Consider the following 93,289-nt stretch of genomic DNA (forward strand, 5'->3'; position numbering starts at 1 on the left):
GGGGGGGGGGGGGGGGGGGGGGGGGGGGGGGTGGGGGGGTGGCCCCCCCCCCCTTTCTTTTGGCTCCGGGTGGGGCCCCCCCCCACCCCCCCCCCCCCCGGCCCCACCCCCAGCTCAAGCTTAAAAGCCACCCGCGAGGGGGGTCTCACCCGTTCGACCCTCACTCACTCCGTAGGTGCAGCCACCGGCAAAGGCGCCTGCATCGGCGCGGCCGCCGTCAGCTTCAACAGCGCCGCCCAATCCTGCCGGTTGAAACTGCATTCCTCTTCGCGCCCCGGCGTGCACGTCGCGGCGATCCCATCCGGCTCGGCGTCGCGCTTGGTCGGCAGTTCGATCCGGCCAGTGCGGTCGAGCATCAGCATGCGCATCGCCACCGTATTGAGGACGTTGCCGCCGACCAGGTACAGGGTGCGGTCGCCGCCCATGTTGGCCGACACCACGACCTCGCAATGCGACTTCCAATGACCCACCGAGCCGTTGCCCAGCGCCTGCACCAGGCCGGTGTAGGTCAGGGTCTCCCGGCGGTCGCGCAGGAAGCACAGGAGGTCGCCGACGGCGGGTTTTTCCGCTGCCGGATCGGCAAGACGATAGGGCGATGCGCCGTTGTAGGCGGCACGGATGTAATCGATGTGGCGCGGGGAGGCGTTGAAGCCGGGAACCCCGGCGCGCACCATTACCCAGGAAATGAAGGCGGCCGACCACGGGTTGTCGATCAGGAAGGCACGGCAGTCGCTGTCGGTGTAGCGCGATCCCAACGGGGCGATGCAGCTGCTGGCGCCGGGGATGGCGCCCATCGCATTCAAGGTGCCGCTGTCGCGCCAGTAACCAGAGACCCGTTGCCAGGCAATCAGGCCGTTGTCGGCAAGGTGCTCATTCTCGGCTTCGGTCACCGCCAGGCTGGCGGCGCGCCCTTCGCGGTCGATGAACGGACGAAACCACAGGCGGTGTTCATTGCAGGCGGTCTGCCGGATCGACAGCGCCAACGGGCTCAGGCCGTAGGGCGGCGGCACATCGCAGGCTTCGGCCGCCGCGGCATCGGTGCTGACGCTGGACAGGCCGAGCGCGCAGAAGGGCAACAGGCAGGCAAGCAGCAACCGGCGCATGCGGTGCTCCGCAGAAGGGGGAGGGGCGCAGCGTCTCAGTGTGCACGTGAATAGCGGGTGCACCTGTCGGGTGACGTAGTGCCGACCATGGTCGGCACGCTCCCCTCAGCCCGGTGGCGGGCCGAGCTTCAGCGACAGGTCGATGGCCTGCACGTGCTTGGTCAGGCCGCCGATGGAAATGCAGTCCACGCCGTCTTCGGCAATCGCGCGCAGGCCATCCAGACCGACGCTGCCGGAGACTTCCAGCGGAATGCGTCCGGCGGTGATGCGTACCGCTTCGCGGCGCAGCGCGGCCGGGAAGTCATCCAGCAGGATGCGATCACAGCCGGACAGCAGTGCCTGCTGCAGCTGGTCAAGGTCTTCCACTTCCACCACCAGCGGCAGCTGCGGCCACATCGTGCGCGCCGCATCCACCGCGGCCGGCAATGAGCCAGCGGCGCGGATGTGGTTTTCCTTCAGCATCACCGTGTCGTACAGGCCGATGCGGTGGTTGTCGCCGCCGCCACAGCGCACCGCGTACTTCTGCGCCAGGCGCAGGCCGGGCAGGGTCTTGCGGGTGTCCAGGATGCGGGTGCCGGTGCCGGCCACCGCGGCGACATGGCGCGCGGTGATCGTCGCGGTGCCGGACAGGGTCTGCAGGAAGTTCAGCGAGGTGCGCTCGGCGCTGACCAGCGAGCGGTTGCGCCCGTGCAGCAGCGCCAGCACGGTGCCGGCGGCCACGGCCTGGCCTTCGCTGACCTGCCAGTCGATGCGCACCTGCGGATCCAGGGCCCGATGGGTAGCGTCGAACCAGGGGCGTCCAGCGATCACCGCGTCCTGCTTGCACAGCAGGTAGGCGCTGTCAGCGTGGTCGGGCAGCAGCGCGGCGGTGACATCGCCGCCGCCGATATCTTCAGCCAGCGCACGCGCCACGTCGGCGACGACCTGCGCCGGATCCGGCGCGATCAACGCGCCCGCGGCGGCCGTGCTCATGCGGAAGGGAAGTCCGCGATCTGCGCGGTGGCGATGGCTTCTTCGGCCAGCAGCACCGGGATGCCGTCGTCCAGGCGGAACACCTGCTTGCGGTCGCGGGTCACCAGTGCCTGGCGCAACGGCTGGGCGAGCGGATTGCCGTCGGCCTTGTTGACGGTACCGGCACCGATGGCGCGGTTGAGGGCTTCCAGGCCCTTGGCATCCAGCAGGGACAGGGGCTGGCGGGTGTCAGGCGATACCAGCAGGTCAAGCAGCTTGCGATCCATGGTTCTTCGTCTTGCGTGGAAGACGGCTAGAATACGTCTTTAAGGCAGGTGACGGCCAATGACCCCCAACCAATCCGCGCCGCTCGTCGGCATCGTCATGGGTTCCCGCTCCGACTGGGAGACCATGCAGCACGCCGCCCAGAAGCTTGAAGCGCTGGGTATTCCGTTCGAAGTGAAGGTGGTCTCGGCCCACCGCACCCCGGACGTGTTGTTCGACTACGCCGAGCAGGCCGGTCCGCGCGGCCTGCGCGCGATCATTGCCGGTGCCGGTGGCGCCGCGCACCTGCCGGGCATGATCGCGGCCAAGACCGCCGTGCCGGTGCTGGGCGTGCCGGTGCAGTCCAAGGCGCTGAACGGCATGGATTCGCTGTTGTCGATCGTGCAGATGCCGGCCGGCATCCCGGTCGCCACCTTCGCCATCGGCAATGCCGGTGCCTCCAACGCGGCGCTGTTCGCCGCGGCGATGCTGGCCAGTGACCAGCCGGCCATCGGCACGGCGCTGGAAGCCTTCCGCGCACGCCAGACCGAAGAGGTCATGGCCCACGACGATCCGCGTCAATGAGCACGAAGACCGTTGGCATCCTGGGCGGCGGCCAGCTGGCCCGCATGATGGTCCTGGCCGGTGCGCCGATGGGGCTGCGCTTCGAGCTGTTCGATCCGGCCGCCGATGCCTGCGGCGGACCGCTGGCGCCGCTGACCGTGGCCGCGTTCGACGACCGCCAGGCCTTGGCCGCGTTTGCCGCCAAGGTGGACGTGGTCACCTTCGATTTCGAGAACGTGCCGGCCGACAGCGCGCAGTGGCTGGCCGACCTGGTGCCGGTGTATCCGCCGCCGTCGGCACTGGCCGTGGCACAGGATCGGCTCAGCGAGAAGACGCTGTTCCAGCAGCTGGGCATTCCGCTGCCGCCGTTCGCCGACATCGCCAGCCGCGACCAGCTGGCCGAAAAGGTCGCCGCGTTCGGCTTGCCGTGCATTCTTAAAACCCGCCGACTGGGCTATGACGGCAAGGGCCAGTTCCGGCTGCGCACCGAAGCCGACATCGATGCAGCGTGGGACGCATTGGGCGCGCAGGTCGACAGGACCGGCCTGATCCTGGAGGGTTTCGTGGCCTTCCAGCGCGAAGTCAGCGTAGTGGCCGTGCGCGGCCGCGATGGCAGCTTCCAGGCGTATCCGGTGACCGGCAACTGGCACGTCGACGGCGTGCTGTCGGCGAGTGTCGCGCCGGCAACATTGTCCGAAGCCGGGCAACAGGCGGCGATCGGCTATGCCCGGACCCTGGCCGAGCACCTGCAGTACGTGGGCGTGTTCGCGCTGGAGCTGTTCTGCCGCGATGGCGAACTGCTGGCCAACGAGATGGCGCCGCGCGTGCACAATTCGGGTCACTGGACCATCGAAGGCAGCGAGACCTCGCAGTTCGAGAACCACCTGCGTGCGGTGCTGGGCCTGCCGCTGGGCGATACGCGCATGCTGGGGCATGCCTGCATGCTCAACTGGATCGGCGTGATGCCTGATCCGGCGCCGGTGCTGGCGCAGGCCAGTGGCCATTGGCATGACTACGGCAAGCAGCCGCGCGACGGTCGCAAGGTCGGCCATGCCACCCTGCGCGACGATGACGCATCCGCGCTCGCGTCGGCATTGGAGCAGGTAGGCGAAGCGTTGGGTCGACAGGCCCAGGTATCCCCGGCCGTCCAAGCCCTGCGCGCCTGACCGGTAGTGACGGCCGCTGGCCGTCATTGGATGGGTAGTGACGACCGTTGGCCGTCACGTCGTGCCGCTGCGCTCGCCGAGCATGGCTCGGCGCTACCAGGTCTGCTCGATGACGGGTAGTGACGGCCGCTGGCCGTCATTCAATGGTGGGTGACGGCCGCTGGCCGTCACGTCGTGCCGCTGCCTTCGGCGCGCCGCTCAACCCGGCAGCTGCTCCGCAGCGAATTCCCAGTTGACCGCCTTCCACCATGCTTCCAGATAGCGCGCGCGGTCGTTCTGGTAATCCAGGTAATACGCGTGTTCCCACAGATTGCAGGCCAGCAGCGGCACGCTGTGGCTGGTCAACGGCGTGGCGGCATTGCGGGTCACCACCACGGCCAGGCTGCCGTCCGGATGCAGCACCAGCCACGCCCAGCCGGCACCGAACAGCCCCAGCGCGGCGTCATTGAACGCCTTGCGCAGGCTGGCGGTGTCACCGAAGCAACGCTTCACCCGATCAGCCAAGCGCCCCACGGGATCGCCGCCACCGCGCGGCCGCAGGCTCTGCCATTGGAACTGCAGGTTCCAGGCCTGGGCGGCCGCTTCGAACAGCGTCCCCTGGCTTTCGCGCACGATCCGCTCCAGCGGCGCATCCTCCCATTCGGTGCCCACGATCCGCGCATTCACCTGATCCACGCAGCCGCGCTGGTGTTGCCCATGCTGCAGCGCCACGGACCTTTCGGACAGGTGGGGCTGCAGGGCGCCAGGCGAGTAGGGAAGGTCGGTAAGTTCCATGGGCATGCGATGAAGGAAGGGAAGGAGGGCGCCGGTGGCCGGTTCCATCGGCTTACAATGACGGCTACTGTGGGAAGTCTAGCCGACCGTCGCGGTCGGATTCGCCCATCCGGGAGGCAGTGTGGTTGTGGCAGTGATGCAGCAGATCCAGGCCGAAGTCGATCGTTACCCCCTCGTGCTGTTCATGAAGGGTACGCCGCAATACCCGATGTGTGGTTTTTCCAGCCGCGCCGTACAGGCCCTGATGGCCGCCGGGGCGGTGTCCCTGCGCACCATCAACGTACTGGAAGAACCGGAAATCCGCGCCAACCTGCCGCGCTTTTCCAACCTGCCGACGTTCCCGCAGCTGTTCATGCACGGTGAGCTGATCGGGGGCTGCGACATCGTGATGGAACTGTTCGAAGCCGGCGAGCTCAAGCGCATCGTCGAAGAAGCCTCGGTTGCATGAGCCTGGCCGCGTCGCCTGACGCCGAAGCCGGCGCGCTCGAAGGCCGGGTGATCCTGGTAGTCGGCGCCGGTGGCGGGCTCGGCAGCGCCGCCGCGGTGGCCTGCGCGGCGGCCGGGGCCACGGTGATCCTGCTCGGGCGCAAGCCGCGCCGGCTTGATCGGGTCTACGCCCAGGTGCAACAAGCCGGACCGGAGCCGCTGCTGTATCCGCTGGACCTGGAAGGCGCCACCCCGGACGATTTCGCCGAACTGGCCGGCCGCGTGCAGGCCGAACTGGGCCGCCTGGACGGCATCCTGGTCTGCGCTGCGGATTTCCCGGGTTTGACCCCGTTCGAGCTGGCTGAACCAGCTGCGTTCGCCCGCGCCCTGCATGTCACCCTGACCGCGCCCGCCCTGCTGGTGCAGGCCTGCCTGCCGTTGTTGAAGCAGCGCGAGGATGCGGCGGTGGTGTTCTGCCTGGACGACCCGGCACGGGTGGGGGCCGCCTATTGGGGCGGCTACGGCGTGGCCCAGCATGGGCTGCGGGGACTGCTGGCCAGCCTGCACGACGAGTTGAAGCAGGGACCGGTACGCATTGCCGGGCTGCAGCCGGCCCCGATGCGGACGGCGCTGCGCGCGCGGGCGTGGTCGTTGGATCAGGATGATGTGGCCAGGGGGCCGGAAAAGGCCGCCGCCGATGCGGTGCACCTGCTGTCGCAGGAAGGCTTGACGTGGCGCGGAAGCGTGAAGGCCGTCAGGCCTGAATAGCCAGTTTTGTGAGGCAAAGCTTCGCGGGGAGTGAAGGAACCGTCACGATTGGGTTGCGATCAGGCCGCTTCTGTCGCACTACCGTCACATTCGGATCGTACCGTGTTAATCTATTGTTAACCGTTGCGGCAGCTGCCGTTCACGGTTGGGAACCCCAGATAACTGTCCGAGCAGCCGCCCGCAAGGCTGCCTGGATGCGCTTTTTTATCCGCCATCGCCAACTCCCATCGAGGCTACCCTAGATGAACCACACTCTCCGGATGTCCAAGCTCACCCTTGGCCTCTTGACCGTGCTTGCCGCCGCTCCTGCCTTTGCCCAGAACACTTCTGCCGGCGTCGCTGGTCAGGTTACGTCCTCGGTGGGCGCGCCTGTTGCCGGCGCTGAAGTCACCATCACGCACGTTGAGTCCGGTACGGTTTCCCGTGCAACCACCGATGCATCTGGTCGTTACAACGCGCGAGGCCTGCGCGTGGGTGGTCCGTACACCATCACCATCACCAAGTCCGGTGAAGGCACCAAGACCGAGCAGAACGTGTTCCTCAGCCTGAGCCAGACCAATACGGTCAACGGCTCGCTGGGTGGCGACCTGACTGCAACCACGCTGGAAGCTGTGCAGGTCATGGCCGTCGCGGGTGGTTCGGATCTTTTCAGCGCCAACAAGATGGGTACGGGTAGCTCGGTTTCGCAGGAGCAGATCGAAGCGCTGCCGTCGATCAATCGCAACATCCAGGACTACGTTCGCCTGGATCCGCGCATCAGCCAGAGCGACAAGTCGCGTGGCGAGTTGACCGTTGGCGGCCAGAATCCGCGCTACAACGCGATCCGTATCGACGGCGTCAACACCAGCGATACCTTCGGCTTGGAATCAAACGGTTTCCCGACCCTGCGCCAGCCGGTGTCGATGGACGCTATTGAAGCCATCAACATCGACGTCGCCAACTATGACACCACCATCACTGGCGCGACCGGCGCCGTGATTGATGCGGTGACCAAGTCGGGCACCAACGAGTTCCATGGTTCGGTTTACGGTACTTACCGTGACAAGGACATGGTCGGTGACCATCCCGACACCGACGCCAAGTTCACCGGCTTCGAAGATGAGAAGACCTTCGGCGCGACCTTCGGTGGCCCGATCATCAAGGACAAACTGTTCTTCTTCGCCAACTACGAAAAGTTCGAGCGCAGCCGCGCTGCATCGTCGTACGGTCCGCGTGGTTCCAACGCGACCAACGTCGTGGACATCGATCCGGCCTTCATCAGCGAAGCGCAGCAGATCGCACGTGATGTGTACGGAGTGGACCTGGGCAGCGCCGACGCGCCGACCGAGACCAAGCAGGAAGTCGAAGAATACGCTGCAAAGATCGACTGGAACATCAATGACGACCACCGTCTGTCGGCTCGCTTCTCCAAGCTGGAGCAGACCGATCCGAACCTGGGTGGTAGCAGCCTTTCCACGGGCTACTCCGGCCATGGCATGACCACGACCGGTCCGGCCTTGGCGCTGAGCAGCCGCTGGTTCGACGTGACCAAAGAAGTCGAGACCAGCGTGGTCCAGCTCTTCAGCGACTGGAGCGACAATTTCTCGACCGAGTTCAAGGTCGGCCGTCGTACCTATGACTCGCTGAGCAGTGTGTACTCGCGTCTGCCGCAGATCGTGATCGGCAGTGGTGCTGGCAACTCCAACGTGGCTCCGCCGTATCTGGCAGCGGGTGCTGACGAGTTCCGGCACGGCAACCAGATCAACACCGAGACCACCACCGCCTACGGCGCGGCGAACTGGTATGTGGGCGACCACACCATCAAGTTCGGTTTCGACTGGGAATCGAACGACATCTACAACCTCTACGCGCAGAACATCTGGGGCACCTACGGCTTCGCCAACCTGGATGACTTCCGTAACGGCCGTTACTGGGTCTACGACCTGAATGCACCGGTTCCGGGCCAGGGTCTTGACTCTGTGGCGATGCAGTACAAGCACAAGAACACAGGTCTGTTCGTACAGGACACCTGGGCCGTCAACTACAACCTGAATCTGATGTTCGGCCTGCGCGTCGACATTCCGGACGTCGATGACGTTCCGGTGCACAATCTGCTGGTGCAGGAAATCTACGGCCGCGACAACCGCGAGACGCTGGACAAGGCGCTGGTGCAGCCGCGCTTCGGCTTCAACTACACCTTCGACAGTGAGCGTCCGACGCAGCTGCGCGGCGGCGTGGGCCTGTTCCAGGGCGCTGCGGCCAACGTGTGGGTGGGTAACTCCTACCAGAACAGCGGCTTCGGCCTTATTGGCTACAACGCACGTGCTGCCGGTCTTAGCCAGGCTCAGCGCGAGGCAATGTGGGCCAGCCTGCCGGCTACGCTGGATCCGGACAACCCCACTGTGCCGTCTCCGGCATCGGGCTACACCACCTTGGTGAACCTGATGGACAAGGGCATTCGCCAGCCTTCAGTGTGGAAGTCCAACATCGCCTTCGACCATGAACTGCCGTGGTACGGCATCACCGGCTCGTTGGAGCTGCTGTATACCAAGGTGAAGGACGGCATTGCGTTCGAGCGCCTGGATATCGGCAACGTCAATGCGGTGCGCGGTCAGGATGGTCGTGACATGTATTGGTCCAACCCCTATGCAGGCACCGGCGTCCGTGCGGGCAGCAACAACGGTGTCGCTGCAGCAGCCGATGCCATCCCGGGTTACGAGAACATCACCGGTTGGCACAACGATGGCGTGATCCTGCTGAAGAACACCGACAAGGGTCGCAGCACGCAGTTCACCGCAAGCCTGAGCAAGCCGCTGACCGAAAACTGGGGCTGGTCGCTGGGTTACACCTACACCGACGCCACCGAAGTCAGCCCGCTGACCTCGTCGCGTGCGATCTCTAACTGGAACGGCGTGATCGGCGTCAATCCGAATGACGCAGTTGCTTCGACCTCCAACTACGAGATCAAGGACCGCATCACCGGCAGCCTGCAGTTCCGCAAGGCATTCTTCGGTGATAACGACACGACCTTCTCGCTGTTTTATGAAGGACGTTCGGGCCTGCCGTACAGCTGGCGCTTCCTGAACGATGCCAACGGCGATGGCTACAGCAACGATCTGCTGTATGTGCCGGCCGGCCGTGGCGACGTGCTGTTCACCGGCGGCGCCGCGATGGAAGATGCGTTCTTCGAGTTCCTGAACGGCGAAGGCGATCTGTCTCGCTTTGCAGGTGGCATCGCTCCGCGTAACAGTGCCCGCAACAAGTGGGTGAACACCTTCGACATCCGTATCAGCCAGGAGCTCCCGGCCTTCTTCGAGGGTCACAAGGCAGAGATCTGGGTTGACGTGATGAACGTGGGCAACCTGCTGAACAAGGATTGGGGCAAGGTCAGCTATGCCTCGCCGTTCAGTGGTCGCGGTGCGACGAACTTTGCCGGTATTGATCCGGCTACCGGCAAGTACATCTACAACTTCAACGCAAACAACGTCACCAAGGTCAATCTGACCGATTGGGAATCGCGTTGGTCGCTGCAGGTTGGCTTCCGCTACAAGTTCTAATGGGTAGCGGTACCTGATGTGAATGGAAACGGCCGGGGAAACCCGGCCGTTTTCTTTTTCATGGGGGCAGCGCTACAGTCGGACACCTTGAGGAAGCGAAACGTTGGACATGACCACGACGATTGAAAAGCCGGCACGTACGCTGCCGGTGCAGGACGCGCGGATCTACCCGCGCGGTGGGCTGGATGTGCTGTCCCGGGCGGAAGTCGCGCGCCTGCGCGATGCCTCCGGTGGCGGCATGCACGAACTGCTGCGCCGTTGCGCGCTGGCGGTGCTGACCAGTGGCAGCGCCTCGGACGACCCGCGCGCGGCGCGTGACCTGTACCCGGATTTCGACATCCAGGTTGCCCAGCAGGACCGCGGCGTGCGCATCGACCTGGCCAACGCGCCGGCGATGGCCTTCGTGGACGGCGAGATCATCCGCGGCGTGGCCGAACTGCTGTTCGCGGTGGTCCGCGACCTGGCCTACATGGCCATCGAAATGGGCCCGGCCTACGCGGCCGAACTGGAGTCTTCGGACGGCATCACCAATGCGGTGTTCGGGCTGCTGCGCAATGCGCGCATCCTCAACCCGGGCGACCCGAACCTGGTGGTCTGCTGGGGCGGCCATTCGATCGGTCGCGACGAATACCTGTACACCAAGCAGGTCGGCTACGAGCTGGGCCTGCGCGGGCTGGACATCTGCACCGGCTGTGGCCCGGGCGCGATGAAGGGCCCGATGAAGGGCGCCACCATCGCCCATGCCAAGCAGCGCAAGAGCGTGTCGCGCTACATCGGCCTGACCGAGCCGGGCATCATCGCGGCCGAGTCGCCGAACCCGATCGTGAACCACCTGGTGATCATGCCGGACATCGAGAAGCGGCTTGAAGCGTTCGTGCGCATCGGCCACGGCATCATCGTGTTCGCCGGTGGCGTGGGCACGGCGGAAGAGATCCTGTACCTGCTCGGCATCCTGCTGCGCGAAGAAAACAAGGACCTGCCGTTCCCGCTGATCCTGACCGGCCCGACCGTGGCCGCGCCGTATTTCGAGCAGATCGACCGCTTCATCCGCCTGACCCTGGGCGATGCGGCCGCCGAGCGCTACCAGATCATCATCGGCGACCCGTCGGCGGTCGCGCGCAAGATGACCGCAGGCATCAAGCAGGTGCGCGAACACCGCCTGGCGCAAAAGGATTCGTTCTTCTTCAACTGGTCCATCGACATCCCGTGGGAGTACCAGCAGCCGTTCGAACCCACGCATGAAGCGATGGCCGGACTGGACCTGCACCACGGCCGTGCCCCGCACGCCCTGGCGGCCGACCTGCGCCGCGCGTTCTCCGGCATCGTCGCCGGTAACGTGAAGGAAGACGGCATGCGCCGGATCGAGGAGTCCGGTCCGTTCCAGATTCACGGTGACGCCGACATGATGCAGGCGCTGGACGCGCTGCTGCGCGCCTTTGTCGACCAGCGCCGGATGAAGATCTCCGGCGAGTACAAGCCGTGCTACCAGGTGGTCACCTGACGGTCGGGTAGTGACGGCCGCTGGCCGTCAACCGTTGGTTGGTGGGTGACGACCGTTGGTCGTCACGCCTTCGCCGCTGCGCTCGCCGAGCATGGCTCGGCGCTACCGTGGATCCCGGTCGTGACGGCCGCTGGCCGTCAGCCCTCGCCCCGGGTAGGTGACGACCGTTGGTCGTCACGCCTGTCGCCCTTGCGGCGCCGATCTTTTGACGCTTGTCGCCCCCGAATGACCGTTCGTCCTGCACGCCCTTGCGGCGCGCGCAGGCGTGCCTCATCGTGCCGACATCACGCTGGGGAGCGGTCCATGTCTTTGCGCCTGTCCAAGGGCTTCACGCTGCTGGAACTGATGGTCACGGTTGCCGTCTTGGCGATCCTGTCGACCATCGCGTTCCCGAGTTTCCAGAGCACCATCCGTTCCAACCGCGTCGCGGCCACCGGCAACGAAATGACCGCCCTGTTGTCGCTGGCGCGCAGTGAAGCGGTGCGCAACAAGCGCGGCGGTGGGGTCTGCGGCAGCGCCACGGGCACCTCGTGCGACAACAACTGGTCGCGCGGCATGCTGGCCTGGGCCGATGTGAACGGCGACGGCACCTACCAGGCTGGCGAAACCGTCCTGCGCTACATCCCGGTCAAGACCGATTCCCTGACGGCGGGCGGGCCCAGCACGGCGGTCATCGCCTTCGACAACCGCGGCCGACGCCGTGCCGCCGCCGCCCAGTCGCTGACCCTGCAGCCGACGGAGTGTGGCGGTGAGGCGCTTCGTCGCCGGCTGGACATCAACGCCGCCGGCCAGATCAATTCCATCAAGGGCGCCTGCCAATGAGTCGTCGTCTTCCTTCCTTCGCACGCACCCAACGCGGCTTCAGCATGATCGAGGTGCTGGTGGCGGTGCTGATCCTGGCCTTCGGCCTGCTCGGTTTCGCCATGCTGCAGACCATGAGCGTGCGTTTCGTGCAGAGTTCCAACTACCGCACCCAGGCCACCAACCTGGCCTATGACCTGCTCGACCAGATGCGCAGCAACCGCTACCAGGCCGGCTGGTATACCAATGCAGCCTTCGCCGCTGGGACGGTCCGGGCATCCAGTTGCTCGCGTACGCTGGGCACTGCGGTAACGCTCAACAACAACATCACCCGCTGGCAGTGCCAGGTGGTCCAGGCCCTCGGCGAGGGCGCCAGTGCGACGGTAGTCAACGCCAACGGCCAGGTCACCGTGGGCATCGCCTGGGGCGACCAGCGCTGGGATCCTGCAAATCCTGACGGGCGGACCACGTTCACCCTGGTGTCGCAGCTGTGACGCGCGCAGTCTCTGCCGCGCGTCGCCAGGCCGGCCTGTCGCTGATCGAGCTGATGATCGCCATGGTCATCGGCCTGGTGCTGATGCTGGGCGTGATCCAGATCTTCGCCGCGTCGCGCGCTGCTTCGCGGTTGGCCGAAGGCAATGCCCGTGCGCAGGAAAACGGTCGTTTCGCGATCGAATTCCTGCAGCGTGACATCCGCATGGCCGGTCACTTCGGCTGCGTGAACGACCAGGCCCATTTCGTGAGAGGCGAGGGCGACCCGGTGGTCAACACCGGGGCCGCTACCGGCTCTGGCCATCCGTTGGATTTCACTGTCAGCATCCAGGGCTATGAGGCGCCAAGCACCGCGCCGGGCGGCCAGTTGACCCTGGGCGCTACCTGGGCCGGTCCGGCCGGGCTGCCGGCCGCGATCGCCGCGTTGAATCCGCGTGGTGGCAGCGACATTCTGGTGCTGCGCTATCTCGCCGCCGAGGGGGTGCCGGTCACTGCGTTGACCGCCAACACCGACAGCGTGGTGGGCTTCGATGCCACTGCCGGCGCGCGGTTCAACGAGGGCGGCGTAGGCACGCCCAATCTGTTCGGCGTTGCGGACTGCAGCCATGCCAATGTGTTCAGGGGCACCTACACGGCGGGCAGCGTCACGGCCCTGGGATCCAACCTCAACCGCTTCACCGTGCAGCCCACCGGCCAGACGATGATCTACCGCGCCGAATCGGTGGTGTATTACGTTGGCACCTCGGGGTCTGGCGAGCCTGCATTGATGCGTGCGCGGGCCGACGGAAACAACGGCTATGGCTTGAGGGAAGAACTGGTGGAAGGCATCGAAAGCCTGCAGCTGCTGTTCGGCCTCGACAGCACCACCGAGATGAGCTCCACCACGCCGCCGGCCGGCAACATCACCACCCAGGCCGTGGCCAGTGGCGTCACCAGCGATGCAAATGCCACCGGTGCCGCGCAGTGGCGCCGCGTCGGACAGGTCCAGGTGGGCGTGCTGGCCCGCAGCCCGGCGCGTTCGCAGGCCGAAGCGCCCACGGACGCGGTCAACTATCCGCGCGCGCTCGGGGTCGGCTTCGCGCCGGCCACGGCCAGCGACGGCCGCTACCGCACCACCTATGAATCCACGATTGCCCTGCGCAACCGACTGTTCGGGAACTGATGCGATGAATGCTCCTGCCCGCCTGCGACCCATGCCCCGCAACCAGCGCGGCGCCGTGTTGTACGTCGCGCTGATCATGCTGATCCTGCTGGCGCTGATCGGCATCGCCGGCATGCAGGTTGCCGGCATGCAGGAAAAAATGGCGGCCAATTACCGCGCCACCAACGTCGCCTTCCAGAATGCCGAAGGCGTCACCCGGCGTAGCGAAAACGCGTTGGAAGCGATCGCCAACCGCACCGCCGCGCCGGCCAATGCGCCGCTGGTGGATACCGATATCCAGCAGAACTGTGACGTCGCTTTCGATCCGGTCAGCTGGGGGCGTGGGCGCCCGTTGACCACCGCCCAGGCGGTCAACGTACGACGCATCGACGCCTGCATCATCGGTGGCGGCTCGCTGGCGATGGGCGATGCACTCGACCCGGTCACGCCGGTCTACCAGATCACCACCTTTGCCACCGATACCGCGACGGATTCCTCGTCCACGGCCTCGGTCGACACCGTCTTCAAGCTCTGAGGCCACCGGCATGACACGTCGTACTTTCCGGATCGCTGCTGCGTCCGCTGCTGTCGTGCTGGGCGCGGGCGCCTATTTCGCCTACAGCCTGTTCGCCGCGCAGGGGCAGGGTGCCCTGGCGCAGGCTCCATTGAACAACACCACCTCGATCCAGCCGGCTTTCATCATGGCGGTCGATGACTCGAACTCGATGACCTTCGAGCGCATCTTCCAGGGCGGCGATGGACGCATGCAGTGGAACGGCAGCAGCTTCTTCCGTTCGGCCGGCGTGTTCTACGACGTGGGCGAGGGCTGCGCGAACAACTCGGTCGACTGCTATCTGTACCTGTTCCCGCACGCGTCGTTCAATACCTCTTACACCCCGGGTCGCGCCATTCCGCCGATCGATGAGTTCGGTTTTGCGCGATCTCCCGCGTACAACGCGAGTTACTACAACCCGAACGTGAAGTACGACCCGTGGAGCCTTCCGGAGCCGCCGGCTGCGGGTATTCCAGCGCTCTGGCCTGACGCCGCGTTCGACAGGGCCCGCGCCGACCCGCGTAATCCCTCGGTTTACGGTACTGATTTCAGCAACGACTACAACACGATCTACAACCTTGCATATCGCGAGGTCAACGGCGAGTCGTTCCAGTTCATGACCGGGATGACGATCCCTTCCGGGACGCGCTACCGTTCCAATGCGCGTAGCTGCAACTCCGGCACGAACGGTCTTCCCAGCACCGGCAACGCTTGGACGACGCTGTCCTCGGACGTGCTGGTGCGGGCCAACTGCACGGTGCAGATGGCCTACGTGCCGGCGACTTTCTACCTGCCCGCAGCTGCGCCGGCCCCGGCCGGCTACAAGACCGCCGATGCCAACCGCCCGGTGATCGCCAATGCCTGCGGTCCTGGCTGCAACATGCGGCGCTACCAGATCCTGCCGGACAACTATTCCGACGCCACCGCGCGGGTGGCGGCGCAGGTCAATTTCGCGAACTGGTTCCAGTATCACCGCAACCGCATCCTGTCGATGGTGGGCTCGTCCTCGCACGCGATGGCTGGCGTGGAGAACATGCGGGTCGGCTATTTCACGATCAATAATCGCGTCAACGTGACCATGCATGACGTGTCCACCCAGCGTGCGAACCTGTTCAACCAGATCTACGGCCTGAACCCCAGCGGCGGTACGCCGAACCGCCAGGCGGCGGCCTTCCTGGGTGAACAGTTCCGCCGCACCGACGCCGGTGCGCCGGTCGTGCGCGCGTGCCAGCGCAATGGCGGCATGCTGTTCACCGATGGCTATACCAACAGCGGCAACTCCGCCGGTGGCTATGGCAATGCCGATAGCGCCGGCGGCACCCATTTCCCCGGCGCGCCGTTTGCCGACAATTACAGCAATACCATCGCCGACATCGCGGCTTCGTACTATGGCGGCGCGTCGACGCCCCTGCGTACCGGCGCCAGCTTCCAGACCGGACTGGTGCCGGTGCCGGAAGAATGCTCGACGCTGAGCCCCTCGTCTGCCCAATGGAAGCGGCTGGACTGCCAAGCCAACCTGCACATGAACTTCTACGGCGTGACGCTGGGTGCGCAGGGGCTCATCTATGAAGTGAATCAGGCAGCAACCGATGATCCCTATGCCAACCCGCCGAACTGGAACGCCGGTGGCGATCCGCTCTCGGGCGACGATGGCCGGGTGATCGACGAGTTGTGGCATGCCGCGATCAATTCGCGCGGTGAGTTCATCAATGCCAAGACGCCGGGCGACGTCACCGACGCGATGCGTCGCGTGCTCGAGGCCGTCGGCGCTGCGGCGTCGCCGTCGGGCACGCTGGCCACCAGCGGTGCGCGCATCGGCGCCGGTTCGCTGACGGTGTCGCCCGAATACAGCGTGCAGAAGAACGGTACCGACTGGTTCAGCCGCCTGACGGCGTCCCGCGTGACCGTCAATGCGGCGCGCGAAGCGCAGTTCACGCCGATCTGGGAGGCCAGCGCGCAGCTGCCTGCCGCCGCAGCGCGCAACGTGTACTTCAATGACGGCAGCAGCGTGCGCAAGTTCGGCCCGACCACGGTCACGTTGGCCGGGCTCTGCGGCCTGTCCAGCTCGTTGTATCCGGGTCAGGCGATCTGCACGCCCGGCGGGCTGACCGGACTCGGCGCGACGCCCACCATCGCCGCCAACTACCTGCTGGGTGATACCGCCAACGAAGTCCGTCGCAGTGGCAAGCTTCGCGATCGCACCAACGCGCTGGGCGACATCATCAATTCCACGCCGGTCATCAGCGCCCCGACCGACGATTTCGGGTACCGCGCGCTGGGCGGCACCCTGGCCAGCACCTACGCCGCGTACTTGAACAGCAAGCGCACCAGCAAGCGTTTCATGGTGTATGCCGGCGCCAACGACGGCATGTTGCACGCCTTCGATGGCGGCATGGACGGTACCGGGGCGGTCAGCGGTAACGGCGGACGTGAAACGTTCGGCTACATCCCGGCCACTTCGTACGGTCACATGGGCAACCTGCTGATTCCCTACGATCCGGCCAAGGTGAATGCCCAGCAGTTCTCTCATCGCTACTTCGTGGATGGTCCGCTCGCCGTTGCAGATACCTACTACAACGACACCTGGAATACGACGCTGGTCGGCAGCACCGGCGCGGGTGGCCGGGGCGTGTTCGCGCTGGATGTAACCACGCCGGGCAGCTTCACTGCCACCAACCGGCTTTGGGAAATCAATGACCTGAGCGGTGCCGATGCAGTCAAGGCCAACATCGGCCACGTCCTCGGCAAGCCGGTGATCGTGCCGGTGCGCACCCTGAATGGTGGCGTCAGTTGGAAGGCCATCTTCGGTAACGGCTATTCCAGCAGCAGCGGCAAAGCCGTGCTGTTCGTGGTGGATATCGGTAACGCGGCTACGCCGACGATCCGCATGATCGAAGCCACCGAGAGCAACTCGGGCATCGCCGGCAGCAATGGCCTGGGCAACATCATCGTGCTCGATCGGCTGGATACGGCCAACATCAATGCGTCCACCGGCTTGCCGGCCAGGGTACGGGACGGCTATGCCGACACCGTCTATGCGGCCGACCTGAAGGGCGCGGTGTGGAAGTTCGACCTGCTGTCCACGGCCAATTCGGTCACCGTGCCGGTGTTCACGACCAACACCTTCGTGCAGAGTGGGGCGACGTATCGCCAGCCTATCACCGGTGGCCTGCAGGCATCGGCCGGTGAAAGTGGCGGCGTGCTGGTGATGTTCGGTACCGGCAGCTTCTCCTTCAATGACGACACGCTGCCGATTTCCTCGACGCAGATCCAGAGTCTGTATGGTTTCAACGACACCTCCAATGCGGCCGTCACCAGCACCCTGACGCGAACCAGCCTGACCCCGTATACGGTGGCTGCCGGGACCGGTGGGCGGACATTGAGCCGCGGTACCGCGCCCACCAGCGCGCGCGGCTGGTACATCGACCTGCCTGCCGGCGAGCGCGCGGTGGGTTATCCCGAGCTGGCGTCCGGCATCCTGTTCATCCCGACCTACACCCCGGACTCGATCACCTCTGGTTGTACCGCAGGCGGTGGCAACAACCTGTTCGGGCTCAATCCGCGCACCGGGGGTGGTGCCTTGTCCGGTGTGCGCATGGGCTCGATCAGCGGTGCCACCGCAGTCGCGGGAACCGCCAGCATGGCGTTGGCCACGGGAGGTACCGCGCCGGTCAAGGACGTCGGTGTCTCCGTGGTGCCGCGCCTGCAGCCGCCGGCCAACCCCGGTGGTGGCGCGCCCGCGCCGACCCCGCCGGGGGGCTCGGGCTGCTGGATGGTGGTCAACGTAGCGGGCGCTCCGCCGATGTATGTTCCGTATCCCTGCGGTCGCCAGTCCTGGCGCCAGATCCAGTAATGGAGAATCCCTCGATGTCCTCTCTGGTTTCCCTGCGTGCCGTCCACCGGCATGGCCTGCGGTCGCGCGCGCGCGGCTTCACCCTGATCGAACTGATGGTGGTGGTGGCCGTGGTCGCCATCCTGGCCGCCATCGCCTATCCGTCCTACGTGGAGCAGGTGCGCAAGTCGCGGCGGGCGCAGGCCAAGGCCGATCTGGTCGAGTACGCGCAGTTGGCCGAGCGCTCGCATACCACCAACAATACCTACGCGAACTTCCGCTTCAGCAACGGGGCGACAACGTTCCAGTCACCGCGTGAAGGCGGCACCGCGCGCTATACGATCACCTTCCAGGGCGGGCAGGGCACGTTCACGCTGACCGCCACGCCGCAGGGACCCCAGGCGCAGGACAAGTGCGGCACCATGTCGGTCAACCAGGCCAACGTGAAAACGCCCTCCGCGGCGACCTTGCCGGAGTGCTGGTGATCGTTCGCTACGGGCTTGCGCGGCGCGTAATCTCACCGTAGAATGCGCCTCCCCGCCCGAATAGCTCAGCCGGTTAGAGCACTTGACTGTTAATCAGGGGGTCGTTGGTTCGAGTCCAACTTCGGGCGCCAGATTCAGTAGAAAGCCGCGAGCGATCGCGGCTTTCGTCATTTCAGCAACCTTCTTTTTCGCTGAGGCAGGGTAGGGGGCCTCGGACGCGACACGAGCGTACCCGGCCTGGCACGTTGACAACGACCCGGCTGTGGCGCTGCCCGCCGATGCAGATCGGGATGCTGAAATTGCTGCCCCCGCTGCGCCCGTCGGGCCGGAAGCGTACCCTCAGGCGGCCACCGCTGGCTTCGGCCCGGATGCCCGGAGATGGCCGCAGGGCATGGTGGGCCAGCACCTGTCCCCTGGTGCCTTCTTTGCGAAGGATCCATCCTGCACTCCAGTCGCTGCTGCATTGCAGACCATCCGCACTCGGACACACCACGACCACATGCCTTCGGGTGATGGCCTCCGTGCGTGCCTGCGCCACCGCAGCGTGCAGCTGCATGCGCAGACTGTCTGCACGCACCCGCGCCAGGGTCCGTTGGAACGAGGGCAGGGCCGCCGCCGCCAGGGTCGCGACCAGGGCCAGCGCCATGCACAGTTCAACCAGGCCGTAGCCTTGGGCACTCGCAGCAGGCCGGGCTGGATGTGGCATGCAAAGGTCCTCCGTGCCTGCATGGTCCGCCTTGTCCCGGCACGGGTCCGTCGCCAGAGCCGTCAACCGCAGCTAGCCGATTCCCTCAACCTGCCGTCACCGGCCGCCCCGCTATAATTGGTGTCCCCGGGACCTGGCAGCACCATGAGCGACCGTTTCCAACTCGTATCGCCGTATTCGCCCGCAGGCGACCAGCCCACCGCGATCGAGAAGCTGAGCAGCAACTTCGAAGCCGGCGTGGCCAAGCAGACCCTGCTCGGCGTGACCGGCTCGGGCAAGACCTACACCATCGCCAACGTCATCGACCGCATCCAGAAGCCGACGCTGATCATGGCACCGAACAAGACCCTGGCCGCGCAGCTGTACGGTGAGTTCAAGGCGTTCTTCCCGCACAACGCGGTCGAGTATTTCGTCAGCTATTACGATTACTACCAGCCGGAAGCCTACGTGCCGTCCTCGGACACCTTCATCGAGAAGGACAGTTCGATCAACGAACACATCGAGCAGATGCGCCTGGCCGCGACCAAGACCCTGCTGTCGCGACCGGATGCGCTGGTGGTGGCCACCGTATCGGCCATCTATGGCCTGGGTGCGCCGGAAGACTACCTGTCGCTGCGGCTGATCCTGTCCAAGGGCGAGCGCATCGACCAGCGCGACCTGATCAACCACCTGACCCAGCTGCAGTACACCCGTAACGAGTACGAGCTGCATCGCGGTACGTTCCGCGTGCGTGGCGAAGTGATCGACGTGTTCCCCGCCGAATCGGACAGCGAAGCGCTGCGCATCGAACTGTTCGACGGCGAAGTGGAAAAGATCACCCTGTTCGATCCGCTCACCGGCGAAACGCTGCGCAACATGATGCGCTTCACTGTCTACCCGAAGACCCATTACGCCACCACCCGCGAGCGCGTGCTGGCCGCGGTGGAAACCATCAAGGTGGAGCTGAAGGAGCGCCTGGACCAGCTGTATGCGGAAAACAAGCTGGTGGAGGCGCAGCGCCTGGCCCAGCGCACCCAGTTCGACATCGAGATGATGGCCGAGGTGGGCTTCTGCAACGGCATCGAAAACTACTCGCGCCACCTGACCGGCAAGCCGGCCGGTTCGCCGCCGCCGACCCTGTTTGATTACCTGCCGCCGGATGCGCTGCTGGTGATCGATGAGTCGCACGTGACCATTCCGCAGATCGGCGCGATGTACAAGGGCGACCGTTCGCGCAAGGAAACACTGGTGGAGTTCGGCTTCCGGCTGCCGTCGGCGCTGGACAACCGGCCGCTGCGTTTCGAGGAATGGGAACAGCGCTGCCCGCGCGCCATCTACGTGTCGGCGACGCCGGGTCCGTATGAGTATCGCGAGGCCGGCGAAGACATGGCCGAGCTGGTGGTGCGCCCGACCGGGCTGATCGATCCGATCGTGGAAATCCGCCCGGTCGGCACCCAGGTCGACGACCTGATGAGCGAGGCCAACGAACGCATCAAGATGGGCGACCGCGTGCTGGTCACCACCTTGACCAAGCGCATGGCCGAGAACCTCACCGAGTACCTGAGCGAGCACGGCATCCGCGTGCGCTACCTGCACTCGGACATCGACACGGTGGAGCGCGTGGAGATCATCCGCGACCTGCGCCTGGGCAAGTTCGACGTGCTGGTGGGCATCAACCTGCTGCGCGAAGGCCTGGACATGCCCGAGGTCTCGCTGGTGGCGATCCTGGACGCGGACAAGGAAGGTTTCCTGCGCTCCACCGGCTCACTGATCCAGACCATCGGCCGTGCGGCGCGCAACGTGCGCGGCAAGGCGATCCTGTATGCCGACCGGATGACGAAGTCGATGCAGGCGGCCATCGATGAGACCGACCGTCGCCGCGCCAAGCAGGTGGAGTACAACGAAGAGCACGGCATCGTGCCCAAGTCGGTCGCCCGACCGATCGTGGACGTGCTGGAAGGCGCGCGTTCGGAGGCCTATGACCGGGCCTCGCGCAAGGGCAAGGGCAAAGGGAAGATCGGTGCGGTCGAGATCGCCGAGGAGGGCGCCGATTACGCGACGCTGTCGCCGTCCCAGGTCGCCACCCGGCTCAAGTCGCTGGAACAGCGGATGTACCAGCATGCCAAGGACCTGGAGTTCGAAGAGGCCGGGCGCGTGCGCGACCTGATCAAGCGGCTGAAAGAGGCCAGCCTGGGCTGATTGGGGCATCGGTAGCGCCGCGCCATGCTCGGCGTAAATCCCCGAAACCACGCGCTACCCACGCTTTCGAAGATTTCTTCACAAAAGAGTTGCACAACCCCGGTCTCCTCCGTAATATACGCGGCCTGCCCCGACGCAATCGCAACGCGGCAGGAAACAAAAACGGGCGGTTAGCTCAGCGGTAGAGCACTACCTTGACATGGTAGGGGTCACAGGTTCGAACCCTGTACCGCCCACCACTTCCAACGAAGTGGGAACGAAAAAAGCCAGCCATCGCGCTGGTTTTTTTTGTGCCTGCAATCCGGGATTCCTGTTCGCTGGGAAGGTCCTGATCCGCACAGGGGTAGCCGCGCCTGGCCCGGTGATGACGTCGGCCCTTGGCGCTGCACGCAGCACTGCAGCTGTTCCGTTGCCTGGCAACGCCCGCTGTAGTGAGATCAGGTAGCCGGGACTGTCGGCGTGGGAGAAACCCTATGACCTGTTTCAACAAGACGATGATGCCGATCCTGCTGGCCGTTGCGCTCTTGGCCGTGACCCACAACGTCAGGGCGGGTAATGAATCGATCACCAGCACGCGGACGATCGTGGTGGACGCGCGATCCGCGGACGGCGCTGCCGCGCGAGCCTGGATTGAAAGGAATTCGCCCGACTTCCGTCCACGCCTTGACGCGGAGCAGATGGAAATAAGCAGGACGGTGGTGGTCAGTTCGGATAACGTGCAGCGCACGCCGGGAGACAATCCGCCGATTCCGCTTCCTGCAAGCGGAAAGCCAGGCGAAGTGATCAGCTTCAGCAGCCAGCGCAATGGCGGCCTGGAGTCCTGGACCTACAAATGGCGGGCTGGTTCGAAGGGCGGCGGCAGCTGGAGCCTGATCGGCTACACGTTCAAGTACTTCGACGAGCAGGAGCGCTGACGGCAGCGCTTCATGCGCTACGCCTGCGTCAGCCTGCGGCGAACGCCTGCCGCAGGCTGCGCAGTGAGTCTTGGCGGCAGCGGGTCGCACAGTCTTCGCCCATCTTGAATTCCTGCAGGCGCATGCCGACCAGTGTCAGCGACAACGCATAGCCACTGCCGGAAGCATGCCGCGCATGGCTGATCGCATGGCGTGCCAGTGCGTCCACATGGTCACGGTCAGGCAGCAGGCCGAGGAACGCGCGTTCAGCGCTGTCCAGGTCCGGCGCGGTCAGTACCACGCGCGGATCGGCGGCAGGCCTGAGCAGGGCGGGCGCGGGGCTGGCCGGGGGGAGGAAAGCGTCCATGGCGTCGTGCGGCTCGATACAGAAGCGGTACGTGCACGATGCGTCATCAACATTGTCAGAACATTGCGCGCCTCCTGCGCGGCTTATCATCACCGCTGGTTTCTGCTGCCCACCGGTTTCCCATGCGCATCCTGCTGGTCGAAGACGATCCTGACCTGTCCCGTGCCCTGCAGTCCGGGCTGGAACGCCAGGGCGTGGTCGCTGACGTGGTGGATACGCTGGCCGCCGCCGCCGCCGCGCTGCGCGATCCGGTGCACCAGTTGCTGCTGCTGGATCGCCAGCTTCCGGACGGCGATGGACTGGCCTTCGTGGCCATCGCCCGCGCGCTGCGGCCCAACCTGCCGGTGATCATGCTGACTGCCAAGGGCAGCCTGGGCGACAAAGTGGAAGGGCTGGATGTCGGCGCGGACGATTACCTGGTCAAGCCGGTGGCGATCGAGGAATTGATGGCGCGCATCCGCGCCGTGTCGCGTCGCCCGACCGAAATGGTCACCCCGGTGCTGCAGTTGGGGCGATTGCGGTTTGATTTCGAGTCGCTGCAGGCGCAGGTGGACGGCCATGCGCTGCCGCTGCCGCGGCGCCAGCTGCTGGTACTGCAGGCGCTGGCATTGCGCCAGGGGCGTACGGTGACCCGCAGTGGATTGGAGGAAGCGGTGTACGGATTCGACGATGACATCCAGTCCAACGCCCTGGATGCCCATATTTCAAAGCTGCGCAAGGCGCTGCAGCAGGCCGGCGCAGGCGTGGAAATCCACGTCATCCGCGGGGTCGGCTACCTGTTGGCGGAGGCATGAAAATGAACACGGACATTCGATCCATCTCACTCGGCCTGGCCTGGCGCGTCTGCCTGGCCCAGGTGTTCACCGTGTTGATCGCGGTGATGGCGCTGATCCTGACCTGGGGCGACCAGGAGTCGGTGCAGATGGACATGTTCACGGCGGATGACGTGGTCGCCGCGCTGCACAGCGATGGAACCACCCTTCGGCTGGATCGCGCGCGCTGGGACGTACTCAACGCACAGGCGGGCGGCAATCTGTGGTTCGTCGCCACCGATGAACGCGGCAACCAGCTTTCCGAAGGCGCCGTGCCGGATGTTCATCGCGAACTGCTGTCGCGACTGGAGCGCGTCGGCTACAGCGAACTGGGTTCGCTGACGCCGCCTTATCTGGATGCAGCGCGCATCGTGATCAGCAAGCAGGACGGCAGGCGCTTGACCGCGATGGTCGGCGGCCAGCCCAAGCACGGGTTGTGGGAAGGCGCGCTGATGGTGCTGCGGCTGATCGGCCCGTGGTTCTTCCTGCCGCTGATCGTGGTGACCCTGCTGGTGATGCCGCTGGTGATCCATCGCGCGATGCGTGGCGTACGCCAGTTGGCACGCGAGGCGCGGCTGCTCGACATCGGCAAGCCGGGAGCGCGGCTGGACACGCAGTTGGTCAGTAGTGAAATCGCGCCGCTGGTCAGCGCCTTCAACGATGCCATCGGCAAGGTCCAGCAGGGTTACGCCGCACGCGACAAATTCCTGGCCGACGCCGCGCACGAATTACGCGTGCCGATCGCGGTGGTGCAGGCACGTCTTTCGCAATTGCCGCAGGGCGCGCTGAAGGCGCAGCTGCTCAACGACATCGCGCGGCTCGGCAACGTCGCCGAACACCTGCTGGACCTGCAGCGGCTGGACCGCAGCGTCGAAAAGCTGCAGCCGCTGGACCTGGCTGCGCTGGCCCGTACGGCAGCCGCGGAACTGGCGCCGTTGGTGATCGGCGCGGGCTACGACTTCGAAGTGGACGCCCCGGAGGGGCCGGTCTGGATCGTCGGTGATGGCATCGCGCTGGGACGCGTGATGGCCAACCTGGTGCACAACGCGATCGTGCACGGTGGCGGTCGCGGCACGATCAGCGTGCGGCTGGACCGCAACGGCACGCTCGAGGTAGCCGACCAGGGTGCCGGCGTGCCGGAAAACGACCGCGACGTGATCTTCGAACCCTTCCATCGGCTGCGTGCGGCCGGCAGCGGCAGCGGCCTGGGCCTGCACCTGGTGAAGGAGATCATCCAGCACCACGAAGGCACGGTGACGGTGGGCGAAGCGCCGGGAGGCGGTGCCAGTTTCCGTATCGCATTCAACCGCTCGGTGCGTCGTCCCGGCTGAAGCCCGAGTCTGCACGGTGCAGAACGCTGATGGCAGCGGTCTAGGCATCCGTCCACGCTGGAAGGCATGGGGGGACAGGCCTGCGATCATCTCGTCGTGTCGCCGGGCCTGTGGGGCAAGGCCAGTGCCGCCGCACTGGTGGCCGGTGCCACGGCATGCTGTCAGATGCCGGTACTGCCGCCGGCCGTGGCGGCCTGGCCAGGCCTGTTGCTGGGCATCGTGCTGTGGCTCGGCCGCTGGCGCGGGCGTTGGCTGGGCATGCTGCTCGTGGGTTTCAGCTGGGCGGCGCTGAACGGGCTCTGGGCCTTGCAGGTGCAGCTTCCGCCGCAACATCCACCGATCGACCAGGTGCTGCGCAGCAGGGTGATCGATCTGCCCGAGCATCGACCGTCCTACAGCCGTTTCCTGCTCCGTCTCGACGACGCCCCATCGCTGCCGCGCGAGTTCCGCGGCCGCCGCGTGCAGGTCTACTGGAGCGCACCCTTCACACGCAGCGGGCCCGCCGACGCCGCCCCGGGGGCGGTCACGCCGGGCATGCGGCAGACCGTCGCGGCCGGTTCACGCTGGCAGCTTCCGCTGCGCCTGCGTGCGCCGCGCAGCCGGATCAACCCGGGGGGATTCGATGGCGAGCGCCACGCGCTGATGCTCGGCATCGCTGCCAGCGGACAGGTCCGCTCCGGCTCGCCCCCGCTCCTGCTGGAGGGGCCTGCCGGGCTGGCGGCGTGGCGCGAACGCATGTCGCGGCGGATCCAGCAGGCAGTGCCCGGCGACACTTCGCGGTTCCTGCGCGCCCTGGCGCTGGGCGACACCCGCGAGCTCAGCGATGCGGACTGGGAGCAGCTGCGCGCGCTGGGCCTGACCCACCTCATCGCGATCTCCGGATTCCATGTCGGGTTGGTCGCGGGCGGCTTCGCGCTGCTGGTCGGGCTGCTGTGGCGCTGTGTCGCGGCGCTGCCCCGGCGCCTTCCACGCCCGACCGCAGCCGCCCTCGCGGCGGCGGCAGGCGCGGTGGGCTACGCGCTGGTGGCCGGGCTGGCGCTGCCGACCGTGCGTACCGCGCTGATGATCGTGGTGGTAGCGCTGGCCCGCGCCAGCCGCCGACGCCTGCCGTGGGCGCAGTCGCTGGCGTTGGCGGCCTTTGCCACCCTGCTGGCCGCGCCGCTGTCGGTGCTGGCTGCGGGGTTCTGGCTCAGCTTCGGCGGCGTGCTCTGGCTGATGTGGTGCCTTCCCGGCGGGCAGCGTGCCGAAACCGGGCTGGGTGGGCTGCTGAAGCCATTCCTGGCCGCGCAGGGGATTGCCAGCCTGGCGTTGTTGCCGCTCGGCATCAGCCTGTTCGGGCAGGCGTCGCGGATCGGCCCGCTGGTGAACCTGCTGGCGGTGCCGTGGTGGAGCCTGGTGGTGGTGCCGCTGGCGCTGCTCGGCACGGCGCTGGAGGCGCTGCATGCCGGGTTGGGGGCCTGGTGCTGGCGGCTCGCTGGCGTGGCTTTCGACATCAGCTGGAGATGGCTGCAGCCGCTGGCGGCGTGGAGCGGGGCAGTGTGGTGGTTGCCGGAAGCGCCGCGCTGGACCCTGCCGCTGGCTTTGCTGGGGGTGTTCTGGTGCTTGCTGCCGCGCGGTCGCGGCGGGGTGCTGGCGACCCCGCTGCTGTGCCTGCCGCTGCTGTGGCCGGATCGGCAGCTGCCGCTGCCGGGCGAGGTCGAAGCCTTGGTGCTGGACGTCGGACAGGGCACGGCGGTGATCGTGCGGACCGCGTCGCGGCTGCTGCTGTATGACCTTGGGCCGCCTGGCGCCGGGGCCGATTCCGGCGAGCGCGTGGTGCTGCCCGCGCTCCGCGCACTGGGTGCCGGCGTGCCTGACCGGGTGCTGCTCAGCCATGGCGACGCCGACCATGCGGGCGGGCTGCCGGGGCTGCGCCGTGCTTTTCCACAGGTGCCGGTGTGGGCGCCGGCAGGGTCCGGAGTCGACGGCGCACTGCCCTGCCATCGCGGCCAGCATTGGCGCTGGGATGGGGTGGACTTCGACATCCTGCACCCGGGGGCGGGGCATCGGGAACGCGGCAACGCCTCCAGCTGCGTGCTGCGCATCGCCACCGCGCACGGGGTGATCCTGCTCACTGGCGACATCGGCATCGCCGAAGAAGCCCAGCTGCTGCGTTCCAGCCGCAACGCGCTGAAGGCGGACGCGGCGCTGGTCGCCCACCACGGCAGCGCCGGCTCCTCCAGCGCACCGTGGGTCGCGGCGGTGGGTGCGCGGCTGGCGCTGGTGTCGGCCGGGCACCGCAACCGCTTCGGCCATCCGCGCGCCGACGTGGTGCAACGGTGGACCGCGAGCGGTGCCGAAGTGCTGGGCACCGCCAGCTCCGGCGCACTGCACGTGTGGCTGGGCGCGCAGGGGCTGCAGGTGCGCGAACAACGGGTGCATGCCGGTCGCTGGTGGAATGCTGCGGGCCGGGAGCGGGCGGCTGCTATCCTATCGGTGGACAAACAGGCGGCCGCTGGGCCGGAGGGTTGGAAACGTGTGGGAACTGGTCAAGGCCGGCGGTTGGCCGATGGTGCCGCTGCTGCTGCTGGGTGTACTGGCTTTGGCGATCGTCCTAGAGCGTTTCTGGTCCCTGCGCCGCAACGAGGTGCTGCCACCGGGCCTGGGCCAGGATGTGCGCAACTGGGCGGCACGCGGCAAGCTGGATCCGGCCCACCTGGCGACCCTGCGGGCCAACTCCCCGCTGGGCGCGCTGCTGGCGGCGGCGCTGGACGCTCGCAATCGTCCGCGCGACCAGATCCGTGAGCGCATCGAAGACACCGGGCGCTTCATCGTGCATCGCATGGAACGCTTCCTCAATGCGCTGGGCACCATCGCTTCGGCCGGTCCGCTGCTGGGCCTGCTGGGCACCGTGGTAGGCATGATCCAGATGTTCCTGGGCATCCTGGACCACGGCGTGGGCGATGTGAACCAGCTCGCCGGCGGCATCGGCAAGGCACTGGTATGCACGGCCACCGGCATGATCGTGGCGATCCCCGCGCTGATGTTCCATCGCTACTTCAAGGGCCGCATCAACGGCTACGTGATCGAAATGGAACAGGAGGCCTCCGCGCTGCTGGATGCGCTGGATGGCCGTCCGGGCGTGATGGCCACGCCGCCGCGTCCGGCCAGCCAAGCCGCCGCCAACCCCGCCAGCGCCGCCCCGGCCAAGGCCTGACGGATGCGCATCCGCAACGACCGCGCCGGTGACGAGCCGCATATCGACCTGGTGCCGCTGATCGACGTGATCCTGGTGCTGATCATCTTCTTCGTGGTCACCACCACCTTCGATGCGCGTTCCACCCTGCAGGTGCAGCTGCCGCATGCCAGCCAGCAGGCCAACAGCGAACCGCCGCGTGCGCTGAGCATCCTGGTCAACGCCGATGGCCGCTACTTCGTCAACGACCAGGAAGTGCTGCGCACCGACGTGGAGTCGGTCAAGCAGACCATTGCCGCGGTTGCCGGTGAAGACCGCACCCAGTCCGTGCTGCTGCGCGCCGATGCGCGCACTCCCTACCAGGCCGTGGTCACCGCCCAGGATGCCCTCGGCCAGCTTGGCTTCCGCCGGATTTCCATCGCAACCGCTCCCGAGGTGCGTCAATGAGTTCCAAACACGCGCCCGTCTGGCCGATCTACAAGCGCCTGCTGGGCTACACCCGCGCCTACTGGGTATTCATGGTGGCCGCCGTGGTGGCGATGGCCATCGAAGCCCTGGCCGGCTATTCCTTTACCCGCTTGATGGAACCGCTGGTCAACCGCGGTTTCGTCAACCCGGAGCCGCGCATGGCGGTGATCCTGCCGCTGACCATCCTGGGCCTGTTCCTGATGCGCAGCCTGGCCACGCTGGTCAGTGACTACACCCTGGCCCGTACCGGCCGCAGCGTGGTGCGCGACCTGCGCGAACAGGTGCTGGAAAAGTACCTGCACCTGCCGTCGTCGCACTTCGATACCGAAGCGACGCCGGTGATGGTCAGCCGGCTGAACTTCGATACCGAACAGGTCACCCAGGCCAGCGCCGATGCGTTGAAGACGCTGGTGGCCGACACCCTGACCATCATCGCGATGCTGGTGGTGATGCTGCAGATGAGCGTCAAGGTCACCATGGCTATGCTGGTGGTGGTGCCGATGATCGGCTTGATCGTGTCCTACGTGGGCAAGCGTTACCGGCGCATCAGCCGCGGCATCCAGGACGGCATGGGCACCATGGCCGCCACGGCGGAGCAATCGTTGTCCGCCCAGCAGGAAGTCAAGGTGCACGGCACCCAGCGGCATGAGATCGACCGCTATTCGCGGCTGGCCAACCGCATGCTGGGCCTGAACATGAAGGTCGAGACCACGCGCGCCTTCGCCTCCAGCACGGTGCAGTTCCTGGCCGCGCTGGCGCTGGCGGTGATCGTCTGGGTAGCCACCCGCGAAGCGCTGGTCGGCAAGCTCAACGCCGGCCAGTTCATGGGCCTGATGACCTCGATGATGGCGATCATTCCGTCGCTGCGCCGGCTGACCAGCGTGCAGACCTCGATCTCGCGCGGCGTGGCCGCCGCCGAGCGGCTGTTCTCGATCCTGGACATGCCGGTGGAGCGCGACCAGGGCAGCAAGCGCATCGAACGCGCACGCGGCGAGCTGGCCTTCGAGCACGTCATGCTGCGTTACCGCGAAGATGCCGGCACCGCGCTGGACGACATCAGCTTCGTTGCACGCCCGGGCACCGTGACCGCCGTGGTGGGGCGTTCGGGCAGCGGCAAGACCAGCCTGATCCGGCTGGTGCCGCGCTTCTACGAGCCCAGCGGCGGACGCATCACGCTGGATGGCGTGCCGCTGGACGATTACCCGCTGGCCGACCTGCGCCGACAGGTGGCGATGGTGGGGCAGAAGGTGATGCTGTTCGACGACACCATCGGCTCGAACATCGCCTACGGCATGGATGCCAGCCAGGAACAGATCCGCGCGGCGGCCGAGGCGGCCAACGCCTGGGAGTTCATCGCGCGCCTGCCGCAGCAGCTGGACACCCCCGTCGGCGAGAACGGGGCGCTGCTGTCCGGCGGCCAGCGCCAGCGCCTGGCGATCGCCCGGGCGATCCTGCGCGACGCGCCGATCCTGATCCTGGACGAGGCGACCGCCGCGCTGGACAACGAATCCGAACGGCTGGTGCAGGACGCGCTGCAGCGGCTGATGCCCGAGCGCACCACGCTGGTCATCGCGCACCGGCTGTCCACCATCGAACACGCCGACCAGGTGCTGGTGATGGACCAGGGGCGCATCGTCGAGCGCGGCACGCACGATGAACTGCTGGCCATGGGCGGGCTCTACGAGCACCTGTACAACATGCAGTTCCGCGAAAGGCAGGCCTGATGTCCGGCAAGGGTACGCAGACACCGGCCTACTGGTACGACGGCTCCCCGGTGCCGCTTGGCATGCGCCTGCTCAGTCCGCTGTATGCGGCCGTGGCCGGCCTGCGGCGGCGCGCGTATCGGCGCGGCTGGCTGAAGCGGTACACGCTGCCGGTACCGGTGATCGTGGTCGGCAACATCACTGCCGGAGGTACCGGCAAGACCCCGTTGACCATCGCGCTGGTGCAGCAGCTGCGCGCAGCGGGCTGGAAGCCGGGAGTGGCCAGCCGCGGCTACGGACGCGAGCAGGCCGACAGCGGCCGCTGGGTGGACGCCGATACGCCGACCGCGCTGGGCGGCGACGAGCCGGTGCTGATTGCCTGGAAAACCGGTGCGCCGGTGCGGGTGGATGCTGATCGCGTGGCGGCCGGCAAGGCGCTGGTCGAGGCAGGTTGCGATGTGATCGTCTGCGATGACGGCCTGCAGCACTACCGCTTGGCGCGCGATATCGAAATTGAAGTCATCGACGCGCAGCGTCGTTACGGCAACGGCCGGCTGCTGCCGGCCGGACCGCTGCGCGAGCCGGTGGCCCGCGCCGGCGACTGCGATTTCCGCGTGGTCAACCAGGGCGCGGCCAGCGCGGAAAACGCGGCGGTGGCGTGCGGGTTCGGGCAATGGCCGATGCGCCTGCGCATCGACAGTGCGCAGCCGCTGGTGGGCGGACGCCTGCGCGGGCTTTCGCACTTTGCCGGGCAGCGCGTGCACGCCGTGGCCGGCATCGCGCACCCGCAGCGCTTCTTCGACATGCTGCGTGCCGAACGCATCGGCGTGGTCCCGCATGCCTTCGCCGACCACCACGCCTACCAGCCGCAGGACCTGCGTTTCGGTAGCGAGCTGCCGATCCTGATGACCGAAAAGGACGCGGTGAAGTGCCGCGCCTTCGCCAACGACTGGCACTTCGCCATTCCCCTGCAGGCCGATCTGCCCGCTGCCTTCTGGGTGGCATTGACCGACCGCCTTGAGAAGCTGCGCGCGCGCTGAACCGCCTGCGCGCGTGGCCTGTAACCGGAGAACCCCATGACCGAGTTCGTCGTCGCCATTCCTGCCCGCTATGCCGCTTCGCGCCTGCCCGGCAAGCCGTTGCGCCTGCTCGGTGGGGAACCGCTGGTGCTGCACGTGGCGCGGCGCGCGCTGCAGGCCGGCGCGCGTGAAGTGTGGGTGGCCACCGACGACGCGCGCATCACCGAGGCGCTGGCGGGGTTGCAGGACGTGCAGGTGGCCATGACCGATCCGGCCCATCCGTCCGGCACCGATCGGCTGGCCGAATGCGCCCGCCATGCCGGCTGGGCCGATGACGCCGTGGTGGTCAACCTGCAGGGCGATGAGCCCTTCGCACCGGCCGCCGGCATCCGTGCGGTGGCCGACGCGCTGGCCAGCGGCCGCGCCCCGATGTCCACGCTGTGCACGCCGGTCGAAGATGCGGCCACGCTGTTCGATCCCAACGTGGTCAAGCTGGTGCGCAACGCGCGCGGTGAGGCCATGTATTTCAGCCGGGCGCCGATCGCCTGGCACCGCGATGGTTTCGCGCGCAGCCGCGATGTATTGCCGGACGGGGTCCAGTGGCTGCGCCACATCGGCATCTACGGCTACCGCGCCGGCTTCCTGCAGCAGTTCGCCGCGATGCCGCCCGGCAGCCTGGAACAGGTGGAAAACCTGGAACAGCTGCGGGTGCTGGAGGCCGGTTACCCGATCAGCGCGGCGCTGTCGCCGGCACCGTTCCCGGCCGGCATCGACACCCCCGAAGACCTGGAGCGGGCGGAGCGCCTGCTGGCTGCTGGCCAAGCCTGAGCGGGCCCGGAAAAAATCCGCGTGGCACAACGATTGCATGACGCGCGGTCCGGCATAATCAGGGTATGAACGCCCAACCCGTCCAGGACCTCCCCGAGTTCGCCACGTGGCTGAACGCCGCGCCCGCCACCCTGAGCGAGCTGCGCGGGCAACCGCTGGCCCTGCTGTTCGTCAATGCGGCGTCGGCCTGGTGCGCGCAACGCCTGGCCGACGTGGCGAACTGGCAGTCGCGCCATCCCGGGCGGCTGCAGGTGCTGGTGCTGCAGGTGCCGCGTTTCGATTTCGAACGCGATGAAGCGGCCAGCCTGAAGCTGCTGCGCCGCCAGGGCCTGCACTCCATCGCGCTGCTGGACAGCGACTGGGACGGCTGGCGGCGCTTCGGGGTGACGGCCTGGCCGACGATGGTGCTGATGGATGTCTACGGCCGCGAAAGCAGCCGCCTGGTCGGCCTCGGCCAGCCGGGCGAGCTGGACCGCGCGCTCAACGAACTGTGCGGCAACCTGCAGCCGACACCGTTCGAAGCACTGCGCGAGCTGCGCCCGGAGCCGCGCCTGCCGCTTTGTTTCCCCACCGGGCTGGCGGTCACCACCGAGCGGCTGTATATCGCCGACAGCGGCCACCACCGCGTGCTGGAATGCACCCATGGCGGGCGCGTGCTGCGCCAGTTCGGGCAGGGCACGCCGGACTTCATGGATGGCGGGGCGCAGGACGCAGCCTTCAACCGGCCGCAGGCGCTGGTGGTGGAACGCGAGTCGCTGTATGTGGCCGACACCGGCAACCATGCCCTGCGCCGCATCAACATCATCACCGGCCAGGTCGACACGCTGTGTGGCAATGGCCGGCCGGGCGAACCGCACGACGGGCAGGTCGACGACCCACGCAGCGTGGCGCTGAACCATCCAGCCGGGCTGGCACTGGCCGACAACGAACTGCACGTGGCGATGGCCGGCGACAACCGAATCTGGAGCTACCACCTGGGCCAGCGACGGCTTACCCGGCGCGCCGGCAGCGGCGCCATCGACCAGCGCGACGGCAGTGGCAACGTGGCGGCCTTCGCCCAGCCGACCGGACTGGCGGTGGTGCAGCAGGCGCTGTACGTGGCCGATGCGCTGGCCTCTTCGATCCGCTGCGTGCAGCTGCGCGGCGACCTGGTGCAGACGCTGATCGGGCAGGGCGTGTGGAACCACGGCAGCGAAGACGGTCCGCGTGACCGGGCCAGCCTGCAGTTCCCGCAGGCCATCGCGCTGAGCCCGGATGCACCGCTGCTGTGGATTGCCGATGCCGGCAACGGTCGCCTGCGCACGCTGCGGCTGGGCGGCGGCGAACTGGTCACCCAGGCGTTGCCCCGCCGGCTGCACGGGCCGGCCGGCCTGGCAGTAGGATCCGGTGCGGTCTGGATCGCCGAAACCGATGCCCACGCCGTGCTGCGCTTCGACCCGGCCAGTGGCGTGCTGAGCGACGTCCCGATCACCGAATGAACGCTGTACCCGCTTTCGATGGCAAGGCCTTCGCGGCCGCGTTGAGCACCGCCCCCGGTGTCTACCGCATGTACGCCGCCGACGACGTGCTGCTGTATGTCGGCAAGGCGCGCGCACTGCGCAACCGTGTCGGCAGCTACTTCAACGGCAGCCCGAAGAACGCGCGGATCATGTCCATGCTGTCGCAGATCGTGCGCATGGACGTCACCGTGACGCGCTCGGAAAGCGAAGCGCTGCTGCTGGAAAACCAGCTGATCAAATCGCTGTCGCCGCGCTACAACGTGTCCCTGCGCGACGACAAGACCTATCCGCACGTGCTGCTGACCCGCGAGGCGTGGCCGCGCATCGCGCTGCACCGCGGGCCGCGCGCCGTGCCGGGCCGCTACTTCGGGCCGTATCCGGGGGTCACCGCGGTGCGCGAAACGCTGAACCTGATGCACAAGCTGTTCAAGCTGCGCAGCTGCGAGGACAGCGTGTTCAAGAACCGCTCGCGGCCGTGCCTGCAGTACCAGATCGGCCGGTGCAGCGCGCCCTGCGTGGATCTGGTGGCGGCCGAGGACTACGCCGAAGCGGTGCGTCGCGCCTCGATGTTCCTGGAAGGCAAGAGCGATGAGCTGACCCGCGAGCTGGGCGAGCAGATGCAGGCGGCCAGCGAGTCGCTGGAGTTCGAACAGGCTGCGCGCCTGCGCGACCTGGTCAAATCGCTGCGCAGCATGCAGACCCGGCAATACGTGGACGGCCGCGCCGCCGACCTGGACGTGCTGGCGGTGGCCACGCGTGGCGCGCAGGCCTGCGTGATGCTGCTGGCCTTCCGTGACGGCCGCAACATGGGCACGCGCCCGTTCTTCCCGCGCACCAATGGCGAGGATAGTCCGGAAGAAGTGCTGGGCGCGTTCGTGTCGCAGTACTACGTGGAATTCGAGCCGCCGCGCGAGATCCTGCTGGATCGCGAAATCCCGGATGCGACGCTGCTGGAAGCCGCGTTTTCCGCGTCTTCCGAACGCCGCGTGCAATTGAAGTGGAACGTGCGCGGCGAACGCGCGGGTTACCTGGAACTGGCCAGCCGCAACGCGCAGCTGACCCTGGCCACCGAACTCAACAGCCGCGACTCGCAGCATGCACGCAGCGAGGCGGTGCGCGAGATGCTGGGCCTGGCCGAGCCGGTCAAGCGGGTGGAATGCTTCGACATCAGCCACACCATGGGCGAGGCCACGGTGGCCTCGTGCGTGGTGTTCGACGCAGCCGGGCCGGTGAAGGCGCAATATCGCCGCTTCAACATCAGCGGCATCGAACCCGGCGATGACTACGCCGCCATGCGCCAGGCGATCGACCGCCGTTTCCGCCGGGCGGTGGAAGAGCAGGGCGTGCTGCCGGATGTGCTGCTGATCGACGGTGGCGCCGGCCAGCTGGCGCAGGCCCAGGCCGCACTGGCCGATCTGGGCGTGGAAGGGGTGCTGCTGGTGGGCGTGGCAAAGGGCGCCGAACGCCGCGCCGGGCACGAAGCGCTGGTGCTGCCGGACGGCCGCGAGCTGCGCCCCGGCGCGGCCTCGCCGGCGCTGCAGTTCATCCAGCAGGTGCGCGACGAAGCGCACCGGTTCGCCATTACCGGGCACCGTGGGCGCCGCCAGAAGGCCCGCATGACCAGCAAGCTGGAAGATATCGCCGGAATCGGGCCGCGTCGGCGGGCCAGCCTGCTCAAGCATTTCGGCGGTCTGGTCGGCCTGAAGGCGGCGGGCGAGGCGGAAATCGCCAAGGTGGAAGGCATCAATGCTGCCCTGGCCGCGCGTATCTACGCTAACCTTCATGGACTGCCCGAGCCGAATGCGGCGGGCGAGTAGAGATTACCGATGACGTTGACCCTCCCCACCTGGCTGACCCTGCTGCGGATCCTGATGATCCCGGTGCTGGTGCTGGTGTTCTATCTTCCCTACACGTGGACCAACTTCGCCTCGGCGGCGCTGTTCGGCCTGGCGGCGATCACCGATTGGCTGGATGGCTGGATCGCGCGGCGCTACCAGCTGGAATCGGCGTTCGGTGCGTTCCTGGATCCGGTGGCCGACAAACTGATGGTGGCCGTGGCGCTGTTCCTGATCGTGCAGGGCCATCCCACGCCGTGGATGGCGTTCTGGGCGGCGGTGATCGTGGGCCGCGAAATCGCCGTTTCGGCGCTGCGCGAATGGATGGCCGAACTGGGCCAGCGGGCAAAAGTGCGGGTGGCGGTGATCGGCAAGGTGAAGACCACCGCGCAGATGGTCGCGCTGTTGTGCCTGCTGTATTCGGTGGCGCCGAACACCCCGGTGGAGGACATCTGGATGGGTCCGCCGGTGTTCCACATGGGCGACTGGACGCTGGCGATCGCCGCGATCCTGACCCTGTGGTCGGGCCTGCAGTACCTGCATGCGGCGTGGCCGAGCCTGCGCGCCGACGAACGCGCGGCGCGTGAGCGCGCACGGGTGAAGAAGGGCGGCTGAAAGCGGTTGACACCGATGTGAAGACAGGTAAAATGCCGCCTCCCAAGCGGGAATAGCTCAGTTGGTAGAGCGCAACCTTGCCAAGGTTGAGGTCGCGAGTTCGAGTCTCGTTTCCCGCTCCAGGTTTTGAAGAAGAGGCCCACGCGGTCTCTTTTTTTTGCCTGTATTCGAAGGTGCGCTGCGTGCGTGATTGCTGCGATCGGAGAGCTGAACAGGCTTGACGAGATGAAGGAATTTCGACACAATATCGCTTCTTCGGCGCAGGTCGAAGAGATTGCGGGAATAGCTCAGTTGGTAGAGCGCAACCTTGCCAAGGTTGAGGTCGCGAGTTCGAGTCTCGTTTCCCGCTCCAGTTTTACCGGGCCCCGGAAGGGGCTTTGTTTTTCTCCCGCACCGGCCGTGCGGGGCGGTCCTTCCGGAAGGGAGTGGCGCAGCGGAAAAGCGGTGTTTTGAAGCGTGAAAACGCTGGTGTGGTCCCGGGTCTTCCGGTAGCATGTCGGCCTCACGCGGGAATAGCTCAGTTGGTAGAGCGCAACCTTGCCAAGGTTGAGGTCGCGAGTTCGAGTCTCGTTTCCCGCTCCAAATCCCGACAGGCCCCGACAGGGGTTTCGTCTTACCAGGATCGCATTCCTGGTAGCTGTACACCGGCCTGGTGGCAGAGTGGTTATGCAGCGGCCTGCAAAGCCGCGTACGCCGGTTCAATTCCGACCCAGGCCTCCAGACAAAGCCCTGATTTATCAGGGCTTTTTTTATGGCTGGCGTTTGGCAGGAAGGTCCGGAATCCCCTGATTTGGGTCGAAATCATCGGGTTGCCACGCGTTTTCGAGTGGCAAACTCGCGTTAGCATGTGCCGAGTGCGTGTACGCGAGTTGAGATGAGAGATGGCAACGAAGAGGTAGCGGGGCAATACGTGGCACTACACGGTGCGCAGGACAAAGCTCCTGCCGCAGCCGGTCTATCTCAGCTTCGAATCCGAAGCCGAGGGCGATGAGTAGGTGCGTCGCCTGGAGGCGCTGCTCGATCGCGGCATCGTGCCGGAAGAGTTGGCCAACACCAAGGCAGCGGCGAAGGATCTTCGCGCCCAGGTCAGCGAGTACCGCAGCGTCCAACATGTGTCCGTCGACGACAACAAGCTGCTGCCGGTGGTGCTGGCAAGGCTGCCGATCGGCATCACTTTGCCCGAGCTGACATTCACCTGGGCGACGGCATGGGTTTCCTCCATGAAGCGTGATCAGAATCTCGCGCCATCAACCATCCGGCATCACGTCGGCGCGCTCTCGCGTGCGCTGGACTGGCTCGCTGCGCACGGCGCGGTGCCGTTGAATCCGCTGCGGTTACTCCCGCGCGGCTATTCGACCTATACGCCCGACGACGTGATCGCGGTTTCCAAGATTGAGGGCGCGATCAAGGCGGATGTGGAGCGTGATCGGCGGCTGGAGCCCGGGGAGGAGGAGCGAATCCGCGCCATTCTCGCCGGCGCCAAGCCGGAAGGCCGGCAGCGCCCGCTGGAGCTCCGCCATTCGGAGGCGCTGACGCTGCTCTTCGATATGGCGCTGGAGTCGGCCATGCGCATGCGGGAGATGTACACGCTGGAGCGCAGCCAGATCGACCTGGAGCGGCGGACGATTTTCCTGAGCAAGACGAAAAACGGCAGCAAGCGCCAGGTGCCCATGTCGTCGGTGCTGGTGGCGAAGCTCAGCGCCTACGGCGGCGGATCCGAGGTGCGCCTGTTTCCCTGGTGGGATGGGAACCTGGACAAAAAGGCCTTGGCGAAGATCACATCACAGCTGTCGCGCCAGTTTGACCGCATCTTCCAAGCCGCTGGTTGCAACGACCTCAACTTCCACGACATGCGTCACGAAGCCACAAGCCGGTTGTACGAAAGGACGACGCTGAGCGACCTCAAGATTGCCAGCATCACCGGGCATCGGGACCCGAGGCAGCTGAAGCGCTATGCCAACCTGCGCGCATCCACACTGGCTGACCACCTTTGGTGATCAGCCTTTGACCTCGTACGCGGCGAGGTCGGGCGGGGAGATCCGCCGCGCCTTCGCCGGCTTGGCGCGCTGGGGCGACAGCTGCGCACTGTTGGCGGCCGGCCGCTTACCGATCGCCGCCTTTCGTTCCGCTGCCTGGCGCCGGCCCTCTGCGCGCAAAAACTCGATCAGGTCCTCGCGCAGCATGACCGTGTGCTTCTGGTTCAGGCGCACAGCGGGAACTGTGCCTTCTTCCACAAGGGCCTTCATGGCTTCAAGGCCGAGGCGTAGGACCTTGGCGGCGTCCTCAAGGCCCAGTGTGTCTTCCTGGCCTTGAGCAAGCTCTCGACGTTGGCTCATCAGGCTGCTTCCTTCAGTGCCAGAATCACATCCCTTTCCACGAATGGGCAGACGGCGTTCCCCAGCATGTGCATCGCATCGCGCTTTCTCAGCGGCAACTTGTAGTCCGCCCGGAAGCTCATTGCGGCACGTGCTTCGTCGACCATGACCATCCGCATCCTGTTTCCATCGATCACCGCCCAGCGGTCGCGCGTGGTGATGGTGCCAATGGGCCGGGAAAGGCATCGGCCAGTCAGGCCTGACCCGTTCCCGAAGTACGGCGCGATAAATCGGTCGCCGAAAGCGGCACGTCCAGCTTTGATCCGTGCGAGGGTGGCGGCCGACCGGCCTGCCTTCTCGATGGGCGTCCAGACGCCGGCGTCGAAGTCGATAAAAGAGCTTGCCGGTACGTGGTCGCGGCGCCGGAATTTCAGCTCCAGAGGGTGCTTGCTCTTCGTCAAAATAATGAAAACGCGCTTACGGTGCTGCGGGACGCCAAAGTCCGCCGCGTCGAGCAAGTGCGGGCTGATGGCATAGCCAAGAGCCGTAAGCGCGGCGCACCAGGCGGGGAACAGCTTCCACTTCAAGAACTCGGGTACGTTCTCGATGACCGCGGCCTCGGGCAGCTATAGCTCCATGGCGGCAATCACTGCCCACGCGGTGGCTCGGGTGGAGTCGTGGTGCGGCCGCTCTTTGCCGCGCGCATGGGTGTGACCCTGGCACGCGGGCGACGCCAGAAGCAGGTCGAAGTGGGGCAGAAGCGAGAAGTCCATCTGCTGGAGGTCCTGGCAGAAGTGCTTGGTCTTCGGGTGATTGGCGGCATGGATATCGATGGCAATAGGTGAGTGATTCGCCGCTGCCACCACCTCACATCCGGCTTGCTCGGCACCTTCGGTCGCGCCTCCGCCGCCGCAGAAGAAGTCTGCGGCCTTCACAAGCGATGTTTTCTGCGGCGCAGGAAAGTTGAAGGAGCGCGAGCCGTCAGCCATTGGAGCGATCTCCGCGGTGATAAGCTCGGGCCCACCCTAACGAGCGAAAGCCATGTCGCATATCCAACTCGATCATTCCGAAGTCTTTCTCGTTCATCAGGACGGCCTCTTTGCAAAGGTCAGCGTGACCAAGACAAACAACGGTTGGTCTGTGCATGTCGTGGAGGTCCAACAACCGAACGGAAACACGATCAGCTTTGGGCGTGGGCTTGGTGTTCCAGGCTCGCTGGAAGATGCGCGCGAAGCTGGGATTCGCACCGCGAGGTTGCAGATTGCTCAGACACTGCGTCGCGAGATAAACGAGACTGGGCACGTGCTCCAGGCGCGTTGCCAGCAGCGGTCGGATGGCACTGGGTACTTTGACGCTTACGTAGAAGTGAGCCAAGGCGACTCTGTTGTGCACCGGCACTTGATGGAGCCTGTGCCCAGTCGTCAGATGGCTGATCGCGAGGCGATAGACTTTGCTGCACAACTGCTGCGACATGTGACGAGCATTCGTGGAGACGGCACGCTGGTCATTTAAGTGGAGCAGGTTTATGGGTCGTGGCTCAGGCATTGCCCACCACCTGGCCTTCGTTCAGGGCCGCAATCTGCGCTGCGAGTCGTTCGGGTTCGCCTTGTCCGTCATCGTGGCGATGGTCTTCCGGGTCAGCCACTTCTGAGGCTTCGCTGTAGGCTGCGGGCAGTCCCGCTTGCTGCCGCGCGAGGGAGCTCCGTACAACGTCATTGAGGCGAATGCTGCGTTCGCATGCCAGAATCGGCTGCATCAGGAACAGGGGGGCGTCATGGGATTGCTCAGCGAGCTGGGTTCGATGAGTCAGGGGATCAGTCAGTGCTGGTGGCTGAGTAAACATTGTGTGGTGGACTGGGAGGCGTGGGCCGCCTGGGGAACCATCGCAGCAGTTTTCGTAGCTCTCTTCGGGCCGTCCGTCCAGCGCTGGCTTGTTAAGCGCAAAACCAATGCAATGTTCTCGATCGCTTACCAGAATGATCTTCTCGAAGCTGTCGTTAGACTGGAAGGATTGAAGAATACTTACCCCTTGAATCCTGATGCAGATGATGGATGGGCCGTGCACGAATCCATCACGAAAGGAGAAACTCGAGAGCTGTTCCTCACTATATGCTCTGGGTTGGATGCATTTTGTGGGCGTGAAGTAGGTCTCTCGAAATGGCCGGCCATTGATATAGAAATTGCTGTGGCTGTGGCAAGAGCCATACAGCGTGTTCGAGATTTTCAAAAGGGTGCCGAGCTTCTGGCTAATTCTCATGAGGCGCGTGATTGGCACGACTTCATGGGGAGCGTCAACAAGGCCTTCAATCGCGCGATGGACGCGATTAAGAAGGCCGAGCGCGTAACTAGCCGCGCGTGCAAGGGCTTCTGAGGGATCGTGGGCAGCTTGCGAATTGGTAGCTTGTAGTGTCAGTGAGGGAGGGTTATGTCGTTTGAGATATGTCCGCTCGAGGCGGCTTGGGGGAACTGGGCGGAATGGGTCGCCGTGCTCGTGGGCCTCATAGCAGCGGCCGGCACAATTTGGGTGGCGTGGCTTGCGCGCAATACTTCCGAACGCGCTGCTGCTATCGCAGAGGAGGCAAGAAAGATCGCGCAACAGCAACATGCAGAGGCGGTTGATATGCGCAAGGCCAACGCACGAATCGTCAGGAGGCTCATCGTTCACGAGATTTCCGAACTCCCCGTCAACCTCCATATCCTGATTAAGCGTTGCGACCGGGTATTGGAGGTTGGCGTGAACAGCGAAAGAGACAATGTATTCCTGGAGGACACGCTTCGCAGCGGCACGCTTTCGTTGTTGCCCGGAACAGAGAAGTCTGAGGATCGGCTTCATAACCTTCCGGAGGAAATGGGTAATGATCTCGCTGTTCTCGTTGGTTACAGCCGGACACTGAATGCAATGAGCAGTGAGCTGCTTCAATATGTCAAGGTTATAAAGCGACCAAGCGAAGGATTCTCGGGACTGACGGTTTATACTGGAGACTTGAGGCTGATCGAGACGTACAAAACGTACGTCGAGAAGTTCTCTCGATATGCCATCCCGACGGCGGTGGCGCTTAGAGATTTCACGCAAGTTGAGCCCCGCGACTTTTCGCAATTCAATGTCGATGGAAGCGCGAGCCCCGCTTGAATCGCGCGCCTGATCACCGTACTCCAATACGCTGCAGTGCCGCTTTTGGGCGCGGACTAGATAATTTTTGATGTTGATGCAGTGAGAGGCAAGTTCAGCCATTAGATTTCGCTCCTAGCCGTATCGATAAAAAAATCCTGCATCATGGAAGTCCGGCAGGCGCGGAGCCCGGCATGGCCGAGCGGGCGAACTCAGTGGTGGCGATGGCGTTTCTGCTGCGCTGCTCGCCGTCGGTCATCAGTGCGCCTGCGCATCTCGGCCTTGAACGCCGGCCAATTCTTGCGGGTCTCCGCGTAGGTGCGCCAGGCGAAGAACAGCAGGGCGGCGAGAAACACTGCGGTGAACGTGTGTGCACTGGTCCAGATGGCGCGCAGCAGCAGCGCGACCAGGAATGCCGTGGTGCCGGCGCAGTAGAGGGGAACGGTGAGATGGCTCATGCCTTGGCGCTCCTCGCCACGCGGCGGTCATTGCCTTGGCGACGGTTTATTACGGACTTAAAGGGCGTGTTGCCGAGGACTTCCACCTTGCCGCCAGCTCGGCGGAACGCGTCGAGCTGGTCGGCGATCGCGGCACGTGCATCATCTTTGTGCCGGATCGTCGTGCTGCTGTCGGACGGGCGGGCAGACGCCGCAGGGAGCGCACGCCGCGGACGGTTGAACACCGCTGCTGTAGCAGCCATTCGCGCCATCTCTGCCCGCGTCTTTGGCGTCAGGTGCCAGATGATGCAGTTCGGCCCCATCGTCATGTTCACCTGGTCGCTCTTGCGCATGGCAATGAGCGAGGTCCCGATCGCGCTGAGCCTGTCGGACAGGTCGGCCACAGCCTTGATCTCTAAGGTGGTGGCGCCGGTGGGGATCGCGAACAGCACGTCGCGGATCTTGGCTGCGCGGCCGTAGCGCTGGATCTTTGCGGTCATCGCGTGGCCTCACTGCTCAGGGCGCGCATGGCAGCGCCGAAGTGCATCGATTGGTCGGAGCCTTGCACCTGTGCTTCAGGGTTGCTCGTAAGCACCAAGGCGCCTTCGCGCGGGTAGGCGCTTACGCCGTCCCAGTCGTCGACCGTGGTTTCCAGTTCGAAATGGACGCGGAGCTGTTCCGCGTGCGTTGTCTTGCCGCACGCTCGCGGCCCGTAAATGACGATGGATCGGTTGCTCATACTGCCTCTGCTGGATTGGCTGCCCGGCTGCGGGCGGTGGTGGACACGGCGCGGACCGTCACTCCCTGGCGGTCGAGCCAGCGGTGTGCTGCCTGAAGCGACTTGCCGGTAAGCGGGAACGCGCCTGCTCCGACCAGCAGCTGGCTTGGAGTGATGCGGACCCTATGGCCGACGGTGGCCGCGACCTGGTACGGAGTGATGCTGTACGGCGTGGCGTAGAGGCCAGCCCACAGCCAGCCGGCACATACCATCAGCACCAACGTGGCGCCTTGCTGACCGGTGGCGAAGGACTTCTCAACGGGAAAGCTCACGCCGCTCATGCGAAACCTGCCACCGCACCGTGAGCTGCACGTGCCTGGTCGATGAGCGTCTGTGCTTGCCGCACGCCGGCGGCGTTCAGTCGCACCAGACGCGGCAGCTGCGGATCGTCGAAGGTGACCAGCGCTCGGTTATCCAGCCAGTTGATGCACCGCCTGGTGAACCTGCGCGTCGGCGCGGTAGGGGAGCGGCTCGCTTCTATTACCTGCAGAAGCTGGCGTTTGGCGGCAAGGTGCAGGGGCAGTCCTTCGGCCTGGTAGCGAGCGGCGGTCCGCGCTTGAACCTGCTCCGAATCGAAGAGGAGCTCAGCGCCGTCCACATCCGCCTGGCGAGCGTGGTGATCGAGCATCTGCCGTGGCAGGAATGCATCCGCCGCTACGATCGGCCCGGCGCGTTGTTCTACTTGGATCCGCCGTACTGGCAGACCGGGGGGTATGGCGTCCCCTTCGGGATGGAGCAGTACGAAGAGATGGCGGCGCTGATGCGCGGGATGAAGGGCAGGGCGGTGCTTTCGATCAATGACCACCCGGACATTCGGCACGCCTTCGAAGGCCTGGCGCTGGTGCCGCTGCAGCTCGAATACACAATGGCGCGGCAATCGACCGGAAAGAAGTCCGGGGAGCTGATCATCAAGTCGTGGGAGGACGATCAGCTGCCGATGTGGGGCTGAGCGCTCAGGCCATCCTTTCCAGCAGCTGCTCGACATTGTTCCGCGCGGCTGACCCGACGGGCCTCCATGGGCGACGGTTCGCTAGCGGTTTGGCGCACCGAGCAACGGCTTGAAGCGCTCGACGCTAAGTCGGCAGCGCGGCTCACAAGAACTAGTGCTTAGCCGCTTCAGGAACGAGCCAGCCAAACTTGTGCTGGGCGACTCGGATCGAATCGTTGATCAATCCCTGCACAAGCCGATATGCTCCCTGCACACATATCGATGGCATTAAAAGGAATTTGCTAGATGAGAACTAATCCATTTAAGCCCGGTAGCCCTGTTCCGATAGGCATGTTCGCGGGAAGAATAGAGGAATTGAAGGAGCTCGAGGCAGGCCTCTCTCAGGCTCGAGCGGGTGAGGTTGTAAATTATCTTCTTACGGGTGATCGCGGTATCGGAAAGTCTTCACTCCTGCTTTTTCTTGCTGCAGTTGCGCGCGGCACGATAAGAGGCCTGGGCAATGAGAATTTCAAGTTTTGCGTTGTCAATGTTCAAGTGTCTGATAGGATTGGTCTTTCGGCATTCATTAAGACTTTAAGTGCGGCCATTCGTCGAGAAGCGGGGAAGACGGAGGTGGTTCGTAATTTTTTGACTCAGGCTTGGGATTTTGCCCAGCGCGTAAAAATAATGGACAGCGGAGTTGATAGGGCGGAGAGGGAGTATGAGGAAGAGTTGGTAGTAAATGAGTTTGCTTTATCTCTTTCCTCAACTGTGCAGCGGCTTACAAGGCCGGGCCAGGGCGAAGAAAGATTTGATGGTCTCGTTATAGTTATCGATGAGGCTGATAACGCATGCCCGGATTTGCGTCTCGGATATTTTCTCAAAACGCTTACAGAGGAGCTGCAGAAGCTCGGGTGCGATCACGTAGCCTTCGTCGTCGCGGGTTTGACGGATGTTGTAGAGAAATTGCGACAGAGCCACGAGTCGTCCGTGAGGATATTCCATCCTCTCCCACTGCATGAGCTGGGTGACGAAGACCGGAAGTACGTAATTGACAGAGGTTTGGCGCACGCAAATGAAATTAATGTTGAAAAAATTGGTATTTCGGAAGCTGCGCGAAACGAGATAGCGCTTCTGTCTGAGGGCTATCCGCATTTCATTCAACAATTCGCCTTCTCGGCCTTCAGGGAGGCGAGGGGCGCGCAGATTGAGTTCGATGATGTCATTAATTCGACGTATGCCCCAAACGGTGCTATCGAAACTATCGGGTTGAAATACTATCAATCAGATTTCTACAACAAGATTAAATCTGATGAGTATCGCCAGGTTCTTAAGATTATGGCGGCTAGGGGAAATGACTGGATTAGAAAATCAGAAATTAGAGCGGAGTTTCATGGCGGGGATACAAAGCTGACAAATGCGCTCCAGGCGTTAACATCTAGGCGGATCATCTTGAAAGATCCAACTAAAGACGGGATTTACAGACTTCAGCAGCGTGGATTCGCGCTTTGGATACAACACTTTGGCGATGGGCGTCGCTAGCGCGACAGCATGGCCGGGTAAAATGAAAGGTCGGGGCCCCACCCGGGGGCCACCTGCGAATTCACGCCGTCGTTTACGCAAGTCACGTCCGCTGAATTGCCAGCGGACCGCTTGGAGGTCTCGTCTTGGACGCGGCGAGGTTCAATGCGCTCGCAGGCGTGACATAACTGCCCCCTGTTCAACGGGGAACGGTTTCTGCCGTACCTAGAAGGGCTCGAGGACAGGCTACATGCGGCGTATGGCCGCGTGCTCACCGCAACCAGTCACTTCGACGTTGTGCAGCTGGCTCGCGGCTTGGTCGGCAGCCGCCCTGTCCCGTACTGGTCGATGACCATGGTGGGAGCGCCGCGAAGAGACCTCGGCACAATTGCGGCCGCAGACTGGAGCAGCTTCGTTCGCCGCGGGAGCCCCATGCGGCCAAGGCGATGGACTACCTGGTCAAGATCTTAGGTCGGCACCGGCAGGACGAGTGCCGCGCAGGCTGAACCCTTCAACGATGTATCGGGCTATGAGACTGGCCGGGCATATCCTCCCGCCCATGGACGCCGACACCCAGACCCTGACCCCCATGCCCGATGGCTTCTGCTGGAAGCCCCGCTGCCACTTGGACACGCTCCCGACGGGGTTATTCCTCCACGGCGAGCAGGTGGCCTCCATGCAGCAGAGGGTCGACGGCTCATGGCTGGCTAGGCTGAGCCCTGAGGACGGGCTTCATGCGCCACTGCTGCTCAGACAGTGCAGCTCGTTCGATGCCGGTCGGCGCGGGTGCGAGATGTGGGCCCTACGCCATGAGCAGGTGCTTCGCCGGAAGGTGGGCGCGAAGCTGCAGTGGATACAGGATAACGTCGTCCTGAGAGGCCGTGGCCGGGACTTAGGGACCGAGCCTGCTGGCGTGGCTGTTCGATCAGATCGCGGCTATCTCGCAGATGCCGACCCGGCTGGATAAGCCATGCCAGCGCCATGATGTGCGACGATCGCCCAAGTCCTCTCGAGCAGCCGGCCATGACCGATACGCCTCCCCGTCTCTTTATCTCCTACAGCTGGACATCTCCAGAGCACCAAGAGTGGGTGATTGACCTAGCGACTCGCCTCAGGAGTAACGGTGTCGACGTAATTCTCGATGTATGGGACCTCCGTGAAGGACACGATAGTCATCATTTCATGGAGAAAATGGTCAACGATCCGACCGTAACCCACGTCATGATGGTTTCTGACGCTCAGTATGCGGCTAAGGCTGATGGTAGGGAGGGGGGGGTCGGTACTGAGACAACTATCATCTCTCGAGAGGTCTACGCCGCGCAGAATCAAAGCAAGTTCGTAGTCGTGCTGCCGCCGCGTGATGACGTTCGTCAGAAATATATACCAACTTATTATGGATCGAAAATTTTTATCGACTTAGGTGATGAGGAAACTAAGGCTCAGAACTATGAGGCAGTGCTTCGCTGGTTATACGGTAGGCCGCTTCATGTAAAGCCGGCGCTCGGTGAGCGGCCTAGTTTTCTGGGCGAGGGCGCGCAGGCGTCGCTAGGTACTGAGGTGTATAAACAGCGGGCGACCGAGGCTCTGCGAAGCGGCAAGGTATTTGCAGTGCCTGCGGTGGAGGAATACCTCGATCATTTTGCATCTGCCATCGACCTGTTGGAGGCTGCTCCGGAAGATGCTGCGGATCCGGACGATTTGTTGTCGGCAATTGAGCGAACGATCTCGGCCCGCAACGAGTTTATCTCAATGATTGGGGTTGTCGCCCAATATGCTACAGATGATGAGATGGCGCGGGTTCTACATCGATTCTTTGAGCGGTGCGTGGACTTGATTAATAAGCAAGTCGTCATCAATGGAAGGACGAGCGTTGTTCGAGATCCTGTAAAGTTATTGATCTCAGAAATATTTATGTACACGATCGTGGCGTTGCTGAAAAGGGAGCGTTATTCGACGGTCCAACACTTGTTGTCCGCCGTCTACTACCCCTCGGCTGGAGCCTCCGGCGGTAGGGAAGTTCGTGGCTACTGGGCGCTGTACGGTATGCTAGATTCTGAGCGGTGGATTGCCCAGCACCTCCGGAAAACATCTGCTCGTGGATACCTGCTGCATGCGAGGAATGCCAGTTCCGGCGTTCCGTTCGAGTCGCTTATGCAGGCTGATATATTTCTCTGGCTTCGCACCGCCGCTGCAGATTTCGGACGGCCATGGTGGTTCCCCGTGACTCCGATCTACTCAGAACGAAGCGCTCCCTTGGAGCTTTTTGCGCGGGGCGTGTCCAGGCGGCACTTTGAAAACGCGCTTGGACTCCTTGGGGCGCCTTCGGTGGAGGCTTTCAAGGATCCGAACGGGGCGTGGATGAACTTGGTGCAGGCGTGGAATGTAGGATGGTCTACCCCTGAATTTGAGTACCTTCTAGCGCTCGATACGCTCGGCAGTCGCCCGTGATTTTCGGTGCAGATCGCCATGCTGTGCTCGGCGACATTGCACTTGGCACGTGCAACTACTTGGGGCTGTTACAACCAACACTCCAACCTCTATGTGCGTGACAAATCGTGTGGCAACAATCCATAAGGTATTGAAAATATAGAGATGTTCGCGGCCTGCAAAGCCGCGTACGCCGGTTCAATTCCGACCCAGGCCTCCAGTTGAAAAGCCCTGATTTATCAGGGCTTTTCTATGTCTGGCGTTTGGTGGGCGGCTACGTAATCCCCTGATTTGGGGTCGAATCGACGCGCCGCCAAGCAGTACGCATTCACGCGCGCTATCCCGCGATCCCCTGGCACTGGAAGGAGGTCGCCCCGGACCACGTGGTGCAGGAGGACTACCAGGATCGCCACCGTCACCGCGCGTGACGGCGACGGTACCAGCAGCTTGACGACAGACGGCGATTGAAAATGCGTGCTGTCGGACAGCTGGTCTTGCCGATTCCTTACAAGGATGTGCGGGTGCGAAGCGGGCGTGTCCTTGAGGCTGCGCAAACCTGAGGTAGTTCGAATGGCAGGGTTTGAACAACGACCAAAAATTCGTCCGGTCGTCGTGTACGGCCGTTGCCGAGGGCGCGCCTTCTAGGAAACCTGGGAGACTATCCAGAGGGGATATTTGGCTGGATGATGTTTCCTGCCACGGCGCTGCCGACGGGTTTTTGCAGTTACGCGCGGAATGACATGGATCACTATGTGCCCGATCTAGGCCATGACGAGTCCGACTGGCCGCTCACCGGGGAGGTGATGCTCATGGGCGCAATCATGTGTGAAAGGCCGGGCGAGCCTGCGCAGCGCTTCCATCCGATGGCTCGCCACGTTTTCGCTCTAGACGAAGCGATATGAGCCCGTCCAGTGACGAAGGGCGCGCCGCTGTAGTCGCTCTCGTGAAGTCGAGCAAAAGTTGGCCGGAAGCATGCAGCAGCCATACAGGCATGGATTGTGGCGCTCCTTTCGGTATTTGGTTTCCACTCGAGTGCACTTGACCTCGACAGGTTGCCGATCGTCCTTGGCTTGTTGAAGCCCGATCATTCCGTCGCGATGCGGGGTACTACAGGCTCAATCAAGTCAGACATGCTTGCTCGACATGGCGAGTTTGGTGCAGAGTCGTCGATGAATATTTATATGTCAGTGGACTGCTCTCACCAGCTGATGCTGCAAGTGTCAAAAAATCGAAGGGTGAACAACCCTTCATCTGCCGACGCTGCCGCGTGGCTGCACGAAAGTGTTGATCGCTACTTCAATAGAACTACACAAAGCCTTCGTCGTTTACGTCACGAAACTACAAATTGGAGCGAATTAAGATGGCGGCATTGCTTGCGATCATTCAACTATTGCTTGTGCCTGTACTCCTCATTCCCGCAATGGCTGTTCGCTTTGCAGGAAAATCGCGGCCGCTCAATATCGTCAACTACGCGCGAGTAAAGGACCCTTCCGCCCTTCACCGCTGGGCTGGGAATCGACTTGCTGTTCTTCCTCTGCTCTTCCTGATTTCTGGGCTGGTTTCGCTGCAGAAACCAAATCTATCAGCGGCGCTTCTTATGCTGATGATAATTATAATGTTGGTTGTTGCCGTATCAATTGCCATAGGCGCTGAGAAGTTTCAAATTACGCCCTGACGTGGGGCGGTTTCGCCACCGCCCGTCCACTGTTTCGGAACGACATCACCAGTGGCTGCGCCACGCTATGGCCCTTAGGAAAGAGCCATTAACGTCTGCCTAAGGCCCCAAGTAATAAACGGTGCACCCGGGCTGTAGTAGTTGCATGTAGCACAACTGGGCTATTGAGGTGTGCGCTAGCCAATTTCTCAAGAAGCGCATTTTGCACCGCTCTCATGCTGAGCTTGGACAGATCGACATCAACCACATCCAAAAGCCTCCGGTGTACTCCTCGCTCTGGCTGTACCGATCAAAGGGCGATGCCGGCGTGGGACCGTTCGATTCGCTATCGTACATTGCCTCTACCGCCTCCTGCGCCATGCGCGGTATATCCGCTGCTTGGTCGGCCGCAGAGAAGACGCCAGGAAGATCAGGAATGGTGACGCCGTAGGCGGCGCCTGGTTCGTGGTGGACGTATACGGGATAGAAAGTCAGGTCCTCCATCTGGCTTGCCGGTAGATGCTGCTGCCCGCGCCAATAGGCAGGTTCTTCTGCGGGCGGGGAAGGATGACTATCCCGTTTCCTTGGCGAAGCTTGTTATGGCTAACGTGGGTGGAAACCAGCTCGAATCCGTCGGCTGACTGTTGTTTGAACAGGGGGCGGCTGTCCATGGGCTATTTGCCCATTGCGCGCCAGCTACACAACTTCACACAGCAAGTTTGAAGAGATTCTCAACGACGGTTGCGGACCGTTCTGGCGCCCAATGGGCAGTTCATTTCCGGAGACCGGTACGAATATCCGGTGCTGAATGGAAGGATGCTAATCAATGCAAAAAGCCCGCCACTGGCGGGCTTCCTGCTACCTGCCCGAACCCACGCCCATCGCCAGCAGCGCGCGGCTGGTCCGCATCGTGCGGTCGGCCATGCCCTCCGGCGTGGCCTTGCTGGTGCTTGATCCCAGGTTGATCCGTCGGCTCACGCCCAGCAGGTCATCGCGGTCGGCCAGTGCATTGAGGCCGGCGTCCTGCCACCACGCGGCAGCAGCCAACGCACCCACCTCCGGCGATTCAAGCAACTCGGGCTGTTCCTCCAGCGGCAGGCCGAGCAGTTCGCCGATGCGCCGATAGTTGTCGCGTCCGGTCAAGGCGATCGGTCCGCGGCCGCGGTAGCGATACCCATCGCCGCTGGCCTCGTCGCGGTTGCCATTGCGGTTGGCGTACACGCGGTTGGCCAGCCGCTCCGGCTTGCGCACGTACTGCGGCTGCTCGGCCTCGGACAGGCGCCGGCCGAATACTTCACCGATGCGTTTGCGGCTGTACGACAGGTTTTCCTGCAGGTGCTGCAGGCTCAGGCTTTCATGGCCGATCTGTGCCAGGAAAATCGCAATCCGCCGCGGGGTGGTGATGTCGAAGCGCTGCATCGCCTCGTTCAGTGGCGTGGTCCACCGCTGCGCCAGCGCCAGCGGACACATCAGGATCTGCGAGAGCAGGGCGGCGTTGATCATCAGTCACTCCACGGGCCGGGGCGTTGCAAGGCGTGCACGAGATGTACGCACCATCGCGCTGCAGTGGCCTGCAATCCAGTGGAAGGCGGCCGCGCGCCGCGCCGCAGGGATCGTGCAATGGGCGGTCCGCAAACCGCGCCGCGCATCGCGCCATCCTGCGCAGGCCTATGCGGCTGCTGCCGTCACAGCTGCGAAGAATTCACGTAGTGGCGTCCTTGCTGGGTCAGGTCGATGTCGCCGTCTTCCCCCTGCGCGGCAAGCCCCGCTTCAACCGCCCAGTTCGCGTCTTCCTGCGCAACCGGGCGGGTGGCCTGTATGTCTTCCAGAATACGTTGCTGCTGCGCGGTCAATTGCATATGCGTAGTCTCCTTTCTGCCATCGAAGATTCCAGCCTACGCAGGCGGAGTGAGGGGCGCGTCGGCATACGTCGCAGGACGCCCTGCGCACCGGGCCGATGAAGTGAATGATTCAGCGAGGTGCGGCGGAGGTGCTCGCGGTGTCATTGACGCGTAGATAAAAACATGTCTAATTCATAGGCATCGTGTTGCCTCGCTGGATGCCCCCGCATCCCCGCTGCCACCGATTTCGTGGAGGTCGTACATGGATTACGGCAGACAGGACCTGGCCGACCAGGTTCGCGATGAGCTGCAGGACAGCTACCAGCGGCATGGATGCGGCCCGGAGTTCTGGAATACCTACCAGCAGGTGCTGGCGCGGCTGGTACCGGAGGGGCGTGAGCGCACCCAGGTGACCAACGACATGGCGTTGCTGATCGAACAGCTCGGCATCGTCCGCCGCGCCCAGCTGGTGCCGCCGGCGGACCCGCCATCGCGTTGATTCACCCTGCCAGCGCGGCACCCAGCACGACCAGTCCCAGCAGCAGGCTCAGCAGTCCCAGCAGCGCAAGCGTCCGCTGTCGTATCCACTGCGGCCGATGTCCGGCCAGTCGCTGCGGGCTGGTGTGCTGGATGAGCCCGGGGCCCAGACCTGCCGCCCGTTGCGATTGCTCACAGGCCACCGCGCAGGCACCGCAGTCCAGGCAATCGGCCTGCGGGCCATCGCGCACGTCCAGCGCCATCGGGCAGGCCTGCACGCAGCGTCGGCAGTCGGTGCAGTCGCCCAGTCGATCATCCGCAAAACGGGGCATCGGTCCGGCCAGCTGCGGATGGGCCCAGCGGAATACGTAGTCCTGTGCGGTGCCGGCATCGAGCAGGCCGCGTCCGCGCTGGGCAATGCTGCCGCCGCCTGGCCGCCTTGGCCCGCGCGGCTCGCCACGAGGCGCCAGGTACAGCATGCGCGGGGTATGTCCATCGCGCAGCAGCGGCTGCAGACGCGCGAAGGGGCACAGCAGGCGACAGACATGACGGCGCAGGAAACCGGCGTTTCCCCAGGTTGCCGCGGCGTAGAAGACGATCCAGAACGACTCGAAGCCGTCCAGCCGCAGGGTGACGGCGCGGGCCAGCAGCGACTGGATGGGAGTGAACAGGCCGACGAAGCTCAACGCAGTCCACAGCGCGATGCCGATCCAAAGCGCATGGCGCGCGACCGGCTCTGCACGGGACTGTCCAAACAGGCGCCGGGTGCCGCGTTCCACCCAGGCGAACAGCGTGCTCCACACGGTCTGCGGACAGGCATGCCCACACCACAGGCGGCCGGCCAGGTGCGTGCACAAGGCCAGTGTCACCGCCAGCACCGCCAGCGCCCCCAGCAACAGGCCGGCCTGGCTGGGCCACAGGGTCAGGCCGAACACATCGAAGCGGCGCTCCACCACGTCCAGCAGCACCGCCTGGCGGCCGTCCCAACGCAGCCACGGAAGGGCGTGGAAGCCGATCAGCAGCACGACCGGCAAGGCCGTTCGGGTCCATGACGGCAGCGTAGGCGGGTTCATCCCAGCGGCACCTCGTCGTCGTCCCCACCGTGCTTCGATGCCGGCCGCAGCAGGTACCAGGTGGTGGCGCTGGACAGGCTGGTGATCCCCCAGAACATGAAGAACCCGAGCGTGTAGCCCAGCCCGCGGCTGATGCCGTGGCCGGGGAAGCTGATATCGCGCAGGCGCAGCGGGTCGACGAAGGCGAAGAACACCACGCACGCCAACGCCGCGGTGATGAAGCCCGGCCACAGGATCGCGCCCAGCGCGGGCAGGCGTCGCGCTGGGGGCGAACGGGCGTCGGTAGGGCACTGTCGGGGCATGGGTCACGTTCCGGCAGGAGGGCAGCAGGCGCCGACGGGAGCAGGAAGCCTCCACCGGCAGCAGCCACTGTAGGAACCGGTCCGGCCGGCGTCCTTGATCCTGATCAAGCGGGCGTTGTGGAGCCCGGTGCGATCATGGGCCATCAGACCCGCGCGCATTCCATGGACACCCTGCCACTCCCGCTCCCCGTAGCGTCCCCCGACCTGTGCACCGAAGCGGAAGTGACCCGTCTTGTGCACGACTTCTATGCGCGCGTACGCGACGAACCCCGGCTGGGTCCGGTGTTCACCGCGCACGTGCAGGACTGGCCGACCCACCTGGCCCAGCTGGTCGATTTCTGGTCTGCCCTGCTGCGCGGCACCCGGCGTTTCCAGGGCTCGCCGATGTCCAAGCACATGGCCATCGATGACATGGACCGCGACCTGTTCGACCGCTGGCTGGTGTTGTTCCGGATGACCTCGGCGGAAAGTGGCAATCCGGAGATGCAGCGGCTGGCCGACGACATCGCCGCGCGCATCGCCGATACGTTCTGGAAGCGCTACCGGATGCTGCGCCTGCCATCGATCGGCCTGCCGATCGTCGGCTGATCGGCCTGGATTGATCTGGGTCAAAGCGCGCCGGCCCGCGTGCAGGCACGCTGCAGGCATGGACACGTACTCACCTGTTGAAGGCGGCCTGGCCTGGTGTTTCGACGCAGCGACCCTGCGCCGGCACGACAAGCCGGGTCCGCGCTACACCTCGTATCCGACCGCGCCGCATTTCCATGAGGCATTCGGTGAGACTGACTTCACCGCCGCCTTGGCCCGCAGCAACGGGCAGGCGCGCGCATTGTCGCTGTACGTGCATGTCCCCTTCTGCAGCAGCCCGTGCTTCTATTGTGGCTGCAACCGGATCATCAGCCGCGACCGCAGCCGTGGCCACGCTTACGTGGCGCGGGTGCTGGCCGAGGCGGACCGGGTGGCTTCGCATATCGACCCGTCCCGCGAGGTGATCCAGCTGCACCTGGGCGGCGGGACGCCCAATTTCCTCACCCGCGAGGCGATGACCGAACTGCTGCAGGGCCTGCGCAGGCGCTTCCGGTTCAGTAACTCCGCGGCGCGCGATTTCTCCATCGAACTCGATCCGCGCTTCATCGACCGCGACGACGTGGCGCAGCTGGCCGAACTGGGATTCAACCGGGCCAGCCTGGGTGTGCAGGATTTCGATCCGGCGGTACAGGCTTCGATCAACCGCCTGCAGGGCGTGGAGCAGACGCTGGACATCCTGCAGGCCTGCCGCGACCACGGCATGCGCTCGGTCAACGTGGACCTGATCTACGGCCTGCCAGGACAGAACGAACAGGGCTTCGGGCGCACGCTGGAGCAGGTGCTGGCACTGCGCCCGGATCGCTTGGCGGTATACGGCTATGCGCACCTGCCGCAGCTGTTCCGCGCGCAGCGGCAGATCGACGAATCCCGCCTGCCGGCGCCGGAGCAGAAGCTGGCGCTGCTGGGGCTGGCGGTGGAGCGGCTGCTGCAGGCCGGCTACCAGTACATCGGCATGGACCATTTCGCGCTGCCGGAAGAAGACCTGTCGCGTGCCCAGCGTGCCGGCCAGCTGCACCGCAACTTCATGGGGTACACCACCCATGCCGATACCGATCTGCTGGGCCTGGGGGTGAGCGCCATCAGCACGGTGGCCAGCACCTACAGCCAGAACCCGCGTGACCTGCCGGCGTGGGAGGCGGCGGTCGATGCCGGGCATCTGCCGGTGTGGCGGGGCCTGCAGCTCGACCAGGACGACCTGCTGCGCGCGGAGATCATCCAGCAGCTGATGTGCCATGGCGAAGTGGATCTGGCCGCGTTGTGCGCGGCGCAGGCGATCACGGCCGGGGTCTACTTCGCCGATGCGCTGGCACAGCTGCAAGGCCTGCAGGCCGATGGCCTGGCAGAGGTGCAGGGCGGGGTGGTGCGCGCGACGGGCAAGGGCCGCCCGCTGCTGCGCCTGCTGGCGATGTGCTTCGACCGCTACCTGTCGCGGCCGGGACAACCGGCGCGGTACTCGCGTGCGATCTGATGCGGCGCGTGGCGGCGGCAGCGTCTGGTGGTGCCCGGAGCCGGGATCGAACCGGCAAGACCTTGCGGTCGGCGGATTTTAAGTCCGCTGCGTCTACCAGTTTCGCCATCCGGGCCGCGCGGCATAGGGTGCACCACGGGGCGCGAATTTGGAATGGCGGGGCGCGTGCGTGGAACCGTGACCAGATGCGCGGTATGGGCCGCCCAGCTGTCAACAATGCGTTGTTCATGCCATATTCGGCTTTGTCAGGGGCCAGGGAGTGACCATGTCGTTGCACGCGATTGCCTACGTCAGCCAGGCCCGTCCGGAGCTGGCACCGCAGGAGCTGGATGCGTTGCTGGCCGATGCGACCGCGTTCAACCGGATGGCGGGTGTGACCGGCGTGCTGATGTTCGATGGCGAACGCTTCCTGCAATACCTGGAAGGCCCGCGTGATGGACTCGATTCCGTCTACGGCAGGGTCCTCAATGCCAGCCGCCACCATGGTGTACGGCAACTGGCCGCGGCAGTGGTAGGCACGCGCTGGTTCCCCCACTGGACCATGGCCAACCGGCGGATCGATCCGCTGACGATGAGCCATATCATCGACGCACCCTGGACGGGCATCGGCGCCGCCCGGCCCGCGGCTGGGCAGGGACTGGCGCTGCTGCTGCGCAGCTGGACCGGCGGCGATGGCGAACTGGAGCCGGCCGCGGTCAGCCTGGGTTCCTGAGGTCGCAGGCGTGGTCAGCGTCGGGCATGGCGGTTACCCTTGTGCCTCTTTGAATCGGAGGCGGGTGCGCAATGGAGAGTTCAACCGCGCATCGCGCAGCAGCGGCGCAGCGCATCAGCAGCCCGGTGTCGGCTGCCGCGTCGCCGCGCCCCGCGATCATCGGCCTGGGATATGTCGGCCTGCCCTTGGCGGTCGCCTTCGGGCGGTTGTTCCCCACGCTGGGCTTCGACATCGATGCCGCGCGCGTTGCCGAACTGCAGCAGGGCCATGACCACACCCTGGAACTGGAAGACGGCGAGCTGGCCGGCGCACCGCTGCTGCGCTGCAGTGCCGATGCCAGCGAGCTGGCCGCGTGCAATCTGTACATCATCACCGTGCCCACGCCGATCGACGCGCACGAACAGCCTGACCTGGGACCGCTGCGTTCGGCCAGTGAACAGGTGGCCAGCGTACTGAAGGCCGGCGACCTGGTGGTGTACGAATCCACCGTTTATCCCGGTACCACCGAGGAAGTCTGCATTCCGCTGCTGGAGGCCGGGTCCGGGCTGCGCTTCAACCAGGATTTCTACTGCGGCTACAGTCCGGAGCGGGTCAGCCCCGGCGACCGCACGCGCCGGCTGGCCGACATCCGCAAGATCACTTCCGGGTCCACCCCGGAGGTCGCCGCAGTGGTGGATGCGCTGTATCGCCGGATCATCACCGCCGGCACGTTCCCGGCACCGTCGATGCGCGTGGCCGAGGCCGCCAAGGTGGTGGAGAACATCCAGCGCGACGTCAACATCGCGCTGGTCAACGAACTGGCGCTGATCTTCGACAAGCTCGGAATCGATACCCAGGACGTGCTCGACGCAGCCGGCAGCAAGTGGAATTTCCTGCCGTTCCGGCCCGGCCTGGTCGGCGGGCATTGCATCGGCGTGGATCCGTATTACCTGCTGCACAAGTCCGAAAGCGTGGGCTACCACCCCGATCTCATCCATACCGCGCGCCAGGTCAACAACCGGGTCGGGGCGCACGTGGCCGAGCGGGTGCTGTCGCTGCTGGCCGACCGCGGCCGCACCCCGGCGCAGGTGCGCATCCTGGTGCTCGGCGTCACGTTCAAGGAAGACTGTCCGGACCTGCGCAACAGCCGTGCGCTGGAACTGGCCGAACAGCTGCAGGCCAGTGGCGCGCGGGTGGACGTGCATGATCCGTGGGTGGGTCCGGCGGCATTGGCGGACACCGCGGTGCAGTGGGTCGCCCGTCCGGAACCCGGCGCCTACGATGCGGTGGTGCTGGCGGTGGCGCACGCCGCGTTCCGGGGCATGGAGGCCGACCAGATCGCGGCCCTGCAGGCGCCGGGCGGCATCGTGTACGACGTCAAGTCGGCGTGGCCGCGTGCTTCGGTGGATGGCCGCCTGTAAGCGGCTGACCCGTCGTCGGCCGCAGCGCGGGTAGACTGGCCGCAGCCATCCTGAAAGGAACGCCATGCATCGCTACCTGGCCTACGTGCTCGCCATCGTTCTGCTTCCGGTCAGTCTGTGGCTCGCCACGTACTGGACCGCCTGGTACTGGGGGGTCGGGCTGACGGCCGCGCTGGTGGTGCTGGGCACCTGGGACCTGCTGCAGGCACGCAGCACGCTGCGCCGCAATTATCCGGTGCTTGCGCATTTCCGTTACGGGCTCGAATCGATCGGCCCGGAAATCCGCCAGTACTTCGTCCAGAGCGACCTGGAAGACGTCCCGTTCTCGCGCCAGCAGCGCGCCCTGATCTACCAGCGCGCCAAGAACGAGATGGACGTCGTGCCGTTCGGCACGCTGCGCAGTACCTATGCGGTGGACTACGAGTGGATCAACCACTCGCTCGCGCCGACCCTCATCGGCCACAGCGATTTCCGCGTACTGATCGGTCCGAACTGCGCCAAGCCCTATTCGGCCAGCGTGTTCAACATCTCGGCAATGAGCTTCGGTTCGTTGTCGGCCAACGCCATCCGCGCGCTCAACGAAGGCGCGCGGCGCGGTGGTTTCCACCACGATACCGGCGAGGGGTCCATCTCGCCGTACCACCGTGAAATGGGGGGAGACCTGGTATGGGAGATCGGATCGGGTTACTTCGGCTGCCGCAACGATGACGGCACCTTCAGCGAAGAACGATTCGTCGCCAACGCGGCCACCGATCAGGTCAAGATGATCGAGATCAAACTCTCCCAGGGTGCCAAGCCCGGCCACGGCGGCGTGCTGCCCGCAGCCAAGGTGAGCGCGGAGATCTCGGTCACCCGCGGGGTGCCGATGGGCGTGGACTGCGTGTCGCCCTCGCGGCATTCGGCGTTCTCCACACCGATCGAACTGCTGCAGTTCGTCGCCCGCCTGCGTGAGCTGTCCGGTGGCAAGCCGGTCGGCTTCAAGCTGGCGATCGGCCATCCGTGGGAGTGGTTCGGCATCGCCAAGGCGATGGGCGAGACCGGCCTGCTGCCGGATTTCATCGTCGTGGACGGTGCCGAAGGGGGGACCGGCGCGGCGCCGGCCGAGTTCATCGATCACGTCGGCGTGCCGATGCACGAAGCCTTGCTGCTGGTGCACAACACGCTGGTCGGCCTGGACCTGCGCGACCGCATCCGGCTGGGCGCGGCCGGCAAGATCACCAGTGCCTTCGACATCGCCCGGACCATCGCGCTGGGGGCGGACTGGTGCAACGCCGGGCGCGGTTTCATGTTCGCGCTGGGCTGCATCCAGTCGCTCAGCTGCCACAGCGACAAGTGCCCCACCGGCATCGCCACCCAGGATCCATCGCGCTGGCGCAGCCTGGACCCCACCGACAAGGCCGAACGGGTGCACAACTACCACCGGCATACCCTGCATGCGTTGAAAGAGCTGCTGTGCGCGGCCGGCCTGAATGATCCAGCCGAGCTGGGCCCGGAACATATCCTGCGCCGGGTATCCCCGGTGGAGATACGTTCGCTGGCCTCGTTGTACCGCTACCTGGCCCCTGGCGAGCTGCTGCGGCAGGTGCCGGACCATGCGGTATTCCACGACTACTGGGCCGATGCGCGCAGTGATTCGTTCCAGCCGCCGGCCCGTATCCAGGCGCTGCGCGCGAGCAAATCGCGGTGAGCGTGGAGGCATTGCCGCGCTTCCGTGGCGGTCGCGCCGACGACGCGCCTGCGTTGTGGGCGCTGCGCACCCGCTGCGTGCGCGAACTGTGCCGCAGCCATTACCCGGACGCGATGATCGCGCGCTGGTCGGCTTCGCCGCCGCCACCGCGTTATGCAGGGCTGATCGCGGAAGGAGGCTGCGTGGTGGCCGACGACGCGCAGGGACGGTTGCTCGGCTACGGGATCCTGGTGTTGCAGGACAATGAGGTCGATGCACTGTTCGTCGCCCCGGAGCAGGCCGGGAAGGGGTTGGGCCAGGCCGTGCTGCAACAGCTGCTGACCTTGACTGATCCGCAGCGCGACGTGCTGCTGTCGGCCTCGCTCAACGCGGTCGCGTTCTATCGCCGTGCCGGCTTCCTGGATGAAGGGGAACAGGCCTACCTGCACCCCAGCGGCATCACGCTGGCGGCCAGACGGATGCGCCGGCCCGCCGCGTCAGCGCTTCGATAGCCAGTTGATCACACCGTCGGCCGCGCGCTTGGCGCTGGCATAGCAGGCGGTCAGCAGGTAGCCGCCGGTGGGAGCTTCCCAGTCCAGCATCTCGCCCGCGCAGAATACGCCCGGCAGGTCCTTCAGCATGAGCGCGGGATCCAGCGCCGGCAACGTCACCCCGCCGGCGGTGCTGATCGCCTCGGCCATCGGTCGCGGGCGCTGCAGATGCACGGGAAGACGCTTGAGGGTGGCAGCAACCGCGTCGATGTCCTGCCCGGCGTCCTTGCCCAGCACTTCGAACAGCAGTGACGCCTTCACGGCATCGACCCCGGTCTGACGACGCAGGTGCTCGCCGAAGCTGCGGCCCTTGCGCGGGCGCGCCAGGTCGTCGGCCAGCCGTTGCGGTTCGCGCCCGGGTACCAGGTCGAGCCACAGGGTCGCGCTGCCGTCACGGTTGATCGTTTCGCGCAGGTCGGCCGACAGGGCGTAGACCAGGCTGCCTTCGATGCCGTACTCGCTCACCACGCATTCGCCCTGGTGATGACGCTGGGCGCCCTGCAGGTCGATCCAATGGGCAACCACCGATTTCAGTGGTGCACCGGCATGGCGCTGCACGAACCACGGCGTCCAGGGCACATCGAAGCCACAATTCGCTGCCTGCAGCGGCACCACGGTGACGCCGCGCGACTGCAACAGTGGCACCCATGCCCCATCGGAGCCCAGTTGCGGCCAGCTGCCACCGCCCAGCGCGAGCAGCGTGGCATCGGCGTGCACGCTGCGTTCGCCGTCTGCGGTGGAAAAGCACAACGCGCCCTCGGCGTTCCAGCCCTGCCAGCGATGTTGCACGTGGAAACGGACGCCTTGTTCCTTCAGCCGGCGCACCCAGCCGCGCAGCAGCGGAGCGGCCTTGCGGTCCACCGGAAACACGCGCCCGGAACTACCGACATAGGTCTCTACGCCAAGGCCGGCGGCCCAGTGGCGCAGCGCGTCGGCATCGAACGCGTCCAGCCATCCGGCGACCGCAGCGGTCTGCTCGCGGTAGCGGCTGTCGAACAGCGGGCGGGCGTCGGAATGGGTCAGGTTCAAGCCGCCCTTGCCGGCGATCAGGAACTTCCGCCCGGGCGAGCCCTTGGCCTCGTACAGATCCACCGACAGCCCGGCCGCGCACAGCAGTTCGGCGGCAAACAGTCCGGCCGGACCGCCGCCAATCACCGCGACACGGGTTGCACGGGCAGGATCAGCGGGGCTGGACATCAAGCAGCTCGACATCGAACACCAGCGACGACCCGGCCGGGATCGGCCCTACGCTACGCTGTCCGTAGCCCATGTCCGGGGTGATCATCAGGGTGCGCTTGCCGCCGACCTTCATGCCGGCCACGCCTTCATCCCAACCGCGGATGACCTGGCCACCGCCGAGATCGAACGAGAACGGCTCGCCACGGGTCACCGAGCTGTCGAAGGTCTTGCCATGCTTGTCTGCTGCGCGCTCGTCGTAGATCCAGCCGGTGTAGTGCACGGTGACCTTGCTGCCCGGCGTGGCAACCGCGCCGGTACCGGGCCGGGTATCGATGGTTTCAAAGGCGGCGATGGTGCCGCCCGGCGGCGGGCCGGCAGGCGCGCATGCGGCGAGGGCCAGGGACAGCAGCAGGGGAGCGAGCAGGCGGCGCATGGGCGGCATCCAAATCGAAGGGATGCAAGGGTAGCGCATCGCGCGGAAACGGAGGCCGCACCCCGGTAGCGACGGCCGCTGGCCGTCGCATTGACGGCCAGCGGCCGTCACTACCGCTCGCCGGAGCCGCCCGGTGCACCACCGCGCCGACCCGGCACCACGACGTGGCCCAGGGTGACCAGATGGAAACGCTCGAAGCGCGGCACCACCGCATTGACCAGCGTGATGCCGTTGTCGAAGCTGTGGACCACGTTGTAGCCGGCCACCAGCCCGTCTGCCTTCAGGGCCTGCGCGAGTTGCTGGATCTGTGCCTCCACCGGCCCTGCCGGTCGGTCTTCCAACGGGACGGCAACGATCGGCTGGCTCGCCAGGCGGTCTTCGATATCCATGCGCGCGCTGGGCTGCAGCCGTGGCCACTGCTGCAGCGACTGCACCGGATGGACGGACGCCGCACGACCGGCGCATGCCGGAGCGGCGTCGCTGGCAAGCGCGAGATGCGACTGCAGCAGCTCGTGCAGGGCCCTGCGCGCGGCGTGGGCGGGGTTGAGTGAAGCGCCAGCGCCATACGGACGCGCGTGGTCATAGAAGCGGTGGGCGACGGCAAGGCAGCTGGTGATGCCGGGTGTGCTGGAAATGTCGAGCAGGCAGATATCGGCCTCCACGCACTGGCTGACCTGGCGATGCAGATCGGCGACATCAGCAGGCAGGCCCGCAGGGCTGGCCACGCGCAGTGCATCGTTGCCGGCATGGAAGAAGTGGGTGAGCAGGAACAGCGAGATGGCATCGCGTTCGGCACACTCGTTCAAGGCGTGCAGCAGGGCTTCTTCCAGATTGCCGCCGATCGCCGTGCCGCTGTTGCTCGCATAACGACGCAGGGGAGCGTAATCAAACGTGTCCGCAGCCACCGGTGCATCGGCGTAGGTGGGCGCGGAGAGTGCAACCGGGTAGTGGAAGTCCGTCGCGCCGGCCAGGCCGGTGTAGTGGCGCGTGGCGATGGTCTCCTCGATCTGGTCGAACAACAGCGCGCCGGGAAGATAGCCGGTGAGGTCAGGGCCGAGCAACGCGATCAGGTCTTCCACCGGGCGCACCTCCGCCCCATGCGCGGCATGGCGATCCATCAGCAGATGCTCCATGGCCTCGTACAGCGAACCTACCGCCGCCGCTTCGCGGCCGCCCTTGCCCCATCCGCCGGTCAGCAGTGCGCCATCGGCGTCGTGCAGCTCGGTCAATGCCGCGCACGGCGACTGCCCGGTAAAGCTGGTGACGGGGCGTATATCGAGACTGTCGAATGCTGCCCGGATGCGCTGCGCTGCGTCGGGCAGGCTGTAATTCCGTTCCTCGGGAATGCTGGGTGTGCTCATGGGCTGTGCGGGTCCGCAGGAAGGGGCTGGGGGACAGGTGCCACTTGCGAACCGGCGACGTGCCTGCGCTCCGGTCCGGTGTCGATGTGAGCGCTGCAGCCAGAAGCAGGAGGGCTGCAGCGCTCTCACTCAACCGAGAATCAACCCAGCAGCGCGATTTCCTGCGCATTGAGCTGCAGGTCGGCGACCTGGATGGCGCCGGTGATCAGGAACGGAATATTGAAGATGCCCATGGTGTTTCCTTTGAAAGGATCGCCGCCGTTTGCGGCAGGGCAAGGGTCTCAACCTGGCAGCTGCACGGGCATCATCCACTGCAGCGCAACGGCGTAGGAGTAGTCCGTGGCCTTATGATGGGCCCATGTCAAAACTCCTGCTCAACCTGCGCGACGTCGGCGATGACGAGTACCACGATGTGTGCACGCTGCTGGACCAGCACCGCATCGCGTGGTATCGCACTGAACCCAGCCCCTGGGGCATCTCCAACGGCGGCCTGTGGATCCGCGAGGACGAAGACCATCCGCGCGCCCGCGATCTGATGGGCGCCTACCAGGCGCAGCGCAGCGTCCGCATGCGCGCCGAGCGCGAGCGGGCCCTGCAGGACGGTAGTGCGGAAACCTTCGGCAGCCTGCTTCGGCGTCGGCCGGGGTTTGTCGTGCTGGTGCTGCTGGGCATGGGAGTGGCGGCGGCGCTGGTGCTGCTTCCGTTCATGCTGCTGCGCGGCTGAGCGGGCGCGCAGCGGGTAAAATGGACGGATGATCGCCAATACCGCCGCCTACCACTTCGTCCCCATCGAGCACCCCCGGCGACTGGCCGACCAGCTGCTGGCACGGGCCGAGGCCGCAGGGCTGCGGGGCAGCATCCTGGTGGCGGGGGAAGGGCTGAACCTGTTCCTCGCCGGTGCTCCATCCGACGTCGACGGGTTTTACGCGGCGCTGCACGCCGACGCGCGATTTGCGGGCATGCGGGTCAAGACCAGTTACAGCGCACACCAGCCCTTCGCCCGCCTGAAGGTGAAGGTAAAGGACGAGATCATCAGTTTCCGCCGCGATGACGGCCAGCCGCTGGCGTATCCACGCGCCCCGGCGATCGACCCGGCCACCGTGCAGCGCTGGCTGCGCCAGGGCCACGACGATGCCGGAAAGCCGGTGGTTATGCTCGACACGCGCAACCTGCAGGAAGTCGAATTCGGCACGTTCCAGGATGCGCTGGTGCTGCCGATCGAGAAGTTCACCGATCTTCCGGCAGCGCTGGCAGCGCACCGCGACGCGCTGAAGGACAGCACCGTGGTCAGCTTCTGCACCGGCGGCATCCGCTGCGAAAAGGCCGCGCTCTGGATGCGCAACGACGGCATGGACAACGTGCTGCAGCTGGAGGGCGGCATCCTGGGCTACTTCGAGGAAGTGGGCGGCGAAGGCTATGACGGTCGCTGCTTCGTATTCGACGAGCGCGTGGCACTGGACGCGCAGCTGCAGCCGCTGGTGGACCAGCCGCTGCCGGAACCGAAGCCCAGCGCGTTCTGACTCTGCGCGGTAGCTCCGAGCCATGCTCGTCGGGTAGCGATGGGGCATCGTGGGATCCGAAGCAGAGGCCGCCGAGCATGGCTCGGCGCTACCGGGGGTTCACGGCCTCGAGGGCCACGGGAATCAGCGTCCCGCCATCGACACTGGCAAGCGTGTCCACACGCCCCCATACCTTGGGGATCTCCTGATGGAATGCCTGCCTGATGATTCCCCTGTCGATCCTCGACCTGGCCCCGGTCTGCGAGGGCAGTGATACCACCGCCGCCTTCGCCAACATGCTCGAACTGGCCCAGCACGCCGATGCCCTGGGCTACCGCCGCTTCTGGCTGGCCGAACACCACAACATGCCTGGCATCGCCAGCGCCGCCACCGCCGTGCTGATCGGCCATGTCGCCGGTGGCACCCAGCGCATCCGGGTCGGGGCCGGCGGCATCATGCTGCCCAACCACGCCCCGCTGCAGGCCGCCGAACAGTTCGGCACGCTGGCCTCCCTGTATCCCGACCGCATCGACCTGGGACTGGGCCGCGCGCCGGGCACCGACCAGCCTACCGCGCGCGCGCTGCGGCGCTATTTCGACAGCGCCGACCAGTTCCCGCAGGATGTCCGCGAGCTGCTGCATTACTTCGAACCGGCACAGCCCGGGCAGGCCGTGCAGGCAGTGCCGGGGGCTGGCCTGCGGGTGCCGGTGTGGATCCTGGGCTCCAGCCTGTTCGGCGCACGCCTGGCCGCATCGTTGGGCCTGCCGTACGCCTTCGCTTCCCATTTCGCGCCGGATTCGATGGACGAGGCGCTGGCCGTCTACCGTCGTGATTTCCGTGAGTCGGCCACGCTCAAGCGGCCGCATGCGATGTTGGCCCTGAACGTGGTCGCCAGCGAAAGCGAGGCCGAATCGCGGCGGCTGTTCACCAGCCAGCAGCAGAGCTTCGTCAAACTGCGACGGGGCAACCCGGGTCGGATTCCGCCGCCGGTGGACGACATCGATACGTTCTGGCAGCCGCATGAAAAGGTCGGCGTGGAGCGCGCGCTGGCCTGCACCGTGCTGGGCGACGCGCAGCAGGTGGGCGAGGGCATCGCCGCCTTCGTCGACCGCCACCAGCCTGACGAACTGCTGTTGACCGCGAACATCTACGACCATCGCGCGCGCCTGCGTTCGTTCGAACTGGCCATGCAGGCCTGGCACGCGCGCCACGCTGCCTGAATGCCGCGCGTACGCCACCACGCGCGCTGAACATCCACCTCACGCGGCGTTGCACGGCGCTCGCGTGAGATGGAGCTCTACCCAGGAGCAACCCATGAACGCAGATCGCCAGCAGCACATCACCCAGCTCGCCGCCCTGATCAAGGATGTCGAGGTGGCCATGTTCACCACCACCGGCGTCGATGGCCGCCTGTACAGCCGCCCGCTGGGTACCCAGGAAGTGGAGTTCGACGGCGACCTGTGGTTTGCCACCTCGGCCGACAGTCCGAAGGTGGCCGAGATCGCGCTCAATCCGCGGGTCAACGTGGCCTACGCGTCGCCGTCGAAGAACAGCTACGTGTCCGTCGCGGGCACCGCGCGGATCGTCGACGACCGGGCGAAGATCGATGCGTTGTGGTCACCGGCGATGAAGCTGTTCTTCCCGGAGGGCAAGGATGATCCGAACCTGCGGCTGATCCACGTCCAGGCCGAATCGGCCGAATACTGGGATGGCCCGGGTACCCTGCTGGGCAAGGCGCTGAGCTTCGTGCTGTCGGCGGTGCAGGATGAGCCGAGCCGGCTGGGCGACAACGGTTTCGTCGACCTTCGTTGATCCCCGGTCTGCTGTGTCGAGCAAGCTCGACACTACGGTCTGGTCGGCAGTCGCCCTGTAGTGTCGAGCTTGCTCGACACCGCGGCCGGTCAGAACCAGCGCTGGAACAGCTCCGCGACGTACTCGACCAGCTGCCCGGAACTGAAACCGAAGAACACCACCGCGACCACCGCGGCTATCCAGTTCACCAGCATCAGCACGCCGTCGCGTTCCAGCAGCGCCAGCGAAAACAGCAGCAGCTGGAAGCCGAACAGATAATTGGTGAACGGGATCGGCAGCGACAGCAGCACCCCCAGCAATACCAGCAGCAGGCCGCTGAAGGCATGCGCGGCAACCGGCTGCAGGAGCTGCGGCAGCCGCGGCTTCAGCAGGCGGTCGAGCCGGCGCAGCGCGCCATCGATACGGTCCAGGAACCTGTGCATCGTGCCGCGCTTGGGTCCACGGCGGGCGATGAAGCCCGGAACCCACGGCTTGCGCAGCCCGCACATCATCTGCGCGCCGATCAGGATCACCAGCGGACCGCTGAGGGCCCCGCCCACGCCCGGAATCGGGATGAACGAGGGCAGGATGGCGATGAACAGGAACACGCCGAACGCACTCTGCTGCAGGTTCTGCAGGATCTGCCCGAGCTTCATGTGCTGGGCCGGATCGCCGAACTCGAACATCGCCAGCAGCGTGCGGATGCCTTCGTTGCGGTAGGTCGACCCGCTGTCTGCGGGGCACGCGTCATCCGGCGGCAGGCCGGGATCAGGCGGTGAGTTCATCGGCCTGCTCGTCGGAAAGCGTGCGCAGCAGCAGTTTGTCCACCCGCGCGCCGTCCAGGTCGATCACCTCGATGCGCCAGCCGGCCCAGTCGAAGTACTCGCCGACGTGCGGGATGCGGCCGAAGAAGTGGATGCACATGCCGGCCAGCGTGTAGTAGTCGCCGTCCTCGGCATCGGGCAGGTCATTGGTGCCCAGCAGCTCGCGCAGGTCTTCGATCGGCAGCGAGCCGTCCACCAGCAGCGAGCCGTCTTCGCGGGTCACCACCAGCGCGTCTTCATCCGCATTTTCGGTTGCCTGCAGGCGCCCGACCACCGCACCCATCAGGTCACTGATGGTGACCAGGCCCTGGATTTCGCCATACTCATCGACCACCAGCGCCACCGACTGTTGTTCCTCGCGGAAGATCTCCAGCAGCTTCATCGCGTGGGTGCTTTCCGATACGTACAGCACCTCGCGCAGATTCTGGAACAAGGCGTGGTCACCGCGCGCCATGCGCGTGGCCAAGGTCTTCACCTCCAGGATGCCGACCACGTCCGCGTCATTATCCCGGTACACCGGATACCGCGAGAATTCGTTCTCGCTCATGATCTCCAGGTTCTTTTCCAGCGCGCCCTGGGTATCCAGCCAGGCGATGCGGTTGCGCGGCGTCATCAGGCTGTCGGCGGTGCGGTCGCCCAGCCGCATCACGCGGTTCATCATGTCGCGCTCGTGCGCATCGATCACCCCGGCCTCGTGGCTTTCGGCCACCAGCATGCGGATTTCTTCTTCGGTGACGCTGGCGGCCTCGTCCTTGCCCAGCCCGATCACCCTCAGCACCAGGCGGGTACTGTGGGACAGCAGCCAGACGGCCGGGAAGGCGATCCGCGACAGCCAACCCATCGGCCAGGCGACCAGGCCGGCGATGTCTTCCGAGCGGGTGATGGCAAGACGCTTGGGCACCAGTTCGCCGAAGATCAGCGTCAGGAAGGTGATCAGCGCCACGGCCAGTGCCTTGCCGACCTGGCTGGCGTAGGCGAAGCCAGGGAACAGCTCATGCAGCCAGGTGGCGATGGCCAGGCCGATCGCCTCGCCACCGAACACACCGGTCAGGATGCCGATCAGGGTGATGCCGATCTGCACCGTGGACAGGAAGCTTTCCGGTTTTTCGGACAGTTCCAGTGCGCGTTCGGCGCGCTTGCTGGTGGCGGCCATCTGCTTGAGCCGGCTCTTGCGCGAGGTCATGACCGACATTTCGGACATGGCGAAGAAGCCGTTGAGCAGGATCAGGGCCAGGACAATAATCAGTTCAAACACGGGCATCGTCCCCGGTTGGTGGCAGGGAGGAAGGGTGTCTGCGATGGCGGCAGGCGCTGGGGACCGGGGTCGGGCGCGGCGGCGGGGGGTAAGGGTCGTCGTCCATAGGTGTGCGCCCGTAGGCGCGCTGGCATCTTAGCAAACAGAGGGTGGCGAGCGGCAACTGCCCGTTCAGGTTGGGGGCGGATTCCGTCAGAAACGTCCGGGAGTACCCGGAACGGTCATCTAGCCGTCATAATTCCACCTGGTGCCGTCCTTCCCGTGACGGCGAACAGGTTTCTCAATGTTCTCTCTGCAGACCATTTTCGGCTCCGGCAAACAGTTCTACACCCTGCTTGATGAGGCCGCCGTCGCGGCCAGCGACAGCGCACGCGCCCTGCACGCGATGATGCGCGAGTCCGACCGCCAGCCTGCGCTGGATGCCTTCAAGCTTGCCCGTCTGCGTGAACGCGCCGCGTCGGACAAAATCAGCCAGGCACTGGTGGACAGTTTCATGACCCCGATCGAGCGCGAGGACATCGAAGCGCTCGGCTCGGCGCTGTACAAGATCCCCAAGCAGGTCGAAAAGTTCGCTGACCGCTATTCGCTGGCCGTAGCCCACCTGGAGCACATCGACTTCGCCCCGCGCGCGGCGATGCTGGAACAGGCCGCCGCGGTGGTGGTGGAAATGGTGGCCGACCTGCGCCACATGAACCTGGACCGGATGACCGCGCTCAACGAAAAGCTGCGCGCGCTGGAAAACGAGGCCGACCGGCTGATGCTGGAGCTGTACCGCGATATCTATTCCGGGCGCCTGGACCACCTGCAGATGTTCCTGCTGAAGGAATTCTTCGAGATCCTGGAAAAGGCCATCGACCGCTGCCGCGAGGCGGGCGTGGTGGCGTACCAGATCGTGTTGAAGAACAGCTGACGGGCCGCACGGATGCTGACCCTTGTCCTGGTGGTGATTTTCGCCGCGCTCGTCTTCGAGTTCATCAACGGCTTCCACGATACCGCCAATTCCATCGCCACCGTGGTCGCCACCAAGGTGCTGTCGCCGGGTTGGGCGGTCATGCTGGCGGCCTTCATGAACCTCATCGGCGCATTGACCGGCACTGCCGTCGCGCTGACCATCGCCTCCGGCCTGCTCAACACCAACGTGGTCGACGTGACCCCGCAGGTGATCCTGTGCGCACTGCTGGGCGGCATCATCTGGAACCTGATCACCTGGTGGAAGGGGCTGCCGTCCTCTTCCTCGCACGCGTTGATCGGTGGCCTGTGCGGCGCCGGCCTGGCCGCTGCCCACAACAACTGGGATGCGTTGATCTGGTCCGAGCGGCTGGGCAGCTGGGCGCAGAACAAAGGCCTGCTGTGGAAGGTGTTCGTGCCGATGATCACCTCGCCGGTGGCCGGCTTCCTGCTCGGCATCGTGGTGATGCTGCTGCTGTGGGCGATGATCGCCGGCCTGGCCAAGGTGGGTGGGGTGATCGGTCGCCTGGCACGCCCGCGCTTCGTCAACATGTTCTTCGGCAAGGCGCAGATCGTTTCGGCGGCCTACATGGGCTTCGCGCACGGGCACAACGATGCACAGAAGACGATGGGCATCATCGCCATGACGCTGATCGGCGCCGAGGCCACCGGTGCACTGGACAACCTGCCTTCGTTCCTGGCCTTCATGCATCCCGACGCGAGTGCCGGTGACGGCATCGCGATGTGGATCGTGCTGACCTGCGCGGTGGTGATGGCGGCCGGTACGGCTTCAGGTGGCTGGAAGATCATCAAGACGCTCGGCCACAAGATGGTCAAGCTGCACCCGATCCATGGCTTCGCTGCGGAAACCAGCTCGGCCACGGTGCTGACCGTGGCGGCGCACTTCGGCATGCCGGTGTCGACCACGCACAGCATCTCCACCGCGATCATGGGCGTTGGCTTTGCCAAGAACCCGCGTTCGCTGCGCCTGGGCGTGATCGAGCGCATCGTGTGGGCCTGGATCCTGACCATCCCGGCGGCCGGCGGCTGTGCCTACCTGATCCTCAAGCTGTTCGAGATGGTGGGCTGGGCCTGATCGCCCGACGCCCCGCACCGCCACAAAAAAACGCCGGCCCTCGAGGCCGGCGTTTTTTGTTCAGGCTTCCAGCGACGCGAGGTCGCCCTTGGTCTCCAACCACCCCTTCCGATCCGACGCACGCTTCTTCGCCAGCAGCATGTCCATCAGCGAATGGGTCTGCTCACCATCATCGATGGTCAGCTGCACCAGACGGCGCGTATCGGGATGGATGGTCGATTCACGCAGCTGCGGCGGGTTCATCTCGCCCAGGCCCTTGAAGCGGGTCACGCTGATCGCGCCCTTGATCTTCTCGCGCTCGATCTTGTCCAGCATGGTGCGCTTCTCTTCTTCATCCAGCGCGTAGAACACCTGCTTGCCCACGTCGATGCGGAACAGCGGTGGCATCGCCACGAACACATGGCCGGCATCGACCAGCGCCGGGAAATGCTTCAGGAACAGCGCGGTGAGCAGGGTGGCGATGTGCAGGCCATCGGAGTCGGCGTCGGCCAGGATGACGACCTTGCCGTAGCGCAGGCCGCTGATGTCTTCCTTGCCCGGATCGCAACCGATGGCGATGGCCAGGTTGTGCACTTCTTCGGAGGCCAGCACGCTGTTGGACGACACTTCCCAGGTGTTCAGGATCTTGCCGCGCAGCGGCATGATGGCCTGGAAATCCTTGTCGCGGGCCTGCTTGGCGCTGCCGCCGGCCGAGTCACCTTCCACCAGGAACAGCTCGGTGCGGGACAGGTCCTGGCTGATGCAGTCGGCCAGCTTGCCGGGCAGGGCAGGGCCCTGGGTGACCTTCTTGCGCACCACCAGCTTTTCGGTCTTCAGGCGTGCGCTGGCGCGTTCGATGGCCAGCTGCGCGATGCGCTCGCCGATCTCCACGTTCTGGTTCAGCAGCAGGCTGAAGGCATCATGCGCGGCGCCTTCGACGAAGCCGGCGGCCTGGCGCGAGGACAGGCGTTCCTTGGTCTGGCCGCTGAACTGCGGGTCGGTCATCTTGATCGACAGCACGAAGGCGACCCGGTCCCAGACATCTTCCGGCGCCAGCTTGACGCCGCGCGGGAGCAGGTTGCGGAAGTCGCAGAACTCGCGCAACGCCTCGGTCAGGCCGGTACGCAGGCCGTTGACGTGGGTACCGTGCTGGGCGGTGGGGATCAGGTTGACGTAGCTTTCCTGCACCAGCTCGCCTTCGGGCATCCACGCCACGGCCCAGTCGGCGATCTCGTTTTCCTTCTTGACGTGGCCGACGAACAGGTTGCCCGGCAGCATCTCGCGCTCGCCGAGTTCCAGCTTCAGGTAGTCGCGCAGGCCGTCTTCGTAATGCCAGGTGTCCACTTCGCCGGTGGCTTCGTCGGTCAGCTTGACCGTCAGCCCCGGGCACAGCACGGCCTTGGCGCGCAGCAGGTGCTTGAGCGCGCGCACCGCGAATTTGGGCGTATCGAAGTACTTCGGATCCGGCCAGAAGCGCAGGCGGGTGCCGGTGTTCTTCTTGCCCACGCTGCCGACCACTTCCAGCGGCGAAGCGAGGTCGCCATTGCGGAAGGTGATGCGGTGCTCGGCGCCGTCGCGCTTGATGTGCAGTTCCACCAGGGTGGACAGTGCGTTGACCACGCTCACGCCCACGCCATGCAGGCCGCCGGAGAAGGTGTAGTTGTTGTTGTTGAACTTGCCGCCCGCGTGCAGGCGGGTCAGGATCAGTTCCACGCCGGGGATCTTCTCTTCCGGGTGGATGTCCACCGGCATGCCGCGGCCGTCATCGCTGACTTCCACGCTGCCGTCCTTGTACAGCGTGATCTCGATGGAGCGCGCGTGGCCGGCCAGCGCTTCATCCACCGAGTTGTCGATCACTTCCTGCGCCAGGTGGTTCGGGCGGGTGGTGTCGGTGTACATGCCGGGGCGGCGCTTGACCGGGTCAAGGCCGGACAGGACTTCGATATCGGCGGCGTTATAGCGGGTGTTCATCTATGTTTCAAAGCGTTGGAGCGACGCGCAAGTGTGCGGTCTGGGCAGGGATTTTGCACGCCTGCGGTTCATCTGCCGGGCCACCGGCGGCGCTAAAATGGCCACAGCTGGGAAACCGACCCCAGCGCCCCCATGTTTCGGGTCGTTACCGCAAGGAGGACTCCATGAAGAAGCTGCTCACTATCGCCATCGTTGCCGCTGCCGTGGTCGCCGTGCCGCTGGCGCTGGCCCAGAACGCCGGCCAGCCGGCGCCGCAGCAGGGCGACCAGGCCAATCCGGCGCAGGCCGAAGCCGAAGCCAAGGCCAAGCGCCGCGCGCAGGCCAACGCCGAGCTGAAGGCCAACGGCCAGCAGGCGCCGCAGCGCGAGGAAGAAGAGGAAGAAGCCCGCAAGAAGCGCTGACCTGCCGCGCTTGCGTGCTCGGGCCCCGGTTCTGCCGGGGCCTTCTTTTTGCCCGGTTGTCGGCTGCCCCTTGGGCTTGAGGCCTTCAATCTGTAAACTATCGCTTTCCGGGAGTAGTGCGTGTCCACCATCAGCGATTGGACTGGCAAGGCCATGCGTGGCAGCCAGCAAGGCTGGGCGCAGGTGACGGTCTCCACGACCGGCACGGCCAAGCTGACCTCGCTCGCTGGCCACCGCCTCAGCTCCCTCCTCGCCGCCCCGGCGAGTCGCCAATCCCCCTTTCTGCCCACCCCCCGCCCGTTGGGCCGGAGGGGTGTGGCCGTTCCTCAATTCAATACAGGATGCTTGCAGCCATGACTCCCTTGATTTTCGTAACCGGCGGCGTGGTGTCCTCGCTCGGCAAAGGCATTGCCGCCGCGTCATTGGCCGCCATCCTCGAAGCCCGTGGCCTGAAGGTCACGATGATGAAGCTCGATCCGTACATCAACGTCGACCCGGGCACCATGAGCCCGTTCCAGCACGGCGAGGTGTACGTCACCGATGACGGCGCCGAGACCGACCTGGACCTGGGCCACTACGAGCGTTTCGTGCGTACCCGCTTGAGCCGCAAGAACTCGGTCACCACCGGGCGCATCTACGAGAACGTGATCCGCAAGGAGCGTCGCGGCGACTACCTCGGCGCCACCGTGCAGGTGATTCCGCACATCACCGATGAGATCCGCCGCTGCATCGACGAAGCCACCGAAGGCTTCGACGTGGCGCTGGTGGAGATCGGCGGCACCGTCGGTGACATCGAGTCGCTGCCGTTCCTGGAAGCGATCCGCCAGGTGCGCACCGAACGCGGCCCGGAAAAAGCGTTGTTCATGCACCTGACCCTGGTGCCGTACATCAGCGCGGCGGGTGAGCTGAAGACCAAGCCGACCCAGCATTCGGTCAAGGAACTGCGCTCGATCGGCATCCAGCCGGACGTGCTGCTGTGCCGTTCCGAGCAGGCGGTACCGGATTCGGAGCGCCGCAAGATCGCCCAGTTCACCAACGTTTCCGAGCGCGCGGTGATCAGCGTGCCGGACGTGGACGTGCTGTACAGCATCCCGATGGGCCTGCACGCGCAGGGCCTGGATGACATCGTGGTGAACCAGTTCAAGCTGGCCGACAAGGCCGGCCCGGTCGACCTGTCGATGTGGGAAGACGCGGTGGATGCCACCCTCAACCCGCTCGATGCGGTGACCATCGCGGTGGTCGGCAAGTACGTGGACCACCAGGATGCGTACAAGTCGGTGGGCGAGGCGCTCAAGCATGGCGGCCTGCGCCAGCGCACCAAGGTCACCCTGAAGTGGCTGGAAGCGCAGGAGCTGGAAGGCAGCGACATGTCCGCGCTGGCCGATGTCGATGGCATCCTGGTGCCTGGTGGCTTCGGTGACCGCGGCTTCGAAGGCAAGGTGCTGACCTCGCAGTACGCCCGCGAACACAAGGTGCCGTACTTCGGCATCTGCTACGGCATGCAGGCTGCGGTGGTGGACTATGCCCGCCACGTGGTCGGCCTGGAAGGCGCCAACAGCACCGAGAACGACCGCCAGTCGCCGGATCCGGTGATCGGCCTGATCACCGAATGGCGCACCGCCACCGGCGACGTGGAGAAGCGTGACGACAAGAGCGACCTCGGCGGCACCATGCGCCTGGGCCTGCAGGAGCAGCGCCTGAAGCCGGGCACGCTGGCCCGCGAGCTGTACGGCAAGGACGTGGTGGAAGAGCGCCACCGCCATCGTTACGAGTTCAACAACCGCTACCGCACCCAGCTGGAAGATGCCGGCCTGGTGATCGCCGGCAAGTCGATGGACGACACCCTGGTGGAAGTGATCGAACTGCCGCGCAGTGCGCACCCGTGGTTCCTGGCCTGCCAGGCGCATCCGGAGTTCCTGTCCACCCCGCGTGCCGGCCACCCGCTGTTCATCGGCTTCATCCGTGCCGCGCGCGAGCGCAAGGCGGCGGGGCAGCCGCTGGCCGACGCCGTTGCCTGACTTGCAGTGGGGGCGTGCAGCCCCCATGTTCCGCGCTTGAACCCCTGATGCCTGCCGGCCCGTGCCGGCGCCGCGCCACAACAAGGAAACGCCATGAAACTGTGTGGATTCGAGGTCGGGCTGGACCAGCCCCTGTTCCTGATCGCCGGCCCCTGCGTGATCGAGTCGATGCAGCTGCAGCTCGACGTCGCTGGCCGCCTGAAGGAAATCACCGGCCGGCTCGGGGTGAATTTCATCTTCAAGTCCAGCTTCGACAAGGCCAACCGCACTTCCGGTACCGCCTTCCGTGGCCCGGGCCTGGAAGAAGGCCTGAAGGTGCTGGCCGAAGTGAAGAAGCAGATCGGCGTGCCGGTGCTGACCGACGTGCATGAATACACCCCGATGGACGAAGTGGCCTCGGTGGTGGACGTGCTGCAGACCCCGGCCTTCCTGGTCCGGCAGACCGATTTCATCACCAAGGTCTGTGCCGCCGGCAAGCCGGTGAACATCAAGAAGGGCCAGTTCCTGTCCCCATGGGACATGAAGCCGGTAGTGGAGAAGGCCAAGGCGACCGGCAACGAGCAGATCATGGTCTGCGAGCGCGGCGCCAGCTTCGGCTACAACAACCTGGTCAGCGACATGCGCTCGCTGTCGGTGATGCGTGATACCGGCTGCCCGGTGGTGTTCGATGCCACCCATTCGGTACAGCTGCCGGGCGGGCAGGGCACCAGTTCCGGTGGCCAGCGCGAGTTCGTGCCGGTGCTGTCGCGCGCCGCGGTCGCGGTGGGTGTGTCCGGGCTGTTTGCCGAGACCCATCCGGATCCGTCCAAGGCACTGTCCGATGGCCCGAACGCGTGGCCGCTGGATCGCATGGAAGAACTTCTGGAAACCCTGATGGAGCTGGATGCGGTGACCAAGAAGCACGGCTTCTCCCGCTTCGCATGAGTCTTGACCCGTGGGCGGCGCTGGATGCGCGCCGCCAGCGGCGACAGTGGCAGCGCTGGCCGTGGGGCTGGATGGCGCTTGGGATGTCTCTGGCGGCATGGGCCAGCGTGTTCATGCTGGCCCTCCTGGTGCTCGCCAGTGTCGGCATGCCCGGCGATGGCGACCATGCCCTGCGGGCGACCCGCATTCCCCTGCTGATCACCCTGTCCATCGGCGTGCTGGTGACGCTCGGCTGCCTGGTGGCCAGCGTGCTGTCGCTGCGCCTGCCGCAACGGCCGGCCGCAGGCATCGCAGCGCTCGCGCTGCTGGCCCTGCTGGTGGCCTGCCTGCTGTTGCCGCGCCTGTTCTAGACGCGCCGCTGCAGACGTGGCGGCACGGGATTCAGCGACCGATTTGGCAATGGGCGGCCGTGCGGGGATAATCACGCGGCATTCGTTTTTGTCGCCTTCCTCTACTGACAGGTAACCGGCCAGCCCATGAGTACGATCCGCAGCATCCACGCCCGTGAAATCCTCGACAGCCGTGGCAACCCCACGCTGGAAGCCGACGTCATCCTGGAGGACGGTTCGTTCGGTCGCGCCGCAGTCCCCTCCGGCGCCTCGACCGGCACCAAGGAAGCGGTGGAGCTGCGTGACGGCGACAAGACCCGTTACCTCGGCAAGGGCGTGCGCAAGGCCGTGGAGAACATCAACGGCGCCATTGCCGGCGCACTGACCGGCTTCGATGCCGCCGACCAGGAAGGCCTTGACCGCCGCCTGATCGACCTCGATGGCACCGAGAACAAGGGCCGCCTGGGCGCCAACGCGCTGCTGGGTGTTTCGATGGCCGCCGCGCATGCCGCCGCCGCATCGAACAAGCAGGCGCTGTGGCAGTACCTGGCCGGCAAGACCGGTGTTTCACCGTCGCTGCCGGTGCCGATGATGAACATCATCAACGGCGGCGCGCACGCGGACAACAACGTGGACTTCCAGGAGTTCATGGTGCTGCCGGTGGGCTTCAGCTCGTTCTCCGAAAGCCTGCGCGCCGGTACCGAAATCTTCCATTCACTGAAGTCGGTGCTGAAGGGCCATGGCCTGAGCACCGCCGTGGGCGATGAAGGCGGCTTCGCGCCGGACTTCCGCAGCAACGTCGAAGCGCTCGACACCATCCTGGAAGCGATCGGCAAGGCCGGTTACACCGCCGGTGACGACGTGCTGCTGGGCCTGGACGTGGCCTCCAGCGAGTTCTACGAAAACGGCAAGTACAACCTGGTCGGCGAGAACAAGCGCCTGACCTCCGAGCAGTTCGTCGACTTCCTGGCTGACTGGTCGAACCAGTACCCGATCATCACCATCGAAGACGGCCTGGCCGAGAACGACTGGGCCGGCTGGAAGCTGCTGACCGACCGCATCGGCAAGAAGGTGCAGCTGGTCGGCGACGATCTGTTCGTCACCAACCCGAAGATCTTCAAGGAAGGCATCGATTCGGGCACCGCCAACGCGATCCTGATCAAGGTCAACCAGATCGGCACCCTGAGCGAAACGCTGGAAGCGATCGCCATGGCCGACCGCGCCGGTTACGCGGCCATCGTGTCGCACCGTTCGGGCGAGACCGAAGACACCACCATCGCCGACATCGCCGTTGCCACCACGGCGACCCAGATCAAGACCGGTTCGCTGTGCCGCAGCGATCGCGTGGCCAAGTACAACCAGCTGCTGCGCATCGAAGAAGCACTGGGCGCCGGCGCGCGTTACGCCGGTCGTGATGCCTTCGTTTCGTTGAAGCGCTGACCCCATGCGCAACTGGCGGTGGGCGCTGTTGGCCTTGGCCCTGCTGCTGGCATGGTTGCAGTACCGTTTCTGGTTCGGCCCGGGCAATTCAGGCGAAGTGATGACCCTGGAAGCCCAGGTCGAGCACCAGAACCGTGACAACGATGGCCTGCAGCAGCGCAACGATGCGCTGGCTGCCGAAGTCCAGGATCTTAAGGAAGGACAGGCGGCCATCGAAGAGCGCGCGCGCAGCGAGCTGGGCATGATCAAGCCCGGCGAGAAGTTCTACCGCGTGGTCGAAGATGCGCCGGTGGCCCCGGTGCGCGCCCCCGTAGCCGCGCCGACGCCGGCCGATCACCCGGCCGACGTGCCATGAGCGCGGCGATCTGGGTGATCGTGCCCGCTGCCGGTCGTGGCAGTCGTTTCGGCGCTCCGGTGCCGAAGCAGTACCTGCAGGCAGGCGGCCGGACCCTGCTGGCCCACACCCTGGATGCCCTGCTGGTGCACCCGGCGGTGGCCGGTGCGATGGTGGTGATCAGTGCCGATGATGCGGATTGGCCGGGCTGGACCGAATGGTCCGGCAAGCCCGTCCTGACCTGCCACGGCGGCGAGACGCGGGCGGCGTCGGTACTGGCCGGGCTGCTCGCGTTGCCCGACAGCGTGCGCGCCGATGAGTTCGTGCTGGTGCATGACGCGGCGCGGCCCAACCTGGCGCTGGCCGATCTCAGCCGGCTGCTGGAAGTGGGGCGCGCTGATCCGGTGGGTGCGATCCTGGCCGCCCCGGTGCGCGACACGTTGAAGCGCGCCGGCGACGATGGCGGCATCGATGGCACCGAGCCGCGCGCGCGGCTGTGGCGGGCACTGACCCCGCAGCTGTTCCGTCGCCACCAGTTGGCGCGGGCACTGACCGAGGCGGCTGCCGCTGGCATCGAGGTTACCGACGATGCCATGGCCATGGAATGCCAAGGCCAGCGCCCGGTGCTTGTGGAGGGCAGCGAGGACAACTTCAAGGTCACCACGCCGGCGGACCTGGATCGCTTCGAATTCGTACTTTCCCGTCGCGCCGAATGACCGGCGCGCGCGCTGCATAGCAAAGGCTGTTCCGATGACCACGCTTCCTTTCCCGCCTGTCCGCATTGGCCAGGGTTACGACGTCCACGCCTTCGGCCCGGGCGACCACATCATGTTGGGGGGAGTGCGCGTTGCGCATACCGTCGGCGTGCTGGCGCACAGCGACGGCGATGTGGTCCTGCATGCGCTGTGCGATGCCATGCTCGGCGCGCTGGCGCTGGGCGATATCGGCCAGCATTTCCCGCCCAGCGATGACCGCTGGAAGGATGCCGACAGCAGCGATTTCCTTCTCCACTGCGACGTGCTGCTGCGCTCGCGTGGCTGGCAGGTCGGCAACACCGACATCACCGTGATCTGCGAACGTCCCAAGGTCGGGCCGCATGCCGCGGCCATGCGCGAGCGCATCGCCGAGCTGCTGCAGCTGCCGGTCGATGCGGTCAGCATCAAGGCGACCACGTCGGAGAAGCTGGGCTTCACCGGTCGCGGGGAAGGCATTGCCGCGCAGGCCATCGTGCTGCTGGTGGCGGCATGATGCCGTTGCCGCTGGCCTTTGGTGAGCCACTGTTCGCACGTGCACTTGTCCGCAGCACGCCCGATGATTTCCAGGTCGATGAACTGCCGTCCTTCGAACCCACCGGCGAAGGCGAACACCTGCTGCTGGAGATCCGCAAGCGCGGCGCCAATACGGTGCACGTGGCCAAGCTGCTGGCGCAGTGGGCCGGCCTGCCGGAGATGGCGGTGAGCTTCGCCGGCATGAAGGATCGGCACGCGGTCACCACCCAGCGCTTCAGCGTGCACCTGCCCAAGCGCGTGGCGCCGGACCTGGCCCTGCTGGCCAGCGACGAAGTGGAAGTGGTGTCCTCGACCTGGCACAACCGCAAGCTGCAGCGCGGAGCGCTTGCCGGCAACCGCTTCAAGCTGGTGTTGCGCGAAGTGGACGGGGATGCCGCGGCGATCGACGCACGCCTGCAGCAGATCGCCGAACGCGGCATTCCCAACTGGTTCGGTGAACAGCGGTTCGGCCGCGATGGTGGCAACGTGCCCGCCGCGCTGGCGATGTTCGGCGGCCGCCGCATGCGCAAGGACCAGCGTTCGCTGCTGCTGTCGGCCGCCCGCTCGGCCCTGTTCAACCGCGTGCTGGCCGCGCGCGTGGAGCAGGGCAGCTGGGACCAGCCGATCGACGGTGAGGTCTGGATGCTGGATGGCAGCCGCAGCGTGTTCGGTCCCGAGCCGTGGAGCGAGGTGCTGGCTGAACGCCTGGCCCGTTTCGACATCCACCCCAGCGGCCCGTTGTGGGGCGTCGGCGACCTGCGCAGCAGCGATGCGGCGCGTGCGCTGGAGCTGGCCGCGATCGACGACGAGCAGTCGCAGGCGCTGCGTGCCGGGCTGGAAGCCGAAGGCCTGAAGCACGAGCGCCGTTCGCTGCGCCTGCGTCCGGCGCTGCTGCAGCACCAATGGCTGCAGGAAGGCGTGCTGGAACTGTCCTTCGCGCTGCCGCCGGGCTGCTACGCCACCGCCGTACTGCACGAACTCGGGCCGGTCACGTAAAAAAAGGGGACGAAAAAAGGGGACGGAGGGGATTAAGTCGGTTTCGACCGCTTTCGCCGACCGAAAACGACTTAATCCCCTCCGTCCCCTTTTTCCTTTTTCAACGGGCCAGCAGCACCAGCACGGCGCCGGTGCCGCCCTGTGCGGTGGGCGCGGAGTGGAAGGCCAACACGTCGTTGCGCAGGCGCAGGTGGCGGTCGACCAGGTTCTTCAGCACCGGCGCACCGCCATCAGCCTGCAGGCCCTTGCCATGGATGATCCGCACGCAGCCATGTTCGTGGTCATGCGCCTCCAGCAGGAACTGGCGCAGCAGCTGTTCGGCCTGGGCCGCGGTGGCGCCATGCAGGTCCAGTTCGTCCTGCACCGAATACTGGCCCTTCTTCAGCCGCTGGAACATGCGCGGGGGCAGATTGTCGCGGCGGTAGCTGAGTGCATCACCGGCATCCAGCGGCGCGCTGGCGCGCAACAGGCGGGCGAATTCCCCCAGGGCTTCCTGTTCATCGCGTTCGGCCATACGCGCGCGCGGGCGCGGCTTGGGCCCGGCCGGTGCCGGCCCGCTGCCTTTGCGCAGCGGGGTGACCTGGCCGATGGCCGACCGGAACAGCTCGGCGGGATCTTCGTCATGCGGATGCGACATGGCGACAGGTTAACGCATGCCGCAGCCGTCATGAGGGTGTCCAGTTACCCATGGCAGGGTGGGCCTTGCGACCCGCATGCGGCACAATACAAGACGCACCTGCGAGGTCGCCGCCGGGGAGCGCCGTGACCCCGTCCATGTCAGCAGTGATGGAAGCGAAGTCTTGAACGATGAAGTGGTGAAAACCCAGATGCGGGTCCTGGTCAGCAACGACGATGGTGTCGATGCCCCGGGAATCGCCATGCTGGCGGCGGTCCTGCGCCAGGCCGGGCATGAGGTCACCGTGGTCGCCCCCGACCGGGATCGGTCCGGCGCCAGCAACTCGCTGACCCTGGACCTGCCGATCCGCCTCAAGCGCCTGGATCACCACACTGTATCCGTCGCCGGCACCCCGACCGACTGCGTGCACCTGGCGCTGACCGGATTGCTGGACCAGGAGCCGGACATCGTCGTGTCGGGCATCAACAACGTGGCCAACCTGGGCGACGACGTGATCTATTCCGGCACCGTCTCGGCGGCGATGGAAGGGCGTCACCTGGGGCTGCCTGCGGTCGCCATGTCGCTGGTCAGCCACAACCATGAGCCGAAGCATTTCCAGACCGCCGCGCGCGCCGCGGTGGAGATCGTGGCGCAGCTGAAAGCCGATCCGCTGCCTGCCGACACGATCCTCAACGTCAACGTGCCGGACCTGCCGTGGAGCGAGGTCAAGGGTTTCGAAGTGACCCGGCTGGGCAACCGCCACCGCGCCGAAGGCTGCATCGCGCAGAAGGACCCGCGCGGCAATGCGGTCTACTGGATCGGCCCGGCAGGGCGCGAGCAGGATTCCGGCCCGGGCACGGATTTCCATGCGGTGCGCACCGGCTTTATTTCCATCACCCCGATCCAGGTCGACCTGACGCGCTACCAGGCGCTGGAAAAAGTGGCCAGCTGGGTCGGCGGACTGAGCGTCGCACTGGGCCGCCCGGCATGACCGCGCGCCTGCGACTGCAGCCTGAAGCGGTGGGCATCGGCATGACCTCCCAGCGCGTGCGCGACCGCCTGGTCGAGCGCCTGCGCGAGGCCGGCATCATCGATGAGGCCACGCTCAACGCGATCCGCGTGGTACCGCGCCATCTTTTCATCGACGAAGCGCTGGCTTCGCGGGCCTACGAAGATACCGCCCTGCCGATCGGCCACGGCCAGACGATTTCCCAGCCGTGGGTGGTCGCCCGCATGACCGAGGCGATCCTGCAGGTGGCGCCGAAGACCGTGCTTGAAGTGGGCACCGGTTCGGGCTACCAGGCCGCCGTGCTGGCCGCCGTGGGGCTGGACGTGTTCACCGTCGAACGCATCGGCGACCTGCTGCGGCAGGCGCGCAAGCGGTTCCGCTCGCTGGCCATGAACATCCGCACCAAGCATGACGATGGCCGGGTCGGCTGGCCCGAACATGGGCCGTACGATGCCATCGTGGTCACCGCCGCGGCGCCGGCGCTGGTGGATGCATTGATCGAGCAGCTGGCCCCCGGCGGGCGGCTGGTGGCGCCGGTCGGCGGGCCGGGCGCGCAGTCGCTGGTGCAGCTGGATCGCCTGCCCGACGGCAGCATCACGCAGTCCGTGTTGGCGCCGGTCACCTTCGTCCCACTGCTGTCTGGCATGCTGGACTGATTTTTCACGGAGCAGGGCATTCATGAAGATTTTCGGGCCGCTGTACGAGCGCGCATTGAAGTGGGCAAACCATGAGCGGGCACCGACCTACCTGACGGTACTGAGCTTCATCGAAGCGATCATTTTCCCGGTGATGCCGGAAGTGATGCTGGCCCCGATGTGCGTGGCCCAGCCCAAGCGCGGCTGGTGGTTCGCCACCCTCAGCCTGTCCGGTTCGATGGTGGGTGCGGTGGTCGGCTACGCGCTGGGCCATTTCGCGTTCGAGGCAGTCAAGCCGCTGCTGGACACGATGGGCATGCTGCCGGGCATCGAGCGCGGCATCGCGATCGTGCAGGCCAAGATGGCCGAGTCGCCGTGGGCGGTGTTCACGTTCCTGGTGCTGGGCGGCTTCATGCCGATCCCGATGAAGGTCTTCACATGGGCGTCGGGTATCGTCGGCGTACCGATGCCGCAGTATCTGCTGAGCATGCTGATCGGTCGCGGCAAGCGCGTGTTCGTGCTGGCCGCGGTGATCCGCATCGGTGGACCGCGCGCCGAAGCGGCGCTGCGTCGCTGGATTGAACCGCTGGGCTGGATCGCCACCGCGATGGTGGTGGCCTTGGTTGCCTGGCTTGTATGGAGGTCGAAGTTCGCATGAGTGCTGATCGTTTCAACAGGGGGCTGCGCCTGGGCGCGCTGGCCATCACGCTGACCGCGTTGACCGCCTGCGGTACCGCCACCGTGGTGCGTCCCTCCGGTTCGGGTGGCAGCGGTGCGTCGGCCACGCCGAAGGCCTCCATTGCCCAGCCGGGCAAGACAGTGCGCGTGCAGAAGGGCGACACCATCTACGCCCTGGCACGCATCCACAGCATCACCCCGGCCGACCTGATCGCCTGGAACAGCCTGTCCAACCCGTCGACGATCTACCCCGGCCAGGTGATCCGCCTGTATCCGCAGGGTGCGGGCGGTGGCCGCGTGCCGACCACCGTGGTGACCGCACCGCGGGCGTCCGGCGGCACGACCACCACGACCCGGCCGGTGGCAGCTGCGCCGCCGGTGCGCAGCAGCATCAACTGGCGCTGGCCGGCTGATGGCGCGGTGGTGGGGCGCTTCGTGGCAGGTGAGACGACCAAGCAGGGCGTGGACATCGCCGGCACCAGCGGCCAGGCGGTCAAGGCGGCCGCCGACGGCGTGGTGGTGTATTCGGGCGCCGGGCTGGTGGGCTATGGCGAGCTGATCATCGTGAAGCACAACGAGCAGTGGCTGTCGGCCTACGGCCACAACCGCAAGCGCCTGGTCAACGAAGGCCAGAGCGTGAAGGCCGGCCAGCAGATCGCCGAGATGGGCCGCACCGGTGCGAACCGGGACATGCTGCATTTCGAGATCCGTTACAACGGCAAGCCGGTGGACCCGCAGCAGTACCTGCCGGCGCGGTGAGCGCGGCTGCCGCCTAGAGCGGTTGCCGTGTTGTCTGCCTGCCTGGCGGGTGGCGGTGGGCTATCCGGGACACGCCGTGAATCCGTCCCTGGAGGCTCGTCGCCGCATCCATGCGGCTCTAACGGTCCCGGCTAGCCCACCGCCACCCGCCTTCGACACGGTCGCCTCGGCGGGGGGAGAAAGAAAAAAGCAAAGGCAAACGCAAAGCAGCCGATCCTTGGATCGGCTGTCTGCTTTTGCTTTTTTCTTTTCCCCCCGGCCATCGGGGATTGTCGGGGGGCGGGGTAGGGGGCGTTGGCAGGACCGTCTTTTCGCATGGATGCGAAAAGCGAGCCCCCATGGACGGGTTCACGGCGTGTCCTGCCAATGCCCCCTATCCCGCCCCGAACACAGAATCCGTGGCCGAAAGCCGCCCTCAGCGACCAGAATTCAACGTTCGAGAATGAACGCCGCAGCGACCTTGCGGCCTTCTCCGGCCAGGATGTTGAACGTGCGCGCCGCGGCAGGATTGTTCATTACTTCCAGCCCGATCCCGCGTGACAGGCACGCCGCCATCAGCTGCTGCGAAGGGAACACCTGCGTTGCGCCGGTGCCGAGGATGATCAACACCGGTTCCAGCGAAAGGATCGCCTCCAGATGGGCTGGCTGCAGCTCGGCCACCGAACCCACCGGCCAGTCTTCCACCAGCACCTGCGGGGTGACGATGAAGCTCGCGGTCAGTTCGCGGTCGTTGATCCGCGCAGAGCGACCATCCGCACCGCGCAGCGTGTAGGCGTAATCAGGGGCTTCGTGGCTCAGTTGCATGGCAGGACCGGGTTATCAGCCGCGCGGCAGCACGATCTGGCGGTTTTCCTTGCTCGGCCGGTACAGCACGGCGACGTGGCCGATGCGCTGGACCAGCGCCGCCCCGGTGGTGCCGACCAGCTCGGCGACCATGGCGTCGCGGGCTTCGCGATCCTCTGCCGCCACCTTCACCTTGATCAGTTCATGGCGCTCCAGCACCTCTTCCAGCTCGGCCAGGAAGGCCGGGGTCACGCCCTTGCCGCCAATCTGGAGCAGGGCTTTGAGGTCGTGGGCTTGGCCGCGAAGGAAACGGGTCTGGGATGCGGTCAGGGCAGTGGACATGCAGGAAAGCGCTGTGACTTGGGGGGTTCAGGGTATCATGGCCACCCCATCCGGCTGTATTTACCATGGTTTCCCGCAGCAAGAGCAGCCAGCGCTGGCTGAAAGAACACTTTTCCGACCCCTACGTGAAGAAAGCGCAGGCTGAAGGCATGCGCTCGCGCGCGGCCTACAAGCTGGAAGAGCTGCTCGAACGTGACCGGCTGCTGAAGCCGCACATGGTGGTGGTGGACCTCGGCGCTGCCCCGGGGGGCTGGTCGCAGCAGGTCCGCCGGCAGATGGGCGACACCGGCCGGGTGTTCGCACTGGACATCCTTGAGATGCCCGCGCTGGCCGGCGTCGATTTCCTTCACGGAGACTTCAGGGAAGAAGCCGTCCTATCGCAGTTCGAGGCCATGGTCGGGGACCAGCCGGTAGACCTTGTACTGTCCGATATGGCCCCCAATAAGAGTGGAATGGACGCGGTGGACCAGCCGCGGATGATGCACCTGGCAGAGCTGGCCATGGATTTCGCCGACAACCACCTCAAGACCGGTGGGGCGTTCCTGATCAAACTGTTCCAGGGTGTGGGTTTTGACGACTACGTGCGTGAAATGCGCAGGCGGTACGACAAGGTCTCCATCCGCAAGCCGGACGCCTCGCGCAAGCGCTCCCCCGAGGTCTATGCCCTCGGACAGGGCAAGCGCGCCGTGATGAAGTAAGCTCGTCAAGCAAGCCCGACCCATGCACCAGCCCGCACAAGAGGAATACCGGAGCCAATGAGGATGAACGACTTGACCAAGAACCTCCTGCTATGGGTGGTCGTCGCCGTCGTGCTGATGGTGGTATTCCAGAGCTTCTCGCCAAAAACGAGCGGCGCCGGTGCGCCGGGCGCGACCTATTCGCAGTTCCTGGACCAGGTGGACAGCGGCGCAGTGCAGAAGGTGACCTTCGCCGGTGACATGCGCGGCGGCACCAACGAAATCACCTACACCACGCGTGGTGGCCAGACCTCCACCATCACCGCGCCGTTCGATCGCGACCTGATCAACGTGCTGCGCACCAAGAATGTTGAAATCGTCCAGCAGGAGCCGTCCAGCGGCATCTCGCTGGGCGCGATCCTGATGAACTTCCTGCCGGTGATCCTGATCATCGGCTTCTGGCTGTTCATCATGCGCCAGATGCAGGGCGGCGGTGGCGGCGCCAAGGGCGCGATGTCCTTCGGCAAGTCGCGGGCCAAGCTGCAGGGCGAGGACCAGGTCAAGGTGACCTTTGCCGACGTGGCCGGCTGTGACGAGGCCAAGGAAGAAGTCGGCGAACTGGTCGATTTCCTGCGCGACCCGTCCAAGTTCACCAAGCTCGGCGGCAAGATCCCGCGCGGCGTGCTGATGGTCGGCCCGCCCGGCACCGGCAAGACCCTGCTGGCCAAGGCCATCGCCGGCGAAGCCAAGGTGCCGTTCTTCTCGATCTCCGGTTCGGACTTCGTGGAAATGTTCGTCGGCGTCGGCGCCAGCCGCGTGCGCGACATGTTCGAGCAGGCCAAGAAGCACGCGCCGTGCATCATCTTCATCGACGAAATCGACGCCGTCGGTCGTCACCGCGGTGCCGGCCTGGGCGGCGGTCATGACGAACGCGAGCAGACCCTCAACCAGCTGCTGGTGGAGATGGACGGTTTCGAAGGCGGCGAAGGCGTGATCGTCATCGCCGCGACCAACCGTCCGGACGTGCTGGATCCGGCGCTGCTGCGTCCGGGCCGTTTCGACCGCCAGGTGGTGGTCGGCCTGCCTGATGTGAAGGGCCGCGAGCACATCCTCAAGGTGCACATGCGCAAACTGCCGCTGGCCGATGATGTCGAGCCGATGGTGATCGCGCGCGGTACCCCGGGCTTCTCCGGTGCCGACCTGGCCAACCTGTGCAACGAGGCCGCGTTGTTCGCCGCGCGCAGCAACGAGAAGGAAGTCCGCATGGACCACTTCGACCGGGCGCGCGACAAGATCCTGATGGGTGCCGAGCGCCGCTCGATGGCCATGAGCGAAGAAGAGAAGACCCTGACGGCATACCACGAAGCCGGCCATGCGATCGTCGGCCGCCTGGTGCCCGAGCATGATCCGGTCTACAAGGTCACCATCATTCCGCGCGGTCGTGCGCTGGGTGTGACCATGTACCTGCCGGAAGGTGACAAGTACTCGATCAACCGCGTGGCGATCAATTCGCAGCTGTGCTCGCTGTACGGTGGCCGCGTCGCCGAAGAGCTGATCTTCGGCGCCGACAAGGTCACCACCGGTGCCTCCAACGACATCGAGCGTGCGACCAAGATGGCGCGCAACATGGTCACCAAGTGGGGTCTGTCCGAAACGCTCGGCCCGATCGCCTATGGTGAAGAGGACGACGAGGTCTTCCTTGGCCGTTCGGTGACCCAGCACAAGAGCGTGTCCAACGACACCGCCCGCCGTATCGACGAAGAAGTCCGCAGCATCCTGGACAAGGCGTATGCCCGGACCACCGAACTGCTGACCGCCAACGTCGACAAACTGCATGCGATGACCCAGCTGCTGCTGCAGTACGAAACCATCGACGCGCCGCAGATCGACGCGATCATGGAAGGCCGCGACCCGCCGCCGCCGATGGGCTGGGGCAAGTCGAATACCGATGGCAAGAATGGCGGTGGCAACGACAAGGGCGGCGACGCCCGCCCGGTGCCGCCGATCAGCGGCCCGGCCGAGCAGATCTGACCACCGTCTGCTGAGCGTCGAAGGAAGAGGCCGGGGAAACCCGGCCTTTTCCGTTCAGCCAGCCCGTGCACGCAGGGGGCGGCTGCGGGACAATGGGGACCACGTTTGTCTACTGACCGGTAACTGCATGTCGACGCCCCCGCCCGAGCCGATTTCCCATACCGCTGAGATGGTCATTGCCACGGTGGTCGGCGTGGCCGTCGGCCTGGGCCTGGACAACCTGCTGCTCGGCTGCGGGGTGGGCATCGCGCTGGGCATCGTGCTCAGCATCGGCAAGACGCTGTATCTGGACCGCAAGCGTCGCCGGCGCTGATTCCGACCCTGACACCGTCGGGCCATGCCCGGCGCAACGTTCGAATTCCTGTTGACGGCCAGCGGCCGTCACTACCCCGAGGGATCGCCATGTTCGATATTTCCCCCCAGCTCGACTGTGCCGGCCGCGTACTGCGCCTCGACCGTGCGCGGGTGATGGGCATCGTCAACGTCACCCCGGATTCGTTTTCCGATGGCGGCCAGCACGACAGTGCCGAGGCTGCCGTCGCGCACGGCCTGAAGCTGGTGGAAGAGGGCGCCGACCTGCTGGACATCGGCGGTGAATCGACCCGCCCGGGCAGCGCGCCGGTGCCGCTGGACGAAGAGCTGCGCCGCGTCCTGCCGGTCATCGAGCAGCTCGCCGCACGCACCACGGTGCCGATCAGCATCGATACCTTCAAGCCGGAGGTGATGCGGGCGGCGGTGGCGGCGGGCGCCGGGATGATCAATGACATCCACGCGCTGCGGCAGCCCGGCGCACTGGACGCCGCGGCCGACGCCGGCGTGCCGGTGGTGCTGATGCACATGCAGGGCGAGCCCGGAAGCATGCAGGCCGATCCGCAGTACGACGACGTGGTGGCCGAAGTACATCGCTTCCTGGTCCAGCGTCTGTTCGCCGCGGAAATGGCCGGCATCGCGAAGAAGAACCTGGTTATCGACCTCGGCTTCGGTTTCGGCAAGCGCGTGGACCACAACATGACCCTGCTCGCGCGTTCGGAACGCTTCCTCGAACTGGGCGTGCCGATGCTGGCTGGCCTGTCACGCAAGCGCACGCTGGGGGAGCTGACCGGCCGCCAGCTGCCTGCCGAACGCGTGGCGGCGTCGGTTGCCGCGCACCTGGTAGCAGTGCAGCGCGGCGCGCGGATCGTGCGCGTGCACGACGTGGCCGCCACCGTGGATGCCCTTAAAGTGTGGGCCGCCGTGGATGCGGTGCCCGCGCCGCGCAAGGACGCCGCGCCGACGATCCGCTGGCCGGACGAAGGCTGATGGCGGAAGACCGTCGGCCCGTTGCGATCGCGGTCATGGGTCCGACCGCCAGCGGCAAGACCGCGCTGGCGATCGATCTGGCGCGGCGGCTGGACGGTGAGATCGTCAGCGTCGATTCGGCGCTGGTCTATCGCCATCTGGACATCGGATCGGCCAAGCCGGATGCCGCCGAACGCGCGCAGGCGCCGCACCACCTGCTGGACCTGTGCGATCCATGGCAGGCGTTTTCCGCTGCCGAATTCGCACGCGCCGCACGTGCTGCCGTGGATGACATCATCGCCCGCGGCAAGCGGCCCATTCTTGCCGGCGGGACCGGCCTGTATTTCCGCGCCCTGCTGGAAGGGCTGTCGCCGATGCCGCCGGCCGACGAAGCCACCCGCCTGCAGCTGTCGGCCGAGGCGGCCGAGCGTGGCTGGCCGGCGCTGCATGCCGAGCTGGCCACGGTGGACCCGGCAGCCGCCGCGCGCATCCACGCCACCGACCCGCAGCGGATACAGCGGGCGCTGGAGGTCTACCGGCTGACCGGCCGGCCGATCAGCGCCTGGCAACGGATGCCCGGGGAGGGCCGGCTGCCGGTGCGGACCCTCAAGCTGGTGCTCGCGCCGCGCGACCGCGCCGTGTTGCACCAACGCATCGAGCGGCGCTTCGATGCGATGCTGGCCGGCGGCTTCCTGGATGAAGTGCGGGCCCTGCGGGCACTGCCCGCGATGGCGACGGTGGCTTCGCCACTGGAGCTGCCGGCAGTGCGCGCGGTGGGCTACCGGCAGGCCTGGGAGTATCTGGACGGCACCCAGGACGCCGCCACGTTCCGCGACAAAGCGATCTTCGCTACCCGCCAGTTGGCCAAACGGCAACTGACCTGGCTGCGTGGCGAGCTTGATGCGCGCTGGTTCGATCCCCATGTAGACCAGCAGCGGTTGACGGCGGCGGTTTCCGCGTTCGTGCCGCCCTGACAGCGTGCCGGGCGCCTGCCGTGTACCATCGACCTGTCGGTGGGCGGCTGGGGGGCCGTGGCATCTGCCGACACCCATAAAAACAATAATCAGGAGTTAGCAATGTCCAAGGGGCAATCGCTGCAGGACCCGTTTCTGAATGCACTTCGGCGCGAGCGCGTGCCGGTTTCGGTGTATCTGGTCAACGGCATCAAGCTGCAGGGCACGATCGAGTCGTTCGACCAGTTCGTGGTGCTGCTGCGCAATACCGTCAGCCAGATGGTCTACAAGCACGCCATCTCCACCGTGGTCCCGGCGCGCAACGTCAAGCTCGGCCCGGGCGGTGGTTTCGTGCAGGCCAACGAAGATGGCCAACCGGCGGGTGAAGAATCCATTGAATAATCCTGGAGTGGTACGTGTTTGATCGCTCGAAAAAGGGTGAAAACGCCCTGTTGATCCAGCCCCATTTCGGCAAGCTGGAAGAGGACGTGCTCGAAGAGTTCGGCGACCTGGCACGCTCGGCCGGTGCCAGCATCGCGGCCACCATCACCGCGCGGATCGACCGCCCCAATCCCTCCACCCTGATCGGCAGCGGCAAGCTGGACGAGGTGAAGGCGGCTGCCGACGCGACGGGTGCGGACCTGATCCTGGTCAACCATGCGCTGTCGCCCGGCCAGGAGCGCAACCTGGAAAAGTTCCTGGAACGGCGGGTGATCGACCGTACCGGGCTGATCCTGGACATCTTCGCCCAGCGTGCGCGCAGCCACGATGGCAAGCTGCAGGTCGAGCTGGCGCAGCTGCGCCACATGTCGACCCGGCTGATCCGCGGCTGGACCCACCTGGAGCGCCAGCGCGGTGGTTCCATCGGCCTGCGCGGCCCGGGTGAGACCCAGCTGGAAACCGATCGCCGCCTGCTGCAGAAGCGCGTGGAGCAGCTGCAGAAACGGCTGGAAAAAGTGGAAGTGCAGCGCACCCAGATGCGTCGTGCCCGCCTGCGCAGCGAGCTGCCGCGCGTGGCGCTGGTGGGCTATACCAACGCCGGCAAGTCCACGCTGTTCAACTCGCTGACCGGCGCGGAAGCGTATGCCGCCGACCAGCTTTTCGCGACCCTGGACCCGACCGTGCGACGCATCGCGCTGCCCGGTGGCAACGTGGTGCTGGCCGATACGGTGGGCTTCGTGCGCGACCTGCCGCATGACCTGGTGGCGGCGTTCCGCTCCACCCTGTCCGAAGCGCGCGAGGCTGATTTCCTGCTGCATATCGTCGACGCCGCCGATCCGCATCGCGAAGAGCGTATCGCCCAGGTGGACGAAGTGCTGGCCGCCATCGGTGCAGGCGACCTGCCGCAGCTGCTGGTGTTCAACAAGATCGACCGCATCGAAGGGGCCGAAGTGCGCCACGATGGCCACGACGGCGTGCCCGATGAATCGCGCCGCGAGCGGGTCTGGATTTCCGCGCGCGACGGCCGCGGGCTGGACGTGCTGGAAGCGGCGCTGGGCAAGCGCCTTGGCCTGCAGCATGTGACCGGCGAGCTGCGCCTGCCCGCTTCGCAGGGACGCCTGCGCGCGCGCTTGCACCAGCTGGAAGTGGTCCGCGCCGAAACCGTGGACGAAGAAGGCTGGCTGCTGCAGGTGGAAATCCCGATCGCCGAGGCGGAGAAGCTGGCCGCCGGCGAAGACGGGGCTGCGATCCAGGCACTGCTGCCGGAAAAACTCCCGGAGTGGTGATTTCACCTGCGGTTGGGGTCAGCGCGCCTTTTCGTAGTAAAAGAACGCTGATCCCGCGTTCCAGGAATGTTCCATGACCCCTCCTACCGACGACATGCTGGCCGGCCTGGCCAGCGAACTGGGCCGCACGCTGCAGTCAGCGAACCTGCAGCTGGTTACCGCTGAAAGCTGCAGTGGCGGCTGGATCGCCAAGGCGATGACCGATATCGCCGGCTCATCGGCGTTCTTCGATTGCGGCATGGTGGTGTACAGCTACGAAGCCAAGCAGCGGCTGCTGGGCGTACGCGCGCAGACGCTGGAAGCGTTCGGCGCGGTCAGCCGCGAAACCGTGCTGGAGATGGTATCCGGTGCACTGGTCAACTCCGGCGCGGGCATCGCGGTGGCGGTGACCGGCATCGCCGGCCCCGGCGGCGGCAGCGACGACAAGCCGGTGGGCAGTGTATGGATCGGCTGGAAACGCCGTGGCGGGTATGCGCAGGCACAACTGTTCCACTTCCATGGCGACCGCGATGCGATCCGCCGGCAGACCGTTTCGGCGGCATTGAACGGACTGCTCGCCCAGCTGTGAGATGCTGCGCGCTCGCACAGCCTGGAGCACGCATCGATGTGGGAAACGCTCGGCACCGTCCGTGATCTCGGCCGGCTGCAGGAAATCGCATCGGTATTGATCCGCAACGGCTTCGGCGACCTGGTGCGGCGGATCGGCCTGGCCGACGTGCTGGAGCGGGCGGGGCGCCTGCTGCACTGGGGCGACGACACCCAGCGCACGCCGCTGACCGCCCCGATGCGCGTGCGCCGGGCGATGGAAGAACTGGGGCCCACCTTCGTCAAGCTGGGCCAGGTGTTGGCCACCCGCGTGGACCTGTTCCCGCCCGACTGGATCGCCGAATTCTCAGAGCTGCAGAACGCGGTGCCGCCGCTGCCGTACGCGCAGATCCGCGAACAGCTGGAGCGGGATGTCGGCGGCGATCCGGCGCAGGTATTTGCCTGGCTGGATGAGGTGCCGATGGCGGCCGCCTCATTGGCGCAGGCGCATCGTGCGCGCCTGCACGACGGCCGCGAGGTGGTACTGAAGGTGCGCCGCCCCGGTATCCGCGACGTGGTGGAAGCGGACCTGCGGCTGCTGGCGCGGCTGGCGGAGATCATCGAGGCGCGGTTGCCCGACCTGCGCCGTTACCGGCCAGCAGAGGTCGTTCAACAGTTCACCGGCTCACTGCGACGTGAGCTGGATTTTGCCGCCGAATGCCGCAATGCCGAGCGCATCGCGCGCGACTTCGGCGGCCGCACCGACATCCTGATTCCTTCCGTGCACTGGCAGTGGACGTGCGAAAGCCTGAACGTGCAGGACTTCGTCGATGGCATCGCCGGGCGGGACCTGGCGGCGGTGGACGCGGCCGGACTGGATCGCCGCCAACTGGCCGCGCGGGGTGCCGACATCGTGCTGAAGATGGTGCTGCAGGACGGGTGTTTCCACGCCGATCCGCACCCGGGCAACATCATCTACCTGCGCGATGGCCGGATCGGCGTGATTGATTTCGGCATGATCGGCACGTTGTCCGAGTCGCGTCGCTTCCAGGTGGCGCAGCTGCTGCACGGGCTGGTGGAGCAGGAACCCGAAGCGGTTGCCGACATCCTGCTGGACTGGGCAGGCGGGGTGGCGGTGGACGAAGGACGGCTGCAGCAGGACATCAGCCAGTTCGTCGACCGCTATCGCGGCGTGCCACTCAAGGACCTGCGCATCGGCCTGATGCTGAGCGACATCACCCTGTTGCTGCGCAGCTACAACCTGATGCTGCCGGCCGACCTGGCCTTGATGATCAAGGCGTTCCTGACGCTGGAGGGCATGGGCCGCCAGCTCGATCCCGAGTTCGACATGGCCAGCGCGGCACGCCCGTTCCTGGAGCAGGTGGTGCTGCAGCGCTATGCCCCCCGGGCGCTGCTCAAGCGTGGCCGGCGTAGTCTGTTGGGGATGATCGAGCTGGCCGGCGAACTGCCGCGCGACCTGCGCCGACTGGTGCAGGCCGCACGCCGCGGACGCCTGCAGATCAAGGTCGAAACCAATGCGCTGAAAGGCTTCGGCGACCAGGTGAACCAGGCGGCCAACCGCATGGTGGTGGGTATCGTCACGGCCGCGCTGATCATTGGCTCATCGATCGTGATGCACAGCGTGGGCGGGCTCTCCAGCCGCTGGCTGCTGGTGTTGGGTGTGGGGGGGTTCATCGGGGCCGGGTTGTGCGGGGTGTGGATCCTGTTCTCCATCTGGCGCAGCGGCCGCAGGCGCTGAGGCGGCGAGCGGCAAGCCCCCTCGTGGGCGGTGGCTGATTCGGAGCTGCAACTGGGTTGGGTCGTGCGGGGAGGAGATGCGGGGCACGCGCAAGTACGTCCATGTAGCTCTTCGCTGCTCCTGCCGCTCAAGGCCCCGCACAGCCTCCCCGCCCGCCCCCTGCACAGATTCCGACGGGCCGCCAGCCACGTAAAAAAGAGAAAAAGGCGGTAGCGCCGACCCATGGTCGGCGGAATGTTCCAGCCAACGGCCCGCTGCGCTCGCCGACCATGGGTCGGGGCTACCGTTTTTATTTTTTTTTTTTTACGGGGCGGGCCGCGCGGGCGGACGGTCCGGGCGGGGGGGGAGGGGTTGGTGGGGGCGTTGAGCGCCATGGATGGCGCGAAACGAGGCCCGCATGGATGCGGTCTTTGCCGTCCCCCACCCATCCCTCCCGCC

General features: G+C 65.7%; 94 protein-coding genes, 7 tRNA genes and 2 pseudogenes. 76 read left to right on the top strand and 27 right to left on the bottom strand.

Annotated features, from left to right (window positions below; all coding sequences use genetic code 11):
* Positions 1 to 164: 164 nt before the first annotated feature.
* From ABE522_RS05885 to ABE522_RS05895, 3 genes are all read right to left on the bottom strand, one after another.
* Complete coding sequence (locus ABE522_RS05885; RefSeq protein WP_406846313.1) at positions 165 to 1,103, bottom strand: DUF2272 domain-containing protein; 939 nt, start codon at positions 1,101 to 1,103, stop codon at positions 165 to 167.
* 105 nt (positions 1,104 to 1,208) lie between these two features.
* Positions 1,209 to 2,075 (bottom strand): carboxylating nicotinate-nucleotide diphosphorylase, encoded by an 867-nt coding sequence (gene nadC / locus ABE522_RS05890; RefSeq protein ID WP_346590922.1) that lies wholly within the window; start codon positions 2,073 to 2,075, stop codon positions 1,209 to 1,211.
* Entirely contained in the window at positions 2,072 to 2,341 is a 270-nt protein-coding gene (locus ABE522_RS05895) for a Trm112 family protein (protein ID WP_042614172.1), read from the bottom strand. The genes nadC and ABE522_RS05895 overlap by 4 nt, the downstream gene beginning before the upstream one ends.
* 58 nt (positions 2,342 to 2,399) lie before the next feature.
* Here ABE522_RS05895 and purE point away from each other — a divergent pair, with 58 nt between their 5' ends.
* On the top strand, positions 2,400 to 2,903 hold the full coding sequence (gene purE, locus ABE522_RS05900) for a 5-(carboxyamino)imidazole ribonucleotide mutase (protein WP_346590923.1): 504 nt from the start codon (positions 2,400 to 2,402) through the stop codon (positions 2,901 to 2,903).
* Positions 2,900 to 4,048 (top strand): 5-(carboxyamino)imidazole ribonucleotide synthase, encoded by a 1,149-nt coding sequence (locus ABE522_RS05905; protein ID WP_346590924.1) that lies wholly within the window; start codon positions 2,900 to 2,902, stop codon positions 4,046 to 4,048. Before purE ends, ABE522_RS05905 begins: the two co-directional genes overlap by 4 nt.
* A 198-nt stretch (positions 4,049 to 4,246) precedes the next feature.
* Here ABE522_RS05905 and ABE522_RS05910 read toward each other — a convergent pair whose 3' ends face one another.
* Positions 4,247 to 4,828: a superoxide dismutase gene (locus ABE522_RS05910; RefSeq protein WP_346590925.1), complete on the bottom strand. Its 582-nt coding sequence runs from the start codon at positions 4,826 to 4,828 to the stop codon at positions 4,247 to 4,249.
* A gap of 121 nt (positions 4,829 to 4,949) precedes the next feature.
* Between ABE522_RS05910 and grxD the strand changes: the two genes are divergently transcribed.
* The 11 genes from grxD (at position 4,950) to ABE522_RS05965 (ending at position 18,488) form a co-directional block, all read left to right on the top strand.
* Positions 4,950 to 5,270, top strand: coding sequence for a Grx4 family monothiol glutaredoxin (gene grxD / locus ABE522_RS05915; protein WP_042614176.1), 321 nt, complete (start codon positions 4,950 to 4,952; stop codon positions 5,268 to 5,270).
* A complete protein-coding gene (locus tag ABE522_RS05920) occupies positions 5,267 to 6,016 on the top strand; it encodes an SDR family NAD(P)-dependent oxidoreductase (RefSeq protein ID WP_346590926.1) in 750 nt (249 codons plus the stop codon). Before grxD ends, ABE522_RS05920 begins: the two co-directional genes overlap by 4 nt.
* Before the next feature lie 242 nt (positions 6,017 to 6,258).
* Entirely contained in the window at positions 6,259 to 9,552 is a 3,294-nt protein-coding gene (locus ABE522_RS05925) for a TonB-dependent receptor (RefSeq protein ID WP_346590927.1), read from the top strand.
* A 109-nt stretch (positions 9,553 to 9,661) separates the two neighbouring features.
* Entirely contained in the window at positions 9,662 to 11,053 is a 1,392-nt protein-coding gene (gene ppnN / locus ABE522_RS05930; RefSeq protein WP_406846314.1) for a nucleotide 5'-monophosphate nucleosidase PpnN, read from the top strand.
* A gap of 303 nt (positions 11,054 to 11,356) precedes the next feature.
* Positions 11,357 to 11,875, top strand: coding sequence for a GspH/FimT family pseudopilin (locus tag ABE522_RS05935; RefSeq protein ID WP_346590929.1), 519 nt, complete (start codon positions 11,357 to 11,359; stop codon positions 11,873 to 11,875).
* Positions 11,872 to 12,348 carry a type IV pilus modification protein PilV gene (gene pilV, locus ABE522_RS05940; protein WP_346590930.1) on the top strand — a complete coding sequence of 159 codons (477 nt, stop codon included), beginning with the start codon at positions 11,872 to 11,874 and terminating at the stop codon, positions 12,346 to 12,348. The genes ABE522_RS05935 and pilV overlap by 4 nt, the downstream gene beginning before the upstream one ends.
* Positions 12,345 to 13,508 carry a PilW family protein gene (locus ABE522_RS05945; protein ID WP_346590931.1) on the top strand — a complete coding sequence of 388 codons (1,164 nt, stop codon included), beginning with the start codon at positions 12,345 to 12,347 and terminating at the stop codon, positions 13,506 to 13,508. The genes pilV and ABE522_RS05945 overlap by 4 nt, the downstream gene beginning before the upstream one ends.
* Positions 13,509 to 13,512: 4 nt before the next feature.
* Complete coding sequence (locus ABE522_RS05950; protein ID WP_042614182.1) at positions 13,513 to 14,022, top strand: pilus assembly PilX family protein; 510 nt, start codon at positions 13,513 to 13,515, stop codon at positions 14,020 to 14,022.
* A gap of 10 nt (positions 14,023 to 14,032) precedes the next feature.
* A complete protein-coding gene (locus ABE522_RS05955; protein WP_346590932.1) occupies positions 14,033 to 17,893 on the top strand; it encodes a pilus assembly protein in 3,861 nt (1,286 codons plus the stop codon).
* A 14-nt stretch (positions 17,894 to 17,907) separates the two neighbouring features.
* A complete protein-coding gene (locus tag ABE522_RS05960; RefSeq protein ID WP_346590933.1) occupies positions 17,908 to 18,357 on the top strand; it encodes a type IV pilin protein in 450 nt (149 codons plus the stop codon).
* Positions 18,358 to 18,411: 54 nt separating this feature from the next.
* Positions 18,412 to 18,488: transfer RNA gene (locus ABE522_RS05965), tRNA-Asn, on the top strand.
* A gap of 41 nt (positions 18,489 to 18,529) precedes the next feature.
* Here the strand turns inward: ABE522_RS05965 and ABE522_RS05970 are convergent.
* Entirely contained in the window at positions 18,530 to 19,003 is a 474-nt protein-coding gene (locus ABE522_RS05970; RefSeq protein WP_346590934.1) for a GspH/FimT family protein, read from the bottom strand.
* 204 nt (positions 19,004 to 19,207) lie between these two features.
* Between ABE522_RS05970 and uvrB the strand changes: the two genes are divergently transcribed.
* The 3 genes from uvrB to ABE522_RS05985 all read left to right on the top strand — a co-directional run bounded on the left by uvrB (position 19,208) and on the right by ABE522_RS05985 (position 22,155).
* A complete protein-coding gene (uvrB, locus tag ABE522_RS05975; protein WP_346590935.1) occupies positions 19,208 to 21,241 on the top strand; it encodes an excinuclease ABC subunit UvrB in 2,034 nt (677 codons plus the stop codon).
* A gap of 164 nt (positions 21,242 to 21,405) precedes the next feature.
* A tRNA-Val gene (locus ABE522_RS05980) sits at positions 21,406 to 21,480 on the top strand.
* 234 nt (positions 21,481 to 21,714) lie between these two features.
* A complete protein-coding gene (locus ABE522_RS05985; protein WP_346590936.1) occupies positions 21,715 to 22,155 on the top strand; it encodes a hypothetical protein in 441 nt (146 codons plus the stop codon).
* A 28-nt stretch (positions 22,156 to 22,183) separates the two neighbouring features.
* Here ABE522_RS05985 and ABE522_RS05990 read toward each other — a convergent pair whose 3' ends face one another.
* The gene (locus ABE522_RS05990; protein ID WP_346590937.1) at positions 22,184 to 22,501 is read right to left on the bottom strand and encodes a hypothetical protein; all 318 of its coding nucleotides are present in this window, start codon (positions 22,499 to 22,501) and stop codon (positions 22,184 to 22,186) included.
* 122 nt (positions 22,502 to 22,623) lie between these two features.
* Here ABE522_RS05990 and ABE522_RS05995 point away from each other — a divergent pair, with 122 nt between their 5' ends.
* From ABE522_RS05995 to ABE522_RS06070, 16 genes and pseudogenes are all read left to right on the top strand, one after another.
* The gene (locus ABE522_RS05995) at positions 22,624 to 23,295 is read left to right on the top strand and encodes a response regulator transcription factor (protein ID WP_346590938.1); all 672 of its coding nucleotides are present in this window, start codon (positions 22,624 to 22,626) and stop codon (positions 23,293 to 23,295) included.
* A gap of 2 nt (positions 23,296 to 23,297) precedes the next feature.
* Positions 23,298 to 24,644: a sensor histidine kinase gene (locus ABE522_RS06000; protein ID WP_346590939.1), complete on the top strand. Its 1,347-nt coding sequence runs from the start codon at positions 23,298 to 23,300 to the stop codon at positions 24,642 to 24,644.
* A 66-nt stretch (positions 24,645 to 24,710) separates the two neighbouring features.
* Positions 24,711 to 27,152 (top strand): annotated as a pseudogene (locus tag ABE522_RS06005) (DNA internalization-related competence protein ComEC/Rec2); the annotation flags it as partial.
* Between the two features lie 7 nt (positions 27,153 to 27,159).
* Entirely contained in the window at positions 27,160 to 27,840 is a 681-nt protein-coding gene (locus ABE522_RS06010) for a MotA/TolQ/ExbB proton channel family protein (RefSeq protein WP_346590940.1), read from the top strand.
* A 3-nt stretch (positions 27,841 to 27,843) separates the two neighbouring features.
* Complete coding sequence (locus ABE522_RS06015) at positions 27,844 to 28,266, top strand: ExbD/TolR family protein (protein WP_042614192.1); 423 nt, start codon at positions 27,844 to 27,846, stop codon at positions 28,264 to 28,266.
* On the top strand, positions 28,263 to 30,011 hold the full coding sequence (gene msbA, locus ABE522_RS06020) for a lipid A export permease/ATP-binding protein MsbA (RefSeq protein ID WP_346590941.1): 1,749 nt from the start codon (positions 28,263 to 28,265) through the stop codon (positions 30,009 to 30,011). The genes ABE522_RS06015 and msbA overlap by 4 nt, the downstream gene beginning before the upstream one ends.
* Entirely contained in the window at positions 30,011 to 31,030 is a 1,020-nt protein-coding gene (gene lpxK, locus ABE522_RS06025) for a tetraacyldisaccharide 4'-kinase (protein ID WP_346590942.1), read from the top strand. The genes msbA and lpxK overlap by 1 nt, the downstream gene beginning before the upstream one ends.
* Positions 31,031 to 31,066: 36 nt before the next feature.
* Complete coding sequence (kdsB, locus tag ABE522_RS06030; RefSeq protein WP_346590943.1) at positions 31,067 to 31,837, top strand: 3-deoxy-manno-octulosonate cytidylyltransferase; 771 nt, start codon at positions 31,067 to 31,069, stop codon at positions 31,835 to 31,837.
* A 65-nt stretch (positions 31,838 to 31,902) separates the two neighbouring features.
* Entirely contained in the window at positions 31,903 to 33,315 is a 1,413-nt protein-coding gene (locus tag ABE522_RS06035) for a hypothetical protein (protein WP_346590944.1), read from the top strand.
* Positions 33,312 to 35,153, top strand: coding sequence for an excinuclease ABC subunit UvrC (gene uvrC / locus ABE522_RS06040; protein ID WP_042614197.1), 1,842 nt, complete (start codon positions 33,312 to 33,314; stop codon positions 35,151 to 35,153). Before ABE522_RS06035 ends, uvrC begins: the two co-directional genes overlap by 4 nt.
* Before the next feature lie 9 nt (positions 35,154 to 35,162).
* Positions 35,163 to 35,786, top strand: coding sequence for a CDP-diacylglycerol--glycerol-3-phosphate 3-phosphatidyltransferase (gene pgsA / locus ABE522_RS06045; RefSeq protein ID WP_346590945.1), 624 nt, complete (start codon positions 35,163 to 35,165; stop codon positions 35,784 to 35,786).
* 46 nt (positions 35,787 to 35,832) lie between these two features.
* Positions 35,833 to 35,908: transfer RNA gene (locus ABE522_RS06050), tRNA-Gly, on the top strand.
* Between the two features lie 154 nt (positions 35,909 to 36,062).
* Positions 36,063 to 36,138: transfer RNA gene (locus tag ABE522_RS06055), tRNA-Gly, on the top strand.
* Positions 36,139 to 36,292: 154 nt separating this feature from the next.
* Positions 36,293 to 36,368 (top strand) — tRNA-Gly (locus ABE522_RS06060).
* A 64-nt stretch (positions 36,369 to 36,432) separates the two neighbouring features.
* Positions 36,433 to 36,506: transfer RNA gene (locus tag ABE522_RS06065), tRNA-Cys, on the top strand.
* Between the two features lie 275 nt (positions 36,507 to 36,781).
* Complete coding sequence (locus tag ABE522_RS06070; protein WP_346590946.1) at positions 36,782 to 37,783, top strand: site-specific integrase; 1,002 nt, start codon at positions 36,782 to 36,784, stop codon at positions 37,781 to 37,783.
* On the opposite strand, the gene ABE522_RS06075 is transcribed toward ABE522_RS06070, so the two are convergent.
* Both ABE522_RS06075 and ABE522_RS06080 read right to left on the bottom strand, forming a co-directional pair.
* Positions 37,784 to 38,122 carry a hypothetical protein gene (locus tag ABE522_RS06075; RefSeq protein ID WP_346590947.1) on the bottom strand — a complete coding sequence of 113 codons (339 nt, stop codon included), beginning with the start codon at positions 38,120 to 38,122 and terminating at the stop codon, positions 37,784 to 37,786.
* A pseudogene (locus ABE522_RS06080) lies at positions 38,122 to 39,090 on the bottom strand (DNA cytosine methyltransferase). Before ABE522_RS06080 ends, ABE522_RS06075 begins: the two are co-directional and overlap by 1 nt.
* A 52-nt stretch (positions 39,091 to 39,142) precedes the next feature.
* Here ABE522_RS06080 and ABE522_RS06085 point away from each other — a divergent pair.
* The 4 genes from ABE522_RS06085 (at position 39,143) to ABE522_RS06100 (ending at position 41,231) form a co-directional block, all read left to right on the top strand.
* Positions 39,143 to 39,613, top strand: coding sequence for a hypothetical protein (locus ABE522_RS06085; RefSeq protein WP_346590948.1), 471 nt, complete (start codon positions 39,143 to 39,145; stop codon positions 39,611 to 39,613).
* Between the two features lie 13 nt (positions 39,614 to 39,626).
* Positions 39,627 to 39,752, top strand: a complete 126-nt coding sequence (locus ABE522_RS06090) for a hypothetical protein (RefSeq protein ID WP_346590949.1) — start codon at positions 39,627 to 39,629, stop codon at positions 39,750 to 39,752.
* Positions 39,753 to 39,875: 123 nt separating this feature from the next.
* Positions 39,876 to 40,472 (top strand): hypothetical protein, encoded by a 597-nt coding sequence (locus ABE522_RS06095; protein WP_346590950.1) that lies wholly within the window; start codon positions 39,876 to 39,878, stop codon positions 40,470 to 40,472.
* Between the two features lie 54 nt (positions 40,473 to 40,526).
* Complete coding sequence (locus tag ABE522_RS06100; protein WP_346590951.1) at positions 40,527 to 41,231, top strand: hypothetical protein; 705 nt, start codon at positions 40,527 to 40,529, stop codon at positions 41,229 to 41,231.
* Between the two features lie 191 nt (positions 41,232 to 41,422).
* On the opposite strand, the gene ABE522_RS06105 is transcribed toward ABE522_RS06100, so the two are convergent.
* From ABE522_RS06105 to ABE522_RS06120, 4 genes are read right to left on the bottom strand one after another with little or no spacing between them, the layout of a single operon-like run.
* Entirely contained in the window at positions 41,423 to 41,668 is a 246-nt protein-coding gene (locus ABE522_RS06105) for a hypothetical protein (protein ID WP_346590952.1), read from the bottom strand.
* Positions 41,665 to 42,147 (bottom strand): hypothetical protein, encoded by a 483-nt coding sequence (locus tag ABE522_RS06110; RefSeq protein ID WP_346590953.1) that lies wholly within the window; start codon positions 42,145 to 42,147, stop codon positions 41,665 to 41,667. Before ABE522_RS06110 ends, ABE522_RS06105 begins: the two co-directional genes overlap by 4 nt.
* A complete protein-coding gene (locus tag ABE522_RS06115; protein ID WP_346590954.1) occupies positions 42,144 to 42,386 on the bottom strand; it encodes a hypothetical protein in 243 nt (80 codons plus the stop codon). Before ABE522_RS06115 ends, ABE522_RS06110 begins: the two co-directional genes overlap by 4 nt.
* Positions 42,383 to 42,706, bottom strand: coding sequence for a hypothetical protein (locus tag ABE522_RS06120; protein WP_346590955.1), 324 nt, complete (start codon positions 42,704 to 42,706; stop codon positions 42,383 to 42,385). The genes ABE522_RS06115 and ABE522_RS06120 overlap by 4 nt, the downstream gene beginning before the upstream one ends.
* A gap of 56 nt (positions 42,707 to 42,762) precedes the next feature.
* Between ABE522_RS06120 and ABE522_RS06125 the strand changes: the two genes are divergently transcribed.
* From ABE522_RS06125 to ABE522_RS06145, 5 genes are all read left to right on the top strand, one after another.
* Positions 42,763 to 43,374, top strand: a complete 612-nt coding sequence (locus ABE522_RS06125; RefSeq protein ID WP_346590956.1) for a DNA adenine methylase — start codon at positions 42,763 to 42,765, stop codon at positions 43,372 to 43,374.
* A gap of 285 nt (positions 43,375 to 43,659) precedes the next feature.
* Positions 43,660 to 44,895 carry an ATP-binding protein gene (locus tag ABE522_RS06130; RefSeq protein ID WP_346590957.1) on the top strand — a complete coding sequence of 412 codons (1,236 nt, stop codon included), beginning with the start codon at positions 43,660 to 43,662 and terminating at the stop codon, positions 44,893 to 44,895.
* 1,002 nt (positions 44,896 to 45,897) lie between these two features.
* On the top strand, positions 45,898 to 47,322 hold the full coding sequence (locus tag ABE522_RS06135; RefSeq protein WP_346590958.1) for a TIR domain-containing protein: 1,425 nt from the start codon (positions 45,898 to 45,900) through the stop codon (positions 47,320 to 47,322).
* Between the two features lie 662 nt (positions 47,323 to 47,984).
* The gene (locus tag ABE522_RS06140; RefSeq protein ID WP_346590959.1) at positions 47,985 to 48,203 is read left to right on the top strand and encodes a hypothetical protein; all 219 of its coding nucleotides are present in this window, start codon (positions 47,985 to 47,987) and stop codon (positions 48,201 to 48,203) included.
* 458 nt (positions 48,204 to 48,661) lie between these two features.
* Positions 48,662 to 48,976: a hypothetical protein gene (locus ABE522_RS06145; RefSeq protein WP_346590960.1), complete on the top strand. Its 315-nt coding sequence runs from the start codon at positions 48,662 to 48,664 to the stop codon at positions 48,974 to 48,976.
* Between the two features lie 213 nt (positions 48,977 to 49,189).
* Here ABE522_RS06145 and ABE522_RS17500 read toward each other — a convergent pair whose 3' ends face one another.
* The 3 genes from ABE522_RS17500 to ABE522_RS06155 all read right to left on the bottom strand — a co-directional run bounded on the left by ABE522_RS17500 (position 49,190) and on the right by ABE522_RS06155 (position 50,814).
* Entirely contained in the window at positions 49,190 to 49,459 is a 270-nt protein-coding gene (locus tag ABE522_RS17500) for a type II toxin-antitoxin system HicB family antitoxin (RefSeq protein ID WP_406846315.1), read from the bottom strand.
* Positions 49,460 to 49,813: 354 nt separating this feature from the next.
* Complete coding sequence (locus tag ABE522_RS06150; protein ID WP_346590961.1) at positions 49,814 to 50,458, bottom strand: glycoside hydrolase family 19 protein; 645 nt, start codon at positions 50,456 to 50,458, stop codon at positions 49,814 to 49,816.
* A gap of 182 nt (positions 50,459 to 50,640) precedes the next feature.
* Positions 50,641 to 50,814, bottom strand: coding sequence for a hypothetical protein (locus tag ABE522_RS06155; RefSeq protein ID WP_346590962.1), 174 nt, complete (start codon positions 50,812 to 50,814; stop codon positions 50,641 to 50,643).
* Positions 50,815 to 51,058: 244 nt separating this feature from the next.
* Between ABE522_RS06155 and ABE522_RS06160 the strand changes: the two genes are divergently transcribed.
* Positions 51,059 to 51,295 (top strand): hypothetical protein, encoded by a 237-nt coding sequence (locus ABE522_RS06160; protein ID WP_042613007.1) that lies wholly within the window; start codon positions 51,059 to 51,061, stop codon positions 51,293 to 51,295.
* 1 nt (position 51,296) lies between these two features.
* Here the strand turns inward: ABE522_RS06160 and ABE522_RS06165 are convergent, their stop codons facing one another.
* Positions 51,297 to 52,346, bottom strand: coding sequence for a 4Fe-4S dicluster domain-containing protein (locus tag ABE522_RS06165; protein WP_346590963.1), 1,050 nt, complete (start codon positions 52,344 to 52,346; stop codon positions 51,297 to 51,299).
* Complete coding sequence (locus tag ABE522_RS06170) at positions 52,343 to 52,648, bottom strand: hypothetical protein (protein WP_346590964.1); 306 nt, start codon at positions 52,646 to 52,648, stop codon at positions 52,343 to 52,345. Before ABE522_RS06170 ends, ABE522_RS06165 begins: the two co-directional genes overlap by 4 nt.
* Before the next feature lie 162 nt (positions 52,649 to 52,810).
* Here ABE522_RS06170 and ABE522_RS06175 point away from each other — a divergent pair, with 162 nt between their 5' ends.
* Together ABE522_RS06175 and hemN are read left to right on the top strand one after the other, a co-directional pair.
* Positions 52,811 to 53,236, top strand: a complete 426-nt coding sequence (locus ABE522_RS06175) for a group III truncated hemoglobin (RefSeq protein ID WP_346590992.1) — start codon at positions 52,811 to 52,813, stop codon at positions 53,234 to 53,236.
* Positions 53,237 to 53,294: 58 nt separating this feature from the next.
* Positions 53,295 to 54,704 carry an oxygen-independent coproporphyrinogen III oxidase gene (gene hemN, locus ABE522_RS06180; protein WP_346590965.1) on the top strand — a complete coding sequence of 470 codons (1,410 nt, stop codon included), beginning with the start codon at positions 53,295 to 53,297 and terminating at the stop codon, positions 54,702 to 54,704.
* A 28-nt stretch (positions 54,705 to 54,732) separates the two neighbouring features.
* On the opposite strand, the gene ABE522_RS06185 is transcribed toward hemN, so the two are convergent.
* Positions 54,733 to 54,819 (bottom strand) — tRNA-Leu (locus ABE522_RS06185).
* 150 nt (positions 54,820 to 54,969) lie between these two features.
* Here ABE522_RS06185 and ABE522_RS06190 point away from each other — a divergent pair.
* The 4 genes from ABE522_RS06190 to ABE522_RS06205 all read left to right on the top strand — a co-directional run bounded on the left by ABE522_RS06190 (position 54,970) and on the right by ABE522_RS06205 (position 58,994).
* Positions 54,970 to 55,416: a BLUF domain-containing protein gene (locus tag ABE522_RS06190; RefSeq protein WP_346590966.1), complete on the top strand. Its 447-nt coding sequence runs from the start codon at positions 54,970 to 54,972 to the stop codon at positions 55,414 to 55,416.
* Positions 55,417 to 55,529: 113 nt separating this feature from the next.
* On the top strand, positions 55,530 to 56,816 hold the full coding sequence (locus tag ABE522_RS06195; protein WP_346590993.1) for a nucleotide sugar dehydrogenase: 1,287 nt from the start codon (positions 55,530 to 55,532) through the stop codon (positions 56,814 to 56,816).
* 64 nt (positions 56,817 to 56,880) lie between these two features.
* Positions 56,881 to 58,503 (top strand): FMN-binding glutamate synthase family protein, encoded by a 1,623-nt coding sequence (locus ABE522_RS06200; protein WP_346590967.1) that lies wholly within the window; start codon positions 56,881 to 56,883, stop codon positions 58,501 to 58,503.
* Positions 58,500 to 58,994, top strand: coding sequence for a GNAT family N-acetyltransferase (locus ABE522_RS06205; protein ID WP_346590968.1), 495 nt, complete (start codon positions 58,500 to 58,502; stop codon positions 58,992 to 58,994). Before ABE522_RS06200 ends, ABE522_RS06205 begins: the two co-directional genes overlap by 4 nt.
* Here the strand turns inward: ABE522_RS06205 and ABE522_RS06210 are convergent.
* The 3 genes from ABE522_RS06210 to ABE522_RS06220 form a co-directional block, all read right to left on the bottom strand.
* Positions 58,980 to 60,230, bottom strand: coding sequence for a TIGR03862 family flavoprotein (locus ABE522_RS06210; protein WP_346590969.1), 1,251 nt, complete (start codon positions 60,228 to 60,230; stop codon positions 58,980 to 58,982). The genes ABE522_RS06205 and ABE522_RS06210 overlap by 15 nt on opposite strands.
* Entirely contained in the window at positions 60,214 to 60,645 is a 432-nt protein-coding gene (locus tag ABE522_RS06215; protein WP_346590970.1) for an FKBP-type peptidyl-prolyl cis-trans isomerase, read from the bottom strand. The genes ABE522_RS06210 and ABE522_RS06215 overlap by 17 nt, the downstream gene beginning before the upstream one ends.
* A 110-nt stretch (positions 60,646 to 60,755) precedes the next feature.
* Positions 60,756 to 62,006, bottom strand: a complete 1,251-nt coding sequence (locus ABE522_RS06220) for a YcaO-like family protein (RefSeq protein WP_346590971.1) — start codon at positions 62,004 to 62,006, stop codon at positions 60,756 to 60,758.
* 358 nt (positions 62,007 to 62,364) lie between these two features.
* On the opposite strand from ABE522_RS06220, the gene ABE522_RS06225 reads away from it, so the two are divergent.
* The 4 genes from ABE522_RS06225 to ABE522_RS06240 all read left to right on the top strand — a co-directional run bounded on the left by ABE522_RS06225 (position 62,365) and on the right by ABE522_RS06240 (position 65,317).
* The gene (locus ABE522_RS06225; protein WP_346590972.1) at positions 62,365 to 62,730 is read left to right on the top strand and encodes a DUF6164 family protein; all 366 of its coding nucleotides are present in this window, start codon (positions 62,365 to 62,367) and stop codon (positions 62,728 to 62,730) included.
* A gap of 28 nt (positions 62,731 to 62,758) precedes the next feature.
* On the top strand, positions 62,759 to 63,526 hold the full coding sequence (locus ABE522_RS06230; protein WP_346590973.1) for a sulfurtransferase: 768 nt from the start codon (positions 62,759 to 62,761) through the stop codon (positions 63,524 to 63,526).
* Between the two features lie 203 nt (positions 63,527 to 63,729).
* Complete coding sequence (locus ABE522_RS06235; RefSeq protein WP_346590974.1) at positions 63,730 to 64,725, top strand: LLM class flavin-dependent oxidoreductase; 996 nt, start codon at positions 63,730 to 63,732, stop codon at positions 64,723 to 64,725.
* A 94-nt stretch (positions 64,726 to 64,819) separates the two neighbouring features.
* Complete coding sequence (locus ABE522_RS06240; RefSeq protein WP_101100050.1) at positions 64,820 to 65,317, top strand: pyridoxamine 5'-phosphate oxidase family protein; 498 nt, start codon at positions 64,820 to 64,822, stop codon at positions 65,315 to 65,317.
* Positions 65,318 to 65,406: 89 nt separating this feature from the next.
* On the opposite strand, the gene ABE522_RS06245 is transcribed toward ABE522_RS06240, so the two are convergent.
* Together ABE522_RS06245 and ABE522_RS06250 are read right to left on the bottom strand one after the other, a co-directional pair.
* On the bottom strand, positions 65,407 to 66,081 hold the full coding sequence (locus ABE522_RS06245; RefSeq protein ID WP_406846316.1) for an exopolysaccharide biosynthesis protein: 675 nt from the start codon (positions 66,079 to 66,081) through the stop codon (positions 65,407 to 65,409).
* Positions 66,065 to 67,375 carry a hemolysin family protein gene (locus tag ABE522_RS06250; protein WP_346590975.1) on the bottom strand — a complete coding sequence of 437 codons (1,311 nt, stop codon included), beginning with the start codon at positions 67,373 to 67,375 and terminating at the stop codon, positions 66,065 to 66,067. Before ABE522_RS06250 ends, ABE522_RS06245 begins: the two co-directional genes overlap by 17 nt.
* 283 nt (positions 67,376 to 67,658) lie before the next feature.
* On the opposite strand from ABE522_RS06250, the gene ABE522_RS06255 reads away from it, so the two are divergent.
* The gene (locus tag ABE522_RS06255; protein ID WP_042613020.1) at positions 67,659 to 68,285 is read left to right on the top strand and encodes a DUF47 domain-containing protein; all 627 of its coding nucleotides are present in this window, start codon (positions 67,659 to 67,661) and stop codon (positions 68,283 to 68,285) included.
* A 12-nt stretch (positions 68,286 to 68,297) separates the two neighbouring features.
* Positions 68,298 to 69,419: an inorganic phosphate transporter gene (locus ABE522_RS06260; RefSeq protein WP_346590976.1), complete on the top strand. Its 1,122-nt coding sequence runs from the start codon at positions 68,298 to 68,300 to the stop codon at positions 69,417 to 69,419.
* A gap of 60 nt (positions 69,420 to 69,479) precedes the next feature.
* Here ABE522_RS06260 and parE read toward each other — a convergent pair whose 3' ends face one another.
* Complete coding sequence (gene parE / locus ABE522_RS06265; RefSeq protein ID WP_346590977.1) at positions 69,480 to 71,369, bottom strand: DNA topoisomerase IV subunit B; 1,890 nt, start codon at positions 71,367 to 71,369, stop codon at positions 69,480 to 69,482.
* A gap of 164 nt (positions 71,370 to 71,533) precedes the next feature.
* On the opposite strand from parE, the gene ABE522_RS06270 reads away from it, so the two are divergent.
* The 9 genes from ABE522_RS06270 to truD all read left to right on the top strand — a co-directional run bounded on the left by ABE522_RS06270 (position 71,534) and on the right by truD (position 79,079).
* On the top strand, positions 71,534 to 71,770 hold the full coding sequence (locus tag ABE522_RS06270; protein ID WP_346590978.1) for a hypothetical protein: 237 nt from the start codon (positions 71,534 to 71,536) through the stop codon (positions 71,768 to 71,770).
* A gap of 353 nt (positions 71,771 to 72,123) precedes the next feature.
* Positions 72,124 to 73,788, top strand: coding sequence for a CTP synthase (locus ABE522_RS06275; protein WP_346590979.1), 1,665 nt, complete (start codon positions 72,124 to 72,126; stop codon positions 73,786 to 73,788).
* A gap of 93 nt (positions 73,789 to 73,881) precedes the next feature.
* Complete coding sequence (kdsA, locus tag ABE522_RS06280) at positions 73,882 to 74,712, top strand: 3-deoxy-8-phosphooctulonate synthase (protein ID WP_191771778.1); 831 nt, start codon at positions 73,882 to 73,884, stop codon at positions 74,710 to 74,712.
* Entirely contained in the window at positions 74,709 to 75,062 is a 354-nt protein-coding gene (locus ABE522_RS06285) for a hypothetical protein (protein ID WP_346590980.1), read from the top strand. The genes kdsA and ABE522_RS06285 overlap by 4 nt, the downstream gene beginning before the upstream one ends.
* 126 nt (positions 75,063 to 75,188) lie before the next feature.
* A complete protein-coding gene (eno, locus tag ABE522_RS06290; RefSeq protein WP_101100057.1) occupies positions 75,189 to 76,481 on the top strand; it encodes a phosphopyruvate hydratase in 1,293 nt (430 codons plus the stop codon).
* Positions 76,482 to 76,485: 4 nt separating this feature from the next.
* Positions 76,486 to 76,836, top strand: a complete 351-nt coding sequence (gene ftsB / locus ABE522_RS06295; RefSeq protein WP_042613028.1) for a cell division protein FtsB — start codon at positions 76,486 to 76,488, stop codon at positions 76,834 to 76,836.
* Entirely contained in the window at positions 76,833 to 77,531 is a 699-nt protein-coding gene (gene ispD, locus ABE522_RS06300; RefSeq protein ID WP_042613029.1) for a 2-C-methyl-D-erythritol 4-phosphate cytidylyltransferase, read from the top strand. Before ftsB ends, ispD begins: the two co-directional genes overlap by 4 nt.
* A gap of 34 nt (positions 77,532 to 77,565) precedes the next feature.
* Positions 77,566 to 78,063 (top strand): 2-C-methyl-D-erythritol 2,4-cyclodiphosphate synthase, encoded by a 498-nt coding sequence (ispF, locus tag ABE522_RS06305; protein WP_346590981.1) that lies wholly within the window; start codon positions 77,566 to 77,568, stop codon positions 78,061 to 78,063.
* Positions 78,060 to 79,079, top strand: coding sequence for a tRNA pseudouridine(13) synthase TruD (gene truD, locus ABE522_RS06310; RefSeq protein ID WP_346590982.1), 1,020 nt, complete (start codon positions 78,060 to 78,062; stop codon positions 79,077 to 79,079). The genes ispF and truD overlap by 4 nt, the downstream gene beginning before the upstream one ends.
* Before the next feature lie 100 nt (positions 79,080 to 79,179).
* Here the strand turns inward: truD and ABE522_RS06315 are convergent, their stop codons facing one another.
* Complete coding sequence (locus ABE522_RS06315) at positions 79,180 to 79,716, bottom strand: Smr/MutS family protein (RefSeq protein WP_346590983.1); 537 nt, start codon at positions 79,714 to 79,716, stop codon at positions 79,180 to 79,182.
* A gap of 190 nt (positions 79,717 to 79,906) precedes the next feature.
* Between ABE522_RS06315 and surE the strand changes: the two genes are divergently transcribed.
* The 4 genes from surE to ABE522_RS06335 are packed head-to-tail and all read left to right on the top strand — an operon-like array spanning position 79,907 to position 82,776.
* Positions 79,907 to 80,686 carry a 5'/3'-nucleotidase SurE gene (gene surE / locus ABE522_RS06320; RefSeq protein ID WP_346590995.1) on the top strand — a complete coding sequence of 260 codons (780 nt, stop codon included), beginning with the start codon at positions 79,907 to 79,909 and terminating at the stop codon, positions 80,684 to 80,686.
* Positions 80,683 to 81,360, top strand: a complete 678-nt coding sequence (locus ABE522_RS06325; protein ID WP_346590984.1) for a protein-L-isoaspartate(D-aspartate) O-methyltransferase — start codon at positions 80,683 to 80,685, stop codon at positions 81,358 to 81,360. The genes surE and ABE522_RS06325 overlap by 4 nt, the downstream gene beginning before the upstream one ends.
* Positions 81,361 to 81,382: 22 nt before the next feature.
* Positions 81,383 to 81,997, top strand: coding sequence for a YqaA family protein (locus ABE522_RS06330; RefSeq protein WP_042613034.1), 615 nt, complete (start codon positions 81,383 to 81,385; stop codon positions 81,995 to 81,997).
* The gene (locus ABE522_RS06335; protein WP_346590985.1) at positions 81,994 to 82,776 is read left to right on the top strand and encodes a peptidoglycan DD-metalloendopeptidase family protein; all 783 of its coding nucleotides are present in this window, start codon (positions 81,994 to 81,996) and stop codon (positions 82,774 to 82,776) included. The genes ABE522_RS06330 and ABE522_RS06335 overlap by 4 nt, the downstream gene beginning before the upstream one ends.
* Before the next feature lie 429 nt (positions 82,777 to 83,205).
* Here ABE522_RS06335 and ABE522_RS06340 read toward each other — a convergent pair whose 3' ends face one another.
* Positions 83,206 to 83,580: an Mth938-like domain-containing protein gene (locus ABE522_RS06340; RefSeq protein WP_191771769.1), complete on the bottom strand. Its 375-nt coding sequence runs from the start codon at positions 83,578 to 83,580 to the stop codon at positions 83,206 to 83,208.
* 15 nt (positions 83,581 to 83,595) lie between these two features.
* A complete protein-coding gene (gene yhbY, locus ABE522_RS06345) occupies positions 83,596 to 83,901 on the bottom strand; it encodes a ribosome assembly RNA-binding protein YhbY (RefSeq protein ID WP_042614911.1) in 306 nt (101 codons plus the stop codon).
* A gap of 65 nt (positions 83,902 to 83,966) precedes the next feature.
* On the opposite strand from yhbY, the gene rlmE reads away from it, so the two are divergent.
* The 9 genes from rlmE to ubiB all read left to right on the top strand — a co-directional run bounded on the left by rlmE (position 83,967) and on the right by ubiB (position 92,851).
* Positions 83,967 to 84,599 (top strand): 23S rRNA (uridine(2552)-2'-O)-methyltransferase RlmE, encoded by a 633-nt coding sequence (rlmE, locus tag ABE522_RS06350; RefSeq protein ID WP_101100066.1) that lies wholly within the window; start codon positions 83,967 to 83,969, stop codon positions 84,597 to 84,599.
* 63 nt (positions 84,600 to 84,662) lie between these two features.
* On the top strand, positions 84,663 to 86,609 hold the full coding sequence (gene ftsH / locus ABE522_RS06355) for an ATP-dependent zinc metalloprotease FtsH (RefSeq protein WP_182655496.1): 1,947 nt from the start codon (positions 84,663 to 84,665) through the stop codon (positions 86,607 to 86,609).
* 127 nt (positions 86,610 to 86,736) lie between these two features.
* The gene (locus ABE522_RS06360; protein ID WP_346590986.1) at positions 86,737 to 86,922 is read left to right on the top strand and encodes a hypothetical protein; all 186 of its coding nucleotides are present in this window, start codon (positions 86,737 to 86,739) and stop codon (positions 86,920 to 86,922) included.
* An 89-nt stretch (positions 86,923 to 87,011) separates the two neighbouring features.
* Entirely contained in the window at positions 87,012 to 87,908 is an 897-nt protein-coding gene (gene folP / locus ABE522_RS06365; protein ID WP_346590987.1) for a dihydropteroate synthase, read from the top strand.
* Positions 87,908 to 88,861 (top strand): tRNA (adenosine(37)-N6)-dimethylallyltransferase MiaA, encoded by a 954-nt coding sequence (miaA, locus tag ABE522_RS06370; protein ID WP_346590988.1) that lies wholly within the window; start codon positions 87,908 to 87,910, stop codon positions 88,859 to 88,861. The genes folP and miaA overlap by 1 nt, the downstream gene beginning before the upstream one ends.
* A gap of 102 nt (positions 88,862 to 88,963) precedes the next feature.
* Positions 88,964 to 89,242 carry an RNA chaperone Hfq gene (hfq, locus tag ABE522_RS06375; protein ID WP_346590989.1) on the top strand — a complete coding sequence of 93 codons (279 nt, stop codon included), beginning with the start codon at positions 88,964 to 88,966 and terminating at the stop codon, positions 89,240 to 89,242.
* Positions 89,243 to 89,256: 14 nt separating this feature from the next.
* Positions 89,257 to 90,567, top strand: a complete 1,311-nt coding sequence (gene hflX / locus ABE522_RS06380) for a ribosome rescue GTPase HflX (protein WP_042614904.1) — start codon at positions 89,257 to 89,259, stop codon at positions 90,565 to 90,567.
* A gap of 73 nt (positions 90,568 to 90,640) precedes the next feature.
* Positions 90,641 to 91,135 carry a CinA family protein gene (locus ABE522_RS06385; RefSeq protein ID WP_346590990.1) on the top strand — a complete coding sequence of 165 codons (495 nt, stop codon included), beginning with the start codon at positions 90,641 to 90,643 and terminating at the stop codon, positions 91,133 to 91,135.
* Between the two features lie 36 nt (positions 91,136 to 91,171).
* Positions 91,172 to 92,851 (top strand): 2-polyprenylphenol 6-hydroxylase, encoded by a 1,680-nt coding sequence (ubiB, locus tag ABE522_RS06390; protein WP_346590991.1) that lies wholly within the window; start codon positions 91,172 to 91,174, stop codon positions 92,849 to 92,851.
* The last annotated feature ends 438 nt before the right edge of the window (positions 92,852 to 93,289 follow it).

It is taken from the genome of Stenotrophomonas lacuserhaii (genome assembly GCF_039674585.1).
Classification (GTDB): Bacteria; Pseudomonadota; Gammaproteobacteria; order Xanthomonadales; family Xanthomonadaceae; genus Stenotrophomonas; species Stenotrophomonas pennii_A.

Coding starts and splice junctions, on each gene's coding strand:
- ABE522_RS05885 (WP_406846313.1), bottom strand. CDS start 1,103: ATGCGCCGGTTGCTGCTTGCCTGCCTGTTGCCCTTCTGCGCGCTCGGC.
- nadC (WP_346590922.1), bottom strand. CDS start 2,075: ATGAGCACGGCCGCCGCGGGCGCGTTGATCGCGCCGGATCCGGCGCAG.
- ABE522_RS05895 (WP_042614172.1), bottom strand. CDS start 2,341: ATGGATCGCAAGCTGCTTGACCTGCTGGTATCGCCTGACACCCGCCAG.
- purE (WP_346590923.1), top strand. CDS start 2,400: ATGACCCCCAACCAATCCGCGCCGCTCGTCGGCATCGTCATGGGTTCC.
- ABE522_RS05905 (WP_346590924.1), top strand. CDS start 2,900: ATGAGCACGAAGACCGTTGGCATCCTGGGCGGCGGCCAGCTGGCCCGC.
- ABE522_RS05910 (WP_346590925.1), bottom strand. CDS start 4,828: ATGCCCATGGAACTTACCGACCTTCCCTACTCGCCTGGCGCCCTGCAG.
- ABE522_RS05920 (WP_346590926.1), top strand. CDS start 5,267: ATGAGCCTGGCCGCGTCGCCTGACGCCGAAGCCGGCGCGCTCGAAGGC.
- ABE522_RS05925 (WP_346590927.1), top strand. CDS start 6,259: ATGAACCACACTCTCCGGATGTCCAAGCTCACCCTTGGCCTCTTGACC.
- ppnN (WP_406846314.1), top strand. CDS start 9,662: ATGACCACGACGATTGAAAAGCCGGCACGTACGCTGCCGGTGCAGGAC.
- ABE522_RS05935 (WP_346590929.1), top strand. CDS start 11,357: ATGTCTTTGCGCCTGTCCAAGGGCTTCACGCTGCTGGAACTGATGGTC.
- pilV (WP_346590930.1), top strand. CDS start 11,872: ATGAGTCGTCGTCTTCCTTCCTTCGCACGCACCCAACGCGGCTTCAGC.
- ABE522_RS05950 (WP_042614182.1), top strand. CDS start 13,513: ATGAATGCTCCTGCCCGCCTGCGACCCATGCCCCGCAACCAGCGCGGC.
- ABE522_RS05955 (WP_346590932.1), top strand. CDS start 14,033: ATGACACGTCGTACTTTCCGGATCGCTGCTGCGTCCGCTGCTGTCGTG.
- ABE522_RS05960 (WP_346590933.1), top strand. CDS start 17,908: ATGTCCTCTCTGGTTTCCCTGCGTGCCGTCCACCGGCATGGCCTGCGG.
- ABE522_RS05970 (WP_346590934.1), bottom strand. CDS start 19,003: ATGGCGCTGGCCCTGGTCGCGACCCTGGCGGCGGCGGCCCTGCCCTCG.
- uvrB (WP_346590935.1), top strand. CDS start 19,208: ATGAGCGACCGTTTCCAACTCGTATCGCCGTATTCGCCCGCAGGCGAC.
- ABE522_RS05985 (WP_346590936.1), top strand. CDS start 21,715: ATGACCTGTTTCAACAAGACGATGATGCCGATCCTGCTGGCCGTTGCG.
- ABE522_RS05990 (WP_346590937.1), bottom strand. CDS start 22,501: ATGGACGCTTTCCTCCCCCCGGCCAGCCCCGCGCCCGCCCTGCTCAGG.
- ABE522_RS05995 (WP_346590938.1), top strand. CDS start 22,624: ATGCGCATCCTGCTGGTCGAAGACGATCCTGACCTGTCCCGTGCCCTG.
- ABE522_RS06000 (WP_346590939.1), top strand. CDS start 23,298: ATGAACACGGACATTCGATCCATCTCACTCGGCCTGGCCTGGCGCGTC.
- ABE522_RS06015 (WP_042614192.1), top strand. CDS start 27,844: ATGCGCATCCGCAACGACCGCGCCGGTGACGAGCCGCATATCGACCTG.
- msbA (WP_346590941.1), top strand. CDS start 28,263: ATGAGTTCCAAACACGCGCCCGTCTGGCCGATCTACAAGCGCCTGCTG.
- lpxK (WP_346590942.1), top strand. CDS start 30,011: ATGTCCGGCAAGGGTACGCAGACACCGGCCTACTGGTACGACGGCTCC.
- kdsB (WP_346590943.1), top strand. CDS start 31,067: ATGACCGAGTTCGTCGTCGCCATTCCTGCCCGCTATGCCGCTTCGCGC.
- ABE522_RS06035 (WP_346590944.1), top strand. CDS start 31,903: ATGAACGCCCAACCCGTCCAGGACCTCCCCGAGTTCGCCACGTGGCTG.
- uvrC (WP_042614197.1), top strand. CDS start 33,312: ATGAACGCTGTACCCGCTTTCGATGGCAAGGCCTTCGCGGCCGCGTTG.
- pgsA (WP_346590945.1), top strand. CDS start 35,163: ATGACGTTGACCCTCCCCACCTGGCTGACCCTGCTGCGGATCCTGATG.
- ABE522_RS06075 (WP_346590947.1), bottom strand. CDS start 38,122: ATGAGCCAACGTCGAGAGCTTGCTCAAGGCCAGGAAGACACACTGGGC.
- ABE522_RS06085 (WP_346590948.1), top strand. CDS start 39,143: ATGTCGCATATCCAACTCGATCATTCCGAAGTCTTTCTCGTTCATCAG.
- ABE522_RS06090 (WP_346590949.1), top strand. CDS start 39,627: ATGGGTCGTGGCTCAGGCATTGCCCACCACCTGGCCTTCGTTCAGGGC.
- ABE522_RS06095 (WP_346590950.1), top strand. CDS start 39,876: ATGGGATTGCTCAGCGAGCTGGGTTCGATGAGTCAGGGGATCAGTCAG.
- ABE522_RS06100 (WP_346590951.1), top strand. CDS start 40,527: ATGTCGTTTGAGATATGTCCGCTCGAGGCGGCTTGGGGGAACTGGGCG.
- ABE522_RS06105 (WP_346590952.1), bottom strand. CDS start 41,668: ATGAGCCATCTCACCGTTCCCCTCTACTGCGCCGGCACCACGGCATTC.
- ABE522_RS06110 (WP_346590953.1), bottom strand. CDS start 42,147: ATGACCGCAAAGATCCAGCGCTACGGCCGCGCAGCCAAGATCCGCGAC.
- ABE522_RS06115 (WP_346590954.1), bottom strand. CDS start 42,386: ATGAGCAACCGATCCATCGTCATTTACGGGCCGCGAGCGTGCGGCAAG.
- ABE522_RS06120 (WP_346590955.1), bottom strand. CDS start 42,706: ATGAGCGGCGTGAGCTTTCCCGTTGAGAAGTCCTTCGCCACCGGTCAG.
- ABE522_RS06130 (WP_346590957.1), top strand. CDS start 43,660: ATGAGAACTAATCCATTTAAGCCCGGTAGCCCTGTTCCGATAGGCATG.
- ABE522_RS06135 (WP_346590958.1), top strand. CDS start 45,898: ATGACCGATACGCCTCCCCGTCTCTTTATCTCCTACAGCTGGACATCT.
- ABE522_RS06140 (WP_346590959.1), top strand. CDS start 47,985: ATGATGTTTCCTGCCACGGCGCTGCCGACGGGTTTTTGCAGTTACGCG.
- ABE522_RS06145 (WP_346590960.1), top strand. CDS start 48,662: ATGGCGGCATTGCTTGCGATCATTCAACTATTGCTTGTGCCTGTACTC.
- ABE522_RS17500 (WP_406846315.1), bottom strand. CDS start 49,459: ATGGAGGACCTGACTTTCTATCCCGTATACGTCCACCACGAACCAGGC.
- ABE522_RS06150 (WP_346590961.1), bottom strand. CDS start 50,458: ATGATCAACGCCGCCCTGCTCTCGCAGATCCTGATGTGTCCGCTGGCG.
- ABE522_RS06155 (WP_346590962.1), bottom strand. CDS start 50,814: ATGCAATTGACCGCGCAGCAGCAACGTATTCTGGAAGACATACAGGCC.
- ABE522_RS06160 (WP_042613007.1), top strand. CDS start 51,059: ATGGATTACGGCAGACAGGACCTGGCCGACCAGGTTCGCGATGAGCTG.
- ABE522_RS06165 (WP_346590963.1), bottom strand. CDS start 52,346: ATGAACCCGCCTACGCTGCCGTCATGGACCCGAACGGCCTTGCCGGTC.
- ABE522_RS06170 (WP_346590964.1), bottom strand. CDS start 52,648: ATGCCCCGACAGTGCCCTACCGACGCCCGTTCGCCCCCAGCGCGACGC.
- ABE522_RS06175 (WP_346590992.1), top strand. CDS start 52,811: ATGGACACCCTGCCACTCCCGCTCCCCGTAGCGTCCCCCGACCTGTGC.
- hemN (WP_346590965.1), top strand. CDS start 53,295: ATGGACACGTACTCACCTGTTGAAGGCGGCCTGGCCTGGTGTTTCGAC.
- ABE522_RS06190 (WP_346590966.1), top strand. CDS start 54,970: ATGTCGTTGCACGCGATTGCCTACGTCAGCCAGGCCCGTCCGGAGCTG.
- ABE522_RS06200 (WP_346590967.1), top strand. CDS start 56,881: ATGCATCGCTACCTGGCCTACGTGCTCGCCATCGTTCTGCTTCCGGTC.
- ABE522_RS06210 (WP_346590969.1), bottom strand. CDS start 60,230: ATGTCCAGCCCCGCTGATCCTGCCCGTGCAACCCGTGTCGCGGTGATT.
- ABE522_RS06215 (WP_346590970.1), bottom strand. CDS start 60,645: ATGCGCCGCCTGCTCGCTCCCCTGCTGCTGTCCCTGGCCCTCGCCGCA.
- ABE522_RS06220 (WP_346590971.1), bottom strand. CDS start 62,006: ATGAGCACACCCAGCATTCCCGAGGAACGGAATTACAGCCTGCCCGAC.
- ABE522_RS06225 (WP_346590972.1), top strand. CDS start 62,365: ATGTCAAAACTCCTGCTCAACCTGCGCGACGTCGGCGATGACGAGTAC.
- ABE522_RS06230 (WP_346590973.1), top strand. CDS start 62,759: ATGATCGCCAATACCGCCGCCTACCACTTCGTCCCCATCGAGCACCCC.
- ABE522_RS06235 (WP_346590974.1), top strand. CDS start 63,730: ATGATTCCCCTGTCGATCCTCGACCTGGCCCCGGTCTGCGAGGGCAGT.
- ABE522_RS06240 (WP_101100050.1), top strand. CDS start 64,820: ATGAACGCAGATCGCCAGCAGCACATCACCCAGCTCGCCGCCCTGATC.
- ABE522_RS06245 (WP_406846316.1), bottom strand. CDS start 66,081: ATGAACTCACCGCCTGATCCCGGCCTGCCGCCGGATGACGCGTGCCCC.
- ABE522_RS06255 (WP_042613020.1), top strand. CDS start 67,659: ATGTTCTCTCTGCAGACCATTTTCGGCTCCGGCAAACAGTTCTACACC.
- ABE522_RS06260 (WP_346590976.1), top strand. CDS start 68,298: ATGCTGACCCTTGTCCTGGTGGTGATTTTCGCCGCGCTCGTCTTCGAG.
- parE (WP_346590977.1), bottom strand. CDS start 71,369: ATGAACACCCGCTATAACGCCGCCGATATCGAAGTCCTGTCCGGCCTT.
- ABE522_RS06270 (WP_346590978.1), top strand. CDS start 71,534: ATGAAGAAGCTGCTCACTATCGCCATCGTTGCCGCTGCCGTGGTCGCC.
- ABE522_RS06275 (WP_346590979.1), top strand. CDS start 72,124: ATGACTCCCTTGATTTTCGTAACCGGCGGCGTGGTGTCCTCGCTCGGC.
- kdsA (WP_191771778.1), top strand. CDS start 73,882: ATGAAACTGTGTGGATTCGAGGTCGGGCTGGACCAGCCCCTGTTCCTG.
- ABE522_RS06285 (WP_346590980.1), top strand. CDS start 74,709: ATGAGTCTTGACCCGTGGGCGGCGCTGGATGCGCGCCGCCAGCGGCGA.
- eno (WP_101100057.1), top strand. CDS start 75,189: ATGAGTACGATCCGCAGCATCCACGCCCGTGAAATCCTCGACAGCCGT.
- ftsB (WP_042613028.1), top strand. CDS start 76,486: ATGCGCAACTGGCGGTGGGCGCTGTTGGCCTTGGCCCTGCTGCTGGCA.
- ispD (WP_042613029.1), top strand. CDS start 76,833: ATGAGCGCGGCGATCTGGGTGATCGTGCCCGCTGCCGGTCGTGGCAGT.
- ispF (WP_346590981.1), top strand. CDS start 77,566: ATGACCACGCTTCCTTTCCCGCCTGTCCGCATTGGCCAGGGTTACGAC.
- truD (WP_346590982.1), top strand. CDS start 78,060: ATGATGCCGTTGCCGCTGGCCTTTGGTGAGCCACTGTTCGCACGTGCA.
- ABE522_RS06315 (WP_346590983.1), bottom strand. CDS start 79,716: ATGTCGCATCCGCATGACGAAGATCCCGCCGAGCTGTTCCGGTCGGCC.
- surE (WP_346590995.1), top strand. CDS start 79,907: ATGCGGGTCCTGGTCAGCAACGACGATGGTGTCGATGCCCCGGGAATC.
- ABE522_RS06325 (WP_346590984.1), top strand. CDS start 80,683: ATGACCGCGCGCCTGCGACTGCAGCCTGAAGCGGTGGGCATCGGCATG.
- ABE522_RS06330 (WP_042613034.1), top strand. CDS start 81,383: ATGAAGATTTTCGGGCCGCTGTACGAGCGCGCATTGAAGTGGGCAAAC.
- ABE522_RS06335 (WP_346590985.1), top strand. CDS start 81,994: ATGAGTGCTGATCGTTTCAACAGGGGGCTGCGCCTGGGCGCGCTGGCC.
- ABE522_RS06340 (WP_191771769.1), bottom strand. CDS start 83,580: ATGCAACTGAGCCACGAAGCCCCTGATTACGCCTACACGCTGCGCGGT.
- yhbY (WP_042614911.1), bottom strand. CDS start 83,901: ATGTCCACTGCCCTGACCGCATCCCAGACCCGTTTCCTTCGCGGCCAA.
- rlmE (WP_101100066.1), top strand. CDS start 83,967: ATGGTTTCCCGCAGCAAGAGCAGCCAGCGCTGGCTGAAAGAACACTTT.
- ftsH (WP_182655496.1), top strand. CDS start 84,663: ATGAACGACTTGACCAAGAACCTCCTGCTATGGGTGGTCGTCGCCGTC.
- ABE522_RS06360 (WP_346590986.1), top strand. CDS start 86,737: ATGTCGACGCCCCCGCCCGAGCCGATTTCCCATACCGCTGAGATGGTC.
- folP (WP_346590987.1), top strand. CDS start 87,012: ATGTTCGATATTTCCCCCCAGCTCGACTGTGCCGGCCGCGTACTGCGC.
- miaA (WP_346590988.1), top strand. CDS start 87,908: ATGGCGGAAGACCGTCGGCCCGTTGCGATCGCGGTCATGGGTCCGACC.
- hfq (WP_346590989.1), top strand. CDS start 88,964: ATGTCCAAGGGGCAATCGCTGCAGGACCCGTTTCTGAATGCACTTCGG.
- ABE522_RS06385 (WP_346590990.1), top strand. CDS start 90,641: ATGACCCCTCCTACCGACGACATGCTGGCCGGCCTGGCCAGCGAACTG.
- ubiB (WP_346590991.1), top strand. CDS start 91,172: ATGTGGGAAACGCTCGGCACCGTCCGTGATCTCGGCCGGCTGCAGGAA.